At 58.4% G+C, this 112,413-nt stretch carries 120 protein-coding genes, 1 tRNA gene and 1 pseudogene (2 of these 122 only partly in view); 74 read left to right on the forward strand and 48 right to left on the reverse strand.

Annotated elements, in window-relative coordinates:
* Positions 1-203, reverse strand: partial view of a sarcosine oxidase subunit beta family protein gene (locus RLW55_RS06825; protein ID WP_423415962.1) — the beginning only. Its footprint begins 1,060 nt before the window's first position; 203 of the gene's 1,263 nt are visible here — the first part of the coding sequence; it begins with the start codon at positions 201-203; its stop codon lies off the left edge, out of view.
* A 121-nt stretch (positions 204-324) separates the two neighbouring features.
* On the opposite strand from RLW55_RS06825, the gene RLW55_RS06830 reads away from it, so the two are divergent.
* The 3 genes from RLW55_RS06830 (at position 325) to RLW55_RS06840 (ending at position 3,486) form a co-directional block, all read left to right on the forward strand.
* A complete protein-coding gene (locus RLW55_RS06830) occupies positions 325-1,293 on the forward strand; it encodes a LysR family transcriptional regulator (protein WP_414464153.1) in 969 nt (322 codons plus the stop codon).
* 156 nt (positions 1,294-1,449) lie between these two features.
* Positions 1,450-2,682 carry a CBS domain-containing protein gene (locus RLW55_RS06835; protein WP_423415963.1) on the forward strand — a complete coding sequence of 411 codons (1,233 nt, stop codon included), beginning with the start codon at positions 1,450-1,452 and terminating at the stop codon, positions 2,680-2,682.
* Between the two features lie 36 nt (positions 2,683-2,718).
* Positions 2,719-3,486, forward strand: coding sequence for a lysozyme (locus tag RLW55_RS06840; RefSeq protein WP_423415964.1), 768 nt, complete (start codon positions 2,719-2,721; stop codon positions 3,484-3,486).
* 20 nt (positions 3,487-3,506) lie between these two features.
* Here the strand turns inward: RLW55_RS06840 and RLW55_RS06845 are convergent, their stop codons facing one another.
* The 3 genes from RLW55_RS06845 to flgF form a co-directional block, all read right to left on the reverse strand.
* On the reverse strand, positions 3,507-4,112 hold the full coding sequence (locus RLW55_RS06845) for a hypothetical protein (RefSeq protein WP_423415965.1): 606 nt from the start codon (positions 4,110-4,112) through the stop codon (positions 3,507-3,509).
* A gap of 52 nt (positions 4,113-4,164) precedes the next feature.
* Positions 4,165-5,487: a FliI/YscN family ATPase gene (locus tag RLW55_RS06850; RefSeq protein ID WP_423416387.1), complete on the reverse strand. Its 1,323-nt coding sequence runs from the start codon at positions 5,485-5,487 to the stop codon at positions 4,165-4,167.
* A 67-nt stretch (positions 5,488-5,554) separates the two neighbouring features.
* Positions 5,555-6,277 (reverse strand): flagellar basal-body rod protein FlgF, encoded by a 723-nt coding sequence (gene flgF / locus RLW55_RS06855; RefSeq protein ID WP_414464150.1) that lies wholly within the window; start codon positions 6,275-6,277, stop codon positions 5,555-5,557.
* A 165-nt stretch (positions 6,278-6,442) separates the two neighbouring features.
* Here flgF and motA point away from each other — a divergent pair, with 165 nt between their 5' ends.
* The 22 genes from motA (at position 6,443) to RLW55_RS06965 (ending at position 25,466) form a co-directional block, all read left to right on the forward strand.
* The gene (motA, locus tag RLW55_RS06860) at positions 6,443-7,327 is read left to right on the forward strand and encodes a flagellar motor stator protein MotA (RefSeq protein WP_409561344.1); all 885 of its coding nucleotides are present in this window, start codon (positions 6,443-6,445) and stop codon (positions 7,325-7,327) included.
* A gap of 75 nt (positions 7,328-7,402) precedes the next feature.
* The gene (locus RLW55_RS06865; protein WP_423415966.1) at positions 7,403-8,383 is read left to right on the forward strand and encodes a FliM/FliN family flagellar motor switch protein; all 981 of its coding nucleotides are present in this window, start codon (positions 7,403-7,405) and stop codon (positions 8,381-8,383) included.
* A gap of 81 nt (positions 8,384-8,464) precedes the next feature.
* A complete protein-coding gene (gene fliN, locus RLW55_RS06870; RefSeq protein WP_409561342.1) occupies positions 8,465-8,887 on the forward strand; it encodes a flagellar motor switch protein FliN in 423 nt (140 codons plus the stop codon).
* 34 nt (positions 8,888-8,921) lie between these two features.
* Positions 8,922-9,908 (forward strand): FliG C-terminal domain-containing protein, encoded by a 987-nt coding sequence (locus RLW55_RS06875; RefSeq protein WP_423415967.1) that lies wholly within the window; start codon positions 8,922-8,924, stop codon positions 9,906-9,908.
* A 24-nt stretch (positions 9,909-9,932) separates the two neighbouring features.
* On the forward strand, positions 9,933-11,018 hold the full coding sequence (locus RLW55_RS06880; protein WP_409561340.1) for an EscU/YscU/HrcU family type III secretion system export apparatus switch protein: 1,086 nt from the start codon (positions 9,933-9,935) through the stop codon (positions 11,016-11,018).
* Between the two features lie 14 nt (positions 11,019-11,032).
* The gene (locus RLW55_RS06885) at positions 11,033-11,452 is read left to right on the forward strand and encodes a hypothetical protein (protein WP_013949945.1); all 420 of its coding nucleotides are present in this window, start codon (positions 11,033-11,035) and stop codon (positions 11,450-11,452) included.
* Between the two features lie 95 nt (positions 11,453-11,547).
* Complete coding sequence (locus RLW55_RS06890; protein WP_409561339.1) at positions 11,548-11,925, forward strand: flagellar basal body protein; 378 nt, start codon at positions 11,548-11,550, stop codon at positions 11,923-11,925.
* Between the two features lie 3 nt (positions 11,926-11,928).
* Entirely contained in the window at positions 11,929-12,345 is a 417-nt protein-coding gene (gene flgC / locus RLW55_RS06895; RefSeq protein ID WP_013949943.1) for a flagellar basal body rod protein FlgC, read from the forward strand.
* Complete coding sequence (locus tag RLW55_RS06900; RefSeq protein ID WP_414464145.1) at positions 12,345-12,665, forward strand: flagellar hook-basal body complex protein FliE; 321 nt, start codon at positions 12,345-12,347, stop codon at positions 12,663-12,665. The genes flgC and RLW55_RS06900 overlap by 1 nt, the downstream gene beginning before the upstream one ends.
* Before the next feature lie 12 nt (positions 12,666-12,677).
* Complete coding sequence (gene flgG / locus RLW55_RS06905) at positions 12,678-13,460, forward strand: flagellar basal-body rod protein FlgG (RefSeq protein ID WP_409561337.1); 783 nt, start codon at positions 12,678-12,680, stop codon at positions 13,458-13,460.
* A complete protein-coding gene (gene flgA / locus RLW55_RS06910; RefSeq protein WP_423415968.1) occupies positions 13,460-13,945 on the forward strand; it encodes a flagellar basal body P-ring formation chaperone FlgA in 486 nt (161 codons plus the stop codon). The genes flgG and flgA overlap by 1 nt, the downstream gene beginning before the upstream one ends.
* Positions 13,942-15,048: a flagellar basal body P-ring protein FlgI gene (locus RLW55_RS06915; protein ID WP_409561335.1), complete on the forward strand. Its 1,107-nt coding sequence runs from the start codon at positions 13,942-13,944 to the stop codon at positions 15,046-15,048. The genes flgA and RLW55_RS06915 overlap by 4 nt, the downstream gene beginning before the upstream one ends.
* Positions 15,045-15,764, forward strand: a complete 720-nt coding sequence (locus RLW55_RS06920; RefSeq protein WP_423415969.1) for a MotE family protein — start codon at positions 15,045-15,047, stop codon at positions 15,762-15,764. The genes RLW55_RS06915 and RLW55_RS06920 overlap by 4 nt, the downstream gene beginning before the upstream one ends.
* The gene (flgH, locus tag RLW55_RS06925; RefSeq protein ID WP_409561333.1) at positions 15,751-16,488 is read left to right on the forward strand and encodes a flagellar basal body L-ring protein FlgH; all 738 of its coding nucleotides are present in this window, start codon (positions 15,751-15,753) and stop codon (positions 16,486-16,488) included. The genes RLW55_RS06920 and flgH overlap by 14 nt, the downstream gene beginning before the upstream one ends.
* 25 nt (positions 16,489-16,513) lie before the next feature.
* Positions 16,514-17,014: a flagellar basal body-associated FliL family protein gene (locus tag RLW55_RS06930; RefSeq protein ID WP_423415970.1), complete on the forward strand. Its 501-nt coding sequence runs from the start codon at positions 16,514-16,516 to the stop codon at positions 17,012-17,014.
* Positions 17,011-17,751 carry a flagellar type III secretion system pore protein FliP gene (gene fliP / locus RLW55_RS06935; RefSeq protein WP_423415971.1) on the forward strand — a complete coding sequence of 247 codons (741 nt, stop codon included), beginning with the start codon at positions 17,011-17,013 and terminating at the stop codon, positions 17,749-17,751. The genes RLW55_RS06930 and fliP overlap by 4 nt, the downstream gene beginning before the upstream one ends.
* Before the next feature lie 214 nt (positions 17,752-17,965).
* On the forward strand, positions 17,966-18,919 hold the full coding sequence (locus RLW55_RS06940; RefSeq protein WP_409561330.1) for a flagellin: 954 nt from the start codon (positions 17,966-17,968) through the stop codon (positions 18,917-18,919).
* Between the two features lie 176 nt (positions 18,920-19,095).
* Positions 19,096-20,781, forward strand: coding sequence for a flagellar basal-body MS-ring/collar protein FliF (gene fliF / locus RLW55_RS06945; protein ID WP_409561329.1), 1,686 nt, complete (start codon positions 19,096-19,098; stop codon positions 20,779-20,781).
* Positions 20,778-21,368, forward strand: coding sequence for a hypothetical protein (locus RLW55_RS06950; protein ID WP_423415972.1), 591 nt, complete (start codon positions 20,778-20,780; stop codon positions 21,366-21,368). The genes fliF and RLW55_RS06950 overlap by 4 nt, the downstream gene beginning before the upstream one ends.
* Positions 21,365-22,663: a MotB family protein gene (locus tag RLW55_RS06955; RefSeq protein WP_423415973.1), complete on the forward strand. Its 1,299-nt coding sequence runs from the start codon at positions 21,365-21,367 to the stop codon at positions 22,661-22,663. The genes RLW55_RS06950 and RLW55_RS06955 overlap by 4 nt, the downstream gene beginning before the upstream one ends.
* On the forward strand, positions 22,660-23,937 hold the full coding sequence (locus RLW55_RS06960; RefSeq protein WP_423415974.1) for a hypothetical protein: 1,278 nt from the start codon (positions 22,660-22,662) through the stop codon (positions 23,935-23,937). Before RLW55_RS06955 ends, RLW55_RS06960 begins: the two co-directional genes overlap by 4 nt.
* A complete protein-coding gene (locus RLW55_RS06965) occupies positions 23,934-25,466 on the forward strand; it encodes a flagellar hook-length control protein FliK (protein ID WP_423415975.1) in 1,533 nt (510 codons plus the stop codon). Before RLW55_RS06960 ends, RLW55_RS06965 begins: the two co-directional genes overlap by 4 nt.
* A 317-nt stretch (positions 25,467-25,783) precedes the next feature.
* Here the strand turns inward: RLW55_RS06965 and RLW55_RS06970 are convergent, their stop codons facing one another.
* The 3 genes from RLW55_RS06970 to RLW55_RS06980 form a co-directional block, all read right to left on the reverse strand.
* Positions 25,784-26,029, reverse strand: a complete 246-nt coding sequence (locus tag RLW55_RS06970; protein WP_423415976.1) for a hypothetical protein — start codon at positions 26,027-26,029, stop codon at positions 25,784-25,786.
* A gap of 115 nt (positions 26,030-26,144) precedes the next feature.
* Positions 26,145-26,582: a molecular chaperone DnaJ gene (locus RLW55_RS06975; protein ID WP_409561323.1), complete on the reverse strand. Its 438-nt coding sequence runs from the start codon at positions 26,580-26,582 to the stop codon at positions 26,145-26,147.
* Between the two features lie 86 nt (positions 26,583-26,668).
* Positions 26,669-27,058 (reverse strand): PilZ domain-containing protein, encoded by a 390-nt coding sequence (locus tag RLW55_RS06980; protein WP_423415977.1) that lies wholly within the window; start codon positions 27,056-27,058, stop codon positions 26,669-26,671.
* Between the two features lie 405 nt (positions 27,059-27,463).
* Between RLW55_RS06980 and RLW55_RS06985 the strand changes: the two are divergent.
* The 9 genes and pseudogenes from RLW55_RS06985 to RLW55_RS07025 form a co-directional block, all read left to right on the forward strand.
* A pseudogene (locus RLW55_RS06985) lies at positions 27,464-28,117 on the forward strand (response regulator transcription factor); the annotation flags it as partial.
* A gap of 121 nt (positions 28,118-28,238) precedes the next feature.
* On the forward strand, positions 28,239-29,510 hold the full coding sequence (locus RLW55_RS06990) for a flagellar hook protein FlgE (RefSeq protein ID WP_409561321.1): 1,272 nt from the start codon (positions 28,239-28,241) through the stop codon (positions 29,508-29,510).
* A gap of 30 nt (positions 29,511-29,540) precedes the next feature.
* A complete protein-coding gene (flgK, locus tag RLW55_RS06995; RefSeq protein WP_409561320.1) occupies positions 29,541-31,001 on the forward strand; it encodes a flagellar hook-associated protein FlgK in 1,461 nt (486 codons plus the stop codon).
* Positions 31,002-31,006: 5 nt separating this feature from the next.
* Positions 31,007-32,065, forward strand: coding sequence for a flagellar hook-associated family protein (locus RLW55_RS07000; RefSeq protein ID WP_409561319.1), 1,059 nt, complete (start codon positions 31,007-31,009; stop codon positions 32,063-32,065).
* Between the two features lie 36 nt (positions 32,066-32,101).
* Complete coding sequence (flaF, locus tag RLW55_RS07005; protein ID WP_409561318.1) at positions 32,102-32,446, forward strand: flagellar biosynthesis regulator FlaF; 345 nt, start codon at positions 32,102-32,104, stop codon at positions 32,444-32,446.
* Positions 32,446-32,862, forward strand: coding sequence for a flagellar biosynthesis repressor FlbT (flbT, locus tag RLW55_RS07010; protein WP_409561317.1), 417 nt, complete (start codon positions 32,446-32,448; stop codon positions 32,860-32,862). Before flaF ends, flbT begins: the two co-directional genes overlap by 1 nt.
* Entirely contained in the window at positions 32,859-33,269 is a 411-nt protein-coding gene (gene flgD / locus RLW55_RS07015) for a flagellar hook assembly protein FlgD (protein WP_409561316.1), read from the forward strand. Before flbT ends, flgD begins: the two co-directional genes overlap by 4 nt.
* Entirely contained in the window at positions 33,266-33,535 is a 270-nt protein-coding gene (fliQ, locus tag RLW55_RS07020) for a flagellar biosynthesis protein FliQ (protein ID WP_409561315.1), read from the forward strand. Before flgD ends, fliQ begins: the two co-directional genes overlap by 4 nt.
* Before the next feature lie 272 nt (positions 33,536-33,807).
* Positions 33,808-34,917, forward strand: a complete 1,110-nt coding sequence (locus RLW55_RS07025) for a GGDEF domain-containing protein (RefSeq protein WP_414464135.1) — start codon at positions 33,808-33,810, stop codon at positions 34,915-34,917.
* A 46-nt stretch (positions 34,918-34,963) separates the two neighbouring features.
* Here the strand turns inward: RLW55_RS07025 and RLW55_RS07030 are convergent, their stop codons facing one another.
* A complete protein-coding gene (locus RLW55_RS07030; RefSeq protein WP_423415978.1) occupies positions 34,964-37,114 on the reverse strand; it encodes a putative bifunctional diguanylate cyclase/phosphodiesterase in 2,151 nt (716 codons plus the stop codon).
* A 405-nt stretch (positions 37,115-37,519) separates the two neighbouring features.
* Between RLW55_RS07030 and RLW55_RS07035 the strand changes: the two genes are divergently transcribed.
* The 11 genes from RLW55_RS07035 to RLW55_RS07085 all read left to right on the forward strand — a co-directional run bounded on the left by RLW55_RS07035 (position 37,520) and on the right by RLW55_RS07085 (position 47,427).
* A complete protein-coding gene (locus RLW55_RS07035) occupies positions 37,520-37,810 on the forward strand; it encodes a PilZ domain-containing protein (RefSeq protein WP_423415979.1) in 291 nt (96 codons plus the stop codon).
* A gap of 526 nt (positions 37,811-38,336) precedes the next feature.
* Positions 38,337-40,670, forward strand: a complete 2,334-nt coding sequence (locus tag RLW55_RS07040) for a methyl-accepting chemotaxis protein (RefSeq protein ID WP_423415980.1) — start codon at positions 38,337-38,339, stop codon at positions 40,668-40,670.
* On the forward strand, positions 40,670-41,092 hold the full coding sequence (locus RLW55_RS07045; RefSeq protein ID WP_423415981.1) for an STAS domain-containing protein: 423 nt from the start codon (positions 40,670-40,672) through the stop codon (positions 41,090-41,092). Before RLW55_RS07040 ends, RLW55_RS07045 begins: the two co-directional genes overlap by 1 nt.
* Positions 41,089-41,454: a response regulator gene (locus tag RLW55_RS07050; RefSeq protein ID WP_024276535.1), complete on the forward strand. Its 366-nt coding sequence runs from the start codon at positions 41,089-41,091 to the stop codon at positions 41,452-41,454. Before RLW55_RS07045 ends, RLW55_RS07050 begins: the two co-directional genes overlap by 4 nt.
* 17 nt (positions 41,455-41,471) lie before the next feature.
* Positions 41,472-43,667, forward strand: a complete 2,196-nt coding sequence (locus RLW55_RS07055; protein WP_423415982.1) for a chemotaxis protein CheA — start codon at positions 41,472-41,474, stop codon at positions 43,665-43,667.
* A gap of 5 nt (positions 43,668-43,672) precedes the next feature.
* Positions 43,673-44,140, forward strand: coding sequence for a chemotaxis protein CheW (locus RLW55_RS07060; protein WP_409561309.1), 468 nt, complete (start codon positions 43,673-43,675; stop codon positions 44,138-44,140).
* Positions 44,137-45,027: a CheR family methyltransferase gene (locus RLW55_RS07065; protein ID WP_409561308.1), complete on the forward strand. Its 891-nt coding sequence runs from the start codon at positions 44,137-44,139 to the stop codon at positions 45,025-45,027. The genes RLW55_RS07060 and RLW55_RS07065 overlap by 4 nt, the downstream gene beginning before the upstream one ends.
* Positions 45,024-46,067 carry a protein-glutamate methylesterase/protein-glutamine glutaminase gene (locus tag RLW55_RS07070; RefSeq protein WP_423415983.1) on the forward strand — a complete coding sequence of 348 codons (1,044 nt, stop codon included), beginning with the start codon at positions 45,024-45,026 and terminating at the stop codon, positions 46,065-46,067. The genes RLW55_RS07065 and RLW55_RS07070 overlap by 4 nt, the downstream gene beginning before the upstream one ends.
* 12 nt (positions 46,068-46,079) lie before the next feature.
* Positions 46,080-46,469, forward strand: a complete 390-nt coding sequence (locus tag RLW55_RS07075) for a response regulator (protein ID WP_409561306.1) — start codon at positions 46,080-46,082, stop codon at positions 46,467-46,469.
* Positions 46,466-47,008, forward strand: coding sequence for a chemotaxis protein CheD (locus RLW55_RS07080; RefSeq protein ID WP_409561305.1), 543 nt, complete (start codon positions 46,466-46,468; stop codon positions 47,006-47,008). The genes RLW55_RS07075 and RLW55_RS07080 overlap by 4 nt, the downstream gene beginning before the upstream one ends.
* Positions 47,009-47,031: 23 nt before the next feature.
* Positions 47,032-47,427 carry a hypothetical protein gene (locus RLW55_RS07085; protein ID WP_414464129.1) on the forward strand — a complete coding sequence of 132 codons (396 nt, stop codon included), beginning with the start codon at positions 47,032-47,034 and terminating at the stop codon, positions 47,425-47,427.
* Position 47,428: 1 nt separating this feature from the next.
* Here RLW55_RS07085 and RLW55_RS07090 read toward each other — a convergent pair whose 3' ends face one another.
* From RLW55_RS07090 to RLW55_RS07130, 9 genes are all read right to left on the reverse strand, one after another.
* A complete protein-coding gene (locus tag RLW55_RS07090; RefSeq protein ID WP_423415984.1) occupies positions 47,429-47,986 on the reverse strand; it encodes a hypothetical protein in 558 nt (185 codons plus the stop codon).
* Positions 47,983-48,438, reverse strand: a complete 456-nt coding sequence (locus tag RLW55_RS07095) for a flagellar basal body-associated protein FliL (RefSeq protein WP_414464127.1) — start codon at positions 48,436-48,438, stop codon at positions 47,983-47,985. Before RLW55_RS07095 ends, RLW55_RS07090 begins: the two co-directional genes overlap by 4 nt.
* Complete coding sequence (locus tag RLW55_RS07100; protein ID WP_409561301.1) at positions 48,435-48,926, reverse strand: hypothetical protein; 492 nt, start codon at positions 48,924-48,926, stop codon at positions 48,435-48,437. Before RLW55_RS07100 ends, RLW55_RS07095 begins: the two co-directional genes overlap by 4 nt.
* Positions 48,927-48,928: 2 nt before the next feature.
* A complete protein-coding gene (locus RLW55_RS07105) occupies positions 48,929-49,300 on the reverse strand; it encodes a rod-binding protein (RefSeq protein WP_423415985.1) in 372 nt (123 codons plus the stop codon).
* A 30-nt stretch (positions 49,301-49,330) separates the two neighbouring features.
* Positions 49,331-49,747: a hypothetical protein gene (locus tag RLW55_RS07110; protein ID WP_409561299.1), complete on the reverse strand. Its 417-nt coding sequence runs from the start codon at positions 49,745-49,747 to the stop codon at positions 49,331-49,333.
* Complete coding sequence (locus RLW55_RS07115; protein ID WP_409561298.1) at positions 49,740-50,504, reverse strand: flagellar biosynthetic protein FliR; 765 nt, start codon at positions 50,502-50,504, stop codon at positions 49,740-49,742. Before RLW55_RS07115 ends, RLW55_RS07110 begins: the two co-directional genes overlap by 8 nt.
* On the reverse strand, positions 50,501-52,597 hold the full coding sequence (gene flhA / locus RLW55_RS07120; protein WP_013949896.1) for a flagellar biosynthesis protein FlhA: 2,097 nt from the start codon (positions 52,595-52,597) through the stop codon (positions 50,501-50,503). Before flhA ends, RLW55_RS07115 begins: the two co-directional genes overlap by 4 nt.
* A 185-nt stretch (positions 52,598-52,782) precedes the next feature.
* On the reverse strand, positions 52,783-54,180 hold the full coding sequence (locus tag RLW55_RS07125; RefSeq protein WP_414464577.1) for a UDP-glucose dehydrogenase family protein: 1,398 nt from the start codon (positions 54,178-54,180) through the stop codon (positions 52,783-52,785).
* A 96-nt stretch (positions 54,181-54,276) separates the two neighbouring features.
* Entirely contained in the window at positions 54,277-54,471 is a 195-nt protein-coding gene (locus RLW55_RS07130) for a hypothetical protein (protein WP_423415986.1), read from the reverse strand.
* A gap of 883 nt (positions 54,472-55,354) precedes the next feature.
* On the opposite strand from RLW55_RS07130, the gene RLW55_RS07135 reads away from it, so the two are divergent.
* A complete protein-coding gene (locus RLW55_RS07135) occupies positions 55,355-55,615 on the forward strand; it encodes a hypothetical protein (RefSeq protein ID WP_423415987.1) in 261 nt (86 codons plus the stop codon).
* Between the two features lie 163 nt (positions 55,616-55,778).
* A complete protein-coding gene (locus tag RLW55_RS07140; protein WP_423415988.1) occupies positions 55,779-56,930 on the forward strand; it encodes a ceramide glucosyltransferase in 1,152 nt (383 codons plus the stop codon).
* A gap of 71 nt (positions 56,931-57,001) precedes the next feature.
* Here RLW55_RS07140 and RLW55_RS07145 read toward each other — a convergent pair whose 3' ends face one another.
* Positions 57,002-58,846 (reverse strand): alkaline phosphatase family protein, encoded by a 1,845-nt coding sequence (locus RLW55_RS07145; protein WP_423416388.1) that lies wholly within the window; start codon positions 58,844-58,846, stop codon positions 57,002-57,004.
* An 82-nt stretch (positions 58,847-58,928) separates the two neighbouring features.
* The gene (locus RLW55_RS07150; RefSeq protein ID WP_423415989.1) at positions 58,929-60,608 is read right to left on the reverse strand and encodes a CorA family divalent cation transporter; all 1,680 of its coding nucleotides are present in this window, start codon (positions 60,606-60,608) and stop codon (positions 58,929-58,931) included.
* A gap of 276 nt (positions 60,609-60,884) precedes the next feature.
* Here RLW55_RS07150 and RLW55_RS07155 point away from each other — a divergent pair, with 276 nt between their 5' ends.
* From RLW55_RS07155 to RLW55_RS07170, 4 genes are all read left to right on the forward strand, one after another.
* Positions 60,885-61,601, forward strand: a complete 717-nt coding sequence (locus tag RLW55_RS07155; protein WP_409561292.1) for a type 1 glutamine amidotransferase — start codon at positions 60,885-60,887, stop codon at positions 61,599-61,601.
* 397 nt (positions 61,602-61,998) lie between these two features.
* On the forward strand, positions 61,999-62,892 hold the full coding sequence (locus tag RLW55_RS07160; protein WP_423416389.1) for an ABC transporter substrate-binding protein: 894 nt from the start codon (positions 61,999-62,001) through the stop codon (positions 62,890-62,892).
* A gap of 130 nt (positions 62,893-63,022) precedes the next feature.
* Positions 63,023-64,111, forward strand: a complete 1,089-nt coding sequence (locus RLW55_RS07165; protein ID WP_409561291.1) for a quaternary amine ABC transporter ATP-binding protein — start codon at positions 63,023-63,025, stop codon at positions 64,109-64,111.
* On the forward strand, positions 64,108-66,087 hold the full coding sequence (locus RLW55_RS07170; protein ID WP_423415990.1) for an ABC transporter permease: 1,980 nt from the start codon (positions 64,108-64,110) through the stop codon (positions 66,085-66,087). The genes RLW55_RS07165 and RLW55_RS07170 overlap by 4 nt, the downstream gene beginning before the upstream one ends.
* A 17-nt stretch (positions 66,088-66,104) precedes the next feature.
* On the opposite strand, the gene RLW55_RS07175 is transcribed toward RLW55_RS07170, so the two are convergent.
* Positions 66,105-67,295: an acetyl-CoA C-acyltransferase gene (locus tag RLW55_RS07175; protein WP_409561289.1), complete on the reverse strand. Its 1,191-nt coding sequence runs from the start codon at positions 67,293-67,295 to the stop codon at positions 66,105-66,107.
* A 145-nt stretch (positions 67,296-67,440) separates the two neighbouring features.
* Here RLW55_RS07175 and RLW55_RS07180 point away from each other — a divergent pair, with 145 nt between their 5' ends.
* The 3 genes from RLW55_RS07180 (at position 67,441) to RLW55_RS07190 (ending at position 69,482) form a co-directional block, all read left to right on the forward strand.
* A complete protein-coding gene (locus RLW55_RS07180) occupies positions 67,441-67,926 on the forward strand; it encodes a PaaI family thioesterase (RefSeq protein WP_423415991.1) in 486 nt (161 codons plus the stop codon).
* A gap of 18 nt (positions 67,927-67,944) precedes the next feature.
* The gene (locus tag RLW55_RS07185) at positions 67,945-68,538 is read left to right on the forward strand and encodes a TetR/AcrR family transcriptional regulator (protein ID WP_409561287.1); all 594 of its coding nucleotides are present in this window, start codon (positions 67,945-67,947) and stop codon (positions 68,536-68,538) included.
* A gap of 137 nt (positions 68,539-68,675) precedes the next feature.
* Positions 68,676-69,482: an SDR family NAD(P)-dependent oxidoreductase gene (locus RLW55_RS07190; RefSeq protein WP_423415992.1), complete on the forward strand. Its 807-nt coding sequence runs from the start codon at positions 68,676-68,678 to the stop codon at positions 69,480-69,482.
* Between the two features lie 49 nt (positions 69,483-69,531).
* Here RLW55_RS07190 and RLW55_RS07195 read toward each other — a convergent pair whose 3' ends face one another.
* Positions 69,532-70,245 (reverse strand): YoaK family protein, encoded by a 714-nt coding sequence (locus RLW55_RS07195; protein ID WP_423415993.1) that lies wholly within the window; start codon positions 70,243-70,245, stop codon positions 69,532-69,534.
* A gap of 208 nt (positions 70,246-70,453) precedes the next feature.
* On the opposite strand from RLW55_RS07195, the gene RLW55_RS07200 reads away from it, so the two are divergent.
* Positions 70,454-70,849: a DUF302 domain-containing protein gene (locus tag RLW55_RS07200; RefSeq protein ID WP_423415994.1), complete on the forward strand. Its 396-nt coding sequence runs from the start codon at positions 70,454-70,456 to the stop codon at positions 70,847-70,849.
* An 89-nt stretch (positions 70,850-70,938) separates the two neighbouring features.
* Positions 70,939-71,466: a Dps family protein gene (locus RLW55_RS07205; RefSeq protein ID WP_013949876.1), complete on the forward strand. Its 528-nt coding sequence runs from the start codon at positions 70,939-70,941 to the stop codon at positions 71,464-71,466.
* Positions 71,467-71,508: 42 nt separating this feature from the next.
* Here RLW55_RS07205 and RLW55_RS07210 read toward each other — a convergent pair whose 3' ends face one another.
* From RLW55_RS07210 to wrbA, 4 genes are all read right to left on the reverse strand, one after another.
* Positions 71,509-72,150: a flavin reductase family protein gene (locus tag RLW55_RS07210; protein ID WP_423415995.1), complete on the reverse strand. Its 642-nt coding sequence runs from the start codon at positions 72,148-72,150 to the stop codon at positions 71,509-71,511.
* 24 nt (positions 72,151-72,174) lie between these two features.
* On the reverse strand, positions 72,175-72,801 hold the full coding sequence (locus RLW55_RS07215; RefSeq protein ID WP_423415996.1) for an alpha/beta hydrolase: 627 nt from the start codon (positions 72,799-72,801) through the stop codon (positions 72,175-72,177).
* Complete coding sequence (locus tag RLW55_RS07220) at positions 72,798-73,733, reverse strand: ring-cleaving dioxygenase (RefSeq protein ID WP_423415997.1); 936 nt, start codon at positions 73,731-73,733, stop codon at positions 72,798-72,800. The genes RLW55_RS07215 and RLW55_RS07220 overlap by 4 nt, the downstream gene beginning before the upstream one ends.
* 133 nt (positions 73,734-73,866) lie before the next feature.
* Positions 73,867-74,466, reverse strand: a complete 600-nt coding sequence (gene wrbA / locus RLW55_RS07225; protein WP_409561280.1) for an NAD(P)H:quinone oxidoreductase — start codon at positions 74,464-74,466, stop codon at positions 73,867-73,869.
* Positions 74,467-74,599: 133 nt separating this feature from the next.
* Between wrbA and RLW55_RS07230 the strand changes: the two genes are divergently transcribed.
* Positions 74,600-75,517 (forward strand): LysR family transcriptional regulator, encoded by a 918-nt coding sequence (locus RLW55_RS07230; protein ID WP_409561279.1) that lies wholly within the window; start codon positions 74,600-74,602, stop codon positions 75,515-75,517.
* 16 nt (positions 75,518-75,533) lie between these two features.
* Here the strand turns inward: RLW55_RS07230 and cobF are convergent, their stop codons facing one another.
* Positions 75,534-76,298 (reverse strand): precorrin-6A synthase (deacetylating), encoded by a 765-nt coding sequence (cobF, locus tag RLW55_RS07235; RefSeq protein WP_423415998.1) that lies wholly within the window; start codon positions 76,296-76,298, stop codon positions 75,534-75,536.
* 139 nt (positions 76,299-76,437) lie between these two features.
* Between cobF and RLW55_RS07240 the strand changes: the two genes are divergently transcribed.
* The gene (locus RLW55_RS07240) at positions 76,438-77,847 is read left to right on the forward strand and encodes a DUF6513 domain-containing protein (RefSeq protein ID WP_423415999.1); all 1,410 of its coding nucleotides are present in this window, start codon (positions 76,438-76,440) and stop codon (positions 77,845-77,847) included.
* 12 nt (positions 77,848-77,859) lie between these two features.
* On the opposite strand, the gene RLW55_RS07245 is transcribed toward RLW55_RS07240, so the two are convergent.
* Entirely contained in the window at positions 77,860-78,849 is a 990-nt protein-coding gene (locus RLW55_RS07245; RefSeq protein WP_423416000.1) for an aldo/keto reductase, read from the reverse strand.
* A 145-nt stretch (positions 78,850-78,994) separates the two neighbouring features.
* Here RLW55_RS07245 and RLW55_RS07250 point away from each other — a divergent pair, with 145 nt between their 5' ends.
* The gene (locus tag RLW55_RS07250; RefSeq protein ID WP_423416001.1) at positions 78,995-79,927 is read left to right on the forward strand and encodes a LysR substrate-binding domain-containing protein; all 933 of its coding nucleotides are present in this window, start codon (positions 78,995-78,997) and stop codon (positions 79,925-79,927) included.
* Positions 79,928-79,946: 19 nt separating this feature from the next.
* Here the strand turns inward: RLW55_RS07250 and RLW55_RS07255 are convergent, their stop codons facing one another.
* Positions 79,947-81,002: an NAD(P)-dependent alcohol dehydrogenase gene (locus tag RLW55_RS07255; RefSeq protein WP_423416002.1), complete on the reverse strand. Its 1,056-nt coding sequence runs from the start codon at positions 81,000-81,002 to the stop codon at positions 79,947-79,949.
* Positions 81,003-81,494: 492 nt separating this feature from the next.
* Here RLW55_RS07255 and RLW55_RS07260 point away from each other — a divergent pair, with 492 nt between their 5' ends.
* The 3 genes from RLW55_RS07260 to RLW55_RS07270 all read left to right on the forward strand — a co-directional run bounded on the left by RLW55_RS07260 (position 81,495) and on the right by RLW55_RS07270 (position 83,592).
* Positions 81,495-82,685 carry an MFS transporter gene (locus RLW55_RS07260; RefSeq protein ID WP_423416003.1) on the forward strand — a complete coding sequence of 397 codons (1,191 nt, stop codon included), beginning with the start codon at positions 81,495-81,497 and terminating at the stop codon, positions 82,683-82,685.
* 222 nt (positions 82,686-82,907) lie between these two features.
* A complete protein-coding gene (locus tag RLW55_RS07265; RefSeq protein ID WP_409561272.1) occupies positions 82,908-83,288 on the forward strand; it encodes a hypothetical protein in 381 nt (126 codons plus the stop codon).
* Positions 83,289-83,515: 227 nt separating this feature from the next.
* Positions 83,516-83,592 (forward strand) — tRNA-Met (locus RLW55_RS07270).
* An 87-nt stretch (positions 83,593-83,679) separates the two neighbouring features.
* Here the strand turns inward: RLW55_RS07270 and RLW55_RS07275 are convergent.
* Together RLW55_RS07275 and RLW55_RS07280 are read right to left on the reverse strand one after the other, a co-directional pair.
* Positions 83,680-83,937, reverse strand: coding sequence for a hypothetical protein (locus RLW55_RS07275; protein WP_423416004.1), 258 nt, complete (start codon positions 83,935-83,937; stop codon positions 83,680-83,682).
* Between the two features lie 94 nt (positions 83,938-84,031).
* Positions 84,032-84,487, reverse strand: coding sequence for a hypothetical protein (locus RLW55_RS07280; RefSeq protein ID WP_423416005.1), 456 nt, complete (start codon positions 84,485-84,487; stop codon positions 84,032-84,034).
* Positions 84,488-84,618: 131 nt separating this feature from the next.
* On the opposite strand from RLW55_RS07280, the gene RLW55_RS07285 reads away from it, so the two are divergent.
* Positions 84,619-85,005, forward strand: a complete 387-nt coding sequence (locus RLW55_RS07285) for a hypothetical protein (protein ID WP_423416006.1) — start codon at positions 84,619-84,621, stop codon at positions 85,003-85,005.
* Positions 85,006-85,789: 784 nt separating this feature from the next.
* Here RLW55_RS07285 and RLW55_RS07290 read toward each other — a convergent pair.
* The 3 genes from RLW55_RS07290 to RLW55_RS07300 all read right to left on the reverse strand — a co-directional run bounded on the left by RLW55_RS07290 (position 85,790) and on the right by RLW55_RS07300 (position 86,874).
* Entirely contained in the window at positions 85,790-86,107 is a 318-nt protein-coding gene (locus RLW55_RS07290; RefSeq protein WP_423416007.1) for a hypothetical protein, read from the reverse strand.
* A gap of 155 nt (positions 86,108-86,262) precedes the next feature.
* Positions 86,263-86,466, reverse strand: coding sequence for a hypothetical protein (locus RLW55_RS07295; protein WP_409561268.1), 204 nt, complete (start codon positions 86,464-86,466; stop codon positions 86,263-86,265).
* 36 nt (positions 86,467-86,502) lie between these two features.
* Positions 86,503-86,874, reverse strand: a complete 372-nt coding sequence (locus RLW55_RS07300; protein ID WP_423416008.1) for a hypothetical protein — start codon at positions 86,872-86,874, stop codon at positions 86,503-86,505.
* Positions 86,875-87,219: 345 nt separating this feature from the next.
* Here RLW55_RS07300 and RLW55_RS07305 point away from each other — a divergent pair, with 345 nt between their 5' ends.
* Entirely contained in the window at positions 87,220-87,489 is a 270-nt protein-coding gene (locus tag RLW55_RS07305) for a hypothetical protein (RefSeq protein ID WP_423416009.1), read from the forward strand.
* A gap of 157 nt (positions 87,490-87,646) precedes the next feature.
* Here RLW55_RS07305 and RLW55_RS07310 read toward each other — a convergent pair whose 3' ends face one another.
* The 4 genes from RLW55_RS07310 to RLW55_RS07325 all read right to left on the reverse strand — a co-directional run bounded on the left by RLW55_RS07310 (position 87,647) and on the right by RLW55_RS07325 (position 90,291).
* Positions 87,647-87,904, reverse strand: coding sequence for a hypothetical protein (locus tag RLW55_RS07310; RefSeq protein WP_013949821.1), 258 nt, complete (start codon positions 87,902-87,904; stop codon positions 87,647-87,649).
* Between the two features lie 16 nt (positions 87,905-87,920).
* Positions 87,921-88,379 (reverse strand): hypothetical protein, encoded by a 459-nt coding sequence (locus RLW55_RS07315; RefSeq protein ID WP_423416010.1) that lies wholly within the window; start codon positions 88,377-88,379, stop codon positions 87,921-87,923.
* 59 nt (positions 88,380-88,438) lie between these two features.
* A complete protein-coding gene (locus RLW55_RS07320; RefSeq protein WP_423416011.1) occupies positions 88,439-89,080 on the reverse strand; it encodes a hypothetical protein in 642 nt (213 codons plus the stop codon).
* A gap of 581 nt (positions 89,081-89,661) precedes the next feature.
* Positions 89,662-90,291, reverse strand: a complete 630-nt coding sequence (locus RLW55_RS07325; RefSeq protein ID WP_409561264.1) for an SH3 domain-containing protein — start codon at positions 90,289-90,291, stop codon at positions 89,662-89,664.
* Positions 90,292-90,571: 280 nt separating this feature from the next.
* On the opposite strand from RLW55_RS07325, the gene RLW55_RS07330 reads away from it, so the two are divergent.
* Together RLW55_RS07330 and RLW55_RS07335 are read left to right on the forward strand one after the other, a co-directional pair.
* Positions 90,572-91,666: a glycosyltransferase family 4 protein gene (locus RLW55_RS07330; RefSeq protein WP_414464096.1), complete on the forward strand. Its 1,095-nt coding sequence runs from the start codon at positions 90,572-90,574 to the stop codon at positions 91,664-91,666.
* Between the two features lie 77 nt (positions 91,667-91,743).
* Positions 91,744-93,921, forward strand: a complete 2,178-nt coding sequence (locus tag RLW55_RS07335; protein ID WP_423416012.1) for a glycogen debranching N-terminal domain-containing protein — start codon at positions 91,744-91,746, stop codon at positions 93,919-93,921.
* A 28-nt stretch (positions 93,922-93,949) separates the two neighbouring features.
* On the opposite strand, the gene RLW55_RS07340 is transcribed toward RLW55_RS07335, so the two are convergent.
* The 3 genes from RLW55_RS07340 to RLW55_RS07350 all read right to left on the reverse strand — a co-directional run bounded on the left by RLW55_RS07340 (position 93,950) and on the right by RLW55_RS07350 (position 96,669).
* Positions 93,950-95,761, reverse strand: a complete 1,812-nt coding sequence (locus tag RLW55_RS07340; protein ID WP_423416013.1) for an ABC transporter ATP-binding protein — start codon at positions 95,759-95,761, stop codon at positions 93,950-93,952.
* A gap of 320 nt (positions 95,762-96,081) precedes the next feature.
* Complete coding sequence (locus tag RLW55_RS07345) at positions 96,082-96,441, reverse strand: hypothetical protein (protein WP_409561260.1); 360 nt, start codon at positions 96,439-96,441, stop codon at positions 96,082-96,084.
* Positions 96,442-96,453: 12 nt separating this feature from the next.
* Complete coding sequence (locus RLW55_RS07350) at positions 96,454-96,669, reverse strand: hypothetical protein (RefSeq protein WP_409561259.1); 216 nt, start codon at positions 96,667-96,669, stop codon at positions 96,454-96,456.
* A gap of 299 nt (positions 96,670-96,968) precedes the next feature.
* On the opposite strand from RLW55_RS07350, the gene RLW55_RS07355 reads away from it, so the two are divergent.
* Both RLW55_RS07355 and RLW55_RS07360 read left to right on the forward strand, forming a co-directional pair.
* Positions 96,969-97,196 (forward strand): hypothetical protein, encoded by a 228-nt coding sequence (locus tag RLW55_RS07355; protein ID WP_423416014.1) that lies wholly within the window; start codon positions 96,969-96,971, stop codon positions 97,194-97,196.
* A 52-nt stretch (positions 97,197-97,248) separates the two neighbouring features.
* The gene (locus tag RLW55_RS07360; RefSeq protein ID WP_423416015.1) at positions 97,249-98,499 is read left to right on the forward strand and encodes a DUF763 domain-containing protein; all 1,251 of its coding nucleotides are present in this window, start codon (positions 97,249-97,251) and stop codon (positions 98,497-98,499) included.
* Between the two features lie 6 nt (positions 98,500-98,505).
* Here the strand turns inward: RLW55_RS07360 and RLW55_RS07365 are convergent, their stop codons facing one another.
* Together RLW55_RS07365 and RLW55_RS07370 are read right to left on the reverse strand one after the other, a co-directional pair.
* Positions 98,506-98,913 (reverse strand): NUDIX hydrolase, encoded by a 408-nt coding sequence (locus RLW55_RS07365; RefSeq protein ID WP_409561256.1) that lies wholly within the window; start codon positions 98,911-98,913, stop codon positions 98,506-98,508.
* Between the two features lie 413 nt (positions 98,914-99,326).
* Positions 99,327-99,524, reverse strand: coding sequence for a hypothetical protein (locus RLW55_RS07370; RefSeq protein WP_409561255.1), 198 nt, complete (start codon positions 99,522-99,524; stop codon positions 99,327-99,329).
* Between the two features lie 208 nt (positions 99,525-99,732).
* On the opposite strand from RLW55_RS07370, the gene RLW55_RS07375 reads away from it, so the two are divergent.
* Both RLW55_RS07375 and pabB read left to right on the forward strand, forming a co-directional pair.
* A complete protein-coding gene (locus tag RLW55_RS07375; RefSeq protein ID WP_013949804.1) occupies positions 99,733-99,948 on the forward strand; it encodes a 2TM domain-containing protein in 216 nt (71 codons plus the stop codon).
* A 121-nt stretch (positions 99,949-100,069) separates the two neighbouring features.
* Positions 100,070-101,965: an aminodeoxychorismate synthase component I gene (gene pabB, locus RLW55_RS07380; RefSeq protein WP_423416016.1), complete on the forward strand. Its 1,896-nt coding sequence runs from the start codon at positions 100,070-100,072 to the stop codon at positions 101,963-101,965.
* Here pabB and RLW55_RS07385 read toward each other — a convergent pair.
* From RLW55_RS07385 to RLW55_RS07395, 3 genes are all read right to left on the reverse strand, one after another.
* Entirely contained in the window at positions 101,942-102,151 is a 210-nt protein-coding gene (locus RLW55_RS07385) for a hypothetical protein (protein ID WP_409561253.1), read from the reverse strand. The genes pabB and RLW55_RS07385 overlap by 24 nt on opposite strands.
* 143 nt (positions 102,152-102,294) lie before the next feature.
* On the reverse strand, positions 102,295-102,510 hold the full coding sequence (locus tag RLW55_RS07390; RefSeq protein WP_013949801.1) for a hypothetical protein: 216 nt from the start codon (positions 102,508-102,510) through the stop codon (positions 102,295-102,297).
* 105 nt (positions 102,511-102,615) lie between these two features.
* Entirely contained in the window at positions 102,616-104,433 is a 1,818-nt protein-coding gene (locus RLW55_RS07395; RefSeq protein ID WP_423416017.1) for a hypothetical protein, read from the reverse strand.
* Positions 104,434-104,924: 491 nt separating this feature from the next.
* Between RLW55_RS07395 and RLW55_RS07400 the strand changes: the two genes are divergently transcribed.
* On the forward strand, positions 104,925-105,818 hold the full coding sequence (locus RLW55_RS07400) for an alpha/beta hydrolase (RefSeq protein WP_013949799.1): 894 nt from the start codon (positions 104,925-104,927) through the stop codon (positions 105,816-105,818).
* A 144-nt stretch (positions 105,819-105,962) separates the two neighbouring features.
* Here the strand turns inward: RLW55_RS07400 and RLW55_RS07405 are convergent, their stop codons facing one another.
* On the reverse strand, positions 105,963-106,682 hold the full coding sequence (locus RLW55_RS07405) for a DUF2147 domain-containing protein (protein ID WP_013949798.1): 720 nt from the start codon (positions 106,680-106,682) through the stop codon (positions 105,963-105,965).
* Positions 106,683-106,965: 283 nt separating this feature from the next.
* Here RLW55_RS07405 and RLW55_RS07410 point away from each other — a divergent pair, with 283 nt between their 5' ends.
* Genes RLW55_RS07410 through RLW55_RS07420 form a run of 3 tightly spaced genes read left to right on the forward strand, consistent with a single transcriptional unit; the run spans position 106,966 to position 109,944 of the window.
* Positions 106,966-108,096 (forward strand): ABC transporter permease, encoded by a 1,131-nt coding sequence (locus RLW55_RS07410; RefSeq protein ID WP_409561250.1) that lies wholly within the window; start codon positions 106,966-106,968, stop codon positions 108,094-108,096.
* Complete coding sequence (locus RLW55_RS07415; protein WP_409561249.1) at positions 108,093-108,845, forward strand: ABC transporter ATP-binding protein; 753 nt, start codon at positions 108,093-108,095, stop codon at positions 108,843-108,845. Before RLW55_RS07410 ends, RLW55_RS07415 begins: the two co-directional genes overlap by 4 nt.
* On the forward strand, positions 108,838-109,944 hold the full coding sequence (locus RLW55_RS07420; RefSeq protein ID WP_414464090.1) for an HlyD family secretion protein: 1,107 nt from the start codon (positions 108,838-108,840) through the stop codon (positions 109,942-109,944). The genes RLW55_RS07415 and RLW55_RS07420 overlap by 8 nt, the downstream gene beginning before the upstream one ends.
* An 86-nt stretch (positions 109,945-110,030) precedes the next feature.
* Here the strand turns inward: RLW55_RS07420 and RLW55_RS07425 are convergent, their stop codons facing one another.
* Together RLW55_RS07425 and RLW55_RS07430 are read right to left on the reverse strand one after the other, a co-directional pair.
* The gene (locus tag RLW55_RS07425; protein ID WP_423416018.1) at positions 110,031-111,122 is read right to left on the reverse strand and encodes a tellurite resistance TerB family protein; all 1,092 of its coding nucleotides are present in this window, start codon (positions 111,120-111,122) and stop codon (positions 110,031-110,033) included.
* 89 nt (positions 111,123-111,211) lie between these two features.
* On the reverse strand, positions 111,212-112,413 hold the end of the coding sequence (locus RLW55_RS07430; protein WP_423416019.1) for an efflux RND transporter permease subunit. It continues 1,921 nt past the right edge of the window; the window shows 1,202 of its 3,123 coding nt (coding positions 1,922-3,123); its start codon lies off the right edge, out of view — the gene reads right to left on this strand; it ends in the stop codon at positions 111,212-111,214.

The raw sequence follows: 112,413 nt of genomic DNA on the forward strand, positions 1-112,413 counted from the left end.
TTTTCGATGACGGCGACGTTGGCGTTGCCATACCTCTTCGCGAGGTAATATGCAGTGGCGAGGCCATGGCCGCCGCCGCCGACGATGACGATGTCATAGGAAGGCTTCGGGGTGGCCTTGCGCCATGCCGGCTTCCAGCCGGTCTGGCCGCGCAGCGCCTCCGCAAGGACGGAAAAAATCGAGTACCGATCTGAGCTGAACATGGCCGTATCTGCGGTTTGTCTCGACGATCCCGGCGCTAGGAAGATGCGCCGTATCAACTTGTTTTCTTATAAATCAGTCGCTGATTGACGTTAATATAAGAAAATCTTATTCTGCCGGGCCATGGCTACGCGCTCGAACAGACTGCCCTTTGATCTTCACGCTCTTGAAGCATTTCTGGGCGTTTGCGATGCCCGCTCGATGGCGCTTGCCGCAAAGAAGCTTTCGCTGACGCAGCCGGCCGTATCTCAGGCGGTCGCCGACCTTGAAGCGCGCATGGGCGTGAAGCTCTTCGACCGCAGCGTCCGGCCCTTAGCGCTGACGCCGGCCGGTGAGATCATGCGACAGCGGGCGTCGGCGCTGGTGTCGGAAGCACGTCAGCTCGCAACCGTTATTCGCCACACGGCGAAGGGCCGGCTGGCCCTCATTCGCGCCGGCCTCGTGGATAGTCTGTCGCGGGCGCTGACCGGCCCGATCGCCTCGTTTCTGGTCAACCACGCGGATCAGGTCTCGGTGCAGTCCGGCCTGACCGCCACGCATGCCGGTGCGCTGCTGACACGCAATCTCGACCTTTTCATTGGCGTGGATGACATGAGCGACATCGAGGGCTTCGATCGTCACGAACTCGTGACCGAGCCGTATATATTGGTGCTGCCGGCGCGGCATAAAATCCCGCGGACGGTCACAGATCTGGCGGCGCTCGCCGGCAAGCTCCCCTTTATTCGTTATAGCGCTCGGTCCAAGACCGGCATCGACATCGAGCGCTATCTCCGCCGTCTCAATATTGATTTTCCGCAGGGGCTGGAATTCGATACGCCCTTCGGCGTGAGCGATATGGTAGCCCGCGGCAAGGGCTTCGCGATTTCGACGCCGATCTGCATCGCCGAAGCGGCCCTTGAAAATCGCGATATTCGAGCTGCCGCCCTGCCGGGCCCCCAGCTTAAGAGAACGTTAACGCTGGTCAGTCGCCGGCTGGAGCTCGGCACCTTGCCGCGCGATCTGACAAAGGCCTGTAAATCGTCGCTTGAAACATCGACGCTGTCGGCTCTGCGACGCTCGCTGCCGTGGCTTTCCAGTGAGCTTCTGACATAACGCTGTTGCGCTGCAACGTCAGCCGACCGCCCATGCCGCAGCGCAATTGCGCCAAGCTCAAGGCTGCATCTCAGACCTTACGTCGCGTTGGCGGCCATCGTGACTCGGGATACCTAGAAACGCATATTTGAATCGAGATTGGATCATAGTTGAACGATGACGCTGCAGGCGATCATCATCCGAGCAGACGGTGCTCTCGCTGAAACGGAAGACGTCCGCAGGAGGGCATTTGCACAGGTCTTTTCCGAGGCCGGATTTGATTGGTCGTGCGATCGTGAAGGGTTCGCGCTGACCGCAAAACTCGGCAGTGGTGAGGCCCGCATGGCTCATTACGTGCGCGCTTTCCTCCGCGGAAAGCCTGAGACCGAGGATTTCACCCTCCTCATTCAGGCGATGCATCGGCGCGCCTCCAAGGTCTTCGGAGAAATGCTGTCGTCGATGGTCGTCGAGCCGCGCCCAGGCATCCGTGATCTGATCATTGCTGCGCGCAGCGACGGTCTGCGCCTGGTTCTCGTCTCTCTTCTCGAGCCTCGCGATACCGAGCGGCTATTGAAGACTTTGTTCGGTGATCGTGGCCGACAGCTGTTCGACGTTGTTGTCTCAGGGGACAAGAGCGGCAAGGGCGAATGCGCCCGGCTTTACGCCGAGGTCCGCTCCAGTCTCGGCTGCGATCCCAAGCACAGTCTCGTGATCGAGGGCGGTCGTCGCGGCGCTCAGGCTGCAAAGGCCTCGGACTTTCCGGTCATCACGACGCGAAGCGCGTTTTGCCGTGAGAGCCCGGCCTTCAGCGAGGACTCGGTTCTCATTGACAATCTGACGAGCCTGCTGACAGGGCGTGATCGCGGCCCTCACGATCCGCTGACATCTGAAGATCGGGCAAACCTTCTCGAGGCTATATACCGATTGCATGCAAGCAATTGCAGCGGTCTCACAGGATTGGATTGGAGCGACGAGATGAAGGTCTCGGACATTCTGAAAGCGAAGGGCTCGGCGATCAAGACGATCGAGGCAAATGCCACGATGCGCGCGCTCGCCCACAGTTTCAGGAAAGAGCAAGTCGGTGCGATGTTGGTGCTCGACGACAAGGGCGGGTTGCAGGGCATTATCTCGGAGCGAGATCTCGCCCGAGGCATTGATGAGTTCGGCGTCGACCTGCCGCAAATGCGGGTTGCGAATTTGATGACCCGTTCGGTCGTGACCTGCGCCCCTGAAGATCGCGTTGCGGCTGTTGCCAATGTGATGACGCAGCGGCGCATTCGCCATTTGCCTGTCGTGGTCGACGGCAAGGTTGTCGGCCTGATCAGTATTGGCGACGTGCTGAAACATCGCCTGGACGAAGTACAACTCGAAGCCAGCGTGCTGAGAGATGTTGCGCGATCGCGCCGCTAATCGACGTTCGAACTTGGCAATTCGTCCGATATCAGCTTGCCGCAAGCTCGGCGTGGCAAGCATCCCGATATGGTCGCTTCCAGCTATCTTGACGCTATAAAGCAGTTCGAAGGCTACACCGCCGAAGCGCGGTGGGACTACGCGCAGAATTCGAACGGATACGGCACCCGTGCACGCTTTGCCGGCGAAGTCATCGACAAGGCCGAAGCCGATCGCCGCTTCTCATCTGAAGTTCAAAAGGCGGCCGAATTCGTCGACAAGTTTGCGCCCAATCTCGATGAGGGCAGCAAGGCTGCTCTGACATCGCTGACATACAACGCCGGAACAGCTTGGTCGAAGAGCGGACTCGGAGAAGCGGTCGCGAGCGGCGATCTCGACAAAGCTCGCTCTCTTTTCCTGCAATACAACAAGGCGGGCGGTAACGTCGTCGATGGACTGGTACAGCGGCGCCTGCAGGAAGTCGCGTGGTTTGGTCAGGGAAATCCGGCGTCGCAAGGCCCGAGCGCTGGCATTGCCGCCATGGCAGCGGCCGCGAGCGCTTCGGCGATTGCAAGTTCATCAGCCGCCGTCCCATCGTCGGGATCAGTGACGGCAAGCAACCCCTCGCGGTCCATCTTGCGCATGGCTTCTACCGATGTCAGCGTACCGCAGCTGTCGCCCATCGGTAGCGATCAGGTGATGCTATCGCTTCTGTCCCACATGGCCGATCCGCCGTCCAGCCGCAATCACGATGATAACGACAAGCGGTCGGACAATTCGGACCGCAAATTTGTCGAGCCCGAACTCCAGTTGCGCACGGGCTGAGACCTTGAAGGCTGAAGCGGCTACCGCACCAAGCCGGCCGCAAGCAGAATTGCCACGGCGAGACCGGCGACGCCTGCCAATCCGATCCGAATAAGAACGGTGCCATTTGTGCCTGTCTCGGGCTTACTCCGCCGCCCCTTGCGACCGGCGGTCTCTTCAGTTTCGATTTGCGCGCGCACAGCCGCGGAAAAGAACGCGCTTTGCATCGCCATTCGCAATTCAGGCGAAGCCGCAGCCAGTAGCATCTGCTGATTGGTCGCATCGGTCGGGAGGAGGCGTTGCTCGGTCGGCACGTCCGGCCTGAATACGGCGTCAGCTTCGGCATATTGCGCCGCGACCCGGCTCGCTCCCGTTGCCATATCGCCAGCAGGCTGCTGTGTCGGCGCCTGCGTTCGGAACCCGTCCGCTGAGGTCGCCAGCCGGGCGTCGAGCTGCTCGTCGAGTAATGTCAGCAGGACTGAAGAAACCGCCTTCTCGTTATGCGAAATTGGCACGGGAGTAGCGGTCGGCTGCTTGTCCGTTGGCTGCTGTCCGGATTTGTCGCGATTTTGAAGCAGCTGCCTCTCTGCCTGCAGAAGGACTTCGTTCGCGACCAAGCGGCCGATATTTTCAGTTGAACTTACCATTCTCGCCGCGCTCCGAGGTCAGAACGTTGTTTGGCCGGCAGCGAACAAAACTTTAGCGCGATGCGGAGTGCTGCCGTTGCCCGCCCTGGAGAACCTGAGAAAGATACGTATAGACGTCATCGACAGGATCTTCGTCGAGAGATTGTTTCATTGCATCGTAAACGCGCGGCACGATTTCCATGGCTTTGTCGAGGGTCAAATCGCTACCCGCCTTATAGCCGCCGATCGCGCGAAGATCTCTGGTGTCTTCGTAGCGCGAAATCACTTCGATCAATTGCGTCACAAATTGCGTCTGGTTCTTTGTCCTGATCTTCGGCGCGAGGCGCGAAAGTGAGGCGAGCGGATCGAGCGCGGGCAGCCTGCCCTGGCTCGCGATGCTGCGATCGAGGACGATGTGCCCGTCTAGGATGCCGCGCGTCGCGTCGGCGATCGGATCGTTATGGTCATCGCCGTCCACGAGAACGGACAAAATGGCTGTGATCGTTCCGGCGCCGGCTTCGCCCGGTCCGGCCCGTTCGAGTAACCTCGGCAGATTGCTGAAGACGCTCGGCGGGTAACCGCGCGCAACGGGCGGCTCATCGGCGGCCAGCGCCAGTTCACGCATGGCATGCGCGTATCGTGTCAGCGAGTCGATGATGAGCAGCACGGTCTTGCCGCGGTCGCGGTAGTATTCGGCGATGCACATGGCGGCGCTGGGCGCGAGGCGACGCATCATCGGGCTTTCGTCGGACGTCGCGACGACTGAGACCACCTGTGAGCGCGTCGTGCCGAGCGTATCGTCAAGAAAATCGCGGACTTCGCGGCTTCGTTCGCCGACGAGCGCTAGGACTGTGACGTCGCTCGAAGGTGCGCGGCTCAACATCGCAAGCAGTGTCGACTTGCCGACGCCAGAGCCTGCAAAGATGCCGATGCGCTGCCCGGCGCAGATGGGCGTGAAAAGGTCGATGGCTTTGACGCCCGTCGTCAGCGGCGTTCCTAACCTATTCCGACGCAACGGCGATGGTGGCGAACCTTGAACCGCATAAGCACGCTCCCCGCGAACGAGCGGACCGGCGTCATCGATGGGCTCGCCCAACGCATTGACCGTGCGGCCAAGCCAGGATTCATCCGGTGACAGCGACAGCTGCCCGGACATCGTCGTAACGCGCGCGCCGAGTTCGATTCGATGGTCGGCGATAAACGGCGTGACGTTGATTGTCTGGCTTTCGATCGTCGCAACTTCGGCGAGGATTGTGCCGCCGATGCCGGAAATCGATACGCAATCCCCGAGCGACACGAATTTCGAAAGGCCCGCAACGACGAGATACGTCGTGCTGATACGAACCACGCGGCCGGAAACGCGATGCGCAGGCGACCGCGCGGCAGCGGTTGCCATCAGAAGGTCCAAGCGATCGAATGCCGTTGCAGCGCTCGCGCTCACCGATGATGCTCCTGGCGCTTCATCACGAGCCCGCAATCGTCTTCAGGGCATCCGTCAGCGACGTTTCGGTATCGCTCAGCATGGTGCTGACACCCTGGAAATTCCGCTGCAGGGTGATGAGGTGCGTCATCTCGAGAATAGGATTGACGTTTGATTTCTCGACGTAGCCTTGCAACACGCCGTTATGCAGGAAATCGAGTTCAGCAACCGGCTGGATATCGGAAGTAACGGCGACACCTTCGGCGCGCGTCAGCCGGGCGCCCGGCGGCATCGTATAAAGGCCAAGCGCCCCAAGATTGTTGCCCGCCTGCTCAATCGTGCCGGCCTTGTTGATCGTCGGCGGCGGGTCATCAGGGTTGAGCTGAACCGGAACACCACCCGCATCGAGGACTGGATAGCCCTCAAGTGTTGTCAAAACGCCTTCCTTATTCATCTGCATACGGCCGTCGCGCGTATAGACAACTCCGCTCGGTGTCTGGATGGCAAGCCACGAGTCGCCACGGATGGCGACGTCAAGGGGATTGCCGGTCTGCGTGATTTCGCCTGTCTTGGTCGATATGTGATTTTCGCCTTTCGAGACGAAGCTCACAGAGTCCTTGCCTGGCTGCGAGACAAGCTCCTCGAAAGAGACCTCTTCGCCGCGATAGCCGACGGTATTCACGTTGGCGACATTATTTGCCAGCGTGTCGAGGCGCCGCTGCAGCGACAACTGGGCAGAAAGAGCGACGTAGATATTGGATTGCATGCCGTGAATCGATTCTGTCAGGACCAGCTTTGGGGAAAGGCTAGCCTCAAGAACTTGTGGCGGGCTGACTCAAAGGACGTGCGCGCCCCGATACGGAGGGACAAGTCCCACGCAAGCCAAAGCGCCCCTTATGGCTACGGTTAGAATCCGCTCCGGGAAGCTCACGTGACCATTATCGTCGGCCTGTTTATCACTCTCGCCTGTATGCTAGGCGGCTTCGCGGCCATGGGCGGCCACGTGCTGGTCATCTGGCAGCCCTGGGAATACGTCATCATCATGGGTGCGGCGCTAGGCACGTTCGTGGTCGCCAATCCGATGAAAGTCATCAAGGATGCCGGGAAGGCGACGATTGAGGCCTTCAAGAGCAGCACGCCGACCAAAGACGAGAACATTGAGGTTCTCGCCCTGCTCTTCTTCATGATGCGCGAGCTGCGCGATAAATCGCGCGCCGAAATGGAAATGATTATCGATGCGCCGAACGAGTCTGAAGTTTTCAAACGTGCGCCGACGGTGCTTGCCAACGAAGAATTGACGACTTTCATCTGCGATTATTTTCGTCTCATCATCATGGGCAACGCGCGTACGCACGAAATCGAAGCCCTGATGGATGAAGAGATCGAGACGGTACGTCACGACAAGATGAAGGCCTATCACGCGCTCGTCGCAGTCGGCGATGGCTTGCCGGCGCTCGGCATCGTCGCGGCCGTCCTGGGTGTCGTGAAGGCGATGGGCGCAATCGACCAGTCTCCGGAAATTCTCGGACACCTCATTGCGTCCGCTCTGGTCGGCACGTTCGCCGGTATCTTCTTTTCGTATGCGGTCGTCGGACCGCTGGCGACGAAGGTGAAGATCATTCGCGATAAGAAGTTGCGGTCTTACGTCATCGTCAAGCAGTCGCTCCTAGCGTTCATGAACGGAGCCATGCCCCAGGTCGCGATCGAGCACGGCCGTAAGGCGATCTCCGCGTACGAGCGTCCGACGATCAACGAGGTCGAGGCCGCGACGATGGGCGGTGGTGCAACTTCAGGCCAGGACAGAAAGGCGGCGTAATGAACACGCGACTGCTCCGCACTCTGATCGGCCGGTCGCCTGTCTGCGTCGAAACGCAAATTTGGGGCGGCCATCATGTCGGATGACGCGCTATTGGAAGCGACGCTATCGCTGCGGGAATCTGAAAAATCACTGGAACGGGCGCTTTCGGCCGGCCAAAACCGGCCGGATCGTCTTCCCGGCCTGCAAATGATTTTTGGCCAGTTGCCGCGCATCATGGCTGAGGAAGTCGGCAGTCTTTCGCACATTCCGTTGCGCGTTCGCCTCATCGAGCTTTTTGCTTCGACGATCGATGATACGTGTACGCTTCCCGCTGGTGCATTCGCGGGCGTGGTTCGAGCCGAAAGATGGCGGAGTTGGCTATATTTCATCGCCGATCCGGCCATCAGCCTACTTTTCGTCGAGGCCGCGACGGGCAGCGAAAGCATCCCGCGCACCGGCCTCCCGAAGCGCAAGCCGACGCGCACCGACGCCAACGTTTTGCGCGTTCTGTTTCGTCGCGTCTCGCGGGCGTTGACGAACGCCTTTTCCATTCTTGCCGACGTCGATTTCGATGTCGGCGACATCGTCGAAAAGATAGAGTTCGAACCCAACCTCGGCCCGTCATCGCCAGTGATCGCGGCGCGGCTTGCGCTGGATTATGACGGCCACGAAGGTCAGGTGACGGTCGTCATCCCGCAGGCCGCACTCGAAACTATTCGCGATTTGCTCGTGACGGCTGTCCCCGGAGAAGTCGCCAGCCCGGCGTCGAGCCGACCGGACACGGACGACGATCCAGTGTGGTCGAGGCAACTTGCCGAAGAGATCGCCCGCGCCTTCATTGGGCTCAATGGCGTGCTCGAAGAGCGCACGATCGCGATCGGAGAAGTCGAAAAGTTCAAAGTCGGCTCCGTCATCGAGCTTCAACTCTCATCCATGTCTCGCGTCCGCCTCGACGCCGACGAAAGTCCGCTGTTCTGGTGCGAGCTTGGCAAGCGCGATAACGGCTTGATCCTCCGCGTCGATCAAGAATTCGATCATGAAAGAGAGGCGGTTGATGAATTCTATGGCCTCTGATCCGTCGACCCCTCAAGGCTCCGGCATGTTTCAACTCATAAAATCAGCTCCGGAAGTGCTAGCGCAAGGAAATCATCTGCCATGATGTCGAGTGATATCGACCAATCGGACAATGCACCCGACGGGGTAGAAGCCGCCTTCGAGCAGCCGATGTCCGGTGCTGCCGAATTCGGTGTCGGGCAAATCGCCGGTATCGCCGAGCCCGCGCAGGCGGAGGCAGATCCATCGACAGCGTCGGATTTTGGCAATAACAGCGCCATGATCATGGGCCTGCCGGTCATGATGAAGGTGGTGCTCGGTTCGGCGAAAATGCCGGTGGCGACCCTTGCGAAGCTCACAAAAGGATCCGTCGTCAAACTCGACAAGATGGTCGGCGACCCCGTCGATATTCTGGTCAATGGCCGGCTGATCGCGCGCGGCGAGGTGGTCGTTTTGAACGAAGGAACATCGCGGTTCGGCGTGGTGCTGACGCAGGTCGGCGCGATTCCAGGCGTAGCGAAATAATAGTATCTGATGCTCGATGCGAGACCCGTCATCAATGCAAACCGGAAACTCGCGAGCCCTGTCGGGACCTGAAAAGGTCGGCGTTCTTCTTCTTGCACTCGGCAAGCAGCGCGCCAGTGGTCTGCTGAAGAAGTTCAATCCCGAAGAGCTGAATATTCTCGTCCGCTCGGCTGAAATCATGCCGACCATCACCGCTGCCGAACTCGAAGGCATCGTTGAGGAATTCGAGAACCAGTTCGGGCAAGGTGCACCGTTTCTCGGACGCGCCGAGGATGTCCGACGCCTGGTCACGGATGTCATCTCCGAAAACAGGTCGTCCGGTGATGCAAGCGACCAGTTCATCGCACGACAAGACGTCTGGGCTCAGCTGGCGGCGCTCCCCGATGACATCATCGTTGGACACTTCCAGAATCAATCTCCGCAAGTTGCCGCCTACTATCTCGATCGCCTCGGCAGCGAACGCGCGTCTGCGCTTTTGAAATCGTTCCCCGTCGGCAAGCGCAATGACTTGCTGAACCGCATCCTGGGCATGGGCCAGATCTCGCCGCAAGTCGTCGAGGCGCTGGAGAGCGGCTTGCATGACGAGCTGTTCGACGTCGATCGCCGCTCGTCGGACAAATACGTCTCGCTGGCCGGTATCCTCAACAATATGGATAAAGAGGAGTCGATCCAAGCGCTTGAATATCTGGCAAGCGTCAAGCCCAAGGACGCGGAAGCCATCCGCAAGATGCTCTTCAAGTTCGAAGATCTGCTGCGGCTTCCTGCACGCGCGCTCACAGTTCTTATGGACGGCATTCCAGTCGAGCGGACGGTCCTTGCGCTACAGGGGACCGACGCAGAGCTGCAGACCAAAGTTCTCTCCGCCCTGGCGCCGCGCGCGCGCCGTATGGCGGAAGCGGAATTGCAAAGCCCGGCAAACGTTCCTCCCCGCGATATCGTCGACGCGCGCCGGACGATTGTCGATTCGGTTCTGCGTCTCGCCGGCGATGGTTTGATCGATATCTCCGGAGCGGCCGCCTAGATCGGCCAATGAGGGAACGAGCCCGTGGCCGAAGAACAGGATAAAGACAGTCGTACAGAAGAAGCGACTGACAAACGGCTGAACGATGCGCGCGGCGACGGCAACGTTCCCATGTCGCGGGAAGCCACGAACTTTACCTACTTGCTTGGTGCGCTTCTCGTCATCGCCGTGCTCGGCCAGACGTTCATTATTCACTTCACTGATCTGTTGCGCGGGTTGCTTGCTAATGCCGGCTCGATTCGCATCGAGAACGGGGGCGATCTCGGTTTGCTTTTCGACGTCGTCGGAAAAACAGCCGCGACGATCACCGCTCCGATCATTTTGACATTCACGGCGGCAGGCGTGATCGCGTCCGTGGCTCAGAATACGCCGGCACTAATATTTAAGCGCGTGATGCCGGACATTTCCCGATTGTCCCCGGCAAAAGGCTTCAAGCGCCTGTTTAGCGCCTCCGGTTTTGTCGAGTTTCTGAAGCTCTCGCTGCGATTGTCCGTCGTCACGATCATAACCAGCGCCATCCTGATGTATCTGTGGCATGACTTCACGAATTCGATCTGGCACGATCCGGCGGCTATATTGGAATTATCGCAACAGAGCATCGTTATCCTCCTGATCGCTCTTGCGCTGATGTCGTTTGCGCTTCTGATCTTCGATTATCCCGTCGCTCAAATTCTTTGGCGGCGATCCCTGCGAATGGCGCCGCAACAGGTCAAAGACGAGCGCAAACAGGCGGAGGGTGATCCACATATCAAGGCAAAACGCCTGTCCATCGCTCGTTCACGCCTGCGACAGCGAATGATGTCGTCCGTCCCGCGCGCAACTCTTGTCATCGCGAATCCAACGCATTTCGCCGTCGCGCTTCGTTACGTGCGTTCAGAAGGCGGTGCGCCGCGAGTCGTTGCGAAGGGACAAGATCTTATTGCCTTGTCAATTCGTCGGATCGCTGAAGAAAATGACATTCCAGTCATAGAAGACAAGGCTCTCGCAAGGTCCCTGTATGCAAAAGTGGAAGTGGATCAAATGATCCCCGTCGAATTCTACAAAGCGGTTGCACAAATTCTTCTTCGCCTCCAGGCCAGGAAGAATGGAGCGGGCACCATTCGCGCCTAAGGGAAAAGCAGTCGATGATTCCAATACGCATCGATCATTCGCAGGTTCGTGAGAAGATTCTCGGAGACAGCATTCGGAGCGTGGCGACCGATCTCCGATTGATCGACCTGCCGGATCTCGTCAGTTATTTGAAGACTGGGCAGATCGCGAGCGTGGGTTCGCTCGTTCAATCGTCGATCGAGTTATCGTTCAAGCCTGAAACGCTGAGCTTCGGCCACGCTGGCGACGTCTATCTGGAATGGGGCGTCCTGCCGCGCGTCTGTCTCGATATGGAATTCCACCATCAGTCCGTTCACGTCTATTTTCGCCTGATGCTGGAGGCCAAAGAGGCCGCTGTCGAAATTACTTACATATCGTTTGAAGGTGATACCGTCGGCCCGAGCCAAAATACAATCAGGCTTCATGAGGCTTTGGGCGAAGCTCGTCTCAATTGACGTTCGCATTTTGGCACGTCGCACGTTTCGAGCTCTGTCCAGTCTTACGCAAGCGAGCGCGTGCACAAAGATAACGAGCTATCCAGGATTTGATCATGCAGCCGATGCAACTCTTCAATCTCGCATTCCGTCAGAACGAGTGGCTTGCGCAGCGCCAATCGGTCATTTCATCGAACATCGCCAATGCCAATACGCCCGGCTACAAAGCCAAGGACGTCGAAAGCTTCGATGCCGCAATGCGCACCTCCGTGCCGATGGCCGCAACGAGCCCGCAGCATTTCTCCTCGCCCGAATTCGACGCCATCAGCAATCAGGACAACGGCGACGGTCAGGCGGAGGTTCTGGTTTCCGGCAATGACGTCAATATGGAACAGGAGTTCCTGAAATCTAACGACGTCATGCGCAGCTACTCGCTCAACACCCAGATCATGAAAACATTCGATCGCATGCTGCAATCGGTGACGAAAGGCTAAACGATGAATGATCCGCTCATAGCCGCAACGAGAGCCGCGTCGAACGGTCTCTTCGCGCAATCGACGCGCATGCGTGTCGTGTCGGAGAACATCGCCAACGCCGACTCGACCGGCAAGACGGCTGGCGCCGATCCCTATCAGCGCAAGACTGTTAACTTCGAATCGGTCGCCGACGAAGCGAGCGGTACCGACCTCGTACAGGTGGAAGATGTTTCGCGCGATCAGGCTCCGTTCCGTACCGAATATATGCCCGGCCATCCCGCAGCCGACGCCAAGGGCTACGTAAAGATGCCCAACGTCGACATGATGACCGAGCTCGCCGACATGCGCGAAGCCTCGCGCTCCTATACCGCCAACACTCAAGTCATCAAGCAGGTTCGCGAAATCGTCTCGATGACCATTGATCTTCTGAGGTCCTAATGAGCCTGAACGTTGCAATGCTGTCGCCCGATATCAGCCGCGTTACGGGCTCGAAGCCAATAGCAGGAACGACGCCGACAACGGCGACTCAGGCTGTTCCCGAAAACGACTTTGCCCAGACCATGGCGTCGATGGCCGCTGATGCGATTTCGACCGTCAAGACGGGTGAGACGACCGCGATTGCGGGCATGCAGGGCAAGGCACCGCTGCAGCAAGTGGTGCAAGCCGTAATGCAGGCAGACCAGGCGCTTCGGACCGTCGTTGCAGTTCGCGACAAGGTCGTTGCGGCATACCAAGAAATCAGCCGGATGCAGATCTGAGGGATATAAGCTATGCGAGCACTTTCGATTGCAGCGACCGGCATGTCTGCCCAGCAGACGAACGTTGAGGTGATCGCCAACAACGTCGCCAATATCAACACGACGGGCTTCAAACGCTCGCGTGCGGAGTTTGCGGATTTGCTTTACCAAAGCGACCGCCCCGCAGGCACGCTTGCCCGTGACGACGACACTATTATCCCGGAAGGCAACACGCTCGGATTGGGCGTCCGCACGGTCGCCATTCGCAATCTCTCTGCGCAGGGTCCGCTTGCGTCGACCAACAACCATTACGATCTCGCGTTGAGCGGTCGTGGCTACTTCCAGGTCCAAGGCGAGAACAACGAAATCCTGTATACGCGTGACGGCGCGTTCAACCGTAGCAACACCGGCCAGCTCATCACGCTCGACGGCAACCTGGTCATTCCAAATATCACCGTGCCGCAAAATGCGACCGACATCACCGTCAACGCGGTTGGCCAGGTGTATGCGACTGTCGGCGGAACGCAGCAGCTCCTCGGGCAATTCGCGATCGCCAATTTCGCGAACGAAACCGGCCTCGCGCCACTCGGCGGCAATCTCTTTCAGGAAACGGAAGCGTCCGGTGCGCCAGTTCTCGGCACCCCAGGTGACACGGGCTTCGGTACGATCCAGCAGGGTTACCTCGAAAGCTCGAACGTCGATCCCGTCAAAGAAATCACCGAGCTGATCACCGCGCAGCGCGCCTATGAAATGAATTCCAAAGTCATTTCGGCTGCCGACGATATGTATAACGTGATAACGAAGGACATTCGGTGATGTCCGTTTGGCGCAAAACACAAAAGACAGTTCAGCTCGGACTTACGCTGCTCGCCGCGTGCGCATTTGCGTCCAACGCGCGCGCGGAGGATCCCGGCCGAACCATATTTGTGCCGCGCGCCGTCATTTATCCCGGCGACCGAATAACGGATACGAATCTTATCGAGCGTCAGCTGATCGTCGACCCCGGCAATCCGCCTGTCTTTGGAGAGCGAGAACAGGATCTGCTGGGCCGGATCGCACGGCGCACGTTGCTGCCAGGCGAACTCATCCCCGAGATGGCGATCCGCGCCGAAGATCTCGTGAAGCAAGGCCGCACCTACAAGCTCGTCTACAATTCGAAATACGTCTCGATCGTCGGCGTCGGTGTTCCGTTGCAGTCGGGTGCGGCCGGCGAAATTATCAATGTCCGCAATCCCGAGTCGGGCGTCATCATCAAGGCGCGTATCGAACCTGATCAGACCTTGGCGGTGAATGACCAATGAGATTGGTGATTGTCGCGCTGGTTTATTTTCTTGCCGCGACGGCCTGTGCCGGTGCTACGCGGATCAAGGATATCACTGATCTCAAAGGCATCCGCGCCAACCAGCTCGTCGGATATGGTCTGGTCGTCGGCTTGAATGGAACCGGCGATACGCTCCGTAACTCGCCCTTCACGCAGCAATCCGTGCAGGCCATGCTCGATCGCATGGGAGTGAATATTCGCGGCTCGCAATACGAACCGCGGACGAGGAACGTCGCGGCGGTTATGGTAACAGCTGAGCTTCCGCCGTTCGCCTCGAAGGGATCACGCTTCGACGTGACGGTCTCGTCGATTGGCGATGCCAAATCTCTGGCTGGCGGCGCACTGGTTCTAACCTCGCTTGCCGGCGCCGATCAAAAAATCTACGCTGCTGCGCAGGGCCCGATCACCATTTCGGGATATCTGGCGAAGGGCGCCGCGGAATCGATCACGTCCGGCATTCCGACGCGCGGCCGTATTCCCAACGGTGCGATTGTTGAGCAAGACGCCCCCGGCGCATTTGATGAAAGCATGCCGCTCGAGTTCGAGTTGCGCAATCCGGACTTCACGACTGCCGTGCGCGTCATGGACGTTATCAACGATTTCGCAAAAGAACGTTTCGGCATGCCGATCGCACGCGCCCGCGACTGGCAGAGCGTGATGATACGCAAACCGCGGAATATCCTGTCGTCGCGTCTGGTGGCCGAACTCGGTGAACTTGAAGTCGATCCCGATCAGACCGCGCGCGTCGTAATCGACGAACGAACCGGAACTATCGTGATCGGCAGCGAAGTGAAGATTTCGACCGTCGCCGTCGCGCACGGAAATATAACCGTTCGCGTCACCGAAACACCGCAAGTGTCGCAGCCGCTACCGTTCTCGCAAGGTGGACAGACCGTCGTCGTTCCCAATACGCAGGTTGACGTCAATGAAGCGGGCGGCACGGTCGCAACGCTCCAGGGGGCTAATCTGCGTGAGCTGGTAAGCGCACTGAATAAGATGGGGCTGAAGCCCATCGGGATCATCGCAATTCTGCAGGCCATGAAGACGGCAGGCGCATTGCAAGCTGAACTGGTGGTGCAATGAGATCTCTGATCGCACGCAAACTTCTCGAACGCGGCGGCGTGGCGTGGTCGGTTGGCTGTTTGCTTGTCATAGCCACCGCAATCCCGGTAGTGGCCGAAAGCATCCACAATCCGCTGGTTGGTCCGCCCGTCGATCGCAGCGAGCGCGCATTCGAGCTTCGCCAGAATGCGGAGCAAACGCCTCCGATCGCTTATTCGTTCCGCATCGCGGTAGACGACACCAAGCCCGAAGGCGCTCAGAAATCCGAGGCTGCAGATGTGGACGCGCTGCCGCTCCCGCCGACGACCAAACAGCAGTTGAGCCCCGCGCAGCAGTATTGCTCGAATATTCTCGATGCGACGTCGGCCGCCCAAATCGCACAGCAGACACGTGGTCTTCAAAAGGCGCAGAAGGAAATTAACGCCCGGATCGCGCTTCTCAATGCGAAGGCCGAGGTCCTGAAAAGCTGGATGAAGCTGCGCGAGGATTTCGTCGCGCATGCTACAGACGCGCTCGTTGAAATCTACAGCCGGATGAAACCGGACGCCGCCGCGGGACAGCTCGCGGCGATGGACGAGATGACATCCGCAGCAATCATTTCGAAGCTGGCACCGAAAGTTTCGAGCCCCATTCTAGCTGAGATGGAAGTCGCGAAGGCGGCGCGTCTCTCCGCCGTTATCGCCGGTGCCGGCGAACTCGCAATTCAGCCGGAGCACAAGGCCAATGCCCAGCAATAGATTTCGATGGGTGGCTCCAGCGACTGCGTCGCTGTCGTTACTGCTAGGCGCGTGTGCCATAGACCAATTGCGTGAGGTCTCGCAGGCACCTGCAATGTCCCCGATGGGAAGCGGCTTGGCTCCCGGTCAGGCGGCGCACGTCAATCTTCCCGTGACACCTGTTGCCTATCATTCGGGTAACTCTACCTGGCAGGATTCCGGCGCCGACCTCTTTCGCGATGCACGCGCCCTCAAGGTCGGCGACGTCGTCACTGTCAAAATCCAGATCAACGATAAGGCGTCGCTGGATAACAATTTGAATCGTTCACGTGATTCGAGCGTTGGGCTGAAATCATCGGCAGATTTCAATTTTGGCTTCGGCGCACCGGGACCGACCGGATCGGGCAGCCTCGATGGCAATCTCGATCGCACCACGGCGACGGACTCGAAAGGCTCCATCGACCGCTCTGAAAACATCAATCTTCTTGTCGGCGCCGTCGTCAGTCAGGTGTTGCCGAACGGCAATCTCGTCGTCAGCGGTTCGCAGGAAGTGCGGGTCAACTTCGAATTACGCGTCCTGAATGTGCAGGGCGTCATTCGGCCACGAGACATCGCGACCGACAATACGATCTCCTACGAGAAAATTGCTGAAGCGCGAATTTCATATGGCGGCCGCGGCCGTGTCATGGAAATTCAGCAGCCCGCCTACGGCCAGCAGATTCTCGATAATCTTTCGCCCTTCTAAGGCTCGGGTCGGCGGAGAGAGCCAGGTGGCAAAAGATAAGCGAAAAAAGGACGAGTCGAACGCGGGTGGTGGCATCGGCGGCTTCGTGATAGCGGCACTTATCGCGATCGTTCTCGGCGCCGGCGGCGGCGGCGCTTACGGCTACCTTCTAATGCCCGACGTTGCGCCTCAGAATTCTGGGCCAACCGATAAAGCGCCGCCGCCGGCCGGACCAACCGCTGGGCGGTTCCCGGGCGACGCCATAGAGCTGGCCATACCGTCGGTCATTACGGATTTGAATTCGGAGCCTGCTGTCCGCGCCAGGCTCGATGTCTCCATTATCGTCGTCCACGGCACGCCCCAAACGACGACGTTGCTCGGCGAGGTCCGCGAAGACGTGATCGCCTACCTGAAGGGCCTTTCACTTGCCGACATCCAGGGCGTGCGTGGCTTCCAGAACTTGCGAGAGCAACTTGATGATCGCGCACGTGTCCGCGGCCGAGGCGCCATTCTGGGCCTTCTGATAGGTGGATTGGTGCTCGAATGATCAAGAAAATTCTGTGCGCGCTGATCTTTTTGGCAGCGTCTTCGAGCGTGGCTGCCGCGCAGGCAATCGATCTCCAGACGCTTTTTCCCGCGGGAGACGCCAGCGTTTCCGGCCGCATCGTTCAGCTTCTTGTCGTGATGACCGTCCTGTCGGTCGCGCCCGGCTTGCTGATGATGGTGACGTCGTTCGCGAGATTCCTGATTGCCTTCTCATTCCTCCGCGCTGGTCTTGGACTGCAAACGACGCCGAACAATATGATTCTCGTCAGCCTCGCACTCTTCATGACGCTGTTCGTCATGGCCCCGACCTTCCAGGACGCCTGGGATAATGGCGTCAAACCAATGGTCGAGAACAAGATCAGCCAGCAGGATGGCTACGTGCGAACGACGGCGCCCTTCCGGACGTTCATGAAGGCGAATGTGCGCGACAAGGATCTCGCGCTGTTCGAACAGATGTCTGCAGAACGCTTCGGGGAGCAGAACAAGGCGGGCCCCGATGACCTGCGCGTGCTCATACCTGCGTTCATGGTCTCTGAGTTGCGCCGAGGGTTTGAGATCGGCTTTTTGGTGACGCTGCCGTTTCTCGTCATAGATCTGGTAGTGGCGACGATCATGACCGCAATGGGTATGATGATGATGCCGCCGACCGTCGTCGCGTTGCCGCTGAAGGTGCTGTTCTTCGTGCTGGTCGACGGATGGAGCTTGCTCGTCGGAGCACTTGTGAAATCATTCACTTAGCTCGATGACGTGCGTCATTAAGAATCCGCCTCCGAGCAAAATAATTAACATTCTAACCGTCAAAATTAACCATTAGGAAACGACTCTCGTCTATCAATCTTGCCGATGACAGGGTGGCAGCGAACACGCGCCATAGGCATGACGCCGATCTGTCAAGCCGGTAGATCCGGTATGTCCCCAGTAGCGTTTTGTGCTGAGTAAAAGGACAAGGGACATGGGCATGAGCAGTATCAATACCAACATTTCCGCAATGACTGCATTGCAATCGCTGCGGCAGACTTCCAAAGATTTGCTGACGACGCAGAACGCGATTTCGACCGGCCTGAAGGTCGCGAGCGCTTCGGATAACGCAGCATATTGGTCGATTGCGACCACGATGAAGTCGGACAACTCGGCACTCTCCACCGTGCAGGACGCGCTCGGCCTTGGCAAGGGCACTGTTGACGTCGCCTACAACGCGATCAACCAGTCGATCGATCTGGTCGGCCAGATCAAAGACAAACTCGTTGCGGCCGCATCGCCGGGCGTTGACCGCACGAAGATTCAATCGGAAATCACGCAGCTCCAGGATCAGCTGAAGGGCATCGCTTCCTCAGCAAGCTTCTCGGGCGAGAACTGGGTTTCGGTCGATTCGTCGAGCTCTGGCTACAGCGCGACAAAGACGATCGTTTCGTCGTTCTCTCGTGCCTCGGACGGCAGTGTTTCTATCGGAACAATCAGCGTCGATACTTCGACGTCAATCCTGTTCGATAGCTCGACCGCTTCTGGCGCGGGCGGCATCCTCGACTCGCAGCGTTCGTCTACGGGCGCCGTTGTGACGACGGGTGGTACGTCGGTTATGAACATCGACATTAGCTCGCTGACCGACAGCCCGACCGATCAGGCGACCTTGAACGGCTACATCGCCGGCGTCGACGCTGCCTATCAGTCCATGACGACGGCAGCCACGAACCTTGGCTCGGCGCAGAAGCGTATCGATCTGCAGACCGACTTCGTATCGTCGCTGATGGACTCGATCACCACCGGTATCTCTCAGTTGGTGGACGCTGACATGAATCAGGAATCGACAAAGTTGCAGGCATTGCAGGTCAAGCAGCAGCTCGGTGTTCAGGCACTGAGCATCGCTAACCAGTCGAGCCAGAACATCCTGTCGCTCTTCCGCGGCTAATAAATAACGCCTGACGCCGAGCGGCGTCAGGCACCCATACAATCCGATCTGTTAGACGGGCCGCCACCCCTGACCTCTTCCGCCAGCGCGGATCAGGCCACGGAGGGCGGCCCGTCACCTTTGCACAAGGTTCCGTCCCTACCGTTGACCGGAAACTTTGCCGGCAAGGTCGAGAGATGGATTGGCGTCAATTAGAGAACCTTTATCGCAGTCTGCTGGGTCTCGGCCGCAGGCGCCTTATGGCGCTTGGCATCGCCGGCGCGCTCGTCTTCGGACTGATTACCATAGGCAGTTACTTCGCGTCGCGCTCAAGCTACGAGACGCTTTATGTCGGCCTGACGCCTCCTGACATCAGCCGCATGGGCACGGAGCTGACCGAGGCCGGCATCCCATTTGAAAGCAGCATGGACGGGACGAAATTGAGCGTTCCGGTCGGACAGACGGCACAAGCTCGCGCTTTGCTCGCGGAAAAGGGGCTGCCCGGCAGCCAAACAGCGGGTTATGAGCTGTTTGATAAGCTCGGTGCCCTCGGACTCACGTCGTTCATGCAAGAAGTCACGCGCGTGCGCGCCCTTGAGGGCGAGCTGTCGCGAACGATCCAATACTTGAAGGGTGTGAGAGCTGCGCGTGTTCACATCTTCATGCCGAATCAGAATGCGCTTCAGGTCAAGAAAGAAGCGCCGTCGGCGTCTGTCGTCATTCGCACGGATGTTGCGGGAGATGCCACTGCAGCGCCGGCCATCAAGCATCTGGTTGCCTCGGCGATCCCGGAAATGACGCCGAACGAAGTCCAGGTTATCGGCACCGATGGCTCGATTCTTGGAGGCTCTGGGAATGGTCTCGCCAGCGGCGACGCGCCGGTACAGATGCTCGAACTCGAGCACACGGTCTCAAAACAGATTCAGGATAGCGTTCGCCGCACGTTGTCGCCCTATCTCGGTCTGGACAACTTCGAAGTCAGTGCCATCGCCCGCTTGAATATCGATAAGCTGCAGACGAACGAGACGAAGTTCGATCCCGACAGCAAGGTCGAGCGATCAACGCGATACATCAAGGAAGCTCAGAGTTCGCAGGACAGCGCCGGCAAGAACAACGTCAGCGTCCAGGAAAACATTCCGAACGAACAAACGAGCCACAAAGACCAGAACAAACGCAATCAGGATCGCAAGGAGGAAACGACCAACTACGAGATCAGTTCGTCGACGGCCTCCTCGACGAGCGAAGGCTACAAGATCGCGAACATCTCGGTTGCCGTCGTCGTCAACAAAAAGCGACTGATGGATGCGATGGGTAAAGACGCAAAGCCCGAAGACGTCGATAAGCAGGTCGCTGAAATTGAGAAGATCGCCCTTTCCGCGGCCGGCATAGACACCAAGCGCGGTGATCGCATCAGTGTCGCTGCCGTCGATTTCGCGCCGTCTCCGTTTGAAGGAGACGGATCGTCGGGAACGGCATGGGCTTCGCTGTTGATGGGCCTGGCGGGAACCGGCATCCGATCGCTGACGATCCTGCTGGTTGCGGCAATTGTCGTGATGGCTGGCTTCCGGCCCGTGATGCGGACCCTGCTCTCAAGCGATAGGCCCGCGATTGAAAGCGCCGATAACGTTGCAATCGAGGCACCGCTCGCTTCGATTACGGGCACGGGCGCAGCTCCCATCGACATGCCCGAAATGGCGTCGCCGTTGCTTGAACCGGGCGCCAACCCATTCGATGGCATGGGCGGCGGCTCGGGAGACTTTGGCAGCGGACTGGCGTTCGGACGCTCGCTGGCACTCGGTCCCGTCGAGAAGCTCAGCGCGATTATTGATCGCGATGAAGAGCAAGCGACTGCGATCATGAAGCATTGGGTTAAGAACGGATGACGGCTCGGCCTCACAGTTCGGCGTTCTCCCTGCTCAGGGATTTCGGTCGCGTCACCCCTGACGTCGAAGAGCCGGACCATGAAGCGCAGCTGAAAGCCGCGTTCGAGGATGGCCATCGGCAGGGCTATGCCGAAGGCCGTGCGGAAGCCGAGGCCGATGCAGAGCATCGTCTCGCCGAAGCCAAGATTCATCACGCGAACGAGCTCGCGCAGGACAAAGACCGCTGGCAGCGCGATTTCGCTGAGCAGCTTGTTGCGCGTTTGGAAAGTGCGTCGGGCCTGATTGAGAAAAACATCGCTGAGCGGGTCGCGACGCTGCTGCGGCCCTGGCTCATCGGGCGTCTACAGGATCGCGCGTTGCAGGATCTCGAAAGGGCGATTTTGCGTGGCTTGGTGGAAGGCGCAAAGATCCACATCGAAGGCCCGGCCGAAATTATCCAGCATCTTAACGAACGGCTGCCGACGGCCGGATTTCAGATCGGATATTCGGAAAGTCCGAGTGCAGATGTTCGCGCTCACATAGAAAACACCGAAATCGAAGTCAACATTGCGGCGTGGATCGCCGAGCTTGAGGCGCTAGTACCATGAGCGACGGCCGCGAAGACGTATCATCGCAACCTCTCGTCATTGTTCGTCGCCGGCGCAATACGGAAGAACCGCATCACGGCGGCGTCTGGAAGATCGCATATGCCGATTTCATGACGGCCATGATGGCGTTTTTTCTCGTCATGTGGCTGATCAATGCAGCCGACAAAAAAACCATCGTGCAGGTCGCCGCCTACTTCAATCCGATGCGTTTGACCGATCGTTATGCGGCGCCGAAAGGCATTGAAGATCTCGTCGAGACGCAGTCGAAACACTCTGACGAGAAAAGTAAGCGCGGATTCGAAAAGCAGGTCGTCGATGACGCCTCGAAACGGCAGGCCGATCGCGACAGCAAAGAAAACAGCGGTGACGCCAAAGACGACGCCTCGCACGAATCGAGTGTCGGATCGGGGGGCAAGAGCTCAGAAGAGCTTCGCGAGATGGCGCTCTTCGACAATCCTGGTAACTTGCTTGAAAAACTCGCTGACGAGGCGCGCGCAAGTCAGTCTACGACGGCGGCCAGCCCATCAGACGGCAATATTGATGATCCGTTCGATCGCATCAATCGCAAGGCGGGAAAGTCAGATGTCAGGTTGAAGCCTGCGCCCCAGGCAGCGCCGATCGTGCCGGAGCACCCATCCAACGTGGCGCGCGCCCTGCCCGCAGAAAACGTAAAACCAGTTACGCAGGACCCAAAGCAGCAGCTCTCCGCGCGCGCATCAATGGATGATGTCGGCGATAAGCCGAAGCAGCAGGACACAATCACAAAGCAAACTCCTGCAACGTTGGATCAGGCAAAGAAAGAAGATAAGACGCACGACAAGGATCACGACAAAGATCAGGACGCGAAAGCCCTGCGGGATCAGATTAGCAAAGCCGTCGCGGACATTTCCCGCGAACTGCCGATGATCGACGTGAAAGCGACGCCCGAGGGATTACTCATCAGTCTGACGGACGATGCCAACTTCGGCATGTTTGAGGTCGGTTCGGCAAAGCCGCGCTCGGAACTCGTCCTTGTCATGGAGCAAATCGGTCGTGTCTTGAGCAGCAAGAAGGGGGATATCATCCTTCGCGGCCATACGGATTCGCGTCCGTACAAGAGCCGGGTCTATGACAACTGGCGCCTTTCCGCTGCTCGCGCCCAAATGGCCTATTACATGCTTCTGCGTGGCGGCGTCGACGAATCTCGCGTCGTCGCCATCGAAGGCCGTGCGGATCGCGACCCGAAAGTGCCGGACGACACTCTCGCGGCCGCCAACCGCCGCATCGATATCCTCATTAAAGAGAATAAGAAATGAAGCGGATCGCGCTGATTGCTGCAGCGTCGTTCGTTGTGCTCGCGGGCCTCGCCGCGGGCTCGTTGGCGTATTTCAAGCCCGCATTTATTTTCGGTCAAAACGACGAGGTTGTCGCGGCCGAGCACGGCGTTCCAATCTATTCAGAGGATGCGAGCGAAAAAGCTCAGGTTCGTCGCCATACGCTGCGTCTTCTGGAAGAGTTGGGCGCGGTTCAGGACAAGATCATTCGCGGCGATCGTGCGGCGCTTGCGGAGCAACAGCGTCTGCTGATCGACATCGCGCGCGAAGTGAAGAGTTTCAGCCCAGAGGCGTGGGACGATTACGTCAACGTCCGTACGAGTCTGCTCTATGTTCTGAGTGGCGGTGATGCGCGCGTCTTGCAACCACTGATCAAGCAGAATTCTTTGAGCGTCGCGGATCAGAATTTGGCTGCGGGCATCATGAGCTTTGCCGAGGGGCAGCCTAAAAAGGCGCGCGATCTTTTTGAAGATATAGATCCCCGTTCACTCGACGTCAGCCTTGTTGGGCCGTTCGCGCTGGCCAAGGCGTCGCTCTATCTTGAAGATGATCACGCAACCGCGATCCGCCTGCTCGATGATGCGCGTCTGGCGTGTCCCCATACCGCGATCGACGAGGCGTCGGCGCGGCGCGAAATTCCTGTATTACTCGATGCTGGCGATACGAGCCGGGCGCTGATGCTGACGACAAGCTATGTGCAGGAATTCGGCAAGTCGATTTATGCCTGGAAGCTCTTTCGAGAATTTGCGGAAGCAGCCGCCAAGCACGGGGAATTCGATAATCAGGAAAGCATCGATCGCCTCGCTGCAACCTTCGATGACGACGACATGCAGCCAGCGTCCGAGCTGTTCATCGATCTTGCCGGTGAGGGTTTGCTACAGGGACGGCTAAAGCTTGCGAAGGCCGCTGCTGCTAAAGTTCTCGCAACACCGAACGCATCACCAGAGAATAAGGAACGTGCGCGCCTCTACATGGCCGCAGCCGAAGCGCCTTCGAACGATGCGGTAAATGCTATGAAGGCGCTGGATCAGATCACTGTCGATCGGCTTTCGGAGGACGACGCTGAGATCCGGGAAGTGGCGGGATTTATCGCCAAAACAGTAACCGGAACAGACGTCGCGCCGACTGCTGTCAGAAAGACCGCTCCGCAAGCTGTGGCGCAGGCTCCGGGTGAAAAGAATGCAATGACGGCGCTGAGTAAAGCCGACGAGATTTTAAAAGAAGCAGATTCAATGATTACTAGGAGTGGGAAATGACGGCAGCAGTTGGAAGCGCCGCATCTGGCGGAGCCGAAGCTCTCCTGCAATCCGTATCGGGAAAAGCATCGAACGGATATCGCGGTCACCTCAAGCAGACGGATGAGAACGATCCCAAGTCGGAAGGCGCGACCCAGAGCGCGCCGCGCGATGATGGCGATGCTGCGACCCATGTCGATAAAACGCGAAAGACGTCGCAGCGAAAGCACGGCAAGGGAAAATCGGATGACGACGATAGCTCGTTCGAGGATGCTTTCGACAGCGTCGGCCAGGATCAAGCGAAAGACGCCGTCTCGAAATCAACCAACGGAGCGGGAGCATCTCCGGATCTCATGTCGGCACATCTGACACCGGATCAAACGCCAGCGACGAATACCGATTCCGTGACAACCAACACCGATGCGTCTCAGGCTCCGGTCCGGTCAGCAGCGTTGATGCAGCAGAGAAGCATTCTCGCTCTCATGGATGCAAAAAACAGAATCTTCGGAAATTCCGGCGACCTAAAAGCCGACGATGGGACTGTTAATGTCGCCGTCGACCACGACGCCATTCCGCAAGATACGAACGAGCTTGTGCCGGTTGCGATCAATCGACGGGAGACGCATTGGAACTTTAATTCCGACGCCATGACGAGCGTCGCGTCGCAGCTCTCGGCTATGAACACGGATAAGGCTGCGCCATCCGCGGCCGCCGTTCTGGCTCAGACAGTTGCGTCGGTCACGACGGCAAAGGAACAGAAGCCGGACGTCAACTTATCGGGCGACGCGTCGCAGTCCGTAGCGCAGCCGACAATCGCAGCGGCAAATACCGATCAGAATGCGAATGCATCGCTTAACAACGACAGCGGAAATAAGAGCGATACGCAATCGCAGTCGCATACGGAAATAGCTTCAGAGGCGGCCAAGAAGACGGAAAAGCCGGATGCTGTGTCGTCCCTCGACCAGATTTTTGCAACCAGCAAAACGTCCAACGCCAACGCGGCTAACGTCAGCAATCAGGTTCGCGACGGCGTAATCACGAGCTTGGCATCGACTGCGACCGACGCCAGCGTAGCAACATCATCCGTCGACGTGCCGACGCGGGCAACCACAACGCCCGTTCTGCGCACGCTCGATCTAACGTTGTCGCCGGCGGATCTTGGTTCGGTCAGGCTCCGTCTGAGTCTCAGTTCGAATTCATTGTCGATCGAAGCAGAAGCATCGAAGGCGTCGACAGCCAAGCTTCTCAACGACGATCGGCCAAATCTCGAACGCGGCTTAAAAGATGCAGGCTACGACATCTCAAGCATGAAGATTACGGATACTTCCGCCAGCAGCACCATGAATTCGAACGGATGGCAGACGAACGGCTCCCCGTCCCGTGATGGAGATCCATCGCGTTCGGGCTTCATGGGCCGGCAAGATGGCGAGATGCAAAGACGTGATGGATCGCCGTCCGATCAGGCCCAACGCCGCCCCAGAGAATCCACTCAGCAGCCGGCGCCGGCTGAAGTTGCCGGTGTCAGGTCCGGCAACGCAGTCTATATCTAGGACTCGTTAAATGATGCAGCAGCAGGAATTGGCAGGAGCTGGGCTACGTGGTCCATTTCCACTCGCGTCTGATGCCATCGAGGAAGAACTGGTCGATCGTTGTCCGGGTACGTATGCGCTTGGCTTCGTCGATCATCTTGGACGCTTCGCGATTACATACGTCGGAAGCGCCGGCGAGGACCTCAAATCAAAATTGAAAACCCATATCGGAACCGCAACACAATTCAAGTTCCGCCATTTCGCGGATGAGCGTCAGGCCTTCGAAAAAGAATGCGAGATATTTCACAAGTTCATGCCGAACGGAAACATCCTGCACCCTAGCCGACCGCGCGGAACAGATTGGATGTGTCCGAAATGTCGTCGTTAGCCTGGCTCGCCGATAGCAGACGGATGACGTCCGCAAGCGCCTGATGATAGCCGGCATGCCAGTAGGCGCATTCGTCGGTGTCGCGATCGAGATGGCGTTGCGTTTCGAGAATTTTTGACCAATTCCCGTCGAGCTGTGCACCCATGCCGGCCATACGCAACTGCAACATCTTAAGGTCGGCGCTCACGTCGTCCATCTTTAACCCCATCGCATTCTCTGCCGGTCGAGGGCCGGCTACGATGAGACATTACCCGACATTCGTGGGAACATCGCGAAAGAACAATCTCGCATTTTAGATAAGTTCGCGAGGCTCAGCGTTCACTTTTTTTCAACCGGGCAACGTAGCGATCCATGAGATCATTGGCGATCATCATGCGCTGTGTCGCAAGCTCCCTGAGCTCGGACTGCACACGATCCGGATGATTTCTAAGTGCAAATTCTCGCCGCAGTGTCGCGATGTCAGCTTCGGAAAAATTGGCGTCGAGTCCAAGCTCAATTAAGATTTTATTCGGATCGAGCAACGGATCTGCGCTGATGCTGCTTTGCTCATCGAAGGCGTAGGGGTGTTTCGGAGGGGTTTGAGAATTTCCCACACCGCCGCGAGAAGCAGCAGCCAAGGCCCACGCGGCCTCTAAACCATCGATGGAAAGACGATTGGGGCGTGATACACCGGCTGGCCGATCGTCACGACCGAACAAACTGTCAATGATCGATTCAAAATCGGACGGAAGGGGTTCCCGTGATGTCATTCGGACCGCGGTTCGAAGCGAAATGCCGGATCGCGGAACGTTACGAAACGCAGCTTGCAGTACGCTGACGGGTCACGTCCCGCCAATCACGGCCGTCGAGTCGACTTTTGCAGCGTTACGGCTCTGCCGAAAAATTCCCGACCGAGATTTTCAAAGTCGAGTCGTTCATCGACGTTAGGAACCGGATAGAGAAACTCTAAGCCAAGGTGTTTGTCGCGTAGCCAAGTCACTGTGCCATCGAGCATCGTGCCATCGAAGAGCGTCAGCGCGATTCTGTCACCGACGTTCGGGACGATTCCGTCTCCGACGCTAATTTTTGCTCCGGATTCCGATAAGTCGACGAGGTCGCAGATGAGCCGGATACCGCGAAAGTTTAAAGCGACGTGCTGGCGAGCTATGTGCCGGATGCCGTCGCGCCGCTCGTCGTCGGCCTCGATGCTTTCCGGAACCAGGACCTCGGTCTGAAAGCTGCTCATGAACTTTTCAAACGTGGTCTTATTCATTTACGCACCCAAACTTTAAATCCGCGCGTCAGGACGCGCAAACACGCAGCATATAGCCATTAATTCGCAAGCGGATCTTTCTATTCCGGAGAAACGCCCGAATTAAGAAGTCTTTGGTTTACGCAATCGTTTGGAAATAAATTCAAATTTATCGATTTCCCAACGATCGGCAAAAAGGCGAGCGCGTTCCATCTTCCACCTTCGCAGCCTCAGTCACAGCGACGACTAGAAGAACAGATGCAGACGCAAGCAGCGGGAGCGGACTTATGATTTGGCGTGGCATTTCCGACCCACGCAATAATGAAATAATTGTTAATAAGTCACGTGAATCACTGTATTTCCTTCTGTGCCAATGATTTGCGGGGCTTGGGGGGCATCATGTTCGTTGTGCTTGACGACCGTTTGACGGTCGCGGGGGGATACGTTGCGTGCTTTGAACGCGAAGGAGTAGCGGCAACTTCAGTTGATCCAAACGAGTTCTCGGAGTGGTTCGAACTCATCAATGATGCCGATATCGCGGTTATCGAGGGCTTTTTGATTGGTGCCGTGGCAAACCGGCGCCAGATATCCGCAAGGATCAGAGCACGCAGCCGCGCGCCGCTCATGGGGCTGATCGAAGCGCGAGCGCTGAGTGAAACGCTCGAGCTTTTCTCGCTCGGGTTTGATGATGTCCTCGCGAAGCCCTTTCACGTCCGCGAAGTCTTGGCACGCAGCGGCGCCATTCGTCGCCGGATGCAGATCGTCGACGAATGTGTAGATGTTGGTGGCATCCGGATTTTCTTCGACGGTCGCGATCCGATCGTGAACGGAGAAGTGCTGCCCCTGCCGCGTCGTGAGCGGCGGATCCTCGAGTGTCTCGTGCTGAGCCGCAACACCCGCATTACGAAGACCCAGATCTTCAATCGCGTGTACGGCATCTTCAATGACGAAATTCATGAGAACGTCATCGAAAGCCACATTAGCCGCCTGCGCAAGCGGCTGAAGCAGAGACTTGGTCACGATCCGATCGATTCCCAGCGTTTCCTTGGCTACCGCTTGAAAGACCTTGCCAGCGATGATGCTGCACAGCCCGCGGAAGCAGCGCAAACCAGTCTCACGCAAGGCCCAGATGCTTCAATTGCGCCGAGCATCATTCGCGACGAGGAGAATGTCGATGGGTCTTTACGGAGTAATGACTACCAGCGTCTCGGGCATGTCTGTCCAGTCTGACCGTATGGGTACGGTTGCGGACAACATCGCAAATATCAACACCACTGGTTACAAAGGCGCATCAACGGAATTCGCAACGCTCATCGCGGAAGGCAGCGTCGCAGAGTACGTGCCGGGTTCCGTTTCGACCATCGCTCGTCGGGCGGTCTCCCAGCAGGGAGACTTCACCTACACCAAGTCGCCGACCGACCTCGCGGTCAGCGGCAACGGATTCTTTATGGTGGAAAGCGATTCTGGAACGCCCTTCTTGACGCGTGCAGGCAATTTCGTTCCGGACTCCAATGGCGATCTGGTGAACGCTGCAGGGTTCAAGCTGCTCGGCTACAACCTTTTGGACGGCAGCTCGAGTTCCGTCGTAAACAGTGCCGCCGGTCTTCAGGTTGTGAGCACGAGCAGCCTTGGCCTGAAGGCAACGCCTTCGACAAGCGGCAAGTTCGGCGTAAACCTCCCTGCTGACGCGGACATTACTGCCGCGGCCAACCTCCCGGCGGCGAACGCTGCGACGGCGGAATATGCCGGCAAGACCTCGATTGTCACTTACGATAACCTCGGTCATCAAGTGACGCTCGACGTCTATTCCGCAAAAACGGCCGACAACACCTGGCAGATAACCGTATACAATGCGGCCGGCGCGACCAACGGTGGCTTCCCCTACGCAGCGGGCTCGCAGTTGGCGACGACGAACGTGACGTTCGACGGCACGACAGGCGCGTTGACCTCGACAAGCCCGCAAGCGCTGAGCGTCAACATCCCCAATGGCTCAACATTTTCGCTCGATATCAGCAAGATGACCCAGCTGGCCGCGAGCTATTCGCCCCAGACCGGTGCCGAAGCACCGAGCGCGAATGGCAGTCCTCCGTCTGCTGTTGACCGTCTTGAGATCAGCGACGAAGGCATCGTGACGGCAGTCTACAAGGACGGTTCACGCGTCGACGCATTCAAGATTCCATTGGCGACCGTCGCGAGCCCGGACAATCTCACGGCGATCTCTGGGAACGTCTACGCCACGAACAAGGAGTCCGGAGATTTGCAACTCGGCACCGCTAACGAGAGCGGTCGTGGCAAAATCATCTCGGGCGCATTGGAAAGCAGCACCGTCGATCTTGCTTCCGAGCTGACGACGATGGTCCAGGCTCAACGCAACTACACGGCAAACTCGAAAGTGTTTCAGACCGGCACCGAACTCCTGGACGTACTCGTCAACCTCGTTCGGTGACGGAAAACATAGGAAATAAAGGCCCAGCTGATGTCGCTTACGCAGAGCACGAGTAATGCGCTTTCAAGCATTTCGACGGTTTCCGAGCAGATTTCTGTCGTCTCACAGAACATCGCGCGCGTAAACAATACGGACGCAAGCAGAAAAGTCGCGAACGTCGTCAGCGGGCCGGGCGGTGGCGTCAGCATCGCGGGCGTGACGAGAACAGCCAACAAGCTGCTTCTCGACACGTACCTCGACGCAAACGCAAGCAGCCAAACGCAATCGGCCGTCAATTCGGCCTTGGATCAGTTGCAGAATACGGTGGGCGACACGGACTCTGATACGTCGCCCGCCGCCTTGATGTCGAAGCTCAACACGGCACTTCAGAACTATTCTGCTACTCCTCAGAATAGCGCGGTCGGGGCAACAGTCGTAACCGCCGCACAAGAGCTGGTGACGTCTCTCAACGAAGCTACACAGGCAGTCACTGACGTTAGAAATCAGGCCGATTCCGACATCGCGACATCGGTCGGCAACATCAACAGCCTTCTTTCGCAGTTCCAAACACTCAACCAGCAGGTTGTGTCGGCCTCGGGTAGCGGCAGGGACGTCACGGACGTCTTGGACGCGCGCGATGCAGTATTGAAGCAACTGTCGAATGAAATAGGAATTCGGACGGCCACGCGCGACAATGGCGATATGGCCATCTACACGGACAGCGGCGTCACTCTGTTCGACAAAACGGCGAGGTCGGTGACCTTTCAGCAATCTGCGAATCTGTCCGCGAACTCCGTCGGATCGCCGGTTTATGCTGATGGTGTGCCGATTGCTGGCACGCCGCACATGATGTCGATCAGCTCCGGCAAGCTTGCCGGTCTCGTTGAAGTCCGCGACAGCATCGCCCCGACGTATCAAAGCCAACTCGATGAAATGGCCCGCGGTCTGATCTCGACCTTTGCCGAAAGCGATCAATCTGGAAGTGGTTTGCCCGATGCAGCCGGATTGTTTACCGACGGCGGCTCCTCATCAGTGCCGACAAGTATCGTTCCAGGTCTAGCAGGCTCGATCAAGATCAACGCAAGCGTTGATCCGACCCAGGGCGGAAACGCCGAGCTCATTCGTGATGGCGGTATTGCCGGCGCGAGCTACACCTACAACAGCGACGGCGGCGCATCTTATACGGACCGCATCCAGCAGCTGATAACGAATCTCGGTTCCACCCAAGCCTTCGATTCCTCGACCCAGATTCATTCGACGGGCTCGATGCTCGATTTCGCCAAGTCGTCGGTCTCGTGGCTCGAAGCGCTACGTCAATCGTCAAGTAACGAGGCGGAATCGCGCCAAACGATTGCTGATCGCGCCGCCACCTCGTTGTCGCAGGCCACCGGTGTGAACCTCGACGAGGAAATGACCAATTTGCTCTCGCTAGAGCGAACGTTTCAAGCCTCGTCCCGTCTCATCAGCACCGTCGACAATATGATCTCGACGCTCTTACAGGCAGCGAGCTGACATTCATGATTTCCTCGTCATTCATCTCTTCCGCTTCGATCTCCAATGAAACGCTCAGATCGATAGCCAAGTACCAGCAGCAGCTCGTCGACGCCCAAAAAGAGCTTGCGACGGGCAGGCACGCAGACGTGGGGGTAACCCTGGGTGCGACGACAGGCGTTAGCATCTCGATGCGCCAGGACATGGATCAGATCCAGGCCATCCAAGGTTCAAACAATCTTGTGCTCAACCGTCTCAGCGCGTCGCAATCAGCGCTTGATACGCTGGCGAAGAGCACGTCCAATTTTCTCTCGAGTCTGATCACGGCGCAAACGGCCGCCACGTCCCAGGATACGTTGATCCAATCGGCGAAGGCCGGGATGCAAACGCTGCAGGATCAGCTCAACGCCTCGCTCGACGGCCAGTATCTGTTCGCGGGCATCAATTCCGACGTCCAGCCCATGGAAGACTTTTTTGGAACGCCGCCATCGGCTGGAGCGCAGGCGATCACCGCCGCCTTTACCGCCAAGTTCGGCATGAGTCCGGATGACCCCAACGTCTCCAGTATTTCGCCCAATGATATGAGCGACTTTCTCAACAATGAGTTCGCCAATCTGTTCTCGGATGCAAACTGGTCGAGCACCTGGTCGGCCGCATCGGATAAACCGGTGAGCAGCCGAATCTCTCGGAACCAAATCATCGATACGTCAGTGACAGCCGACAACGGCACATTCCGGTCGTTGGGCGAAGCTTTCGCAATGATTTCCGGCCTCGGCTTTGCAAACCTGAACAGCGGTACGCAGCAGGTGATCATCTCGAAGGCTCGCGACCTCACCGGAGACGTGACGGGCGGTCTCACGCAAGTTCAGTCGGCCCTGGGCGTCACGCAACAGCGCGTTACTGACGCCAACAGTCAGATCGACTCGCAAGTCGATTTTCTAACGAAGTCGATCGACAATTTGGAACAGATCGATCCAGCAGCAGTCACGACACAGTTGTCGCAGATTTCGACGGCGCTTCAGGCTGCGTATTCGCTGACGAGCCAGCTCAACAATCTCAGTATCCTCGATTACCTGAATAACTAACGACGGCATCCAAGGGCGGATTGCGGAAGGCGAAAGATGTATAAGTTCTCATATGAAGAAACATTGAGCGAGTCCGGCAATCGACAGCGCGAGAACGAGCGCCTCGCCCTGGAGCAATCTGTGGCCCTGTTGAAGACGGCAGAGAAGGCGGGACCGCAGTCGCGCGAAGCCGTAGACGCGATCATCTTCTTAAACAGGCTTTGGAGCTTCTTTCTTGAAGATCTCGCGAAACCCGAAAATGGGTTGCCGGACGAGGTGCGAGCCAAGTTGATCTCAATAGGGATCTGGATGCTCAAAGAAGCCGAGGCGATCAGCAACGGCAGGTCGCGGAATTTCGCGGGCCTTATCGACGTATCAAATGTCATCGCGGAAGGTCTTTGATGGCTGGCGGCCTGAAAATTACCCTGAGAGCCGGTGAACGCATCTTCATCAACGGCGGCGTTCTGCGCGTTGATCGCAAGGTCAGCCTTGAGCTCATGAACGACGTCGTCTTCCTGCTCGAACAGCACGTGATGAAGCCGGAAGATACAACGACGCCTCTGCGGCAATTGTATTTCATGATTCAAATGATGCTCATGGATCCGGCGCTCTACATGAAAGCGCGGACGATGGCGAGGGAATCGGTATCGAACCTCTCAGCCAGCATCCGCGATCCCAAGATTCTTGTCGGTCTCAAGGAGGCCGGCGACATGCTGGATGGCGACCGGCCGTTCGATGCTTTGAAGAAAGTGAGAACGCTGCTTCCGTTAGAGGTCGCGGCAAACGCCTCGGAAGAACGCAGCAAGGAGGTCGCATGACCACGGTTCCAGCCACCGGCGGTACGTCGGGTACGCAGACGTCTTCGAGCAGTCAGTCCTCAACGACGCTCGATTATAATGATTTTCTTCAGTTGATGGTCGCACAATTGCAGAATCAGGATCCGCTCAATCCGACCGATACGAACGAATTCATGTCGCAGATTGCCGAATTCTCGAATGTCGAGCAGAGCATCAACGCGAATTCGAAGCTCGACCAGCTTCTGGTGAATTCCAATATTTCCCAGGCGAGCACGATGATCGGGCTGGTCATAACGGGAACGGATGGCACGCAAGGCGTGGTTCAGTCGGTCCGTATCGACTCCTCAGGCTCGACTGCGATCCTGACCGACGGAACTCAAGTCCCGATCACCGCAGGCGTATCGATAGGATATCCCATATCATCATGACAGAAGGTGATGCACTTCAGCTCGTTCAACAGGCTATCTGGCTGACGATTGTGCTCGCTGGCCCAGTTGTGGGTTCCGCAATGGTTATCGGCGTAGGCGTCGCATTTGTTCAAGCGCTCACGCAAATCCAAGAAATGACGCTGACGTTCGTGCCTAAGATAATTGCCGGATTTGTCATCCTTCTGCTGACGGGAAGCTACAGCGGAAGTTTGCTGAAAGTATTCACCGAACAGATATTCATGCGAATTGCCATGGGTTTTAAATAGCGTTTTCTGATCTATCACGTTGCGTAAATGGTAATATAAACAGACTATTTCGAAAATGCGCAAAAAGAGCATTGCGCCAGTAGCCGACTCGTGGTCGGGATGCTGGCGGCATTTATTTGAATAAGTACGCAGCCTAATCATAGCTACGACTTTAGTGCCGTCGGCTTCATTGCCGGGAAGTTCCACTCTTCATTGAGCGTCGCCGCGTCTTTGCCGCAGGAAACACGTCCGATTGGGTTGCGAGTTCCGTCAATTCGAGCCGAGCACGAAGCATGAGCACATTTGCACTCCGGCAGCTACCGTCGTCCGCGGCTTTCATGTTGGCAAGCCTTGCGGCCATCGCTTGCACGTTTCTCGTGTGGAACATTTCGATGCGCTCTGATGGCGATTTAGCATCGCTTCTGAGCTGGTCCGATGTTTCCTGGCAAATAGCCGAGGTCGATGCAAGAGGTCGTATCGTTCGTCTTGGAGCCCATCCTTTCGGACTGGCGCTTCTTTTCGGACTAGTCACGGCCTGCTGTATGAGCTTCGCTTGGGGCGCCTGGAAGTTCATCGATCGCAGGCCTACGCAACGAGAGGCGGACGAGGGCCTCTCGGATCGGCTCGAAAAAGTCGGCAAAGAACTCGACGACGAAATGTCGTCCGTGATGCGCCTCTTGAAGCAGCATCTGGATTTGAGCGGATCTCATTCGGAATCGTTGACGAAAGCCGCTGATGGTCTCGTTTCTTCGACGTCGCCAGATGGTATCCGGGCGATCATCCAGTACCTCATCAGCGAAAACAAAAAGGTGCAGACCGAGGTCAACGAGCTTAACAACCGGCTTCAGCAGTCGCAGGTGCAAATCGATAAGCTGCGCGTCAGTCTGAGTGACAGCCATCGATTAGGCATGCTGGACGCGGTGACATCACTGAAAAACAGGCACTGGCTGGATGTTCATCTTCCCAAAGAAGTGGAAGCGGCGGCGCACGCCAAGGAACCGCTCAGCATCATCATGGCCGATGTCGATCACTTCAAACGCATCAATGACACGTTCGGCCATGCAGTCGGCGACGAGATCCTGCGGCGCTTCGCGGAACTCCTCTCCAAGAATATCAAGGGCAGAGACACGGCGGCTCGGTATGGTGGTGAAGAATTCATCGTCGTTCTGCCTCAAACGCGGCTCGCGGGCGCCAGAAATCTCGGCGAGCAAATGCGCGGTGAGCTCGAGTCTAAGAAATGGATGCATCATCGCACGGGGCAGCCAATCGGGAAGGTGACGGCATCGTTCGGCATCGCCGAATTGCGGCAAGGCGAAGAATACGACGATTTCCTTGATCGCGCAGATTCCAAATTGTACGAAGCGAAAGCGGCAGGACGTAATCGTGTTGTCGTCGACGAGTAAGTCGGTTGAAAGAGCTTCGCTTAGACACTGACGGATTACAGCGTTCTTAAAGCGGATTGGCGAACAGCGTCCTGAGCTTCGCCGCAGGCACGGCCCGCGAGAAAAGAAAGCCCTGCGCCTCGACGCAGCCCTCTGCTCGCAGTCGCTCAAGCTGCTGCTCAGTCTCGACGCCCTCTGCGACGCTCGTCATTCCAAGATTATATCCGAGCTGAATGATTGATCTGCGAAGTGTCGCTGATCGCTTGATGTTCGCGACCGCCGACACGAACGACCGGTCGATTTTGATTTTGTCGAACGGAAAGTCCTGTAAATAGCTCAGCGAAGAAAATCCTGTACCGAAGTCGTCGATCGAAAAGCGAACCCCCATCTTCCGAAGCGTTTCAAGCGTCGCGGAAGCCGTGTCACGGTCCTTCATGAGGAGCGTTTCAGTAATCTCCAGGATCACACGGGACAGCGGTATATTCTTTGCAGCGTTGGTGACTTTCTCGACAAGGTCTGGCTCGCGAAACTGAGCCGGGGAGATATTGACGGCAACCCAGATGTCATCGGGCCAGAGGCTCGCCTCCGCACACGCGCGCTTCAAAACCCAGTCGCCAATTTGGCCGATAAGCCCGCATTCCTCCGCAATCGGGATGAACTCGGACGCAGGAATAATTCCGCGGACCGGATGCGACCAGCGTATCAGAGCTTCGCAACCGACGATGCGCCGCGTCTTGACGTTTACGATCGGCTGGTAGTGAAGTTCGAATTTGCTGTTCGCAATCGCCTCATGCAGTCCCATGATGATCTGGTGACGCTTCTGCAGGCGCTCATGCATCGAATGTTCGAAGAAGCCGAAGCTTCCGCGCCGCACGGATTTGGTCCGGTAGAGCGCCATGTCGGCATTCGTCAGTAGCTTCTCGGCATCGTTCCCGTCGGACGGGCCGACCGCGATCCCGATGCTTGTACCGACGGTAAGTGTATTGTCCCCGAGTTCGAAGGGCTCTGCAAACGCCGAAAGGATGCGCTTTGCGAGCGATTCGACTTCTTCGATGGATTGCGGCGCCATCTGAATAATGGCGAACTCATCGCCGCTGATCCGTGCGACCGTGTCGGTATCACGGACTTCGCTTTTTAACCGTTCTCCGACTGCAAACAGCAGCGCATCGCCGACATGATGGCCGAGAGTGTCGTTGATCGACTTGAAGCGATCGAGATCGAGGCAGTGAATGGCGAGCGCCCAGCCGCCCTTGGCTTGCGCAAGTGCAGAACGCACGCGCTCTTGAAACAGCGTGCGATTGGGTAGTCCGGTTAGTGCGTCCTGATGCTCAAGGCGCCCAATGGTTTCCTGGTCGCGTTTGCGTTCGGTAATATCAAAGTGGGCAACGATAAACCCGCCGTCGGTAAGCGGCGTGCTGCGAACTTCAAGGCATGTGCCGTTGGGCCGGCGCCGCTCGAACACTTGCGACTCACCTTTCGTCGTGAGATCGAAGCGAGAGCGGATTTGCTTCTCAGTTTCTCCCGGCCCGTATTCGCCGCGCTCGGCATTGAAGTGATAAAGATCCTCAAGAGTTGGAAGACCGCGTTTAAAGAGAGCGTCCGGATATTCCAAAAGCTGCTTTTGTCGTTCGTTGATCAGCACCATGTGCAGATCGCGATCGAAAATAGTTAGGCCGCCAGGAAAGCTTTCAGCTACAGCCTGCAGCAACACATCATTATTCGGCCGCGCGACGTGGGTTTCGACGGGGGCAGACGCCTCCACCTGAAGCGACACAAACCCCGTGACGCGTCCGCTCCGGCCCTTGAGCGGCCGAAGGGTCGCGTCGACCCAATAGAGAGTTCCGTCTTTGGCTCGATTTTGAATGCGTGAATGCCAAGTTTCACCGCGGTTGAGAACTTCATAAGCCGCGCTCCAGAATGCGCGGGAATGATGGCCTGAACTCAAGATTGAATGGTTTTGCCCCAAGAGCGCTTCGCGCGCATAGCGGCTGATCCGTACGAACGCGTCATTCACATGAATGATGCGACCTTCATTGTCTGTGATCGATACGCAGCCGAAAGGATCGAGCGCTGACGCCAGCGCTTTGGCGTTTCCTGACAGGCTAGGAGGGGCGGCCGCAGGTTTTGCCTTGCGGGCTGTTTTCTTAGCCGCAGCAGTTTGCGTACGTTCGCTGGGCTTGAAAGCCGTAACGCCCTTAGCTGCTGAGCCCCGCATCATCCCGCCCGTTTACATTCTGGCCGAATACTGAACGAAATCCCTCGCGTTCGGATTTCGAGCGGGCCCAACTTTCCCATTTTATCATGCCGACCATGCGTCGGCGCGTCACGTCCACATTATTTTACATTTTGCCAGTTCTGAAACTGACAGACCTCATCTATTCGCATAATTGGTCTTAAATCTCTTAAGGTCCGATTATCCGATTTCCGGGCGAATCAGGTTGTTCATAACTCGTCGGTATACGGATATGTGTTTTGGTGCGCGAAAGCCCTCAAATCACCAGGGCAGATAGAAGGCTGGCTCTACAGTAGGTGCGTTTGCGGCAGAGGCGCGTCGGCGCCATCGTAATGAGCGTAGATGCAAGTGTACCAAATGCGTCAATCACGCAGAAAATAGGTCAGCAACTTGGCGATAGAACGTCCAAAAGATCAGAGGCAATTCGGCCGGCGCACGGTTTTCAAGCCGGGTACCGTCGTGCTTGACGATGGTCAACGTATTGACGGTACCATTCTCGATCTTTCGGAGGGCGGCGCTAAGATTAAAGTGCCGAATCCGAATTTATTGACCGGCGAATTTTTTTTCGAAGTGCCGAGCGGCGATTTGATTGTCCGATGCCGTGTTGTTCGGGTCGACGCGGGCATCGTCGGCCTGCGCTATATCAAGCCGCCGCGCCGATTGTCATGGGTTAAGAAATAGTGCGCCGCGAGTCGGCAATTGCCTGAAATGATTCAAGGTTTGGCGAATTAGAAATTGTGCCGAGCCGCGAGGTTAAGAGGGTGCTACAAAAGTTCCTTATTGGGGCGAAATTAGAGCTTTGGTGATATTTCGATATTTATTCAATTAATGAGAAATAAATTTACGTCGTAAACGAATTCGATAGCATTGCCGAATACGGTTATCGCACGGCAGCTTGATTAAGCAATCAAAGGCATGACGCCGCGCAGCCGTGTCGGTTTAGATCCGACATGTTCCGGCCTATTCGAGCAGGAACACCCTTCATGGGCAATGGTCGATTGCGCCCGGCATTTGCCGGTCGTTGCTGCGCATCTTTCGATATCCGAAACGTCATCGCTCGCTCGCGCACGTGGATCGCGGCGAATGAAGTCGTGCGCGCATAGTCGGTCGTTAGCCCACGAAAACGAAATTCGTCCTCCCACCGTCAAAGGCGAAAGCCGGTCCATCTCAAAACGAATACGAAAAAATACGAGGAGAGAAGCACGCCATGGTCGTTGAGTATATTAATAGCAAGTGGTCGATGCCCCGTCGGCTTGTGCTAATCGCTTCGGTTTTTCTTATTCCGTCGCTGGCTCAACTTTATCTCTATGCAGATAATACGTTCCGGCACATCGGCGTGGTCGATCGCGAAATTGAGGGTGCCAAGCTCGCGTCGGCCGTTTGGGCGAAGATGCCCACCAGCAAGGACGGAGTGGTGACGGGCCGAGAGAGCGATGAGCTCGCAAGCGCAGCAAAAGCGCTTGGGGTTGGATCGGCGCTTGGCGCTTTCGAAAATGCCAAGACGGTGAGCGAGCAGGCCCACAACGGCTTCGAGCTTTTGGATCAGATCGCAAATGCGTCCGGCCTTGCGACGGACGCGTCGGACGACGGTTTTTATGCTCAGGATATCTTTATTCAGCGCCTCTCGGGCGTGAAGCAGGCAATCGTTGAATTGCAGGATACGCTTTCGACGCAGGCCACCGCGGGCGATCAAACTGATTTGGCGATGAATTATGCCGTGCTGTCACGCACCAACGCCAAGTTGAAGGCCTCGTTGCGCAAACTGTTTGGTGAGGATGCAACGGGTGAACTCAAGCGCGCCATTGGGGATGAGCCTGCACAGCTCGTGGCGAAGCTTGACGGCATCGCTGCGCAGATCAAAGCTGCGAACTATCAGCGAACGGCACTGGGCGGCGCGTTCCAAGCTTCTCTCTCCGATGCCAACGACATGATCGGAGCGGTGGCGAGTTCGCTCGGCGAGACCTTCCTTCAGATTGCCCAGCGGCGCGTGAACGCTGAATCAAGCGCGCTCTACTGGACGCTCGGCCTTTTGGTGTCGGCAACGATCCTCGCAATCGTTCTAGTTGCTCTCATTTCGAGAGGGACGTCACTCCGGCTTTCCAATCTCGTCCGCTCCATGGAGCAGCTGAGCCACAAGGACCTGACCGCAACCATTCCTTATCTCGCTGACACCAATGAGAATGGCAAGATCGCTGGCGCCCTGTCACGCTTCAAGGAAGCCTTGCTGGAAAACAAATCGATGACGGATTCGATTGTTTCGGCGGCCAAGGAACAGCAGGAACAGAGTGAGCACTACGCCCGTGAGCACGAACGCTTCATGGCAGCATTCACCTCTGCAGCGGAACGTATTGCGAGCGGAGATTTCACGCATCGCATTACCGAGAATGTCATCAGCGAGTACGAAGCCATCATCAACCAGATGAACCTGATGATGGGTCAACTTGAAGCGGCTCAATCTGGAAAGATCGAGGCTGAGAACCAGATCAACGTCGTCGTCGCATCTCTTGGAACGGCGCTCTCCGAGCTTGCGGACGGGAATCTTGAAACGACGGTCTATGCCGAATTCGCTCCGGAATTCGAAAAGCTGAAGCGAGACTTTAATACGGCAGCCTCACAGCTCAAGAGCACGATCGAACTCGTGAAAAAGGGCGCTGGCAGCATCAGAATCGGCACCGAAGAAATTTCGCAAGCGTCCGATGATTTGTCTCGTCGCACCGAGAACCAGGCGGCGAGCCTTGAAGAGACGGCTGCTGCGGTCAAGGAAATCACCGATACCGTCGGCAAGACGGCACAAGGTGCAACGCATGCTCGCGATACGGTTTCTGTCGCAAAGTCGGATGCCGAAAAGAGCGGCGAGATCGTTCGCAAAGCGATCGCTGCAATGAACGGTATCGAGACGTCCTCCAAGCAGATCAGCCAGATCATCGGCGTCATCGACGAGATCGCATTCCAAACCAATCTTCTCGCGCTTAACGCCGGCGTCGAGGCGGCGCGTGCAGGTGATGCGGGTCGTGGATTCGCTGTCGTTGCTTCGGAAGTCCGCGCTCTGGCGCAACGGTCCGCCGAGGCTGCGAAGGAGATCAAGGGATTGATCTCCGCGTCGACCGGCCAGGTCGCGCAGGGCGTGCAATTGGTCGGCGAAACCGGTCAGGCTCTGACGCGCATCGTTTCTCAGGTCGGAGAAATTAACGAGATCGTCACGGGAATCGCGGCAAGCGCCAACGAGCAGGCGCACGGTCTCGAACAGGTCAACACGGCCGTCAACGAGATGGATCAAGTCACCCAACAGAACGCCGCTATGGTCGAGGAAGCAACGGCAGCCACGCAGACGCTCGCCCAGCAGACTGAAGAGCTGGTGCGTCTCGTCAGCCGCTTCCGGACGGGTGCAGACACGGTCGTCGAATTGACGCCGCGTCGCGAGCAGCAGCCGAAGCCGGTTGCTCGTCTTGCGCAGGCCGCCGCAAAAATGAAAGCGGCCGCCGGTGGCGGTAGCCGTCACAGTGTAGCCGCAGCAGCTGATGCGGGCTGGGAGGAATTTTAATGGCAAGAAAGAGGGCACAACCGGCACGCGCGAAGGCTGCTAAAACCGGCCAGCGCAAAGCGCCGGCAGCGAAAGCGGCGCAAGAGGCGGTGCTGAGCGAGGAGGCCGAAACCTCGGTCGCAGTTCTTCCCGAAGCAACGATTTCTGAGCCGTTGTTGCTGCCGGAAACACTCGATTCGGCGTGTGCGATATCGGTGAGAAACATGCTGTTGGAACGCCGCGGTTCGCCGTTGGTCGTCGATGCCGGGCAGGTGCGCCGAACGGGTATGCAGGCGGTCCAGATCTTGATCGCGGCTGCACAGACTTGGCAGGCTGACGGGCATAGCTATGCGGTAACGAATCCCAGCAGCGAGTTTCTCGACACGATCACACTTGTCGGACTGACGCGCGAGCAGATCTTTCTCGAAGGAATGGCCGGATGACACAGACAATACTCACCGTCGACGACTCTCGAACCATGCGTGACATGTTGCGAATGGCGCTGGCCGAAGCGGGATACAACGTCCTGCAGGCTGAAGACGGTGTCCACGGTCTCGAAGTCCTGCAGACGGCGACACCTGACGTCATCGTCACTGATATCAACATGCCGAAGATGGATGGTTTTGGATTGATAGAAGCCGTTCGCAAGGACAGCCGCTATCGCCGCGTTCCGATTCTCGTCCTGACGACCGAGAGCGATGCCGCCAAAAAGCTGCGCGCTAAGGAAGCCGGAGCCACGGGCTGGATCGTCAAGCCCTTCGAACCCACGAAGTTGATCGCAGCCATTCGGCGCGTCGCGGCATAAAATAAAAGAGAAGTGCAATGACCGTCGATACGATGGCCGCTATCCGCCAGACTTTCTTCCAGGAGTGCGAGGAGCAACTCTCCGAAATGGAGGCTGGCCTGCTCGCAATGGACGAGGGCAATGCGGATTCAGAAACAGTCAACGCCGTCTTTCGGGCGGTACATTCGATCAAGGGCGGTGCCGGCGCATTCAAGCTGACTGCGCTCGTGCAGTTCGCACACACGTTCGAAACGGCGCTCGATCACGTTCGCAGTGGTAAGCTGGCGCCGACGGCGGATGTGATGAAGCCGATGCTCCGTGCCGCCGACGTCCTGGCCGATCTTGTGGAAGCTTCGCGCGACGGCACAGACATCGACGAATCGTCGTATGCGGCAGTCGCTGCCGAGGTCAAAGCGCTGACGGCCGCCAACGAAGAAGAGGACGTTGAAGAAGTCATAGACTTCCAGCCGTCGGTTATAGATTTCGAGATGCCGGCCATTGCGACGGAGCCGGAAGCTCCGCCGCTGCACGAATATCGCATTCGGTTTGTGCCGCGCCCCGAGCTCTATGCCAATGCCAACGAAGCGGCGCTCATCATTCGGGAATTGTCCCGTCTCGGCAGCATCGAAGTTTCGTGCGATGCAACGGCCGTTCCCGACCTCGAAGCCATCGAGGCCGAAGGCGCCTATCTCGCCTGGGATATCAAACTCTCATCGCAAGAACCCACTGAGGCCGTTCGCGAAGTATTCGAATTTGTCGACGGCGAAGCGGAAATCAACATTGAGACGGATGGCCAGCCCGGCGTTTCCGACGCCGACATAGCTGCGCTGCTCGCCAAGGCGCTTGGAAGCTCATCCCCGCCCGAAGCTGAAGCGCCTGTGGAGGAAATACCGGACGCGGGATTCAAAGCCGCTGTACCGCAATTGGAACTGCAAGCAGACACGCCTGCAGAGCAGGTCGCCGCGCCTGAACCCACTCCGCAGGCCGCGCAGGCGATGGAAACCCCAAAAGCGGCTGCCGTTCCCGCGCAAACCACGATCCGAGTCGAGTTCGATCGCGTCGATCGCCTGATTAATCTCGTCGGCGAGCTGGTGATCAACCAGGCGATGCTGTCGCAGCGCGTCGTCGAAGCGAACCTCGCAGGATCGTCATCGATCGTCATCGGCCTTGAAGAGCTCGAGCAGCTGACGCGCGAAATCCAGGAAAGCGTGATGGCGATCCGCGCTCAGCCGGTGAAGCCGCTGTTCCAGCGCATGTCGCGCATTGTTCGCGAAGTGGCGGATGCGACGGGCAAGCAGGTCCGCCTCAAGACGGAGGGCGAAGCGACTGAGGTCGACAAGACGGTTGTCGAGCGACTCGCCGAGCCTTTGACGCACATGATCCGCAACGCGGTGGATCACGGCATTGAAACGCCGGAAGCCCGCATTGCTGCGGGAAAGCCGCCTGAAGGAACCATTCGCTTGAGCGCCGCGCATCGCTCGGGCCGGATCGTGATCGAAATATCCGACGACGGTGCCGGTATCGACCGTCCGAAAGTGCGTGCCTCGGCAATCAAGAAGGGCTTGATCTCGCCTGACGTGCAACTGTCCGATAACGACATCGACAATCTGTTGTTCCTGCCGGGCTTCTCGACCGCCGCAACCATATCGAGCATTTCCGGTCGTGGTGTCGGCATGGACGTGGTCAAGCGGTCGATCGTTGCGCTCGGCGGGCGCATTGCCATTTCATCGCGGCCGGGACAGGGTTCGACTTTCTCGATGAGTTTGCCGTTGACGCTGGCGGTCCTCGACGGCATGGCCGTCTCTGTTGCCGGTCAGACGCTTGTCGTGCCGCTCACCGCCATTGTCGAGACGTTGAAGCCGAAGAAGGCCGAGCTTCACGGACTTGGCAAAGACGGCCGGGTGATGTCGATCCGGAACACGTTCGTTCCTCTCATCGACGTTGGCACCCAGCTCGGATTTCGCGATACGCCGGCCGATCCCGAAAACAGTGTCGCGATCCTGGTCGAAACCGACGGCGGCACGCGCAATGCTCTTCTAGTCGATTCGATCCAGGATCAACGCCAGGTCGTCATAAAAAGCCTTGAGACGAACTACGGGACGGTCGCTGGAATCGCAGCGGCAACCATTCTCGGAGACGGTCGCGTCGCGCTCATTCTCGATGTGGACGCCTTGCTTACCAGCTCATTCGATACCCTTCGAAGCGATGATCTGCGCTACGGGACAGGAGGATAACAACCATGCAAGACGCAAGCTCCCCCGCCAACAACGTCAATCGCGAGTTCGTCGCGTTTCGCGTCGGCGATCAGGAATTCTGTATCGACATTATGGGCGTGCGCGAAATTCGGGGCTGGACGCAGGCCACGCCGCTGCCCCATGCGCCGCCCTATGTTCGCGGCGTCATCAATCTGCGCGGTGCGGTATTGCCAATTGTCGATCTCGCGATGCGCTTCGGGCTGGGCCTGACCGAGCCCACGCCGCGGAGTGTCATCATTGTCGTTCAAGTCCATCAGCAGGTCATCGGCCTTCTCGTTGACGCCGTGTCGGATATCTTGACAGTCTCCGAAGCTGCAATGCAGCCGACACCGGATATCGCTTCGGGCCTTGCAAAGACGTTTGTGAAGGGCGTGTATCCTGTTGACGGGCGCATGATCAGCATCGTGGCGTTGGATTGTGTTCTGCCAATCAGCGAAAAGGCTGCCGCATGACGCCGGAGCCGCGAGGATCTGCCGCGGCGCCGTCGGGCGCGCTCGTGACGGGAGAGTTTGCATTTTCCGATGCAAACTTTCGTGAGATCGCACGCATCGCCAAGGAAGAAGCGGGTATCGACCTGCCGCAGTCGAAGGCAACCCTCGTTTATTCGCGTCTGGCCAAGCGCCTGCGCGCCCTCGGCATCTCGACATTTTCCGATTATTGCGCCGCCGTCCGTGAAAATGACGACGAGCGCAACAGCATGATCGCTGCGCTAACGACCAACGTCACGCGATTCTTCCGCGAACCCCATCATTTCGAACATCTCCGCACCCAAATCATCGCGCCATTGGCCGATGCCGCGCGCCGCGGCAAACGCGTTCGGCTATGGTCGGCGGCCTGTTCCAGCGGCCAGGAACCTTATTCGATGGCTCTGACGGTGCTATCCGTGCTGCCGGAGGCTGCATCTCTCGATATCCGTATTCTGGCGACGGATCTCAATCCGCACGTCGTCGCTCGTGGTAAGGCGGCCTGCTATCAGAAAGAAGAACTGCAGGACATTCCATCGAACCTTCGGAGCAAGTGGCTCGAAGCGGCGCCTGGTGGCGATAACAGCATCATGCGCGTCGCTGAGGAAGCACGCTCTCTCGTGTCGTTCCGCGAACTCAATCTGATGGGGTCGTGGCCATTTCACGGACCGTTCGACGCGATCTTCTGTCGAAACGTCGTGATCTATTTCGATCGCGAAACGCAAAGCGCGATCTGGGGACGATTGGCGCGGATGTTGCGAGACGATGGCACCCTTTACATCGGTCATTCCGAGCGTGTCGCAGGACCTGCCGCCGCAGTGCTGCTGGCTGACGGCATCACGACCTATCGTAAGAAAGGCGGCAAGACGTCATGAAGAAGGTAAAAGTCCTTGTGGTCGACGATTCTTCGACGATGCGAGGGCTAATCGCAACGGCGTTGACCAAAGATCCCGATATCGAAGTCGTCGGGCAGGCCGAAGATCCAATTCAGGCGCGTCAGGCCATCAAAGCGCTCAATCCTGACGTCATCACGCTCGATGTCGAGATGCCTAACATGAACGGACTCGATTTTCTCGAGAAGATCATGCGTCTGCGGCCGATGCCGGTGATCATGGTCTCGACGTTGACGGGCCGAGGCGCCGACGAGACAATCCAGGCGCTCGAAATCGGCGCGGTCGATTGTATCGAGAAGCCGCGTCCCGGCAACGAGCACAGCTTCGAAGAGCTTCCGTACAAGGTCAAGATCGCAGCGTCGGCGCGTGTCCGTCCGCTCGTCAAATCGGACGTCCATGCGCCGGAGGCTTCAAATGCCCGTGCGCCGCATGAGTCCTATCAGCCCGATGGCCGCATCATCGCCATCGGTGCTTCGACGGGCGGCGTCGAAGCGCTCATGGCGCTCCTTTCTCAGTTTCCTGAAAATTGTCCGCCGACCGTCATCACGCAGCATATGCCGCCGACGTTCACACGCAGCTTTGCAATGCGACTCGACAGGCAGTGTGCGCCGAAAGTTCAAGAAGCGACCGACCGGGCCAAGCTTCTTCCCGGACACGTTTTCCTTGCACCGGGCGGTACGCAGCACCTTGAAATCACGGCGGATCTTCGCTGCCGATTGAAGACTGCCGACCGCGTCAACGGTCACTGTCCATCGGTTGACGTTCTTTTTCAGTCCGTTGCGAAGACCTGCAAAGCCAACGCAATTGGCGTGATCCTGACCGGCATGGGTAAAGACGGCGCCGCCGGCCTGCTCTCGATGCGCCAGGCAGGCGCAAAGACCTTCGGACAAAGCGAGGCCAGCTGCATCGTCTACGGCATGCCCAAAGCCGCCTTTGAAATGGGCGCCGTGGAAAGGCAACTCCCGCTCGATAAATTGGCTTCGGCCATCATTGTAGAAACGTCCAAGAACAAGAATCACTAGGAGGCCTTCACTATGCCCGCAATGCAGCAATTATCGATTCTGGTTGTCGACGATACGTCGGTCAGCCGAGCGCTTCTGACGGACGGACTCGATCAGATCGGATTGAAGTCGTTCAAGGTTGCGAAGGATGGCGAAGAAGGCCTGAAGATGATGATGACGGCGCCCTGCCACCTCGTTATCTCGGACTTCAACATGCCGAAAATCGACGGCATTCAGCTTCTTCGCGCGCTCCGCCAGCATGCCCCAACAAGCAAGGTTGGCTTCATTCTGGTGACGGGCAAAGGCGACAAAGCGCTGATTGATGAAGGCAGGAAGTGGGGGCTAAACAACTTTCTCGCAAAGCCCTTTTCAGTCCCGCAATTGAAGACCTGCATCGAGGCCGTGGTTGGTAAGCTGACATGACTACCGCGTCCACAGCGGAAAAGCGGATCCACATCATCCAGGGCGAGTTCTTCGTCACTGACGACCGCAATGTCATGGTGACGACGATCCTTGGATCGTGTGTGGCAGCGTGCATTCGCGATCCGCTGGCGGGTGTCGGTGGGATCAATCACTTTCTGCTGCCGGGTGAGCTTGGGAGCACACAGCAGGCCGAACGCATGGGCGTCCATCTTATGGAGCTGCTCGTGAACGGACTGCTGAAAGCCGGCGCACGACGCGAACGCCTCGAAGCCAAGGTGTTCGGGGGCGCCCGAACAGTGCGATCACGCTCCGACATCGGCAAGAACAACGCCGACTTCGCGATGCGCTTTCTCAAGGCCGAAGGCATCACCTATGTCGGTGGCAGCACTGGGGGTGCGCAGGGGCGCAGAATTCAGTATTGGCCGGTTTCCGGCCGCGCGCGGCAAATCCTGCTGACGGGGCCGACGGAGATCGAACGGCCGGCGAAACTGCCGGTTGCCTCGCTCGTCGACAATGCCGGCGAACTCGAACTTTTTTAGTGGCACTAAGCTGGGGGATAAAAATGAACAACCACAACGGCGGACTCCAGCAGTCTGTGAACGTGCCCGTTCCCGACGTTCTGCGCACGACATCCGACGAAGTGCGGATGCTGGCTGGCTCGGCTGCGGATCTTCAGAATTTGATTGGCAATCTCGTCGTCGCCGGCGCATTCGGCGGTTCGCAGTCCATTTACGAACTGCAAAATCTGGACCGGCTTTGCCAGAACCTAGACGCCATTGCCGATTTTCTGGACGGCCTTTCTGAAAGCGCGCTGCCCGCCTGGAAAATCGATGTCGCAAGCGCCGCGAAGACGATCAAGCTCGCCGATGTCGCCCAGCGGTTGACGGGGCAGACAGCCGATAGCCAGAACGCGACCGGCGATTTTGACGATTTCGATAGCTGGCCGATGCCTCGTTGAGCTAAGCGCCGACGAATTCCCGCGCAGCGTCGAGCGAGGCGAAGCGGCGACGCCCGACAAGCGTGTCGATCTCGATCGAGCCGTCGTCGTATTCCAGAAATTCGCGTCCCGCGAGTTGGCCGCCAATAACCGCTTGGGGAGGCGACGGCAAGGGTGGCGGTGTCGGCATTGGCGTCGGCGACATGCGAGGCGGCTCGAGGGGCGGTGCGCTCCGAGGCATTGCGCTAACCTTCGTCAGCGAACGGCCGCGCTCGAGAACCGGCAGAATTTTCATCGAAACGGCGGCGATCAAGATGCTCTGCACGATCGCCAGCGCCATCAATCGGTGAATCCAGATTTCCGGTGAATCGGACCGAAGAGCCGAGCAGCCGATAATGAAGATGCCAACCGAAAGCGCGCCAAGCCCGGCAAAAACCGAGAACGCGGCGAGACTGCCGCGCCGTCGAACCGATTGCGGTTTAATCCCAAGTTCAACGTCGCGCGTGAGACGGACTTTGAGTTCGGCGGCAGACTTCCGGAAAACGGCATCGAAGCCGAAATCAGTATCAATGGCTGTCATAGTTTTCTCATCATGTCTTGTTTGGAGAGATAGGCCCAACTATCAATCATTACGTCTTTAACGACATCGCGCCCCATGCGCTTGTTCGCGCCGGCGGCCACGTTATTGGCGAGCTCGTTGATCACTTGTTTGCGCCCGCTCTTCATGTCTTCCGGCGCTTTCTCGTAGATTTGTCGGAAAGCTTCGTCCGCGACGAACGCCTCAGGCTGCACCGTGCTGATCTTCAAGAGACTTGTGTCGGCGAGGAACTGCAGGCGCGTTACGATGTAACCAAGAACCTCGCCGTTCGACAGCAGCGGCACGCTGACCATGCGCGTGCGCATCATTTGATATTGGCCTTGCTCGGCGTTTGCGCTCGCGGCCTTCGCCGCCGCCTTCCACGACATCGCGCCATAAAGGCCGCCGATTGTCGACAGACAAGTGATGAGTGCAAGGACCAGCGATCGGATCACGGGCTACTCCGCATCGGTCCGATATTGCGCGTATATGTGCCATCCGATTCGGCGTTTTGGATCGCATCGGACAGCATTGCCGTGATTTCTTTTACGGCATCAAGATGCAGGCGGATCTTCCGAAGATTGACGGCGAGCTTGCCGCGAAAGACCTGCAATCGCAATTCGAGATCTTCATTGACGTCGTCGCTTTTCAAGCGCCGCATCGCATGATTGAGATCCACGAGGCCCTGGCTCTTGCGATCGTTTGATGTCTTGAGATCGAAATTGGGCGCCTTGTCGAGGGCGATCGTCTCTTCCTCGAGATACCCTTCGATGCGATTGAGCACGGCAAAGACGACGGCGCGCGCGGCATCAGCATCGTGCATCGGCGGCTGATGTTGTGGCGCATTGCGCCGGTCGCCCCGAGCGTGGTTATTCGTGCGGGCCGCACCGCCAGCCGGGAACTGAGAAGAGCCGGCTTTATCATCTGCAATGAGCGTGCCCATATCTACTTTCCTTTCGAGCCATCAGGCTCGTGCTTCATTATCATTTGAGCAATTCCGATCGTTCCCGATTTGGACAGCGTCGTCGCCATATGGTCTGCCAGCATGGAACGCCATATCGAACCCGCAGTGCCTTCCCCAAACAACGCATCGGAATCTTTCGGCAGCCATTCCTCAAGCATCTGTCGGAGATAGAGCGCCTCGAATTGCTGGCCCACTTCTTTGAGCTTTTTCTGCCGCGCGTCGTTCGCCGGAACTTGGGTCGACGAAGTCGCAGTCTGCGCAGTCTGGCTATTGCTCGCCGACGTCAGCCGAACGCTCTGCTTCGCGGCCCAAATGGCCTGATCTGCTGCTGAAACGGGTGGGATGCTCGACATCAAATCATCGTTGGAATGTGTGCGACGGTATCAGGTTGAACGCGGAGACTTACACCGGCCTTGCGCGGCGAGGGATTGCTGGAATTCGAGCAAAGCTTCGAGGTCTTTTTGTTCGGATTTGCGTGCTTCTTCGGCGCGAACATCGGCAAGTAACTCGGATGCGCCGTGGGTGCGGCCTGCCGCTTGCGCATAGCGGCGGACGGCAGCCTCGTGCTCCCTCGCGAGGCGTTGAAGGCGCCGGTCCATATTGCCGATGCTACGCGACATGAGCGCCAGGAACGGTTCGGTTTCGGGCGTCGGATTGGCGACCCGCGCCAGCAAAGCGTCCTGCGCCGAGCGCAAATCGTTGACCTGCCGCGCTAGCTCGCCGACCTTGGCCCGCTCTGTCGTCTCGAGATCGCGAAAGAGATCAACGAGACGGCGTACTTTGCTCGATGATCTAGCCATATTGACCGATATTCTGGATAGCTTGAGAGACGAGAGATGCGAAAATTTCCAATACGGATTTGTCGATCTGCAGAAGAATAAAGAGACCACCGAGCAGGACGAACGGCGTAGACACGAAATAGATCGGGATCTGCGGCACCATCTTGTTCAGGAAGCCGAACGCAAGGTTGACCGTGATTGAATAAACGACGAGTGCCGCGCTGAGCTGAATCGTGAGGCGGAAGGCCGTATCGATATTCGAGACGATCAATTGCAGATTGGGGGGCGAGGCAATTGCCGTGCCGACTTTGAGCCCGACATATGAGTTCTGCAGCATGCGAATGACGTTGATGTGCTGGTCCGTAATAAAGAACAGCGCTACGGCCGGCATCGTCACCATCGAGCTGAAGGGTGATGAGGGATCGTTGTTGTCGACGGAATGCGAGAAGATCGAGCCATAGCCCGCAAGGTTCGCCATCGTTGTCGCCGCAAACTCGAGCGCTAAGAATAGAACGCGCACAAGGAAGCCCAGAAGAATGCCGGTCAGAGTTTCGATGCCGATCAGAGAAAGGAGATTGCCGGACGTTTCCGTCGTGGCCGGCTGGACCGCATCAAACACCAAGGGCGTTATCGCAAGCGCGACAGCAATCGCCGCGAAGAGACGAAGCTGCACTGGAATGCGCTCGCTCGAAATGCCGGGCAAGACCATGAAGCAAGCGCCGACACGGCAGAATACGACAAACGGAACAAGCAGTGTTTGATGTGTCAGTTCCGTCATGAGATCGCGCCGAGCGACTGGATCTGGACGCCCCGGCTGATTTCCAAATGCGAAAGAACGGGTAGCGTGCCGTAGAGGCGCTCGGTAACGGTATGAACATATGGGCGCGTTTCGGCGGCGGTCACGAGCACGAATTGATGTCCGGCATCCATGAGCGGCTGCACGACGCGAGCCAAATCTGTTCCAAATTGCTCGATCAGGCGCGGCTCGATATCGAATTCGACGACTTCGCCTTTGGCGTCGCGCTTCAATGCCTGATGGAACGCGAGTTCCCATTTGTTCCCAAGGCGCACGACCTTGAGATAGTTGCCTTCGCTGAGATCGCCGCAAATCTGTGTCGAAAGCCGCATGCGAACATGCTCGGAAATCTGCTCCGCCTTGCGCGTAAACGGCGCGATCTCTGCGACGGCTTCGAGGATGAGATGCAGATTCCGGATCGAAACGCGTTCGGCGAGGAGCATTTTAAGAACGCTCTGCAGGCCGGAATATGAGATTTGCGTCGGGCAGATTTCATCGAGCAGCTTGCGATATTCCGGATCGAGGCGTTCGAGCAGCGCCCGGAGATCACGATATGAGAACAGCTGCGCGAGGCTGTTGCGGATGACTTCCGCCACGTGCGTCAGCAACACCGATGTATTTTCAACCGGCACGAAACCATCGCGTTTAAGCGCGTTGGTGAATATATCCGGAATCCAGAAGGCCTTCATGCCGAACGCCGGTTCGCGCGTCTCGTCACCTGGAGCTTCCGGCTTCGGACCATCGCCGACGACGACAAGTACGTCGCCGAGACGAAGCTCGGCGCTCGCGACGACCGTGCCGTGAACTTTGATCTGATAGCTTTTCGTCGGCACAGACAGGTCTTCCGAGAGACGGATTTCCGGAACGACGAACCCATATTGCTTCGCGAACTTCCGGCGCATCTTGGCGACGCGCTGCGGCAGGTCGCCGGTCGGACGCATAAGAACCGTTGAGATTTGCTTGCCAAAGCAGATCTCGATTTCGGTGGTCTTAAGTTGATCGCGGATGGACTGACGCGATTGCTCATCGGCCGACGGGACCTGTGCAGCGTCTTTCGCCTGCTCCGCAGTGCGCTCCGCGGCTGCTTTCTGTCGAAGCTGTCCCACGCTGATAAAGGTAAGCAGACCGCCGATGGCCGCAAACGGCAGCAGCGGCAGACCCGGCGCCAACGCGAGGATGGACATGACGCCGCCAGCCACCATCAGCGCGCGCGGATAGTTGCCGAGCTGGCTGACGATGACGCCTTCTGTCGACCCCTGTGTCGCGCCTTTTGAGACCAGAAGGCCGGCCGCGAGCGAAACGATGAGAGCCGGCATCTGCGTGACGAGGCCGTCGCCGACGGACAACTTGACGAAGGTGTCGACGGCGTTTTCAAACGGCATGTCGTGTTGCGTTATGCCGATGATGATACCGCCGAAGATATTGACGGCCGTAATGATGAGTCCCGCGATGGCGTCACCGCGCACGAACTTCGAAGCGCCGTCCATGGCGCCGAAAAACTGGCTTTCCTCTTCCAGTTCTTTGCGTCGGCGGATGGCTTCTTTTTCGTCGATCGAGCCAGACGACAAGTCGGCGTCGACGGCCATCTGCTTGCCGGGCAGCGAGTCGAGGGTGAAACGCGCGCCGACTTCGGCGATACGCGTTGCGCCCTTGGTGATGACGACGAAATTCACCGTTACCAGAATGATGAAGACGATGATGCCGATAACGAAATTGCCGCCCATGACGAACTGAGCGAAACCGGCGATCACGTGTCCGGCCGCGCCCGGCCCCTCGGCGCCCTGCGAAAGAATAAGTCGCGTCGTCGCGACGTTGAGCGACAATCGCAGCAGCGTCGCGATAAGTAGAATCGTCGGAAACGCCGAGAACTCCAGCGGACGTCGTATCCACAACGAAACCATCAAGATGACAATGGCCAGCGCAATCGAAAGCGCCAGCCCCAGGTCCATCATGAAGGCAGGGAGTGGCAGAAAGAGAATGGTCAGGATGCCGACGATGCCGACAGCCAGGCCGGCATCGCGCTGACCCAAGCCTAAATCGATGCCACCCTGAGCGGCGGTTTTCGTCGCAGCCATGAAAAGAGATCCCTCGCGCTTTGGGGCGAGCTTCCTACCCGAAGCTTGCGCGAGGTCGTCATCGGATCATGGACAGCGGAGAAAAATACAAAAATTCTCGAAATTCCGGCCGCGTCAATAGGATGACTCAGCCGATCGCAGAGAGTGACATCCGCAACTCAAGGCGCGTCGGACGCCGGGGGCGCCTATTTTGCGGCTTGCGCCGAATGCAGGTCCGCAGACAGCGGTCGCGGCCTCGGTTCGGATATCTCGGCTGCGGCGTTCCCTCGGCCGATGCCGGAATAATTGAAGCCGAGGCTACGCGCCGTTTCGGCGTCGATCGCGTTTCTGAGGTCAACGATGGTATTGCCGGTCATGCGCGCTTTGATGGCCTCAAGATTGAGTGCGCGGTACTCGTTCCATTCCGTGACGACCACCAGGATGTCGGCGCCTTCGGCCGCCTCGTTCGCGTTCTCACACCAGGTGATGCCTGGAAGCAGAGGCTCCGCTTGGCGGCGTCCTTGCGGATCGCAGGCCCTAATCGTTGCGCCACGCTCTTGCAGCATCGGCACGATGACAAGGCTCGGCGCATCGCGCATGTCGTCGGTATTGGGTTTGAACGTCAGCCCAAGCACCGCAATCGTCTTGCCGCGCACTGATCCGCCGGCGGCTTCCTCGATACGGATGGCCATCGCCAGCTTGCGCTCATGATTGACACGTTCGACCTGCTCGATGATCGAGATTGGCGCCTTGAATTCCCGCGCAGTTCGGATCAACGCTGAGACGTCTTTCGGGAAGCAGGACCCGCCATAACCCGGCCCCGGATGCAGGAACTTATCGCCAATGCGACGGTCCTTGCCGATAGCCGATGCGACCTCCTGCACGTCGGCTCCCACGCTCTCGCACAGATCGGCAATTTCGTTGATGAAGCTGATCTTGAGCGCCAGGAAGGCGTTCGCCGCGTATTTCGCGAGCTCAGCCGATTCGCGTTCGACGAACATGACGGACGAACCGCGCAGCGCCAGCGGCTTATAGAGGCGTCCCATAACCTCGCGCGCACGCTCGTCGTCGGTCCCGACCAGAACGCGATCGGGATGCGTGAAGTCCTGGATCGCCGATCCCTCGCGCAAGAATTCCGGATTGGAGCAGACAGCCACATCGGCGTCCGGCCGCTTGGCTTTGAGACGGCGTTCGATTTCGCGACTCGTTCCGACGGGCACCGTCGATTTTGTCGTCACGACAGTGAAGTCTTGAAGGTACGGCGCTGCTTCCTCGACGGCCGTGAAGACATAGGAGAGATCGGCGTATCCGTCGCCCCGGCGCATTGGCGTGCCGACAGCCAGAAAGACGACATCGGCGTCGGCGACAGCCGGACCCAGCTTCTCCGTAAATAGCAGGCGCCCGGCCTTGATATTCCGCTCCATGAGATCATCGAGGCCGGGTTCATAGATCGGGGAGCGCCCAGCTTTGAGATCTGCCAGCCGGTCCGGATCTTTGTCGACGCAGGTGACCGTCCAGCCGAAATCGGAAAAGCACGCCGCCGAAACAAGACCGACGTAGCCCGCTCCAATCATACAGATCTTCATAGTCGCAATCCCTCGTATCCCACAGGGACGATATTCCACCAAACGGCGAACACCGCCAGCCCATATTTCCGGCGAACGCCCTGCATTCTGACGGGTTGGTAAAACTGCGCAATATCATTGCGTTATGACGCTAAGCTCGATGCTGAAAAAAAGTCGCAAGCTCCGTGCATGGCGCTTATTCATCAGCACGGTTCTAAGCATTGCACGTCTTCTTATTTGATCCGGCGTGCCGAACAGCGTCTTATGGCTCTTGCGGGCAAGATTGGCGTGCTCGCCGCGGTGATTTCGATGAGACTTGCGCCGCGTCATCAAACGCTAAGCTCCACGACGCACTCGTGGGCTCCGCCACTGGAGACCGCTATGAAACAGACGAACTTTGACTGTCTTTCTCCTCACGAAACGACGATGAACGTCGGTTGTCGGATGAGCTGTTGTCTCTGCCGCTGTTGAGCGCGCAAAACCGCTCAGAAAACGGCGTTTTTATTCCCCAATCGCAATCATTCAGAGGACGCTGGCCACTGCCGGCGAACAAGAAGACATGTCAAAATCATACGTCATCGAAGTTGGAGACGATCAAGCCGGTCTAGTCATTCGAGAGGACGGAGAACGCGAATACCTCTTTCACTCAGCGTTAGCAGCTTACGACGCCCTTGAGGGACGCCGCTTCGCCAATCCGTTCCTGGCAGAAAGAGCAGCTATCGCGCACGCATCGGCCCGGCGCCATTTTCGAGGCCGGGCAGCTGCTGCGAGAGGCGTCGGGCTATGACGGAAAAGCGATATCGCATCGTTGCACCAGAGCATGAGCAAGATTTCTCGGGCCACCAGCCGAGAACTCGCGTTCGTGGCAACGAAAGGCCCTCGTTGATCGTCGCAGCGTCACGCGATGAACCGTTATCGGATCCCGTGTCCGAACTCGCGCCCGTCGGCCCATCGCCCGATTTGTAGGCGGATTAGGAAGCGCGGACCCGTAATGTTTTTTCGCTCCCTGGACCTGATCGCTGCGTCCGCGAACAGGACTTGAGGCCGGCGGTGCCAACTCGGCGCTGCCGGTCTCCTTTTCTCCGAGTTGAGATCAACCGCGACCAGACGTCGTCTGCGCGGCCATCTCGTCCCGGCTGTCATTGACTGGTATCAACCCCTTCCTGGCGGCGCGGGTGTTAGCTGCAGGCTAGTGAAGCTTGGGAGGGGAATTATGGACGATCATTTCTGGCCTTCGATGTATCCGGGCCTGATTGTGGGCATTCTCTACGGTTTGTCGCTTCGCGGCGTTTCCAACACTGTTATCGCAGCGATCGGCGGCGTTATCGGCGCGGCGATCGCCTACGAAGGGCTTTTGGCTGCCAACTTGAATGACGGCTTGCCCGGCGTGATCAGCCTTTGCGCGGCGGCCTTTGTTGGCGCCTACTTGTCGACCACTGCCGTGCGCCGCATGGCCAGCCCGCCGAAATCATAAATCTCGCAGCGCGCAGACCGTTCGCAGTTCACGCGACAAAAGTGTGGATGAGCTACAACTTTGGGGCATTCTTATTGGATGTCGCAGAGTTGTCGTGCAACCGTCGTCAATGTTTCAATGAATCTTGAAATGCAGCGGGTTCATTCTTGTCGACGGAGGAGCTATGGCCGATCTCGTGACGACGGCGGCTCTTGTCTTCTGCATTTTGGCGGTGTCCACCCACCTTTTGACGGTCGCCTTGACACTCTACCGCGTATCGGCGCCACGTAGCCGATCGCGTGCGACAAATGTTGAGCCGGTCAGCATCGTGCGTCCGGTTTGCGGTGTCGATCATTTCGATGAAATGACATTGCGTTCGACATTCGAACTGAAAGCCGCGGACTATGAGGTTATATTTTGCGCGGCTCGCGAAGATGATGCGGCCGTACCGCTTGTTCGCAAGCTGATCGCCGAATACCCGCATATCCAGGCCCGCCTGTTGATCGGCGATGATCGGCCAACCAGCAATCCTAAGCTCAACAACATCGTCAAAGGATGGGCGGCCGCACGCCATCGGTGGATCGTTCTGGCGGACAACAATGTCCTGATGCCCGCGCACTACCTCGACGATCTGTTCCAGAGTTTCACGCCGGGTGTGGGCCTCGTCTGTTCGCCGCCCATCGGAAGTCGACCGATCGGTTTTTGGGCTGAACTCGAATGCGCATTCCTCAACACCTATCAGGCTCGCTGGCAAAGCGCGGCCGATACGATCGGATTCGGATTTGCTCAGGGCAAGTCGATGCTTTGGCGCCGCGATATCCTCGACGATGCTGGTGGCATCGAAGCGTTGGGCGCCGAGATTGCCGAAGACGCTGCCGCTACCAAGATCGTCCGCTCTCATGGTCTTGACGTCCGGCTCGTAGATCGCCCGTTCGAGCAGCCGCTGGGCCTGCGAACCAGGGCTCAAGTCTGGGATCGGCAAGTGCGCTGGGCGCGACTGCGTCGTGCAACGTTCCCCTTGTTCTATGCGCCGGAAATACTTTCCGGCTGCACTCTGCCTGCCGCCGCTGCCGCCGTCGCCGCAACGGCCTTCGACGTTGATCCGTTAATGGCGCTCGCTGGGCTGCTGTCGCTTTGGTTGGGTGCCGAAGTCTTGTTGGCACACGTTGCGGGCTGGCATCTGCGGTGGCATTCGCCATTTACGTGGCTTCTACGCGATGCGCTTTTGCCTGTACTCTGGGTCGAGGGCTGGGTGGGAGACACCTTCGTCTGGCGCGGCAACGATATGAGCGTCGCCGAGCAGAACCGCGAACTCGCAGTCACCAATAAGATCTGAATCAGAAAGTTCAGAGTCCGGTCTGAAACGGACCCTATCGCGGCTTGCAAGGCCGGGCGCTTCAGATGCGTTCACTTATGGGTCTCGGCGATGGTCGCCTCCGGATGCAAGCCGACCGTTCGTCCGGGAAAGCCGGCGGCGTCGAAATATTTCGTATCGCCCGCCACCTGATAATTCAGGATCGTACGCAGGCCTGAAGCCGATGGCGCTGACCCCAGTGTCTTGCGCTCCCACTGCGGCGTTGCACCGTTCGGAAACGCTTCGATCAATGGTCTGCCGACCAATTTTCCATGGCTCGTGGGCAGCAGTCCAAGGATCGCGATGATCGTCTTGCCGATGTCGGCATTGCTGGCCGGCGCCTCGTCGACAAAGCCCTCTTTGAAATCAGGGCCGATCGCGGCCATGAAGTTCTCGGTATCGCCCCGGTTGAAGCTGCCGTGCATGCCCTGGCCCTGCTGCAATTCGGTATCGGAGACGACCACCGCGCACGTGGTCGGTTCCGAGCAGCCGGTCGAGAAGCTCTTGAAGTTGACGACGATTGAGGGTCTGAGCATTAGCGCTGAGCCTTTGAGATTGACGGCGCTGAGCGGCAGTGTCCCCGCAAAGCTGCCGAGGTCATCCTCAACGAAAATCCCGCTGACGTAGTCTTGCGCCATCAGCGAGTCGATCGTCTTCTGAACGAGAGCACGGTCGCCGCTCGGAATGTAAATGAGATCCGAACCGCCATTGGCGGCGACGATCACGTTCGGAGCGTTCGGATCTTTGCCGATATAGCCATTGCCGTCGGACGGATGCGTTCCCTCCGAGACCTTGGCATTGCCGTCGTCCGGATCATAAAGCGGCATATCGAGCGTTTTCGCGAGGTCGATTGCGAGGAACCCAGGCGGCAACAGCGAAGGCGGCACATTCGGATAGGTGGCCTTCGCAGCTTCGCTCGTTTGGCTCTGCTTCGAGATCGTCGAGAAGCCGTGGTCCGACGAGATGATGATGTTCGTTGTATCGGCGAGCCCGAGCTGATCGAGCGTGCGCCGTATCACGGCCAGGTTGGAATCGGCATTGCTGATGGCCGCCATCGACGTCGGACCGTTAATGCCCGGTTCGAGCCGCAGGAAGCTGTCACCTTGGTTGTGCTGCGTCCCGTCGGGATCGCGCGACCAGAACACGATGACGAACGGCTTGCCGTCCTCCTTGAATTTCGGTAGCACAATTTTCGTCAATGCCTGCACGAAATAACCTTGCTGGACGATGTTGGCGTCTTTCGTCCCCGGCGTTTTGAAATCGCCATGATCTTTGTTGGTCAGACGGCTTGGAGCTTCGCTTGGCAGTCCGTACGCCTTTAGGCCTTCGCTGACCCAAGGAGCGAGCGGAATTCCGACCGATCTACCCGTCGCGTCATCGATGATGACGCTTTCGGCGCCACCGCGCGAGGAGTGATCGAATACGGCCGTCGGGCCGATCTTGCCGATCGCGGCCGTGTTGAAGCCGGAGCGATGGGCAACATGCAAGATCGTCTCTTCGTCTATGAAATTGCCGCCGAAGTGGTCGTCGATGTCACCGATAACGCCATCGCTTTCGATGAACGATAACCGAGCCGACTTTGCCGAGCGAATGATAAAACCGGCATACATGACGTTGCCGAACACGCCGGTGTCGCCGAGGTAATGTCCTGTCGCCATGCCGCTGGAATTTGGCATCGTGAACGTCGGAAACAACGAGTGGCTGTTGACGAAGTTTACGCCCTTGTCGCGTACATCGGCAAACGTCGGCGCCGTTTCAGGCGTGACGATCTTCCGCCGCAAGCCGTCGGGAACGAAAAGAATGACGTTGTGCTTTGATGCATCGGCGTGGGCCGGCGCAATGCTGAGAAGCACCGCAAGGCACAAGCATGCGCGCGAAAGAATCTGCTTCGGCACCATATTGAAGTCGTCCCCTCTAAGCGAAAGATGCGCTTGTCCATCGCCTAGATGATGGAAGCGACGTTCCTCTGACATTCCCCGTTCAAATGCGCATCTTACGGCGAAGCCTGGGAAACCAGTTCGCCGAGCCGTCGGACAGGGATTCCATCATGTCCGACAAGGCGCGCGATTTAGCGATTGTAATCAGCGTCAGCAGGATGGTCGGCACAAGCACTGCAGAAAATGCCACCAATCGCCATGGCGTCGATTGATTGGCCCAATCGAGCAGGTTCATACCGAGAAAGCCGGTGACGGTGGTGCCGACAAGTCCGAGCGTGGTCACGACGGTCAGTCGTGTAACGGTATCGCTCTGACGGCGCATAGCCTCGTTTTCAAGGAACTCGCTCATCTCCTGAATTTCCTGTCGAATGTCGTCGTAGAGGCGGTCAATATCGAGATGGCGGCGACACAGCGCAAAAATATCGTGTGCCTGCGTCTGATTGCTGACCGAGTGAAACCAGTAGCGATGCGTGAACCGGAGGAAGGTTTGCAGCGCCCGTCGCGATGCCGCTCTGAACGCCAGAATCGCGCTCTTGTTATTGGCATCGAGACGGCTCATCGCGCCGGTCAGATGATCGGAGAACATCAGCAGCGAAGCCTTGTGGAAGTGCGCGATCAGAAAGACAAGGAAGTGCTCATGCCGGAAGCTGTTGAGGCAGCCATGGTTGGGGTCGACGAAGAACGGGTTGTCGGCGCTGCCCGTCACGACAAGGGCATGACCGCACGACATATAGCGGCTCTGCGGCCACTCGATCTCGTTGTGCTGTCCGAAGTATCGATCGTAGCAATACCGCTCCTCGAAGTCTTCAAGGTGGCGCTGGGAGAATGGCAACTCCGAGCAGTCGCCTGGACCGGATGCAAAAGCGAGGCGGACGTAATCGGCGCGCGTCAGCTCGCTGCCGGCTTTCACGGCAATAAGCGCCATTTGCGGCATGCGATAATATTCGAGCTGCTTGTAGCGCAACGCACCCGGGTGATCGGAGTGATGCGGCACCAGCGGATGCAGCAGATATTGCCAATGCGCAGCAACGCGGGCGGCGCGCTTTGCGCAAACCTGCGCCAGAAACTTGTCGCGATCCTCGTAATCGGAGGCGGCCAGAACGTCACCGTGGCTTGAAAGAAATTCGACTTTCACTGGGCAATGTCCGGCAACGCCGGTGTCCTTCTCCCAATAGGCCGGATGCGTTCGTCCCAGTCGGAACATCACGTCCTGAACGTCGGCGAGTCCGATGTCTTCGGAATAAAGCTCCAACGCTAGGATCGCCACATCGATTTCGAAGAAGAAATACAAGTCGACGTGAGCCACCCTGAGTTCGATCGGGACCGCGCCGGGCGTTAGCTGTACGCGCACGGCCGCTACATCGGTACGCCGGAAGGTTTTGACCGGACTTTCCGATGACACCGATCCCGGTGATCTGCCAATTCGTCCGCCGTAAAGGAAGCGCTGGACCGGCGGCAGGAAGGTCACGAACTCATTGTAGTGACGCTCCTGAAAATCTTTCGGATCGCACGTGAACTCGTCATCGACCTCTTTCCACGGATTGTCCGGGCCGAGATTCGAAAGGATCGCCGCGAAGTCGTGATGAGACGGCTCAGGATTGGGCGGCATCAACTCGACCGGCCATATCAGGATCTGCCGGAAGTGTCCGATGCGGGTGTCGGCTGAAGCGTGTGGTGCAATCCCCGACCCGGCCGCAGTTTCGGAACGGACTTCATCAAGCATGAGAGCCTCGGCTTGCTATCGAATTGCGCCGCAGAGCAGCTTCGAAATCGAGTTCCCTTCAACGCGCCTCTCACCATTGCCCCATATCCATGACGGTTATGCGACATGTATGAAATATATGGGGAATTTCGCGTTTGTTCGGACCTGTAAAGCTCTGGCATCCAATGACCAGGGGCATCGAAGCGCTGATGACGGATGAGTTTACATCGTATATCTGCGCCCTGGTGTCGTCGGCCGGTCGATCATGACATACGTGAACAGGGAATAGGGGGAAACGTGCGCTTTCTTGTTTTTCAGCACATCGCTTGTGAGCATCCAGGCATCTTTCGCAAATTCTTCGCCGCCGACGGCATCGCTTGGGATGCCGTCGAACTCGATGAAGGAGCCGCGATTCCCGCGCTTGAAAACTACGATGCGCTTTGGGTGATGGGCGGACCAATGGACGTCTGGGATGTCGATGAATGCCCGTGGCTTGTCGATGAAAAGCGCGCGATCCGCCGCTGGGTTCGCGAATTGGAAAAACCCTTCATGGGGCTTTGCCTCGGTCATCAGCTTCTGGCCGATGCCTTGGGTGGCACATGCGGACCACAACGTCCGCCTGAAATCGGCATTCTCGATGTCGCCCTGACGACGGAAGCCGAAAGCGATCCGGTGTTCGGCAATCTGCCCAAGGAATTCAAAGCTGTTCAGTGGCACTCCGTGCGCGTTGCGCAGCCGCCTGAAGGCGCTGTTGTGCTCGCCAAATCGGACATTTGTCCCTGCCAGGCGATGCGTGTCGGCAAGACGGCGTGGAGCATGCAGTATCACGTCGAAATCGAAGACAACACGATCGACGACTGGGGAAATATCCCGGCTTACGCGCAAGCGCTGGAACGCACGCATGGACCTGGCGCACTGCCGCGCATGGCGGAAGCTGCTAAACCCCACACCGCGAATTTCGCTGCGGATGCCGAAACGCTTTATCGCAATTTCATGCGGACCATTCGGCAATAGTCCGCTTCAGGATCGATAACCGGCCAACGCATTTCATCGGAGCGAACGCAGAGCAAACCATCTGCGTTCGCTTTCTTTTTTGGGTTATTCTATTCGTCAAAGATCGCGTTTGGCGGTAGCGCAATCGGCGCAAGACGACGACTTTCTATGAAACATTTATTCGCGCCCGTGCTGCTTATATTTGCACCAACTGCCCTGAATTTGGCCTTGAACACACTATGAAATAGGTATCATAATTCAAAAATCATCACTCTCAGGAAAGTCACTGCACGCGATTTCTGCAATTCGACCTCAACTGATTTGGCTTGGAGGCTGATCTATGTACACTGCCGTCAAACGCGTTTTGGCCGGGGGGGCCTGCGCAGCGATCGTATCGCTGGCGAGTTTTAGCCAAGCCATGGCGGGCGCTCCTGAATCGCAAGATCCAATCAAGATTGCATTGTTCGATTGGACGAGCGTCAATCTCAACGCCAAGATCCTTGGCGGCATTCTGACCAAACTCGGCTACAACGTTGAATACCCGACGGCCGATTATCTCTCGAGCCTCACCACCGGCCTGACGAACGGCGATATCGATATCGGCGTCGAATACTGGGATACGACCGCGCGCGAAGCGATGAAGGCATCCGACGCCACCGGCCAGACCGAGCGGCTCGGCAAGCTTGGTCCCAAAGCCAAGGAAGAGTGGTGGTTCCCGGAGTACATGAAAGAAAAGTGCCCCGGCCTTCCTGATTGGAAAGCTCTGAAGGATCCCAAGTGCGCCGAAGCCTTCTCGACGCCCGATACAGCGCCAAAGGGCCGTTATCTCGGCGGCCCCGTGACCTGGGAAGGTTTTGACGACGAGCGCGTCGAAGCTCTCGGCCTGCCGTTCGTTGTTGTCCACGCCGGCACCGACGGCGCGATGTTCGCCGAACTCGATTCCGCCTATCAGCGCAAAGCGCCGATCATGCTCTGGATTTATTCACCGCATTGGGCGCCAGCGAAATACAAAGGCGAGTGGGTTCAGTTCCCGGAATATGAACCGGCCTGCTACACTGACCCGAAGTGGGGCGTGAACCCGGATAAGAAGTACGATTGCGGCAAGCCGCACGGCGAAATCTGGAAGTACTCCTGGAAAGGCCTGAAAGATAAATGGCCCGTCGCTTACAAAGTCGCCAAAAACTATACAATCGACACTGACGAACTGAACAAGATGTCAGGTGAGATCGATCTCGACGGCAAGTCGATGGACGAGGTCGCTGCGGCTTGGGTCGATGCCAACGAGGCCAAGTGGAAGGAATGGGCGAAATAAGAGTTCGGCTGAGCTTCCTTTGCAGCATTGAGTGAAGACGCGACGGGAACCGGTGTGCCATCGCAGGCTGTCGGTTCCCGTCTGTTTTTGAGGCCACACGGCGCGCTTGGCGCGATGGAGCGATCCTAAAATGAACACCCAAGCGCCCCTGCGCGATGATACGACGTCGGCGACTGACGATCGTCCGGTTAAACTGTTGTGCCAGGATGTGTGGAAAGTCTTCGGCGAAGGCGCGAAGAATTTTCTGGCGAAACACAACGGCGCACCGACATCCGAAGACCTGAGCAAAGCCCAGCTCGTCGGCGCCGTCCGGCATGCGTCGCTCGAAGTTCGTCGCGGCGAAAATTTCATCGTCATGGGCTTGTCCGGCTCGGGCAAGTCGACGCTCGTTCGCTGTCTCTCTCGATTGGTTGAGCCCACGTGGGGAAAGATCGAACTCGACGGCATCGACCTGCTGAAAGCATCCCCTGATGAATTGATTGAGATCCGTCGTCACCGCATGGGAATGGTATTTCAGCACTTCGCCCTGCTGCCGCATCTGACGGTGCTCGAAAACATCGCTTTTCCGCTTTCCGTTCAAGGCGTCGAACGCAAGACGCGCGAGGCACGCGCGCGCAAAGTTATTGAGCTTGTCGGCCTCAGCGGGCGCGAGCAGTTTTATCCGCGTGAGCTTTCAGGCGGCCAGCAGCAGCGCGTCGGTATTGCGCGGAGCCTCGCGGTCGAACCAGAAATCTGGTTCCTCGACGAGCCGTTTTCCGCGCTCGATCCCTTGATCCGGCGCGAGATGCAGGCCGAACTGCTGCGCCTTCAAAGCGTGCTGAAGAAAACCATTGTCTTCATCACTCACGATTTCGATGAAGCGATCCGCTTGGCCGACCGCGTCGCCATTATGAAGGATGGGGAAATCATACAGATCGGCACGCCGGAAGAACTGGTGCTCCATCCCGCAACAGACTACGTCGCCGAATTCACGCGCGACGTCCAGCGCTCGAAGGTGATGTCGGCAGCAAGTCTGATGCGCCCGGTTTCGCCATCTGCCGACTACGGCGGAACAGTCGGTGCAAGAGATAAGATCTCATCGTTTTCGGCTCGCATCGTCGGTGTCCGCAAGAACTTTCTTGTCACCGCCGCTGATGGTAGGCCACTCGGTGAAGTGACGCCCGATGACGTTATCGATATCCTTGCCGATCGCGACTTGGCTAAAGAGGCACGTGTATGACCGTCGCAGACACGACGGCGCCCATCCGGCCGTCCGCCATCTCCACCCCGACGTTGATCTGGACTGTGGCCATCGCCGTTGTCGCGATCCTCTATCTCGTTCCGAGCATCGCCCCTTGGGCTGTTAAGTACCCCGACGCCGCCATTATCCCGATTTCCAAGTGGATCTCGATAATCATGGCGTGGCTAAAGTCGAATTTCATGTGGTTGACGCGCGGCATCACCAACGTGTTCAACGTGCCGCTGCAATGGGCGATTGACCTGCTGGCCAAGGGCTGGAAGTCCGGTTACGGCCCCAACGCGGTCGTTCTGCCGCGTCTATCGTGGATCGGCGTGTGCGCAGCTTTTGCGATCGCGGGCTACAAATTCGGTGGTTGGCGTCTCTCGGCATTGGCCGCAGCCTGCATGCTATACATCGCCCTCTTCGGCCAGTGGACGAGCGCCATGCTGACATTGGCACTCATCGTTATCAGCGTGCCGTTGTGCGTTATCGTTGGGTTGATGCTTGGCGTCGTCGCCTTTCGGAAGCCCTGGATCGATCGTACGATCATCCAGCCGATGCTCGATCTGATGCAGACGATGCCGACGTTCGCCTATCTCATTCCGATGCTGCTCCTGTTTGGAAACAGTCCGGTGTCGGGCATGCTCGCAACAGCCATATTCGCAATGCCACCGATGGTGCGCGCCACCGTGCTTGCGCTGAAGCGCGTGCCTCACGAGATCGATGATTTCGGCGAAATGGTCGGTTGCACGCAACGCCAGAAATTGTGGTGGGTGCTGGTTCCCTCAGGACGCGCGACACTGATGGTCGGCGTCAATCAGGTGATCATGCTCGCCCTGAATATGGTCATCATCTCCTCGATGATCGGCGCCGGTGGTCTCGGCTATGATGTGCTTCTCGCTCTTCGAGCGCTGAAGATCGGCCAGGGCATGGAAGCCGGTCTTGCGATTGTCGCGCTTGCGATCGTTCTCGATCGGTTGAGTCAGGCGGCGGCCCGTCAGCGTCCCGCTATGCACGTGCAGGACCAGAACTTCATACAGCGAAACCCGATGCTGACGCTGGCCGTCGCCATTCTCGCTGTCACCACGATCTTGAGTGTCTATGTGCCGGCATTCGCAGCCGTCCCGGCCGCAATAAAGGTTTCGACTGCTCCCTACTGGAAGGCGGCCGTCGATTGGATCAACATCCATTTCTTCGATGCCATCGAAGCTTTCCGCACCTTCCTGCTGCTCTATATCCTGAACCCGATCCGAGATTTTCTCGTCGATTTTCCTTGGCTCGGAATGGTTCTGCTCGTCGGACTGGCAGGGTATCGTCTGTCCGGTGTGCGCCTTGCCGTGCTCGTCGTTCTGATGACGTCATTCTGCGCCGTCACAGGACTTTGGGAAAAGTCGATGGCGACGCTCTATCTCTGCGGCGTGTCGGCGATCATTTGTGCCGTGTTCGGAATTGCGATTGGCATCCTTGCGTCGCGCAGCGATCGTTTTGCGGCGTTCTTGACGCCGGTCCTCGACACCTTGCAGACGCTGCCGTCGTTCTGCTTCATCATTCCGGTGGTCATGCTGTTCCGTGTAGGCGACGTGACTGCCATGATCGCAACCGTCCTGTTCGCGATCGTTCCGGCAATTCGCTACACCAACCACGGCATTCGCCAGATTCCCGAAAGCCTGATTGAGGCTGCGACCGTATCTGGATGCACGCCACGCCAGATGTTCTGGCGCGTGCAGCTTCCCCTAGCGCTCCCCGAGATCATGCTCGGTATCAATCAGACCGTGCTGCTGGCGCTGAGCATGATCATTATCTGCGCCATGATTGGAACGCGCGATCTCGGCCAGGAGGTCTTCATCGCGCTTGCCAAGGCCGATGCCGGCCGCGGTTTGACCGCCGGTTTTGCCATCGCCTTCATCGGCATCGTCTCAGATCGCCTGATCAGAGCTTCGACCGATCGGCTCCAGTCACGGATGGGCCTCTCCTGAGGTCCATCACGCAGAGTTCAATGCTGAACGCGCTCGATAGCGATTGCGGTCGCTTCGCCACCGCCGATACAAGCCGACGCGATCCCTTTCGTCGCTCCCTGCCGCTCAAGCGCGTGCAGCAGAGTCACGATCAACCGCGCGCCCGTTGCACCGATCGGGTGTCCGAGTGCACACGCGCCGCCGTTGACGTTGAGCTTATCGCGCGCGATCGAAAGATCCTTCTGCGCGGCCATCGCGACCGCCGCGAACGCTTCATTGATCTCGTAAAGATCGACGTCACCAGCCTCCCACCCGGCCTTTGCCAAGGCTTTGCGAATGGCGGGAATTGGCGCGGTCGTGAACCAGGCCGGCTCCTGACTGTGCGTCGCGTGCGCGCGGATCTCAGCAAGGATCGGTAGTCCTTCGCGCTCTGCAAGCGAGCGACGCGTTAGAACCAGAGCTGCCGCCCCATCGGCGTTTGCCGACGAGCTGGCCGCGGTTATCGTGCCGTTCGGCCGGAACGCCGGTTTCAGCTTCGGCACTTTCTCCGGTGAGACCTTGAGCGGATTCTCGTCATCGACCACGACCTTCTCGCCCTCTTTGGTCGCGATGCTGATCGGAGCAATCTCGGCTTTGAATGCCCCGGACTGAATAGCGGAGCGCGCACGCGTCAGTGTCTCGACTGCGAACGCATCCTGATCCGCCCGCGTGAACTGATAGGCCTCAGCCGTTGCCTCGCCAAAATCGCCCATGCTGCGGCCTTTTTCGTAAGCATCTTCGAGGCCGTCGAGCAGCATGTGATCGAGCACCTGTCCGTGCCCGACGCGAAATCCGGCACGGGCCTTCTGCAGCAGATAGGGCGCGTTCGACATCGATTCCATGCCGCCCGAGACGACGATATCGGCCGAGCCCGCGGCGAGCAGATCGTGGGCGAGAAACGTGGCTTTCATGCCCGACCCGCAAACCTTGTTTACGGTCGTCGCACCGGTTGCATCGGGGAGCCCGGCTGCCCGCGCCGCCTGCCGTGCCGGCGCCTGCCCTTGTCCCGCCGTCAGCACGTTACCGAAAAGAACTTCGTCCACTTTCTCTGGCGCCAGCTTAGCCCGTACCAGTGCGGCTCGGATGGCGTGCGCACCGAGTTCCGAAGCCTGGAGCGGGGCAAGATCGCCCAGAAACCGCCCGAGAGGTGTCCTAACCGCAGATACGATGACAATCGGGTCCTGACGCACTGGTGGGGCTCCTCCGCCTTCTTGGCTATTCATGACGGCCGACATAATATATGATAGACGTAATGCAAGTGAGTGCATCGCTCCGCAACGCCGAATGTTGACGCACCTCAACGCGCGCCGCGAGAAAACGAAATTGGATGAGCCAATGAAGAGCGGGATTGTGTCGCCCCATGGTGCGGCAGCGATGTCAGGATTGGATTTTCTTGTTGCGCTGCGGGATGGCGCGCTTATGGCGCCACCATTCAGCCGCGCGACCGGAATTTTGCCGAAAGAGATTGAGATCGGCCGCATCGTTTTCGAAGGGACGCCAACTGAGCAATTTTATAACCCGATGGGGACTGTTCACGGTGGCTGGATTGCAACCCTTCTCGACACCGCAATGGCGTGTGCTATTCAATCCATGTTGCCCGCCGGACAATCGTATACGACGCTGGAACTCAAGACCAATTTCGTGCGTCCGGTCTTTGCCTCGACGGGTGTCCTGCGGTGTGAAGGCGTCGTGCTTTCGCTCGGCGGTCGCATCGCGAGTTCGGAAGGGAAGGTTTTCGACAAGGAAGGGAACCTTGTCGCTCACGGGACAGAGACATGCATGGTCATGGGCCAACGCAACGGCGCGTCGACCCACGCTTAGGCCCAAGGAGAAAAAAGAATGCCGCGAGTATCGCGCAAGGAAGCAGATCAACACCGCGAAGACGTGCTCAATGCAGCATCGAAGCTCTTTCTTGAGTACGGCATCGACGGCGTGAGCGTTCCCGCCGTCATGGCCGAAGCCGGTCTGACACACGGCGGATTTTACGGTCATTTCGATTCGAAAGAGGCGCTCGTCGCCGAGGCCTGTGAACGCGCGTTTAAAGAGCGCCGCAGCATTTACGACGGGATCGAGCAACGCAATGGCGCCGATAAAAAATCCGCGCGAGTGGAATTTATCAAACGCTACACGACGAAAGCACACCGCGACGCAATCGGCCTCGGTTGTCCGGCCGCCGCCATGTGCGGAGACATGGCACGCGAAAACCCCAAAGGCCAGATCAGAACCGCATTTGCCGCCGGTTTTAACGTGATGGTCGAGCGGTTGACACCGCTTCTGTCACGCAAAAGGAAGGACAAAGCTGCCGCGCGCGAAGATGCTTTAGCGCAGATCGCAATGCTCGTCGGGGCAGTGGTTCTATCGCGATCGACGAAGGGATCGCCCGTCTCCGACGAGATTATGCAGGCGGTGCGGGACGCTCTGTTGGACGCTTGACGAAGTTTTGAATGGCCGCTGCTAGGCCGGTTGGCCAAGATGATAATTACGTTCGCCATTTTATATGATGGAAAAAATATATAGCGGCGAGGCCTCGCCATTTCGAAATCCAAACGAGGACAAGAAAGGAACATCAAATGTCGAATTCTAAGGGAACGGCACTTGTCACAGGCGCCTCATCGGGCATCGGCGCTGTGTATGCCGATCGGCTTGCCAAGCGTGGGTATGATCTATTGCTCGTGGCACGAGATGCACAGCGGCTAAACGCGCTCGCCGGGCGCATCAAAGCCGAAACCGGCAGGTCGGTCGAGGTCGCCGCGGCCGACCTGACTTCGAAGACCGATCTCGCCGCTATCACCAAGCGGTTGCGGGAAGACAAAGCGATAACGCTTCTTCTGAACAATGCGGGCATGGGCTACAACGGCGCCATGGCTAGCGCCGACCTCGCCTTCACCGACCGGCTGATTGATCTGAACATCACTGCGGTGACGCATTTGGCGTCGGCTGCCGCTGCCAACTTCTCTGCGAAGAAGTCGGGCACCCTCATCAACGTATCATCGGTCCTGGCGCTCGCGCCTGAAATCGCCAGCGCCGTCTACTGCGCTTCGAAAGCCTACGTTCTGAACCTGTCCCTCACACTCAATACTGAGCTATCGGATGCCGGCGTACGCGTTCAAGCGGTCCTTCCCGGCGCGACGCGAACGGAAATCTGGGAACGTGCGGGCATCGACGTCAACAAATATCCGCCGGAAATGATCATGGATGTCGAGCCGATGGTCGATGCGGCGCTCGCAGGCTTGGACCTCGGCGAACTCGTCACGATCCCGGCACTGCCGAACGGCAAGGATTGGGATGATCTTAATGCGGCGCGCCTCGCGCTTCGTCCCAATCTCTCCCTTAGCAAACCGGCGCCGCGCTATACGAAAACCCACGCCCACGCTTGATCCCGGCACATGCAATACGGAAACGCCGCCAGACGAATGGCGGCGTTTTTCATGTTGAGCCAGATCGCGCGCCGATCGACTTTTCCCGAATATAGAAGCCGATCGTCATCGCTGCAAAAATCGGAGCGCCGATGAAAACCCACTCCTTGACGTGAGCATAGGTCACGGCGGCGGCTGCGCAGCCGAGCGCGAAGGCCACGATGCCGTTGAGCAGGTTGGTGACCCGTGCCGTCACGGCTGGCTTCTTATCGACGGGCACGCCATGAAAGAGATCGGCAAGATCGAGCATCGCCTGCGTTGTCGTCCCGGTCATGATGGTCGTCGGCGGATAGTTCGCAAGGTGAATGCGATGAAACGCATTTTGAATGGCCATCGCAACGACCAGAATAAGACCGACAGCGACGGCGGGAACTGTATCCGCATCGGGGAAGGGGCCGTAGTGAACGGCAAGCACGCCCGCAATCGTCATCAAAATGAATTGAAGCGTAAGCCAGATGCCGAGAATCGGCAGGCCGCTTTTCTCAAGCTGGAAACGCAGTAGTCGCGTCGCAAACACCACCGCGCAGAAAAGCGGCAGTGCTAGTATCTTGGCAATTGTATCGGATGAACCCTGGGCAAGCGATGCCCCGAGCGTCACGAAGTTTCCCGTTACATGTGAAGTGAAGAGCCCGCTCAAAGCGAGAAAGCTCGACGTATCGACGTAGCCAGCCGTAATACTCAATACGGCCGGCACGGCTGGCAGCGTCATAAGGCGCGGCATCATTCTTCCCCTCGTTGAGTCGGATTAGCCCAGACACGATTAGACGACCGCCCGAATGTCGTCACCCGCGAGAGCCGCCAAGCGGTGGCATTTGTCGCAATTTTTCTGAATGCACTATTTTGCGTCGGCCCCGGTGGACAATGACCGGTGGTCGGAGCTAACAGTGGCGGCCCAAAAATCTCGCGCCGGAACCGGAAGAAGCGTCGGCAAAATGGTCGAAGGATTGATCACTCTCCAAAGCTCCCATGGTCCGAAGGAGACGGCCGACCGGCTCGCGGCGACCGCGTCCAGCCATGGCATGACGGTTTTTGCGCGCATAGACCATGCGGCGGGCGCAACGGCAGCCGGCCTCGATCTCCGGCCGACAGAAGTGCTATTCTTCGGAAACCCGAAGGCGGGCACTGTGCTTATGCAAAGTGAGCAGACCACCGGCTTGGACCTGCCTCTGAAGGCCTTGGTCTGGCAGGATGAGCGCTCCGCGACATGGATTTCGTATCAGGATTTAGTCTGGCTCGCGAAAAGATATGAGCTTCCGCCTGCCATTCAGCCAACCGTAGAAAAAATGTGCTCATTGATTAAAGTCGTCGTAGAGGAGGCTGCCGGATGACCTCGATCAATGTGGCGGTATCTACCGTCTGATCAATTGCAAACCCCTTTTCACACCCCCCTCAACGCATAGCCAAGGAAGAGATAAACATGAAAGCGGATACGACCAAATCCCGGCGTAAGGCTCCACTCGATACGCCGTCGCACTTCTCCGACAACGCCATCAAGGACATCTCCGCGTCGCTCTCGGCGCTGCTTGCCGATTTCTTCGCGCTCTACATCAAGACGAAGAACTTCCACTGGCATATGTCCGGTCCGAATTTCCGGAGCTACCATTTGCTTCTCGACGATCAGAGCGAGCAGATTTTTGCGGCGACGGATGATATCGCCGAACGTGCCCGCAAGCTCGGTGGCACGACGATCCGTTCCATCGGCCAGATCAACAGCCAAAAGCGCATTCTCGACAACGACGCCGATTTCGTTTCGCCGAACGATATGCTGGCAGAGCTTCGCGACGACAATCTGCAGTTGGCGGACGAAATGCGCCAGCTCCACGATCTCTGCGACGAGCATGGTGATGTCGCTACAGCGAGCCTTCTCGAAAACTGGATCGACGAAGCTGAACGCCGCGTGTGGTTCCTCTTCGAATCGACCCGGAATATTCCGCACGAAGCCTGAGCATCGCTTACGATTAAGGACAATTCGGACAAAGGCGCGAGATCAATCTCGCGCCTTTTCCTTTTCCAGCGCGTCATACGCCCGGGGCCGCTGCATCTGAAACGCCGTCTCCGCCGTTCCATAGAGGCCGCGTCCGTGGAGCCTCGAGATCAGATTGAGTTTCGCCGTGTCGACGTAGAACTTCGCCGGGTCGAGCATGGCCTCGTCGGCAATATGCGCCTGAACGACTTCGCCAATCGCGAGCAGCTGGTTGGAAAAGATGAGCGGCGTATGCAGCCGGCATTCGAACGAAACCGGACTGATCGCAACCCGCTCCGGATTGACCTTGAGCGACGGGACCGTCTCAAGCTCGGCCAATGCAAGCTCGCCAACATTCGGAGGCGCATCAACCGACGTTAAATTCATCGCCTCCGCCGCCACGCGCGGCACGAGATTGACCACGAACTCTTCCGTGTCGAGGATATTGCGGGCGGTGTCCTTCATGCTGCCGTCGCCGTCGGTCATGATGCCGACGGCAAGCAGTGCCGGGTCTTTGCCCATGGCGTTGAAAAAGCTGAACGGCGCCGCATTGCGGGCGCCGTTCTTTGCTCGTGTCGTTATCCAGGCGATAGGCCGCGGAACGATCGTACTGGTGAGAAGCTTGTAGCGATCGTCTGCTGCAAGTGTTTCGAAGTCGAAGTCCATTCCAACACCTGTCCTGTGCGGCCGTTAGAGATCCTTGAGGATCTTCTTAACGTGCTCGACCTCGTCCTGCACGATCGTGTGGCCCATACCGGGGTAGATGATCTCCGTCACGTTGCCGCCGAGCGCCTTAAGAACCTCCGCCGACTCCTTCACCCGCTTGAGCGGAATGTGAAAGTCGATATCGCTGCAACCGAGAAATACCGGCGTGCCCGCGAGAGAGCCTGCATAAGTCCGCGGCGTCCCTTCTGGTCCGATCAAGCCGCCGCTCAAGCCTGCGACGCCGCCGAAACGGCGAGCGTTCCGGGCTGCGAACTCGAGCGCGAGGCATGCGCCCTGGGAAAATCCCAAAAGCACGATCTTCTCGGACGGCACGCCCTGCCGCTCGACATCCGCGACAACGTCCGAAAGCGTTTCCAGAGCGTTGCTGAGATGCGGCTCGTTCTGGGCAATCGGTGCCATGAAAGACTGCGGATACCAACTGCCCGAACGCGCCTGCGGAGCGACATAGGCGATGTCGCCGGCTTCGAATGCGTCCGCAAGGCCGAGCATACCCTCGGCACTTGCTCCACGTCCGTGAACCATGATCATCGCCGCACGGGCGGCACCCAAAGGTGCGCCCGCACGAATGACGTTTGTCGTCATTGTCGTCATGCTGCCTTCTCCAACGGTTGCAGCACTGCCTCGATTTCCTTCCGCTGCCCTTCAAGGAACGCCGGCAGTTTCAATGCCTGTCCCAAGGTGGCCACCGGCTCATCGACGGCAAAGCCTGGTTGGTCGGTTGCGATCTCGAAAATCACGCCGCCCGGCTCGCGGAAGTAGATCGACCGGAAGTAGTTGCGGTCCATCTGTTCCGTCGCCTGGATGCGATGGTTCTCGACGAGCTTCTTGCGCATCTCGGCCTGCTCTTCATCCGACGCCGCGCGGAACGCGACGTGATGGACCGAGCCCCGGCCCATGCGAGCCGCAAGAAAGCCCTTCGCCTCGTGGATTTCGACGACGCTTCCGGTTTTCGTGCCTTTCGCCACGAACCGCGTGACGTTGCCCTCGCTGCCCGCTTCCGTGAAGCCCAACACATCCGTCAGGATGGCGCCGGTGCTCTTCACGTCTTCAAGCAGCAGTCGGATGCCGTGGAACCCGCGAATGGCGTTTTCCGCTGCAACGTCACTGCCGGTCCAAGCGGCCTCGGCTTCGGCACCAGCCACGCCAACGAGTGCGAGGCTCATGCCGTCCGGATCCGTGAACTGCAGGACCGACTGTCCGAAGCGCTTCTCGATCGCCTCGTGCGGCACGCCCTTCTCGACGAAGCGGTGTGTCCAATAGCCAATCGCGGTCTCGGGAACGCGAAACATCGTCTGCTGCGCCATCCCGACTCCATTCCGGCCCTTGGACGCATGTGCCCACGGGAAGAACGTCAGGATCGTGCCGGGCGTGCCGGTCTCGTCACCGAAGTAGAGGTGATAGGTGCCGGGATCGTCGAAGTTGACGGTCTTCTTGACCAAGCGAAGGCCGAGAACGCGCGTGTAGAAGTCGAGATTGCGGGACGCATCGCCAGCGATCGCAGTGATGTGGTGAATACCAGACATGGCTTGTCCTTTCTCTCGTTCGCACGAGATGTCACTAGGTTGATCTGCTATGTGGAGGGTCGATCCGGCGCTTCAATCGGAGCCGGTGGAAGCGGACCGTCGCCAATTCGGCAACGGTCCGAATTAGTGAGGCTTACGCCTTCAGCTTGGCCGCGACCTGCGCGACGTGCCGGCCCTGGAACTGCGCGCCTGCAAGTTCGTTGGCGGAGGGCTGACGCGAGCCGTCACCGTTCGCGATCGTCGTCGCGCCGTAAGGCGAGCCGCCGGTCACTTCGCTGACGCCCATCTGCCCCTGGAACGAGTACGGCAGTCCGACGATCACCATGCCGTGGTGAAGCAGAACCGTATGCGTCGACAGGATCGTGCTCTCCTGACCGCCGTGCTGCGTGGCCGTCGATGAGAAGACGCTGCCGACTTTGCCGATCAGCTTGCCGCCGAACCAGAGGCCACCCGTCTGATCGAGAAAGTTTTTCATCTGGGCCGGCATGTTGCCGAAACGGGTCGGCACGCCGATGATGATCGCGTCGTAGTTCGGAAGCTCATCGACCGTTGCAATCGGCGCCGCCTGATCGAGCTTGAAATGCGACTGCCGCGCAACCTCTTCCGGTACCAGTTCGGGCACCCGCTTGATCGTCACCTCGGCGCCGCCTTCGCGCGCCCCTGCCGCCACGGCCTCCGCCATCTTCTCGATGTGGCCGTAGCTGGAATAATAGAGGACCAGAACCTTCGTCATATGCGTGCCTCCAGACACCTTGAAATTCGCTTTGTGCGGAGGCATCAGCCGTCCGACGTCCTGAATATGGCTCGTTGACGAAAATCGCTCAATATATCAATATACGAGCAAACTGTTTCCAATTTGGATACAAATGGACAAGCTCGACGCCATGAGAGCGCTGGTGAAAGTCGTCTCCAGCGGCAGCTACGCCGAGGCGGCGCGTCGCCTGGGGTTGACCCGCTCGGCCGTCAGCAAGGGCGTCATGGAGCTCGAGCAGGCGCTGGGCGCCCGTCTCCTGGACCGCACCACGAGGCGCGTGACCCCGACCGAAGCCGGCCTTGCGTACTATGAGCGCTGCGTTTCCATCCTCTCCCAGATCGAGGAAACCGAGGCCCAGGTCTCCCGCCTCCATGACGAGCCAAAGGGCATCCTGAAGGTCAACGCACCGATGTCGTTCGGCATGCTCTACCTCGGCAAGGCCATCTCCGACTTCATGACCCTCTATTATGACCTCAAGGTCGAACTCCTGCTGACCGACCGCTTTATCGACCCGCTGGAAGAAGGCGCGGACGTCACCCTGCGGATCGGGACGCCGACGGACTCGAGCCTCATCGCCCGCCGGATCGCACCGGCCCGGATCGTGATCGTCGCGTCGCCCGGATACCTCGAAAAACATGGAATGCCGCAGACGCCCGCCGAACTGGTCGATCACAAATGTCTGAGCTACGGCCACACCACATCGATGCAGCGCTGGCACCTGACCGAGAAGGGCCAGCCCGTCTCGGTCGCCATCGGCGCGTGCCTGGCATCGAACAATGGCGATGTGCTGCGCGACGCAGCCGTGCAAGGCATAGGTATCGCAAACTTGCCGACGTTTATCGTGGGCCAGGATATTGCCGACGGACGGCTGAAGCTTGTCCTTCCCGACAATCGGCCGTCAGACCTCACCATTCACGCGCTCTATGCGCCGAACCGCTATCTGGCCGCGAAAACCCGCGTCTTCATTGATTTTCTCGTCGATCGCTTCGGCAAATCGCCACCCTGGGACGACTTCGAAGGTCAGCACTGACAAAAATTCCGCCTCGTCACGGCCGGGGAGGCGCGCGCCGAAGCAGGTAGGTGTCCATGATCCAGCCCTTCCGCGTCCGCTCTTCCGCGCGGGCTTCTTCGATTGCGTCAACGCATTCCTTCAGCTTGCCGGAGATCAAGACCTGATCTGGCGTGCCGAGATAGGCGCCCCAGAAAATCTCGACGTCCTCGTCGATCAGCGCACGAAGCCCTGAACCGTTATCGAGCATCACGACGGCCGTATCGACCTTTTGCGGCAATCCTTCGAGCAGTTTGCGGCCCGTAGTGATGTGCACCGGCTCGCCGATCGGATTGAGCGCGATTTTATGCTCGGCGGCCAACGCCTGGACAGCCGTGATTCCAGGAATGATCTCATATTCGAATGCGAGCGTTCCTTGCGCTACGATCTGGTCGATGACGCGTATCGTGCTGTCGTAAAGGGAGGGATCGCCCCAAACGAGAAACCCGCCGACCTCGCCGTCTTTCAGTTCATCCGCAATAAGCGAGCTGAAGATCTGCGCCTTCTCGCGATGCCATGCATGGACACCGGATTTATAATCGCCGCCCTGGTCCCGCACCGGCCCTGGAATCTCCACGATCCGATAGGACTTGTCCTCGATGAAGCGCTCGCAGATTTCCCGCCGAAGATTGGCGAGATCAGCCTTAACTTCTCCTTTGTCGAGAAAGAAGAACACATCGACCGCGTTTAGCGCCTTCACCGCCTGCATGGTGATGTAGTCGGGGTTTCCCGCGCCGATCCCGATGAGCAGAACTTTCTTCATGCCAAGGCTTCTCCAAGGTGACGGGCGACGGAAACCGTAAATCTGCCGATTTGTCGATGGGGCACGTGCGGGACATTGCACGAGGCCGCATTCGGTGCCAATTCACGGGGGTTGAATTCGTAAAGGGAAATGCCCGTCGATGGCCAAGCGCATTGTGTTGGTAACCGGATCGCTGGCCGAGCCGCGCGTCAAGCGTGTGGCGGAAGAGCTGAATGATCCCGACCTGGAGCCGGTCGTCACCAATATCGGCGTCAAGGTCGCGGCCCTCATGACGACGGAAATCGTCGAGCGCCGCCTGAAGCTGCCCGAGCACGCCGACCGGGTCATCATGCCCGGCCGTTTTCGCGGCGATCTCGAACGCCTATCGGACCATTTCGGCACACGCTTTGAGCGTGGCCCGGAAGAGATCGCCGATCTGCCTGAATATCTCGGCCACGCCGCACGCAAGATCGACCTGTCCGAGCACGACGTCAAAATCTTTGGCGAAATCGTCGATGCAACTCTGATGACGCCGGAGCAGATTGTCGAACGCTCGCGCAAGTATCGCGCCGACGGGGCCGACGTCATCGATCTCGGCTGCTTGCCGGACAGTCCGTTTCCACATCTGGAAGCGTCCATCGCGGCGTTGCATGCCGATGGTGCGAAGGTCAGCGTCGATTCCTTTAATCCGGAAGAGTTGTCGCGCGCCACGCGCGCAGGCGCCGACTATCTTTTCTCGCTATCCGAAAAGACGATCTCGATTGTCCACGAAGGTCCTGCTGCGCCGATCCTCATTTCGGCTGGTGCCGCCGACATGGATTCGCTCGATCGCGTCATCGATATCATGATCGCGAAAGGCCGCCCCTTCTACGCCGACCCGATCCTCGATCCGATCCACTATGGCTTCACCGCATCCGTCGCGCGTTATTACGACCTGCGCAAGCGCCGCCCAGACATTCCGATCCTGATGGGCATTGGTAACGTAACGGAATTGACCGACGCTGACACCACGGGCATCAACGCCATCCTGATGGGCATGTGCTCCGAGCTTCACATCACGGCAGTGCTTGCTGTGCAGGTGAGTCCACATTGCCGGACCGCGATTAAGGAATTCGACCGCGCCCGCCGCGAGTACTTCGCCGCTCGCAAGGCCAATGCACTGCCGCAAGGTTTTGGCTCGGGCCTCATGGCCTTGCGCGATCGCAAAGGCTTTGCTTCGACACCGGAAGAGATCAGATCGCTCGCGTCGGAAATTCGCGACCAAAATTATCGCATCGAGGTCGCGGAAGATGGCGTCCATATCTACAATCGCGACGGCCATCACGTCTCAGACGATCCGTTCCAGCTTTATCCGCATCTCGATACCCGCGCCGATCCCGGCCACGCGTTTTATCTCGGCGTCGAGACGGCGCGCGCCGAAATCGCCTACCGCCTGGGCAAACGCTACGCGCAGGATGAGCCGCTGGAATTTGGCGTCGTTGCCGAAACCAAAGGTTCCGCCGACGACGCTCACTTGATGAAGTTCAAGGACGCGGGCTCCACCCTGAAGAAAGAGCCGAAACCCGAGTAGTCCGTTTCCTCATTAAATATCGACGAACGACATCATCCGTTCCGTGTATCTCGCACCCGCAACACCGAGCAACTTTGCTGCAGCGTCGAGACGATCGGTCTCCTCGGTGGACAATTCAAGTTTCGCCGCACCGAGGTTCTCTTCGAGATAGACGCGCCGCTTCGTCCCCGGAATCGGCACGATATGTGGACTGCAGCCGAGCAGCCACGCCAGGGCAACCTGTCCCGGCGTTGCATGATGGGCGACCGCAATCTCGCGTGCAATATCGGCGATTTTCATGTTCGCGTCGAAATTCGCGCCCTGGATGCGCGGATCGTTGCGCGAGCGATAATCGTTGGCCGGATAGTCTTCAGCACGCTTCGCGTTGCCTGTCAGAAATCCGCGCCCGAGGGGACTGAACGGCACGAGGCCGATGCCGAGTTCGAACAATGCTGGGCGAATGTGCTCTTCGATGCCGCGTTCCCACAACGAGTACTCGCTCTGTAGCGCCGAGACCGGCTGCACCGCGTGTGCCCGGCGGATCGTTTCCTCGCTCGCCTCCGAGAGGCCGAAATAAAGGACCTTGCCTTCCGCGATCAGCTCTTTGACGGCCCCGGCGACATCCTCGATCGGGACCTTCGGATCGACCCTGTGCTGGTAAAGAAGGTCGATGCGGTCCGTCTGCAATCGCTTCAGTGAGGCTTCGACGACATCGCGAATATGCGCTGGGCGGCTGTCGGTTCCTGAAATGCCGTTGCTGCTGAATGTGAAACCGAACTTCGTCGCGATCACGACTTGATCCCGCTTGCCCTTTAAGGCCTGTCCCAGCAGAATTTCATTGGCAAATGGCCCATACGCCTCCGCCGTATCGAGGAATGTGCAGCCCAACTCGATCGCACGTGCGATCGTCGCCGTCGATTCAGCGTCGTCCGGGACGCCGTACGAGCGGCTCATGCCCATGCACCCGAGGCCGATCGCCGAAACCTCGAGTCCTTGCGTGCCTAGCTTGCGTTTCTCCAGCACAGCGCCACCTCTCAACCATGTTCGGGGGAATTCGCGTCGAAAGCACAAAAATCCGGCTTCCGCGAACATCGGCCACATTTAATAGCTGGCATGTGCCGATATAATATGAGGCAATCCGAATACCTCCTTTGGCTTTGAGTATATAATGCGCGGAAGCGAATTCGCTGAGCTACGCGCCTTCGTGACCATTGCCGAACAAGGCAATTTTGCGCGGGCGGCCGCTCATCTCAGAATTTCACCATCGACATTGAGCCAGACGATCCGCGAGCTGGAAAAGCGGCTTGGCGTCCGTTTGCTCAATCGCACGACTCGCAGCGTCTCTCTAACAGAGGCGGGGCAGCGCCTGCTGGCGCGCTTCAAGCCGGCACTTGAGGAAATGGAAGAGGCCGTGCGCGACGTGCAGAATTTGCGCGTCGTTCCCGCCGGTACGGTGCGGCTTCTCGCACCGCGCAAAGCGGCCGCCACGCTGATCGCCCCGCATCTGGGCCGGTTTGCGACCGAGCATCCCGATATCGTGCTCGATATCACCGTCGACGACGCCGTCATCGATATCGTCGACGAAGGTTTCGATATCGGACTTCGACTGGGTGAACTTCTCGAAGACGATATGGTCGCGATTAAGCTGGGTGACGATCTCCGCATGTGCGCTGTCGCATCGCCCGAATACATCTCGAAGCACGGCATTCCGAGAGATCCGAGCGAACTCAATAAGCACCGCTGCATCAATTGGCGGTGGTCGGGCCGGCGCGGAATCTACAACTGGGAATTCTTCAAGGACGGTCACTGGATGTCAGTGGTCGTCAACGGTCCGCTGACGGTCTCATGCGCCGAAATGGCGATCCACGCCGCAACGCAAGGTGTCGGCATTGCATTCTGGACGGAGTCGGACGTCCGACCTCTGATCGCAACGGGAAAGCTGGTGCCGATGCTGGAAGAGTTCTCGCCGCACTTTCCTGGATGGTATCTGACCTATCCGCGCCAAAGGGACATGTCGGCTGCTGTGCGCGCCGTGATTGATTTCTTCAGGGCTCGCAACATGCCGACACTTGCGGCAAGCAAGGCATTGGCGCCGGCTTGACCGGCCGGCGCCCTGTGCGTCACTCGAACGTCGCCATGTCGATGACGAAGCGATATTTGACGTCGCTCTTGAGCATACGATCGTAAGCGTGATCGATGTCCTTCATCGAGATCATCTCTACATCCGAGGTGATGCCACGCTCGGCGCAGAAATCGAGCATCTCCTGCGTTTCGGCGATGCCACCGATCAACGAACCGGCAATCGACTTCCGGCCGAAGATAAGAGGAAATATTGATGGCGAGGGATGCGGATGCTCAGGCACGCCCACGAGAGTCAGCGCGCCGTCCCGCTTGAGCAGATTGGTGAACGCGTCGAGGTTATGCGACGCGGCCACCGTATTCAGGATGAAATCGAACGTGCCGGCATGCGCTGCCATTTCGTCGGCGTTCTTCGATACGACGACCTCATCCGCGCCGAGATCGAGCGCGGCCTGCCGCTTCGAGTCCGACGTCGTAAATGCCACGACATGCGCGCCGAGTGCGTGAGCGAGCTTGACGCCCATGTGGCCGAGCCCACCAATGCCGACGATGCCGACCTTCTTGCCAGGCCCAACGTTCCAATGCTTCAGCGGCGACCACGTTGTGATGCCCGCGCAAAGCAGCGGCGCCGCGGCCGCAAGCTGATCTTCTTTGTGTCGAACCTGCAGTACGAAGTGCTCATCGACCACGATCTGCTTTGAATAGCCACCAAACGTATTGGGCAGTCCGCCCTTCGCCGCGCCGTTATAGGTGCCGGTGAAGCTATGCGGCCCCTCGCAATATTGCTCGAGATCGTGCTCGCAGGAGCCGCAGGTTCGGCAGCTATCGACCATACAGCCGACGGCGGCGACATCGCCCTCTTTGAACTTGGTCACGTCCTTACCGACGGCCGTGATGCGACCGACGATTTCGTGGCCCGGAACGCAGGGATAAAGAATGCCCGGCCACTCGCCGCGTGCGGTGTGAAGATCGGAATGACAAACCCCGCAAAAGAGAATGTCGATCACAACGTCGTTTGGTCCGGGATCTCTACGGTCGATCGTAATAGATCCAAGCGGCGCCTTTGCTGCCGCCGCGGCATAGGCTTTTGTCTGCATGTTCGTCCTTTTATGATGCTGCCGTGAAAAGCAATAACTGACGCCGAAGCCGCGTCCGGCCGTTTTAAATCACCCGGGTAATTGTTATAAGCCGATTGCCGATTGCATCCGCCTGTGATGTGGCGTGTCTACTGCGGCGGAGATTCCGGGTCAAACGGTTGGCTCCTCCTAGGTGGAGGATATTCGCCGTCAGGAGAATGCGGCGCAAACCGAATGCCGTATTCGAATTATTGGGCATAATATCCTGCGCTGCTTCAAGCGCGACGCGAAGATATTTTGGGTTATCTCCCCGCCGAGGCGGAATTCGTCACATTGTTTAAGCGGGCCCGCTCGACTATCTGTTCGCCGCCCAGCCCGTGCGGCGAGAAATTGTCGCCATGCACCGCCTCTCACGAAGCTCTGGACGCAAATTCCGGATAAGCCGGATGTCGTTTGCAAGGAACGATGCGTGGGCTGAATCGTCATTGAAATCTGATATCAGCGAGTTGTCCTTTGAATGTCCAGACGAAAGACAAGCGCACCGCCGAGCCTTCGGCTACGCTCATCACGATATTTGCGATTGCTGCCGGAGCGCTCGTCGCCAATCTCTATTATGCGCAGCCGTTGATCGCAGAGATCGGCAAAGAGATCCACATTACGCCCGATCTTGCGGGTTCGATCTCGAGTATCACTCAGATCGGGTACGGCGTTGGCTTGTTTCTGCTCGTCTCGCTGGCCGATCTCGTCGAGAACAAGCGCCTGGTCCTGACGCTTCTGACTTTGACAACGGTAGGTCTTGTCGGCGCGGCCACGTCAGAATCCGCGCTTCCGTTCTTTGTGGCGTCGTTCATTGTCGGAGTGTGCTCGACGGCAGCGCAAGTTCTCCTGCCATTCATCGCCCATCTCGTTCCCGAGGCCAAGCGAGGCCGCATCGTCGGAAATGTGATGGCCGGCGTTTTGACCGGCATCATGCTGGCGCGCCCGGCCGCGCTTTTCATTTCGGCGCATTTCGGTTGGCGCGCAGTCTTTTGGTTTTCGGCGATATTGATGATCGCGATCGGTTCGACGCTATTTCGAATAATGCCGAGCCATCGCCCGGCAACCGGCAAGCATTATTTCCATATTCTGCAGTCGATGGTCGGCTTGTTTCGCAGCATGCCGATCCTCCGCGAGCGGGCGTTGTATCAAGCGCTGATGTTCACTGCATTCAACATGTTCTGGACGGCAGCCCCGATCATGCTCGCCGATCAATTCGGTATGAGCCAGCAGAGCATCGCGCTTTTTGCATTGGCAGGTGCCGGCGGTGCGTTGGCTGCGCCGATTGCGGGGCGCTTTGCCGACCGCGGCTATACGCGCATCATGACGATCGGCGCCATGTCGGTGCTTGCTCTCACCTGTTACGTGGCGGATTTGGTGGTCGCTTGGCAATGGCTCGCAGCCCTTGTCGTAGTCACGATTTTTTTTGATGCTGCTATTCAGACCAATCAAATCACGAGCCAGCGCATAATTTTCTCCGTGCCTCAGGAAGTACGCGGCCGCGTAAATGCGATTTATATGACGATCAATTTCGTTGGCGGCGCTATCGGATCAGTGCTCGGAACAATTACATTGCATTGGGGCGGTTGGTCGATGACTGCAGCAATGGGCACCGCAATCGGAATTATATTGCTGCTGCTTTTCTTTGTGGCCAATCGCAGTCGGTAATCAGTTTGTGTCCAAATTGCAAAAACCATAACGGGAGCGGGAACGCCCCTGGAATCTCAGATTGTGGGCCGGAGCGAAATGGGGTCGAGAATAAATGGCCGAATCCAAAAAATGAAAATTTATCGTCCAATTGTATTGAAATGAATTGAAATTAATCTTTTGTTAACCGAAACACTGCGGACTCGAAATCAATGGACATCTCTTTCATATCGGATTGAACCCGTGAAGATACCCCGGCTTTTCCCCACTCTCGTCTTGTCCGCCGCGCTTTCGCTTTCAGGCGCTCAGGCTGGTGTCGCGCAGAGCCTCAGCGACGCCGCTTCCTTGGCCCTAACCGGGGGCTGGTCGACGGGCTATATGGGATTGGGAGGCAATCTCGGACGCGCGATGGAGCATCGCCAGCGTCACCATCATCAGGCGAAGGCGGTTAGATCCGCAAAGTCCAGTCGGACGGCACACCGCGCGACGCATCGGCAGGCAGCCAGTGTGCAGCCCGCCAGCTACCAGCCGAAGCGTCGGGATACGCCGACGTACCTCATCGCCCAGGCGCTCGACCAATCGGGTCTGACGGTCAACACGCTGCGGCTGCAGCACTTCCCCTGAGCCTCGTCAGACGGCGGCTCAACAAGCCTGTGCCATCACTGAGCGATTGGCGCAGGTGCGCGCGAGGCCCGTAATTCGGGCCTTCTCAACAGGATGCCGAAGAATTTCGACGTTGGGGGTTCCCAGACGTTTTTTTTGTGCTATACGGCCCCTCCTGCCGCTCCAACGAGCGGCATTGTTTATCCGGCAAAGCGCATATGTCTTGAAGACCTTGCGTTTTTTGGTGACGCGGGGTGGAGCAGCCCGGTAGCTCGTCAGGCTCATAACCTGAAGGTCGTCAGTTCAAATCTGGCCCCCGCAACCAATCACTTCTCGCAATTTTTTACGGCGATCTCGCGCCGTTTCGTTGAGGAAAACGCGCGGAAGTCGGTTTTGGCTTTCTCGTCCAGATCTAATGCGCTGACGGTAAGCCGGCTGGAGCGCTCGACACCGGACGATCCAATGTCTGGTCTGCCACGGTCGTCACCGTGCCGGGATATCCCAGCCGAATAATTACGCCGAGCAGCGCCACACCGAATGCTGCGCCCAGCAGCATCATCGGCAAACTTGAGCCGACGTTGTTCGCACTTTCAAATGCGTCGTCGTCGATTTGCCGATCCGGAATGCGCGTTTCGGCTTTGGAAGAATGCGGATCTGCCCACAGAGCCATGTTTTCCTCCATTGATCGGCCGCTGATCGTTACCGAAGTCCAACGTTACCCGTGAAATGCCGCTTTGGATCGAATAATCCGCAGGCATCCTAAATCACGACCGCCGCGGCGTGTGCGGGTCGCGTTCCAACATCATCCGAATAACGTCGAGAGCGCTTTGTGATATTTGCAGATATTGCTGCGTCTGATCCGAGCTTGCCTTCATACGCTCGGCGAACGACAGGACCTGTCTGGCACGAATGTCTTTTGACAGGCGAAAATCGACCCAGATTACATTGTCTCGAAACATGACGCACAGCTCACACGTCGGCGGCCTTTCTACCCAACGTGCAATCAGTATGCCTCGTTCCCACGCTTTGTGAATACTGTCGAAAGCGCCAGCAAAACGCCGAGTTGTTTTTCGCGGCAGCGAGCGGATTTGCTGCGCATGCGAACAATAGGGGCGTCTCTGGCCGCCGTTCAATGGGCGGCGAATACTGGGAATTGCGAGAGCGCGCACGTCGCGCGTTCCACAAGACGCCCGCCGTTTTCGGGCGCGGAGCGGGTTCATGGCCGATCTATCCACAATCGGCCCACAGTTATTTGCTTAACTGTGCGGATCGTGAATTGGCCGTCGTGGCCACCCGGTTAGACTGGTGCGGGCTCTAATGAGCAAGGAAGTTTGATAAACGCGGGGTAGCGGTGGGGGATGACCTCAAAGCAATCGTAATTTCCGGGCGCTTGAGTGAAGCTGCCAAAGGCCGCGCTTATGCGTTCGAGGCCTTCTCCGCCGCCTTGGCGTTCATGCGATCCGCAAAAGCGGTAACCGTCATTATCGAGTTCAGCGTTGAGACCGACACGCTTGATTTCTACGATGCTGTGAAGGTCCTTAAGGTGCCCGTCGTCTTCTCGGCAAACAGCCTGCAGCCCTCGGAATTTGCCCTGTTCGGGATAAAGGCGGCCGACGTCGTCTATCCGGAACGCCGCACACGGCTGGAGGGCTTCGCCGATTATCGCCCAAGGCCCGGTATTCGCGGCTCCTCGACCACCATTCGCCCGATCAAGTCCCGCGTGTTTTCCGAAGCCTGAAATGGTGCGCCACGGCAGCGGCAATTGTGTCGCCGACCAATGTCCCGCTGGAAGAGAGCCTTAAGACAAAAAGGCTAGGGATCTGCTACGGTCGGCCGTTCAACGCCAACGCCCAGCACGAGGCACCATGCATCGCCACGTAAAGATCCTTACCGTCGCTTGTATTTTGATCGCAATCGGCTTCGTTGCTGGCCGCTATATCATGTACACGGATGTCGCCCATTACGACGGCGACCATCCTTGAGGCCAATCGGCCTTTCGCTAAGAACGCCTATCCGCGGGGCGTGCCAGCGTCCATCATCACAGTTGCACGGGGCATGTTCGGCCTCTCGTGATCGAACAGGCGCCACCCGATCACAACCGTGACGGCGATAAATCCAAGGATGCACAAAGGGAGCAATCCCTCTTCGCGCGCGTTAATTTTGTCCTCGGACTGGCGGGTAACAGTCATCGCTCTTGTCCCATCTTTTCGATCGGCAACAGCTATCCCACTACCGCCCGGCCCTTCAGCCGAGCGCATACGAAACGCAACTGTCGCCACTGCGATTTTTAAGAGAGAACCCCCGAGGTCCGCTCAAACTTTCCGCCCCAATCCCACCACAGGGGTGCCGCTATCGCAACACACAATTTATTTCAAAACATAAGCCTTGACGGCCGCAAAATCGCGCAAATGCGCGTCGCGGCGTGAGGATGTTATGACGTTGGAGACGATAAGGCGGTTTGATTTTGCAGGCTTGTTAGGTCGGGTTCGGCGGCGAAATGCCGGACCATACCGTCGGCGGCATTAGCACCAACGGTGATTAGAAAGGCAGCGGCGATAGGCGTGTCCGACCCATCCCCACCGACTGGCGCACATGTGCTGTACGCCTCTGCAGCCAGCGTAGCCGGATTCGTAGTAGCTCGAGTCGAAGGCGTAGCTATAGGCGCGCGAATATTCGATGCCGTACGGCGGTCCGCTATAGCCGCGCCAGCTCTTGCGGATCCAATGGGTTTTCTGAGCCAATCCCGGATGCGCAAGCCCGCCAAGAGCGAACGGACCAGCCGCTGCCGCATCTGCAGCGAGAAGGCACGCTGTAGCGGCAACGATTGCGATTTTCTTCACGACATCTCTCCGATTGGAAGGCAGATCTCGTCGGAAGTGTCGGCGAAAGATATTGCCGTCGGCCTATAGAGTGTCCAAGCGCTCCAGTTATTTATGCACGACGGTTTCCGCGTCGCGAATACGCGAATCAAAACGAGACGATGTTTCCTATTCCGCTATCTCGGCTGACTGGCAGGAGGAGGCGCATCTGAGCCGATGCCCGTGGCCGATGTCTCGACCCGAGGATTCATCTGGCCGTAGTAATAGGCGCCGGAACCGAGCGCAAAAGCGGCCAGTAGCACGATCACCAGCACATTGAGCGTACGATCGCTGGTCCGCACCAAGTCATCGAGCGTCCTGTTTTCATGCCAGAAGGCCATGGCCAATCTCCCTGCCAATCTCTCTTGCGATTGCTGTCAGTCCGCATGAGGCTGAGGAACTGAGGGTGCCTGCGGCACAGTTATGGCCGGTCGCGCGGTCAGCTCGGTGACGCCGCTGTCCGTCAATATGCGCCCATACATCAACAACGAAATCAGCCCGACGCCGAGAACCAGCACGCCCAGCAGGCCAATCAGCGACACGATCCGCGCCGCCCGGCGCGCATCAGCTTCGTCGGCGACGTCAATGAAATCGTGATCATGATCAATCGTCATGAGTACGTCCTCCATACGTCTATGGAGAGCGTAACGGCTCATGTCGGCGGTGGGTTCCGAAAAGTCGAAAATGCCCCTGAAAATGCAGAAGAGAGCGGCATTGGAAACCGCTCTCTTCTTGAGCTTGTCGCTCAATGGACAGAACCATTTGGGGACGGCGCGGTTCTGTCTGCTGCCGATGACACCTCCGGGGTAGAGGTTGACCCTGTAGATCCAGGGGCAACAACTACTCAGCACACGCGCTGCTGTCGGCGTGTGTTAAGCAATCTGATTTGGGTCACCGCGGTCAAGTCCACATGCGCAAAATTCGCTATGCGCCGAGCTACAACCAAAAGCGCGCGAGCTGGCCACCGGCAGTCGGGCTCCTTACGAAAACGTATAGCGAATCCATTGTTTTGTTCATCTTGATGACAGCAAGAACAGGGTACCAGAGGGCATCAGGCAATGTCAGCAGACGTTGCAAATCCTATGGAGCCCACGATGAACAAGACCCTGATCGCGGCAGTCGCCGCTGTTGCCACGATGCTCGGTGCTGGCGTTGCCAATGCGGCAGAAGCCACGAAGCCGGTCCACCATCATCACGCCACGAAGCATGTCGCCACGAAACACGTTGCGCACAAGCACGTCGCGACGAAGCACACCGCGAAGAAGCATGTCGCCTCCAAAAAGACGACGAAGAAGCACGTTGCCTCGAAGCACACGAAGAAGCACGTCGCTTCCAAGAAGCCGGCCAAGAAGCACGTCAGCTAAGCTACAAAAACAGGTGCGCGGCTGAAGCCTCGCACCTGTTTTAATCTCGAATGGAACGAGCATTCATATCGTTGCCGAAACATCGGCAACTTTCTTTCGTCATGTGACGTCGGCCCGATGAAGAGCCGGACCGTACGTGGGTCGTCGATCGACCGCTTTAGTCGCGCGCGCTTTGCAGGATCGCGTCGCTCAGCATCTGCGATAGGCCGATCAGCTCGTGAAGGCCCGTCTTGTCGTCTTGCAGAATGCCCAGCGTGACGTTCTGTCCGTCTGCATCGACGCTCGCATAGCAGATTGCCTTAAGCTCTCCGCACTCAGCGCGGGCAAGCAGCTCTTTGAGTCCGACAATCAGCCGTTGCTTTTCCTCCAACTCTTTCTTTGCGCGTTCACCACTTAGAAGAACCAGATTTCCCATCTGCTCACCTTCCGCATCAGCCACAGAAGTTCAGACCGACTCCATGCTGGCACGCATTGGGCGCCTTCGTCTTTAGCGCATGCACAATTTCACCACCCATTGCGTCCATAGGACGCCGGTTGCCGCCACAAGTGTTACGCGGCGGACTCGGGGGCGGTCCCGCCGGGCCAAATGAAATCATCGTTATCGCTGGCAACGGAACCGCGGTTATCCATTCGCGTTTTGCGTGACGGAGCCGGTCGTGGAACCGCGCTCGAAAGGCGCTTTCCGGGATGATTCGGCGAGCAAAACGGGCTTTGGAAGTTTTCGCATGCACGGCTGTTACAGCTCGGATGAGTTGAAATCTCTCGTTCGCATCTTGAACGATATTCTGGCTCAGGCACGAACGCGTCGCCTCGATCTCGCAACCGACGACATTGTCGAGCGTTTTTTCTCGCTCGCAGATCGTGGCGAGCGTGACGCCCGGAAACTGCATCAGGCCGTCTTCGGCACCTCAGACATCCGCGTCCCACCCCGCCCCGCGCGGATCGCCGATCACGGCTTCGCTCCAAAAGGCGACGACCACAGTGACGGATTGGTCAGGAGATCGAGGAAGCCGACTTTCGTGCCGATCGCCGCGAGATCTTTTTCCGATCCCTTCTGACCCTCTGCAGTTCCCTTGCCTGTTTCGTCCGTTTGCGCGGCGACGGCACGCGGGACGCGATGTCGTTTTTCATTTGTCGTCAAGCGCCGTCTTGATGATGCGCTCGCTTTGCTGTTGCCGTCGGCCTGTCGTGATGCGAGCACGAAGGATCGCGAGCTGTTCGTGGTGACGATGTGGGGCGGATCGACAGCCGCCACAGGCGCATGTGCCTGGACCGACGCAGGGGGCGTCGGCTTTGCTGCCGGAGCCGGAGCCGGCGTGGTTGTCGGAGGCGAATCGTCTTTCGCGATCGAATTTGTCGTGATGTCGGTAAACTTCGCGCTTAAGGCTTCGGCAGCGCGCCGCGCCGCTGTCGCCGACGCGCGATTGTCGTTGAGCGCCGTGGTGAAATTTCCGCGTCCTGAATTCGGCACGAAAGCAGGGAGCGCAGTATCGAACGACGTCAGGGGAAGGGCGTCGTCGGCCAGTGCCTGGGCGGCCTGACAGCCCGCGAAGGCAATTGTCAGCAATAACCTAGATGCAATGGGCGTCATCGTTCGTCCCCATGCTCCCCGCCCAGCATTTGGGAATGCAAGCGCGGCAACAGAAAGGCCGAATTTCTTCTCAGACCGACGTTTATTGGAGCGATAGAAGGGGTACTATTCCCGGCAGCCTGGCAATCGCCACGTCTGAGCCACATTCCCGACCAGAAGTCCTCCCCGAGTGAATCGCGGCTCTCTGAGAACGGGGAAATCTAGTACCCCAGTAAACAGCCGCAGCAAGGGGTGGAGGGGAACGACGTGAAACGAGCGATTTTATTCTTTTCGATAACCGTCGCGCTTGCCGGACCGGCATGCGCGCAGATGCGTTTCAATCAAAGACAGTCGGATACGAATCCCGCGATGGTCAGAGTTCCACCGTCGAGTCTGCCCGGTGCAGGTCTCTCCGGTTCCGCGACGTCGTCGTCGAAATCGACGTATCCGAAGCCGATTCGACGCGAGTACGATCCGAACTTCATCGATCCGACGGCGAGAAATCGGAATCTGCGCAAGTACTAGCTGTCTCGGCAGTATCAAAAAAAGCACTCGGAAGAGACAATCTTCCGAGTGCTTTTGTTTTCTTCTGATGATGGGCGTTAGCGGCGATCGTCGGGTCGACGATCATCATGGCGGCGATCATCGTGCCGCGGGCCGTCGTTGCGCGGGCCGTCGTGACGCGGTCCATTACCCCAGTTTCCCGGCGGACGGTGCCAGCCTGCACCCGGCGGCGGCTTCATGCCACCCGGAGCGCGATAGCCGGAACGCCACCAACCGGCGTGACGGGGACCCGGAGGCGGTGCGCGCCAGCCGGGGCGTCCGTGGACCCGGAATCCAAACCACCGTGCTCTGTCAGCGTACCATGGGCGGCCGACGTAATAGCGGTTCCAATAGTCCGACGCTACGAATGCCACGACGGGAATGCCGAACGCTGCCACGCCGACATCCGGCAAGAGCGTCGTCTGTCCGCGGTAGTCGAAGCCGAGGTACTCGCTGTAGACCCAGCCGCGATTGGGACCCCAGATCACATCGCACCACGATTCATCGCGCAGACAACCGCGGACGTCGACGGGCGCACCTTCCGGAATGACGCCGACGCTCGGAAATTCCGTGTCCGGCCCGGTCCGCATGTTGACGTTTGCCGTGGAGTAGCCTGGCGAGGCCTCAGCAGCCGCGGTGCCCAGCGTCAGGAAGACGGCAAAGGCCCCCGCAAGTTTTCCTATTCTCATTACAGCTCCTCAATCGGAATGGTGTGCTCTCTTCAATCTGAAACCATGGCAACGTCATGACTATCGCATCATTTGAGCAATGCCGCCTTCCGCAATCTTCGCTGGCGCGCCGCCGTCTGCTTTGACGAGCACGGAACTCGGCCAACGAATGTGCAATGTGTGCGGCGATGGCCCTGAACCGGTTCTGAACACTTTTTCGAACATCGAGTCGCACGGGAACAGGGGAACGATAGCCGTGGGGCTGCGTTCAACTTCCGGATCGAGACAAGGGCCGAAATCAATGAAAATTGCGCAAGTCGCTCCCCTTATCGAAAGCGTTCCGCCGAAGCTTTATGGCGGAACCGAACGTATTGCTTCGTATTTAACGGAAGAGCTCGTGGCGCAAGGTCATGACGTCACGCTTTTCGCCAGTGGCGATTCCGTTACGGCGGCCAACCTCATCCCGTGTTGCGATGTTGCGCTCCGTTCTGATCCTAACGTTAGGGATCCGCTGCCCTATTACATGATGATGATAGATAAGGTTCGCCGACTGGCGTCCCGTTTCGACGTCATCCACTTTCATATCGATCAATTTCAGTTTCCGCTCTTTCGTTCTATCGCCGACAAAACGATCACGACCTTGCACGGTCGCCAGGATCTGCCCGACCTGCAATTGCTCTATCGCGCATTTCCCGAAATGCCACTCATATCGATTTCGGATTCGCAGCGCGCACCGATCCCTTATGCGAACTTCGCCGCCACGATCTATCATGGCATTCCACAGGAGCTCTATCAGCCGACATTCAATCCGCGCGGCGGCTATCTCGCGTTCATTGGACGCATTTCTCCGGAAAAACGCTTGGATCGCGCCATCGAGATCGCCCGCGCCGTCGGCTTTCCGCTGAAGGTCGCCGCCAAAGTCGATGCCGTCGACGTCGAATATTTCGAGCAGGTCATCAAGCCGCTGCTGCAGGGCGACGACATCCAATTCATCGGCGAGATCGGTGATTGCGATAAGGCGAAATTCCTAGGCGAAGCTTCGGCTTTGCTGTTCCCGATCGATTGGCCAGAACCTTTTGGCATGGTCATGATCGAGGCTATGGCCTGTGGAACGCCGATCTTGGCATTCGATCGCGGATCGGTTCGCGAGGTCATCGACGAAGGTGTTACGGGGTTTGTCGTCGAAGACGTTCAAAGCGCGATAGCCGCGCTGCCGCGTGTTCTCGCGCTCGACCGCGTTCGCGTTCGCCAACAATTTGATGAGCGCTTCACCGCTGCCTCGATGGCGATGAATTACGTCGATATTTACGCCCGCGCCTTCGCGGAAACAGATCGCGCGTTGGTACCGGTGCGGGGCGACGACGTCGCAATAGGGCAGGAAACACTCGTCAATTGATGTGATCGTTACTATGCTCATTGAGGAGCGTCTGCGATTGTAAGAGTGGCGCGATATCTTCGGAAGGGAGTGGTTCGATGGCAGTCGCGCCATCACGGCAGTCCGATCATGATGAAAACGAGATCGAACGGATTCATGCGGAAGCGGATAGCTCTCCGCGCACGCACGAAACGCTAAAGCATGACGATGCTTTCGCAGTCGTCGATACGCACGGCGATGTTGGCGCATTCGGCAATCACGTCGACGGCTTCTTTTTCAATGATACGCGGTATTTGTCGCGGCTTGAGCTGCTGATTGCGCGCCATTCGCCTTTGCTGCTCGGTTCAACGCTGGACAGCAAGGACCTGCAGCTGTGCTGCGATCTGACCAACACCGACGTCTTCGCCGAAGGCACGCTCTGGCTTCACAAGGATGTCGTCCACGTCTTTCGGACGACGTACGTGCGAGAAGCGGCCCTGCGTCAGCGTTTGGTCTTCACCAATCACTCCAACGTCGATTTGATGCTGCCGGTGTCGCTTATCTTCGATGCCGACTTTGCGGATATTTTTGAAGTGCGTGGGATGCGCCGGGAGAAACGCGGCAGTGTCAAGCGCGTCGTTGATGCGCCGAACTCGGTCCGCTTTGTTTACTCCGGCTTGGACAACGTCGTGCGGCAAACGACGATCCATGTCGATCCCGAGCCGGCATCTCTGAAAGAGACCTCGGCCTTCTTTCATCTGCACATTCCGGCCAAGCAATCCAAACGCGTCTTCATAACAGCAAGCGCCGGAACGGATCGCAAGCAGCCGCCGTGCTCCTACGTCAAAGGTTTGCGCGATGCTCATCGCGCGCAGCGCCGCATCGAGCTGGAGGCCGCAAGCATACGCGTATCCAATTCGGAATTGGATCAGGTGCTGTCCCGCGCGCTCGCTGATCTTCGGCTTCTGGTCACGGAAACGGAGGATGGCCCATATCCCTATGCCGGAACGCCCTGGTATTCGACAACGTTCGGACGCGATGCGCTCATTACGGCGCTGCAGGTGCTGTGGCTCGACCCTTCGATCGCGCGCGGCGTCCTGCGTCGTCTCGCACGCTATCAGGCAGTCGAGCACGACGCAGCAGCCGACGCGCAACCGGGAAAAATTTTGCATGAGATGCGAAACGGTGAAATGGCGGCGCTGCGCGAAATTCCGTTTGGTCTCTATTATGGCAGCGTCGATTCCACGCCGCTGTTCGTCGTCCTTGCCGGAGCTTACGTTGGCGTCACGGGCGACACGAAGATCCTGAATGAGCTTTGGCCGGCCATTCTGAAGGCGCTCGAATGGATCGACGGCCCGGGCGATCCCGACGGTGACGGTTTCGTCGAATACGCGCGGGAAACCGAAGCGGGGTTAGCGAACCAGGGATGGAAAGACAGCCACGATTCCGTCTTCAACTCTGATGGTTCGCTCGCGCAAGGCCCGCTCGCGCTCGTCGAGGTTCAGGGCTACGTCTATGCCGCCAAGATCGCCGCGGCGCGAATAGCGGATATTCTTGGACATCGCGAACTCGCAGAAAATCTTCGCGCGCAAGCCGCCATGCTTCAGCAGAGATTTGAAAAGGAATTTTGGTCGCCGGAAATCGGCACCTATGCCATCGCGCTCGATGGTGCCAAGAAACGCGTCGCGATCCGCTCGAGCAATGCCGGCCACATGCTGAGCACGGGCATAGCATCTCCCGATCGCGCCTGCAGTGTCGTCCAGCAGATGTTGTCGCCAGGTTTCTTTTCCGGTTGGGGCATTCGCACGATCGCGACCACCGAAGCGCGATACAACCCAATGTCCTACCACAACGGCTCGATCTGGCCGCATGACAACGCCATGATCGGCGCTGGCTTTGCGCGCTACGGACAGACGGAGCGCATCGAGCCGATTTTCGACGGGTTGCTCGACGCCGCGCTAAAGATGTCGCAAGGCCGGTTGCCGGAGTTGTTCTGCGGCTTTCGCCGTCGGCCGGGACGCGCACCGATTCTTTATCCTGTTGCGTGTTCGCCGCAAGCCTGGGCCAGTGGTGCCATGCTCCATATGGTCAGCTCGCTGATGGGCCTCGAAATCGATGGCGCATCGCGCACCGTCACGTTGCGCTCACCGCGCTTGCCGCTTCGAGCCGGAGAAATTGAGCTGCGCAACATTCGAGCGGGCGAAGGCTCTGCCGATTTCGTCTTACGTCGCCACCACGGCGTCGTGACGATTGACGTTACCAATTGCCGTGGCGGCGCCAAAGTCGTCTTGGCTTGAGCTGAACATCGGCGTCCGAGTGCGCGGTTTACGCCGCTGCCGTTTGCAAGCGGCGAACTTCAAGATCGACAAGCGATTTGTACGCCCCCGCCTTGCTGATCAGCGACGCCGGTGTCCCGTCCTGCACGATCTTTCCATTTTGAATCACGATAATGCGGTCGAAGTTGCGCAGCGTCGAAAGTCGATGCGCGATAGCGATGACAGTGCGACCGCGCATAAGCGTCGTCAGCGCTTCCCGGATCAGTTCTTCGGAATGCGTGTCGAGCGCCGACGTTGCTTCATCAAGGAGCAGCACCGGCGCATTCTTCAGGAAGGCGCGGGCAATCGCGATCCGCTGCCGCTGGCCGCCGGACAGCTTCGCGCCGCGATCGCCGACAACGGTATCGAGCCCATCTGGAAGTTGTTCGATGAAGCTCAGGCATCGCGCCATTTCAGCCGCGGCTAAGACCTCTTCATCGCTCGCATCGGGCCGGCCGTAGCGAATGTTATCCCGAAGCGAGCGATGAAAGAGGCTGATGTCCTGCGGCACGACAGCGATTGTCTTGCGCAAGGCGTCGTCAGGAAGCGTCGCGCTGACCTCGCCATCGATCAGAATGGCGCCATGCTGTACATCGTAGAATCGCTGCATCAGAGCAAAGATCGTCGACTTTCCGGCGCCGGACGGTCCGACGATGCCAACGCGCGCGCCCGGCTCGATCTTGAAGTTCAACGACGAGAAAACCTCTTTGCCATCCGGATAGGCGAAGCCGACATCGCGGAACTCGACGGTGCCGTGCGTCGTCGCCTCACGCTTCGCCGACGCGTAGATCGGCAGTTCGTGCGGGATGAGTAGCGTCCGTAGCGCTTCGGAAAAGCGGGCGAGATGCTGCGTCACATCGACGAGTGCCACGGCGAGATCGCGCGTCGCGCTGAGGATGGAAATACCCAGCGTGCAGACCAGAATGACGTCGCCCGGCGTTGCTCGGCCGGCCTGCCAAAGCGCGATCGACCACGCCAGCACGCACGACGTCAAAACGGCTGTCGTGAGCGCGTGGAAGATCCGCAGCCGTTCCAGAAAGTAGAGGCTGTCTTTGCGTGCACGGATTTCGCGGCTGATAACGCCGCCAAGGCGGCGATGTTCGCTGCGCATGCGCCCGAACGATTTGACGACGGAGATGTTGGAGATGACGTCGATCATGTCGCCGTCAACGTTTGCAGCCTCACGCGCATAAGCGTGGTGCAGCGGTGTCCCTCGCGCGGCCCAATAGAACATGATCACCACCACGACGCCGACGATGGCCGTAAGAGTGAAGGCCATCGCGACGCTGACTGTCGTCAAATAGATGATTGAGACAACCGTCGCGATCAGCGGCGGCAGGGCATTGAATGTCACCATGCTTTCCGTGGTGTAGAGCGCATTAGAAGTCGCGGTTATGCGACTCGTCAGAGCGCCCGGTGCGCGACCGTGGAAGAAGCTTGGCGCGTGCCCTGTCAGGTGCCGAAAAAGCTTCCGACGGACACGGCCGGTAACGCCTGTAAACGTCGAGTGCCCCAGCCACGCCGCAAGCCGCCAAGACAGATTGTCGGCGGCAATGAATGCAATGAGAAGAAAGAAAGCGGCCCAGACAGTTTGATGTTTCGTCGGATCGGAAAGCGCATCGACGAGTTTTTTGACGCCATATTGCGTCGAAACCGAAAACGTCACCGCGGCGATTACGGAGAGGAGAATCGCCAAGTGAGACCACCGATACCCGCGAATGATATCGGCAATGAAACGATAAGGATGCTTGGCAAATGCCGATAAATCGTTCGTCAAAATATCACGTCCCTCGATGGTCGACCGTTCGCGATAACAACTCATCGAAGCGAGGGCGGTTCATGGGCAGTGAGCGACAAGACCAATTGGTCGCGCCCTTCACTCGGATATGAGAATTGTCATCGGCTGATCGGCCTATACCGATGGCAGCCATCGGATTTCCGCGGGGCTGCGCTGTCCCTTGGGAACTGGGCAATATTCGCCCTTGTTCCTATTTCGGGTGGGAACACGAGGACGCCGTTTATGCAGAAATCTTTCGCAACATTTGTGAGCGTGCTGACCGTCGCACTTGCCCCCGTAGCCGCGTCCGCTCAGGACGCAACCCAGCAAACTCAGACTCAGACGACAACCCCACTGCCGCCGTCTCAGACGGATACGTCGAGCCCGCTGACGCCGACTAATCCCAATACCAGCAGTCCGTTGACCCCGACGCAGCCAAATCCCATCACAGGACAAAACCAGCAACCGTCGAGCGCCGCTGCCGTACAGTCGAGTTCGGAAGTGCCGTCAACGTTTGTCCAGGCACCGATCGAGGACAACCGCGTTGACCCATCGGCCCCGAGTCCGCTGCAGTTGGAGATCGATCCAACGAGCTCGGAGTCGGTGTTACTCAGCCCCGACGTCACACAATTGGCGCCGACTGCAGCCGGTGTATCGCTCAATGCTGTGCAGGGCACGACGTCGACGACGTTGCCGTCGCTTGGGTCATCGATCTCGCCGCCCACGTCGACGAGCGTCTATCCCGCGATAATCTCCGAGCCGACGGCTACGCAATCATTTCTTTCCTCACTGAGTGGAGCTGGGTTCGAGAGATCATTGTCGAACCGGCGCGTCGCGACGACTTCAAGTTCGAATTCCATGGCACCATTGATCGGCACCGCCGCCGTGATCAACTCAAGCCCGGTTGAGTCGATGACATCTGATCCGCCCGCAGTCGGCGCCTCAACATTCATGCGCTCGCTACGGTCTTCTTCGATCGTCTCGCCAAAGTTGGTTTCGACATCGCTCCGGCCGAGTTCGATCGGTCCGACAGCACTGCGCCCTGCCTTCCATGTCGGTTCATCAATGTCGGTTCATCGTGTGATGAGCAGTAGTCGGCGTTGAAGTGCTGCCTGCACAAACGTGTGGAACGAGTCGGCGGATAGCGCGTTAGCATCGTCGGACGGAGCGATAGGCTCCGCCCATGTAAGGAGCACCGGCGAGCATGTCCCGCCGGTGCTCCGATTGGACCCTTACAACACAGGATCGATGTATGAAGCTGGGCGAATTCACCCGTCGGGCCCGCGCGTCCCGTATGCAAAAAAAGGCGAAATACGAAGCCGCTTTTCAGCGCGCGATTCGCGATTTGGATCTGTCGGACGTATCCGCGACGCAGCGCCCCGCTCCGACCGTGCATTATCTGCGGAGCGAAACGCGCCGTCCCGTTTTATCGCTTTTCCCCAAAAACGATGCGCAGGACGATTCGCGGTCACGCGTCTGACGCCTGCATCTGACGTTTGACGATCGGCGAACGAACATGCGATGACGATTCCATGGCTCGTCGCACAGGAAGCGCTGATCTTCCACTTCATACCGGACGCGTTCCCGCGTGGCTTGCGGGGCGTATGGCCACGCTCGGCGCCGTCATCTGTCAGGCGATTGTTGAGCATTACGGCCGAGACGAGTTGCTCGGCCGTTTGGCACATCCCTTCTGGTTTCAGTCGTTCGGTGCGGTCATGGGAATGGATTGGCATTCCTCGGGCATCACCACGAGCGTCATTGGCGCCTTGAAACGCGGCCTGGAGCCGCTCAAGGACGATCTGGGCATCTATGTTTGCGGCGGCCGTGGCCGGCATTCGCGGCGAACGCCCGATGAACTGAACCTGCTCGGCGAGCGCATCGGCTTCGATGCGCAAGGCCTGACCCGCGCCAGCCGCCTCGTTGCGAAAGTCGATAGCGCCGCAGTCCAGGACGGTTTCGATCTTTATCTTCACGGCTTTTTCGTCACGCGCGAAGGCCGCTGGACGGTCGTGCAGCAAGGCATGAATGGAGAGAGACGCCAAGCCCGGCGCTACCATTGGCACTCTGGCGCACTGGCAAGCTTTGTCGATCAGCCGCATGCCGCGATCGAAGGGCCGCAGCAAGGCGAGATCATAAATCTCACGGATCGGAGAGCGGAAAAATCGCGTGCCGCGCAGCTTGATCTGCTCGCGCATTTAGGTCCTGACCGGATCGTGAAAGAGCTGCAGACGGAAATGCCGCCCGAAGCGCCGTCAGCCCAGCTATCGCTGCCGCACCTCGTCATGCCCGCGCATCACGACGTCCGTTCGAGCGACGTATTCACCCGTCGCTTGCACGCCACATTGGCGGCCGCGGCCGAGCGTGGGCCTGTCGATTTTCCGGAGCTACTGTTGACGCCCGGTGTCGGCGCGCGAACGGTGCAGTCGCTCGCGATGGTCGCTGAAGTTGTTCACGGCGCACCTTATCGCTTTCAGGATCCGGGTCGCTTTTCCCTGGCGCTCGGCGGCAAGGATCGCCAACCGTTCCCTGTTCCGGTCAAGGTCTACGACGAAACGATCACCGTGCTGAAATCGGCGATGCAGAAAGCGAAGCTTGGCAACAACGAAATGCTCGCGGCGCTGAAACGCCTCGACGATCAAGCCCGGCGGCTCGAAAGCTCCGCACGCGGTCCATCCCTCGAAGTGCACATCGCCCGTGAGCGTGCGCGTTCGCCGGACTACGGTGGTCTCTCGGTGTTTGGCTGGGAGAAAGAACCAGACGATAAAGCCAGCGGCTCGCGCTAGCGATACTCAGGTGCCGTATTGCGCGATGAGTTCTTTCAACTTCGGTTCGCGGACTTTCTGCGCGGCATCGCTCTGTGAAAACCACGCGCGGACGCGCTCGTCGCGCTCGAGCCAGCTCTTGCGCTGCTTCTTGACCAAAAGCGGATAGACATCGACGTCGACGATGCGAAAGGTGCCTTCCGGCATCTTCTTTCTGTAGCGATAGGTTCCAATCGGACGGCTGCGGATCTTGCCCGTTACGCCGGCTTCCTGCTGCGCTTCCCGCGCAGCGGCTTTGGGATCGCTTAGGCGCTTTGCCGGCCAGCCCTTCGGAATGACCCATCGCCGGGTTTCCCGCGACGACACGAGAAGCACTTCGAAACCTCCACCCTGCAATTTTCGCACGGGTAGTGCGCCAACCTGCCGAAGCGTCATGAAAAGATGTCCCGCCCTGTGTCTTAGGGGCCCGAATACAGGTTTGACATTGCGCACATCAACCAAATTGTCTGAACGTCGTATAGCAAACGTCGGATCGGAACCGATTTCTAGATAACTCTGTTAACGCACTAACGACGATCTGGGAGAAAATGCGATGATCTCCGACTTCGATCCTCGCCGCGACCCGGACGATTTGGAAATGGGGCGGCCGACCGTAAATTCCTCATGGCTGGCTGTAATCGTGCTGGTCATCGGCGTCGCGCTGGCAGGGTGGTACGTCTTGCTAAGCGGAATTGGTGCGTCCAGGCAGTCTTCGCAGGAGGCGAACTCCGGACCCGCCCCGGCGGCCCCGAGCACGCCATAACAGCCTTTACAAAGCAAAACTTTGGGACATGCTGGCAGGACCGAAATCAGTCCTTTTTTGCTTTGGCCTCTTCGGCAAGCTTATCGACCAATGCCTTGTCGATGATCGGCGGCTTCCGATCAGCTGGCCGCACCGGCTCGTCGTCGCGGCTGTCGACGGCAATCGCATCGCTGCCGGGAAACGTTTCTTTGAGAGCTTCGTCCAGTTCTTTGTCGACTTCTGCCTTGGGCTTCTCGCGATTCATAGGGGGGACTCCGCGAACGTTCGCCGATTTTCTTTTCAATCCGGGCTGACCGATATCAACGCGTGTGCCTGCCGAACAGTTCAGTTTTGCGCTGGGCCCATGCCGGGTCACGATAAACTATACGCATTTGCCAGCTTCGCCGTTATATATGTGTGCTGCCCCCGAATGCCATCATGCTGAGCAATCGCAAGATGGAATGGAGATCACGATGCATAACCCTCTTCAGGACCAAGGCTTCAAGTTTCACTTGATCGCCTACGTCATCGTCAACGCGATCCTGATTGCCGTCAATCTCATGAACCCCGCGCACATCTGGTTCTTCTGGCCGTTGCTCGGCTGGGGCATCGGTCTAGCGGCCCATGGATATGCCGCCTCGAAAGCGCTGGGCCGGCCAAGACGCCCCATCCCACGCATGAGCCGTTAGGCGGGGCGGCTGAGGCCGCCGGCCACGCCATTCCGGCGCGACGGCGTGCAGCAGTCGCGCAGACCTGCTGAGTGCGAACGCGCAGTGGCAATCGCCTGGCCGCCGCGCTAGAAGCGGGCGCATGCAGTCAAATTCTCGAACGTCTCCTGATACCGTTAGTCCAGCGCCGCTCAAGACGACCTTAGACGCGCCGATACGGTCACCGGCATTGGCCGAGGGCTTTGTGCTGCTCGACAACAGCACCAGCCTGGACGCGATCTCAGAGCTTTTCGAGCGCCCTACCGAAATCATCAGAGCCGATGCCGCGGACGAGGTCGCGCCCGCGCTCGCGGCATTGCAGGCAGGCATCGGTCGCGGACTGCATGCTGCCGGTTTTTTCTCCTACGAGCTTGGCTATCTGCTTGAGCCGAAACTGACCCACCTCTTGCCGACACAACGCAAGGTGCCGCTGCTGTGGTTTGGGCTGTATGAGGCTCCGCGTCAGCTGACGGGCGGCGAGGTCCAGCGGTGGCTGACCGAGGAAGCGATCGGCAATCCGACGCTCGGTGAGCTGGCACATAGCTGGGATAGCAGTTCTTATCTGAAGCGCTTCAATGAAGTTCAAAAGAACATCAGAAGCGGCGACATCTATCAGCTCAATCTGACGTTCAAGGCGAAGTTCAACCTTCAGGGCTCGCCGCTCGCGCTCTATCGCGATCTCCGCTTGAAACAGCGGGTCGCCTACGCAGGCATCGTCGATACCGGCGATGTGACGATCCTGTCGTCCTCGCCCGAGCTGTTCATCAAGCAGCATGACCGCATCATCGAGACGCGTCCGATGAAGGGGACCGCCCCGCGGGCCGGTACGCCCGAAGGCGAAGCCGAAGTGCGCAGCGCCCTTTCGAAAGACGTGAAGAACCGCGCCGAAAACCTAATGATCGTCGATCTGATGCGCAACGACCTCGGCCGCATCGCCGATCTCGGGTCTGTCGGCGTCACCGATCTCTTCACCGTTGAAACCTTCAAGACGCTCCATCAGATGACGTCGGGCGTCGAAGCCCGTCTGAAAGACGGCATCGGCATCGTCGATATTCTGAAAGCGATCTTCCCCCCGGGCTCAATCACGGGCGCGCCAAAGATCCGTGCAATGGAACTGATCCGGGAGCTGGAGACTGAGCCGCGCGGCGTCTACTGCGGTGCTATCGGCCGGTTTTCACCGGATGGGTCGGCGCAGTTCAACGTTGCGATCCGCACGGCCATCATCGACCGTAAGGGCTTCGGCGAAATGGGCATCGGTTCGGGCGTCGTCGCCGATTCCGATGGCCCGAAAGAATACGCCGAGTGCCTGCTCAAAATGAAATTCCTGACCGATCCCGTGCGCCGCTTCGAGCTGATCGAAACGATGCTGTACGTGCCGGGAGACGGCCTCTGGCTGAAGGGCTATCATCTCGCGCGCCTTGCCGCCTCCGCCGCATATTTCGGCTTTTCTTACGATGCCGAGAAGGTGCGGGATGCGATCGACGCCGCCATTGCAACGGCGCCTGATCAGCGACTGCGCGTTCGCTTGTTGTTGGATGAAGACGGCGCCGTTTCCGCAACCGCAACGCCACAACCAGAGACGGCGGCCGACGCGGTCATGCGCTACGTCATTTCCGATACGCGGATCAACAGCGCCGATCTTTTCCTTTATCACAAGACCACGCGGCGCGAACTCTACGACCGCGAATGGAAGCACTATCACGACACCCTTGGTGCCGATGAAGTGATCTATCTTAACGAAAATGGTGAGTTGGCCGAAGGTAGCCGCACCTCGATCTTTATCGAGCGCGACGGACGTCTCCTGACGCCACGCCTCGCAGCCGGTCTGTTGCCCGGCACGCTGCGGGCGGCACTGTTGGATGAAGGTCGGGCTGTCGAGGCGCGTCTTACGATCGAAGACGCCAACGCCGCAAAGACGATCTATCTAGGAAATTCGGTGCGCGGTCTGGTACGTGCCGGACCGCTTGTGCCGCCGTTATCGGTCGACAACCGGAATTAAGACTGATCCGGTTTCGACAGATACTTGACTGCCGGGCTTAAAGTTGATGACCGAGGTCTTGATGTCCTGCCGGGCGGCGATCGACATGGCGGCCAGAGCCGCTAACGTCAAAGCAATCGCAGCAACGATGGCTTTAGATGAAAGCCGCGCGCGACGTGCAAAGACCTGAGAAATTTCCTTGGGCATGTCCTGATCGATACGCGCCGAGATGTCGTCTCTCCAGTCCACCGGATGCCGCGCGACACCTTGCGCACGCGCAAACGGAGGCCTCACAAACGGCATAAATTGATACAGCTCGGACTAGACGCAAGACGCATAGCTCAGCGCCTCTACATGCCCCGTACCATGCAGCCAAGCATGAGGATGGTGTAAGCCACGAGCATCGCCCAGGACTCGTTTCCGGTTAGCATCGGGATCTCTGCACCGAAAAATTTCGACATCAGAACAACCACGGTCAAAATCACGGACAGCATAAAAGTAATGATGCTTGGCGCCTTCAATCCCATATCGTGAGTTCCCTCCTCGCTTCTCAATCGAACGCGCATGTCCGCCCCCCTTTTGTTCGCGGGTCCAAATCGCGAATCCTTATAGCAGGCGCCGATCACACCAGAGATGAGACTTCATCGATTGATGTGGAAAGGTTCGGCCGTTCAAGCCGAAGGGCGGTCGGCCTGTGGCCGGGAAAACCGCCTCGGCCGGAACAGCCGGGCAAGCCAGATCATGACGATGAGCGCCAGGAACCCGGCGAGGGCGACGGCCCGCGGATGTTTGTCCCAGAGCAGAAGAGGGGCCACACGGCCTTCCCAGACCAGCCGGCTGTCGTCGAAAAGCTCTTTGCTCGATAAGCCCTTATCGGGCGCCAGCATCATGTTAACCGCCGCCAGTTGGTCGCTGCTGGAAATGATCCGCTCGCGGACGGTGCGCGCAGCCAGGATCTGCATTTTCGCGGGCTCGGCAGCGACCACCTGCAAGACTTTTTCACGAGGGGCAGGTTTCAACCCTGAAAGATAGCCCGCCAGCGCCTTCAGCTCATCCTCCGACAACGAGCGCAGCAGACTGTCCAGTGCCGACGAATTGAGTGTGAACAGCATGTCGCGGGCGTCTGGCGGCACGCTCGCGATCTTGAGGATTGCGGACCGGTCGTTGAGCGCCAGGATTCTATCGAGCGATGCGCGGGTAAGATTCTTGGGATTGATCCGCTTATGCAACTCATAATCGGCGACGTTGCCGAGTTTGTCGCCCGCCAGCGCCGTCCAATCGAGCCCGGCCTGAATGGATTTGAGATCGCGGGCGATCTCCATGCCTTTGTCGGGCATCAGATGAACGGCCGAATTGAGCGTGCCGTCCTGCAGCCGCTTCAAGATAGACGGTTCGCCTTCCGACGTGACCAGGATCGAGACCACTTCATCGAGCCTCGGCAATGCCTCGGGCTTCACGCCATCGAGAAAAGTCTTGAACGCACCATTCTGGTCGGCGAGCTGCAGTACAAGGGCGTGCGCGCGTCGAAACGACTGCCAAACCTGAATGACCTGATCGGCGGCGGCCTGCGCAATCTCGTTGACGTTATCGTTCATCTGCGACTGAAGCGCGTTCGCCAGTTCGTCGCGCACCTTGTCCTTCGTCGCCGGCGCCTTCATCTCCTCAGCAATGATCGGCAGAACGCCGTTGCGGAAATCCCAAAGATCCTTCGCGATCAGGACAAGCCCGACGCCCCCCGCGACCACCGACACGAGCCGCGACAGGACGCTGCCAACCAGACGCTGGCCGATCCGTTCGGCAAGGTTTGCAAGCTGACGGCGAACGATCAGGATCGTTGCGCCGGCCAGTCCGGCGCCCGATTCTTTCAGCATCGCTCCCGTCGAGACGTCGCCGGAGCCTTTACTCGGATCGACGATGATGCCCTTGCTCGCATCGCCCGCCAGCGCGCTGGCGACCGCTCCGCCGTATCGCGGACCGACGTAAGCCTTGAGGCAATCGAGCAGGGGGCCGGTCGCGTCCGAGCTTGCGAACTCGATGGTCTTGCCGACCTCTTTGGCGACACCGGCAGCTAGGTCCTCGATGCCGGTCTTGACGGCATCTGAGCGATAAACGCGTTCCGCCACCATGGTCGCGAGCTTCTGCGACTTTTCGCTGTAGGCCAGCGACTGCAGCCGTTCTGACCAACTCGTTTCGCTCGTCACCTCGGCGACGGCGATGTCGACGCGGTTGTCGATGATCTGGTCGAGATTCCGCTGCCGCCACTGGTCGGCGACGAGCACTTTATAGTCGATCGACTTGGTGCCGTTCGTGATTGCGTCCGTTACGATCCTGGCCACGGCGGCCCTCAGCGAGGCATCGTCCTTGGCCTGGCAGGCCTCATAGTCGGCGCGGCTGATCGGGTCGGCAATGGCAGCCAGGGACGAGAGCTGCCCGAGCGCTAGGGCTGCAGCGGTGAGCAGCGAAACGGGCGGGCGTAACGAAAAAATCACTGCAGCTCAGTCCCAGCCTTGTCATCTACCGGTAGGCATCCGCAGGGCGGGGCCGGTAACGCACTCTTAAGTATAATTGACCCAATGCGGGTGACCAGTGACGACTGAACCTAAATCCAGGTTTATTCGTTGTGGTACCGGGATTTGGAGTGAGATCCGCACAGTTCGGTAATGTTCTGTTCATCGGGGAGCGATTAACGCGGTACCCTTGGTAACAGCGGCGGCGTTCACCACGTAGTATGCCGCAATGCAGCAACGTGTTAGGGAAGTCAGGCCGCGGCATGAAGTCCTGTTTAACCAAACGGAAGTAAGCGGATGTCAAAAGCTATGGCGTTTTCAGTTACTTCGTAATAGCTTCACAAATCACGTCTGAAGTACGGGTATCTGCAAGAAAGCTCAAATCTGCGGCGACGCGACAAAGTTGCGTTGGCATCCAAAGCCACCGCGTCGTAAGAGCCACCGACAGGGAAATAACGAGTTCAACGTAGGTAATGAAAAACAAAGAAAAATTTCAGGCCCCTCGTGGAAGTCTGTACATCCCCGGCGGCCGTTCGGGCATCCTGCTGATTCATTCTCTCGGCGGCTCGCCGCTGGAAATGAAAGCAGTGGCCCATGCGATGTCGCGCAAGGGAATGACAGTTTACTGTCCCGTTGTTCCAGGTCTGACCTTCGGAACCGACGTCTCCGGGCTTTCGACGTGGCAGGACTGGTATAAGTCGGTCGCAGCCGCTTTCGATCACATGCGGACTGTTTGCGACAACATCATTATCGGCGGTGCATCGGCCGGTTCGATCCTTGCTCTGCGGCTTGCCGCATACCGGCAGGATCAAGCTTGCGGCCTGATGCTGTTCGCCCCGACGCTCTCCGTCAACGGCTGGGCGATTCCGAAAACCATCAAGTTGTTCCACCTCGTCACCGACAAGTGGACGGCGCGACTCTTCAAGTTCCGCACGCCGGCACCGTACGGCATCAAGGACGAGCGCGTTCGTAACTTCGCGCTTGAGTCGCTGCGTGGCTCCGACAACATGCCGGCCGACATCACCGAGCGCGGTGGCGGCACGGTCTACGAATTCCTTTCACTCGTGCGTAACGTTCGGCCGATGCTGCCGCTCGTAAAGCTGCACACGCTGATTTTCCATCCTCGTCACGACGACCAGAGCGACATCAAGAATACGATGGCGCTTCAGCGACGCCTCGGTGGCTTGGTCGAAGTCTCGGTTCTCGACGACAGCTATCACCTCGTGACGCTCGATCGCCAGCGCGGGTATGTCGTTGATCGGTCGACGGAATTTGTTGATCGACTGCTTGCGCGTCAGGCCGACAAGGTCGCCGTGCAGAAAGCCGTCTCGTCGACGAATTCAAAGCAACTGGGAGCGGCTGAGTAGCCGCTCTTCCAGGCGTTTCCTGTCACAACAATCGCAATGCTATCAGCCCTTCCGGCCACGACTTGTGGCCGGGAGAGGTCAGTTGAAGTCACCCCCGGGCAACCCCGGCCACCGACAATTCCGGTAATCAAGCGTCCGCTTCGATCACGGGTTCGAAGCGACTGGCGGAGGCTCGGCGGTAACGGCCGCCTTCGCAACTTTCTTCTTTTTGTGATGCGATGATTTGGCGATGTCGGCGGCTCCGAGCTTGGAGGCGCCAGACGCCGTCTTGCTCTTCTTCGCGTTCGAAGCCTGCTTCTTGCGAACTGCAGGAACAGGCACCGGCACCGGCGGAAGTGCCGCTTGCGAATCGCATGACGGCAGGTCGGAAGGCGCACGCGTCCAGATGAAGGACTTGCCCAGGAAGCGCATGCCCTTGTAGCCCGTCACCTTTAACGTGTCTGGGCCGAGCAAATCGAGCGCTACACTGAAGGATTTGCCCTGCTTGGGGTCATAGACCCAGCCGTTGTCGAAGCCGCCATCCGAAATTTTCTCCAGATCGCCCAAGACGGGCAAGCCGCAGATTGGTCGGGTACGCTTCGAGGGCTCGGGATTATAGCGATCTATCTTCGGCTGACCGTCATCAGCCATCGGCTCTTTGAGCCAATAGATTTTCCCGCAGAGCGTCGTCGGCGTGCAGATCTCGATCTTGACCGCGCCTTTGCCGGTGTCGTCATACCAGACGCCGACTTCCTTCGGATCAGCCGCAGCGGTGGACGCCTGCATCGTAAAGCCGAGTAAAAATCCCGCGGCAGCGATTGCAGCGCCTGAACAATTCGCAATGTTGAAGCAACGCATGACAATAAACCGCAGATGAAAGTTCAACTTTCATACTCCTATGCCGCGAAAGAGGCAAAACATTGGAACCTATTTGTTAAACCCTCGCTAAGGCTTCCGTAATTTTGTCTTGGGCCTTACGTATAAGATGCTTAGCGGCTAATTCTGGCAAAACGTGACGCGGACAGAATAAGCGTTTCGCTGTAGTAGCGACGAGCCAATAGCGCTATACGACCCAGGCGTGCATGGGCGCGCCGTTGTTCGATTTCAGGTCAGCGCCGAGTTTGGGCCGGCAGCCCCTTTGGAAACGTTTGAGAGACCCCGCAGGCACATGGTTTTTACGCTCGCGCTTCGTAATCTTCTGCATGACCGCGTCCGCCTCGCCGTGACGCTGATTGGCATTTTATTTTCGATTGTCCTCGTGGCTGTGCAACTTGGTCTGTATCTCGGTTCGAGCCGCATGATCACGGCAAACATTGCGCGCTCGAACGCGGATCTCATCATCACCACATACGGCGCGAAAAGCTTCGAAGACGGCGGCCTGCTGCTGGGAGACCGTGAGCGGCATCAGGCTCTCGCGACCCCCGGCGTCGAAAGCGTCGTTCCGATCGTCGTTGCCTTTGCCGAATGGCGTAAGCCCGAGGGCGGCTCCTCGCGCGTCGTTCTGATCGGTGCCGATGCCGACGACCAGGGTCTTGTCCCGTGGTCGCTGACCAAAGGCACGATCGAGGACATCAAGGCGCCTGACGCAATCGCTGTCGACCAGACTTATCTTGGCGAGCTTGGCATCACCGGCATCGGCGATACGGCCCAGGTCGCCAACGGCCGCGTTAAGATCCGCGCGCTGACGGAAGGCATCCGGTCGTTTACCCAGTCGCCCTACGCCTACACGACGCTCAACCGCGCGCGCCAGCTTCTGGGCGCTGACGACGACAAATCGACGTTCCTGCTTGTAAAGCTCGTTCCGGGTGCAAACGTCCAGGAGGTGCAGAAGGACCTCGCGCGCCGTCTCGATTCAGCTGACGTGCTGACGAAAGACGAGTTTGAATCGCGTAGCCTCAAGCAGTGGCTGTTCCGGACCGGCGCCGGTCTGGCCCTGATCGGCGGTGCCATTCTAGGCAGTCTCGTGGGTACGGTGATCGTGGCGCAGACCCTTTATTCGAGCACGAAAGACCACATTCACGAATTCGCGACCTTGCGTGCGTTAGGGTCTTCAAGAGGCTACATTTACAAGGTCATCCTGGCTCAGGCGGCGCTCAGCGCGGTCATGGGATATGTCCTGGGTATGGTGATAGCGTTATTGATACTTTACCTCAGTAGGAACTCGTCGTTGCCATTGGTCATGACCCCTGGTTTGGCATTCTGGCTCTTCGCACTGACACTCTTCATGTGCGCGATCTCGGCGCTTTCGGCCATCGTCAAGGTCACGAAGATAGATCCGGCCACGGTGTTTTCGAGATGACCATAACACCTGTCCTGCGCGCAGAAAATATCGTCAAGGAACTGGGCTCGGGCGCCGGTTTGGTGGTCGCCGTCAAGGGCGTCTCGCTCGACCTGGTTCCCGGCGAGCTGACGCTGCTGATGGGACCATCGGGCTCCGGCAAGACGACGCTGCTCTCCATTCTCGGCTGCATTCTGAAGCCGACATCGGGCAGCCTGCGCATTGCCGACACGGTCATCGACGGTCTCTCGGCCGAAGAGTTGGCCAAGGTCCGCCGCGATCACATCGGCTTCATCTTCCAGTCCTACAACCTCTTTCCGACGCTTAATGCGCTGGAAAATGTGCGTATTGCCCTCGACGTCCGCGGCATTAAAGGCTTCGAAGCCACCAGCCGCTCCGAAGAGGTTCTGCGCGAAGTCGGCCTTGGACACCGGCTGACGAACTACCCGCGCAATCTTTCTGGTGGCGAACAGCAGCGCGTTGCTGTCGCTCGTGCCATTGCAAGTTCCCCGTCCGTAGTGCTAGCGGACGAGCCGACGGCCGCTCTCGATAGCGAAAACGGCCACGCCGTGATGGCGCTCCTGTCGCGCATTGCCAAGGAGCAAAATCGTAGCGTGTTGGCCGTGACGCACGATCCACGAACGCTCGGATATGCCGATCGCGTCGTGCGCATCGAAGACGGTAAAATCGTCGGTGAGGAACGCCGGCCGGAGGGTATCGATTCCCCCGAAATTACGGATTTGACGAAGAGGCGAAAGCTGCATGCTTAAGAAGATTGATCCGGCGGTCGCGACCATTGTGGTTGCCGCCACCATTGCGCTTGTCGGAGGCTTTGGCGTCAACGCCCTGACACAAACCGAATCCCTGTTTTCGAATATTGCGGGCTCGGCCCACGCCGACACGACCGCCCCGGCACCGCAATGGGCCGCTTCCGCCACCGCGCGTGTCGAGCCGAAAGACGGCGAGGTCCGCATCGCCAGCGAAGTCGGCGGCAAGATCGTCGAAATCCTCGCCAAGACCAACGACATCGTTAAGACAGGCGATCTTCTGATCCGTCTCGATGACGCGGACTACTACAACAAGATTTACGCCGCTGCCGCCGAGGCGAGCGTCCGCGAGCGTGAGCGCGCCGACGAGCCGGCAACAGGTCCGGCGCTTGATCGCCGCAATGCCGACGACGCCGTCTTTAAGGCTCAGCAGGCTGTATTCGACGCGCACGAAACGTTCGATAAGGTTTACCGCGCTTGGAAATCCGCCGATGGTCCGGAAGACGCCGTCGACAAGGCCCGTCAGGATCTGGCCGAGAAGAAGAAAGCTTTGGCAGCCGCCAAGGATAAGCTCGCTCAGGTCGAGAAAGAGCCCAACATGCCGCTCGAGCAGCGATTGGAATCCTCCCTTGCGCTGGCGCGCTCCGATCTGACGTCGGCAGAACTGGCACTTGAGCGGACCCGCATTCGCGCGCCTGCCGACGGCACGGTTTTGAACGTCCTCGCCCGCGTCGGCGAGACGGCCGTCCCGTCGCCGGACAGCGCTCTTGTTGTCTTCGGCGACATGTCGAGCCTGCGCCTGCGCGCCGAAGTCGAAGAGCGCGACGCCGCCAAGGTTCACGTCGGCCAGCGTGTCGTCGTGAAGGCCGACGCCTTCCCCGACAAGACGTTCGAAGGCACCGTCACGTCAATCTCGCAGTCGCTCGGTGCGCCGCGCATTGCAACCCGAGGCCCGCGTCGTCCGAATGACGTTGAGGTCGTCGAAGTGATGATCGCGCTCGATGGTCACCCGCCGCTGTTCACGGGCATGCGCGTCGATGCATTCTTCAAGCTCGACAACGAAGCCGCGACCAGCATGCCTTCGACGACCAAGACGAACTGATCGCGTTATCTTGGGATGAAAACAAAAAGGGCGTCGGCGTTTATGCCGGCGCCCTTTCTTTTGAGCTGAAGCGTGCCGAAGATCACTCAGGCGGCAGCCGCTGCAGTCGCATCGATATGCGCCGCAAGTTTCGGATCGAGCCGCAGCGCGGCCGCAAGCGACGACAAGAATGCTTGTTCGGCAGGCGAGTTATCGGCCACTGCAATGCGCGCTGCGGTGTAAAGCTGAAGCGCTTCCTGCGGATTTTTGACCGCATCCGCGAGGTCCTGGACGGACGCCGGGTTATTGAGTTCTCTTGCGAAGAACGCCTCCGCCTCGCCGTCGAGGCCCGCCTGTTTCAAACTGCCGATGATTTTGTCGTGCTCGTTGACATCGATCCGTCCGTCGGCATGCGCCGCGGCGATCATCGCCTGGATGTAATGCACGGCGGCATCGTTGCTGACGGCGGCAGGCTCGAAGCCTGATCCAGCCGGCGGCGGCTCCGTCGATGTCGCGCCCGTGACGAGCGGCCGTCCGGCCTGATAGTTCTGCAAAGCTTTGTAGGCGAGGCCGCCGATCATCGCCAAAGCGCCAAGCCGCGCCGCGCTGCCCGCAAGCGATCGTCCCGTCTGCGTGCCGAGCAACAGTCCGCCCAAGCCACCCGCAGCGGCACCTGCCGTGTAGGGATTGTTCTGGATGAAGCCTTTCAGCTTGCTGATGATTTCAGCTGCCTGCGGATCAGACGCAAGGCGGCCGAGCGCATCATTTGCGCCTGTCGCCTCGCCAAGGCGCGACGAGCCTTCTTTCACTCCCTGCGTCGCCTGCGTGAAAACCTTGCCAAGAATATCGCCAATACTGCCGCCGTCGGTTACGGCGCCTCCGGCCTGCCCAAGCTTGTCCTTGAGCTGAGTAAGAATATCGCCGAGTTCGGGATTGGAGCCGGAAGGCGCGGCCGTAGCGCCCGCGCCAGACGATGTCGACTGTCCTTGCGACAAGCTTTTCCCGATCTGACTCAGGATATCTCCGAGGCCGCCGCTGCCGTTTCCGCCAGCGGGCGCTCCACCCGCACCGCTGCCAGCGTTTTTCAATATGTCGTTCAGTATGTCTCCGAGACCGCCACCCGATTGCGGCGATGAGCCGGCTCCGGAAGGCGAGGCACCTCTAACAATATTTTCCAGAATGGATTTGGCGTCGAACATAGCGGGGGTCCTTCTGTTGCAGCCATGGCCTGCAACGTAGGTATGCAGAGCCTGCAGCACAATCGGACCTCTGCACAATCTTGGCGAATTTATTCTGCCGCGAGTGGCACCGGTTTGGCTGCAACATGGCCTGCCGTTTCGACTTCGTCGCCTGGCTCGTCGCGCGGTCCGATAAAGCGGCCGAAAATGCGCTGCATCAAATGCCCGACGTCGTCCATCACGGTAAAGAACGACGGCACGAACACCAGAGACAGCAGCGTCGAGACGAGGAGGCCGCCGATCACCGCAATCGCCATTGGCGCGCGGAATTCGCCGCCGTCACCAAGCGCATAAGCGCTGGGCAGCATTCCCGCCGCCATAGCGAGCGTCGTCATGATGATTGGGCGCGCGCGCTTGCGTCCCGCATCGAGCACGGCTTGATCGCGGTTGACGCCAGTCGCGATTTCTTCGATGGCGAAATCGACGAGCATAATCGCGTTCTTCGTCACGATTCCCATCAGCATCAAAAGCCCGATGTAGACCGGCATGCTGATCGGATTGTTTGTCAGCAACAGCGCGAGTGCGACGCCGCCGAACGATAGCGGCAGCGACAGAAGAATTGTGACCGGCTGAAATACGCTCCCGAACAGCAGCACCAGCAATCCGTAGACGATCAGAATGCCGGTACCCATCGCCGTGATGAAACCATCGGCGACTTCGTCCTGCACCTCGGCATCACCTGACGGCTGCAGCGTGACGGATTTCGGCAAATTCTGATCTTCGATGACCTTCAGGAATTTGTCGCGCGCGGTGCTCATCGCCATGCCGCGATCGAGATCGACACCGACGACCGCACGCCGTAAACGGTCGTAGCGTTCGATCGATGCTGGTCCGCGACCAAGCGAAACGGAAGCTACCGCCGTTAACGGAATAGCTTTGCCTCCGGAATTCGTCAGCCGAAGCTGCTCGATCTGTTTGAGATCGGTGCGCGTCTTTTCTGCGAGCTGCACGCGGATTGGAATTTGCCGATCGCCGATTGTGAACTTGGCGAGATTGAAACCGGTATCTCCAATCGTCGCGACGCGGATCGCTTCGGCGATCTGATCCGGCGCCACGCCGAGCCGCGCAGCAACGTCGAGCCTTGGCACGACACGGATCTCCGGCCGGTCGGTCGAACCTGATGCTGCAACGTTGCGGAAGCCCGGAACGCCGCGTAACGCACCTTCGACCTTGCCAATCGCGGCGTTCAGGTCATCGCCATCACGTGACAGCATCGAGAAGGACAGTTCGCGCTCGCCGCGCTCGTTGACAT

Source organism: Hyphomicrobium sp. B1, from assembly GCF_049532635.1.
Taxonomy (GTDB): Bacteria; Pseudomonadota; Alphaproteobacteria; order Rhizobiales; family Hyphomicrobiaceae; genus Hyphomicrobium_B.

Coding starts and splice junctions, on each gene's coding strand:
- RLW55_RS06830 (WP_414464153.1), top strand. CDS start 325: ATGGCTACGCGCTCGAACAGACTGCCCTTTGATCTTCACGCTCTTGAA.
- RLW55_RS06835 (WP_423415963.1), top strand. CDS start 1,450: ATGACGCTGCAGGCGATCATCATCCGAGCAGACGGTGCTCTCGCTGAA.
- RLW55_RS06845 (WP_423415965.1), bottom strand. CDS start 4,112: ATGGTAAGTTCAACTGAAAATATCGGCCGCTTGGTCGCGAACGAAGTC.
- RLW55_RS06850 (WP_423416387.1), bottom strand. CDS start 5,487: ATGGCAACCGCTGCCGCGCGGTCGCCTGCGCATCGCGTTTCCGGCCGC.
- flgF (WP_414464150.1), bottom strand. CDS start 6,277: ATGCAATCCAATATCTACGTCGCTCTTTCTGCCCAGTTGTCGCTGCAG.
- RLW55_RS06865 (WP_423415966.1), top strand. CDS start 7,403: ATGTCGGATGACGCGCTATTGGAAGCGACGCTATCGCTGCGGGAATCT.
- fliN (WP_409561342.1), top strand. CDS start 8,465: ATGATGTCGAGTGATATCGACCAATCGGACAATGCACCCGACGGGGTA.
- RLW55_RS06875 (WP_423415967.1), top strand. CDS start 8,922: ATGCAAACCGGAAACTCGCGAGCCCTGTCGGGACCTGAAAAGGTCGGC.
- RLW55_RS06885 (WP_013949945.1), top strand. CDS start 11,033: ATGATTCCAATACGCATCGATCATTCGCAGGTTCGTGAGAAGATTCTC.
- RLW55_RS06890 (WP_409561339.1), top strand. CDS start 11,548: ATGCAGCCGATGCAACTCTTCAATCTCGCATTCCGTCAGAACGAGTGG.
- flgC (WP_013949943.1), top strand. CDS start 11,929: ATGAATGATCCGCTCATAGCCGCAACGAGAGCCGCGTCGAACGGTCTC.
- RLW55_RS06900 (WP_414464145.1), top strand. CDS start 12,345: ATGAGCCTGAACGTTGCAATGCTGTCGCCCGATATCAGCCGCGTTACG.
- flgG (WP_409561337.1), top strand. CDS start 12,678: ATGCGAGCACTTTCGATTGCAGCGACCGGCATGTCTGCCCAGCAGACG.
- flgA (WP_423415968.1), top strand. CDS start 13,460: ATGTCCGTTTGGCGCAAAACACAAAAGACAGTTCAGCTCGGACTTACG.
- RLW55_RS06915 (WP_409561335.1), top strand. CDS start 13,942: ATGAGATTGGTGATTGTCGCGCTGGTTTATTTTCTTGCCGCGACGGCC.
- RLW55_RS06920 (WP_423415969.1), top strand. CDS start 15,045: ATGAGATCTCTGATCGCACGCAAACTTCTCGAACGCGGCGGCGTGGCG.
- flgH (WP_409561333.1), top strand. CDS start 15,751: ATGCCCAGCAATAGATTTCGATGGGTGGCTCCAGCGACTGCGTCGCTG.
- fliP (WP_423415971.1), top strand. CDS start 17,011: ATGATCAAGAAAATTCTGTGCGCGCTGATCTTTTTGGCAGCGTCTTCG.
- RLW55_RS06940 (WP_409561330.1), top strand. CDS start 17,966: ATGGGCATGAGCAGTATCAATACCAACATTTCCGCAATGACTGCATTG.
- fliF (WP_409561329.1), top strand. CDS start 19,096: ATGGATTGGCGTCAATTAGAGAACCTTTATCGCAGTCTGCTGGGTCTC.
- RLW55_RS06950 (WP_423415972.1), top strand. CDS start 20,778: ATGACGGCTCGGCCTCACAGTTCGGCGTTCTCCCTGCTCAGGGATTTC.
- RLW55_RS06955 (WP_423415973.1), top strand. CDS start 21,365: ATGAGCGACGGCCGCGAAGACGTATCATCGCAACCTCTCGTCATTGTT.
- RLW55_RS06960 (WP_423415974.1), top strand. CDS start 22,660: ATGAAGCGGATCGCGCTGATTGCTGCAGCGTCGTTCGTTGTGCTCGCG.
- RLW55_RS06965 (WP_423415975.1), top strand. CDS start 23,934: ATGACGGCAGCAGTTGGAAGCGCCGCATCTGGCGGAGCCGAAGCTCTC.
- RLW55_RS06970 (WP_423415976.1), bottom strand. CDS start 26,029: ATGGACGACGTGAGCGCCGACCTTAAGATGTTGCAGTTGCGTATGGCC.
- RLW55_RS06975 (WP_409561323.1), bottom strand. CDS start 26,582: ATGACATCACGGGAACCCCTTCCGTCCGATTTTGAATCGATCATTGAC.
- RLW55_RS06980 (WP_423415977.1), bottom strand. CDS start 27,058: ATGAGCAGCTTTCAGACCGAGGTCCTGGTTCCGGAAAGCATCGAGGCC.
- RLW55_RS06990 (WP_409561321.1), top strand. CDS start 28,239: ATGGGTCTTTACGGAGTAATGACTACCAGCGTCTCGGGCATGTCTGTC.
- flgK (WP_409561320.1), top strand. CDS start 29,541: ATGTCGCTTACGCAGAGCACGAGTAATGCGCTTTCAAGCATTTCGACG.
- RLW55_RS07000 (WP_409561319.1), top strand. CDS start 31,007: ATGATTTCCTCGTCATTCATCTCTTCCGCTTCGATCTCCAATGAAACG.
- flaF (WP_409561318.1), top strand. CDS start 32,102: ATGTATAAGTTCTCATATGAAGAAACATTGAGCGAGTCCGGCAATCGA.
- flbT (WP_409561317.1), top strand. CDS start 32,446: ATGGCTGGCGGCCTGAAAATTACCCTGAGAGCCGGTGAACGCATCTTC.
- flgD (WP_409561316.1), top strand. CDS start 32,859: ATGACCACGGTTCCAGCCACCGGCGGTACGTCGGGTACGCAGACGTCT.
- fliQ (WP_409561315.1), top strand. CDS start 33,266: ATGACAGAAGGTGATGCACTTCAGCTCGTTCAACAGGCTATCTGGCTG.
- RLW55_RS07025 (WP_414464135.1), top strand. CDS start 33,808: ATGAGCACATTTGCACTCCGGCAGCTACCGTCGTCCGCGGCTTTCATG.
- RLW55_RS07030 (WP_423415978.1), bottom strand. CDS start 37,114: ATGATGCGGGGCTCAGCAGCTAAGGGCGTTACGGCTTTCAAGCCCAGC.
- RLW55_RS07040 (WP_423415980.1), top strand. CDS start 38,337: ATGGTCGTTGAGTATATTAATAGCAAGTGGTCGATGCCCCGTCGGCTT.
- RLW55_RS07045 (WP_423415981.1), top strand. CDS start 40,670: ATGGCAAGAAAGAGGGCACAACCGGCACGCGCGAAGGCTGCTAAAACC.
- RLW55_RS07050 (WP_024276535.1), top strand. CDS start 41,089: ATGACACAGACAATACTCACCGTCGACGACTCTCGAACCATGCGTGAC.
- RLW55_RS07055 (WP_423415982.1), top strand. CDS start 41,472: ATGACCGTCGATACGATGGCCGCTATCCGCCAGACTTTCTTCCAGGAG.
- RLW55_RS07060 (WP_409561309.1), top strand. CDS start 43,673: ATGCAAGACGCAAGCTCCCCCGCCAACAACGTCAATCGCGAGTTCGTC.
- RLW55_RS07065 (WP_409561308.1), top strand. CDS start 44,137: ATGACGCCGGAGCCGCGAGGATCTGCCGCGGCGCCGTCGGGCGCGCTC.
- RLW55_RS07070 (WP_423415983.1), top strand. CDS start 45,024: ATGAAGAAGGTAAAAGTCCTTGTGGTCGACGATTCTTCGACGATGCGA.
- RLW55_RS07075 (WP_409561306.1), top strand. CDS start 46,080: ATGCCCGCAATGCAGCAATTATCGATTCTGGTTGTCGACGATACGTCG.
- RLW55_RS07080 (WP_409561305.1), top strand. CDS start 46,466: ATGACTACCGCGTCCACAGCGGAAAAGCGGATCCACATCATCCAGGGC.
- RLW55_RS07085 (WP_414464129.1), top strand. CDS start 47,032: ATGAACAACCACAACGGCGGACTCCAGCAGTCTGTGAACGTGCCCGTT.
- RLW55_RS07090 (WP_423415984.1), bottom strand. CDS start 47,986: ATGACAGCCATTGATACTGATTTCGGCTTCGATGCCGTTTTCCGGAAG.
- RLW55_RS07100 (WP_409561301.1), bottom strand. CDS start 48,926: ATGGGCACGCTCATTGCAGATGATAAAGCCGGCTCTTCTCAGTTCCCG.
- RLW55_RS07105 (WP_423415985.1), bottom strand. CDS start 49,300: ATGTCGAGCATCCCACCCGTTTCAGCAGCAGATCAGGCCATTTGGGCC.
- RLW55_RS07110 (WP_409561299.1), bottom strand. CDS start 49,747: ATGGCTAGATCATCGAGCAAAGTACGCCGTCTCGTTGATCTCTTTCGC.
- RLW55_RS07115 (WP_409561298.1), bottom strand. CDS start 50,504: ATGACGGAACTGACACATCAAACACTGCTTGTTCCGTTTGTCGTATTC.
- flhA (WP_013949896.1), bottom strand. CDS start 52,597: ATGGCTGCGACGAAAACCGCCGCTCAGGGTGGCATCGATTTAGGCTTG.
- RLW55_RS07130 (WP_423415986.1), bottom strand. CDS start 54,471: ATGACGCGGCGCAAGTCTCATCGAAATCACCGCGGCGAGCACGCCAAT.
- RLW55_RS07135 (WP_423415987.1), top strand. CDS start 55,355: ATGGACGATCATTTCTGGCCTTCGATGTATCCGGGCCTGATTGTGGGC.
- RLW55_RS07140 (WP_423415988.1), top strand. CDS start 55,779: ATGGCCGATCTCGTGACGACGGCGGCTCTTGTCTTCTGCATTTTGGCG.
- RLW55_RS07145 (WP_423416388.1), bottom strand. CDS start 58,846: ATGGTGCCGAAGCAGATTCTTTCGCGCGCATGCTTGTGCCTTGCGGTG.
- RLW55_RS07150 (WP_423415989.1), bottom strand. CDS start 60,608: ATGCTTGATGAAGTCCGTTCCGAAACTGCGGCCGGGTCGGGGATTGCA.
- RLW55_RS07160 (WP_423416389.1), top strand. CDS start 61,999: ATGGCGGGCGCTCCTGAATCGCAAGATCCAATCAAGATTGCATTGTTC.
- RLW55_RS07165 (WP_409561291.1), top strand. CDS start 63,023: ATGAACACCCAAGCGCCCCTGCGCGATGATACGACGTCGGCGACTGAC.
- RLW55_RS07170 (WP_423415990.1), top strand. CDS start 64,108: ATGACCGTCGCAGACACGACGGCGCCCATCCGGCCGTCCGCCATCTCC.
- RLW55_RS07180 (WP_423415991.1), top strand. CDS start 67,441: ATGAAGAGCGGGATTGTGTCGCCCCATGGTGCGGCAGCGATGTCAGGA.
- RLW55_RS07185 (WP_409561287.1), top strand. CDS start 67,945: ATGCCGCGAGTATCGCGCAAGGAAGCAGATCAACACCGCGAAGACGTG.
- RLW55_RS07190 (WP_423415992.1), top strand. CDS start 68,676: ATGTCGAATTCTAAGGGAACGGCACTTGTCACAGGCGCCTCATCGGGC.
- RLW55_RS07195 (WP_423415993.1), bottom strand. CDS start 70,245: ATGATGCCGCGCCTTATGACGCTGCCAGCCGTGCCGGCCGTATTGAGT.
- RLW55_RS07200 (WP_423415994.1), top strand. CDS start 70,454: ATGGTCGAAGGATTGATCACTCTCCAAAGCTCCCATGGTCCGAAGGAG.
- RLW55_RS07205 (WP_013949876.1), top strand. CDS start 70,939: ATGAAAGCGGATACGACCAAATCCCGGCGTAAGGCTCCACTCGATACG.
- RLW55_RS07210 (WP_423415995.1), bottom strand. CDS start 72,150: ATGGACTTCGACTTCGAAACACTTGCAGCAGACGATCGCTACAAGCTT.
- RLW55_RS07215 (WP_423415996.1), bottom strand. CDS start 72,801: ATGACGACAATGACGACAAACGTCATTCGTGCGGGCGCACCTTTGGGT.
- RLW55_RS07220 (WP_423415997.1), bottom strand. CDS start 73,733: ATGTCTGGTATTCACCACATCACTGCGATCGCTGGCGATGCGTCCCGC.
- wrbA (WP_409561280.1), bottom strand. CDS start 74,466: ATGACGAAGGTTCTGGTCCTCTATTATTCCAGCTACGGCCACATCGAG.
- RLW55_RS07230 (WP_409561279.1), top strand. CDS start 74,600: ATGGACAAGCTCGACGCCATGAGAGCGCTGGTGAAAGTCGTCTCCAGC.
- cobF (WP_423415998.1), bottom strand. CDS start 76,298: ATGAAGAAAGTTCTGCTCATCGGGATCGGCGCGGGAAACCCCGACTAC.
- RLW55_RS07240 (WP_423415999.1), top strand. CDS start 76,438: ATGGCCAAGCGCATTGTGTTGGTAACCGGATCGCTGGCCGAGCCGCGC.
- RLW55_RS07250 (WP_423416001.1), top strand. CDS start 78,995: ATGCGCGGAAGCGAATTCGCTGAGCTACGCGCCTTCGTGACCATTGCC.
- RLW55_RS07255 (WP_423416002.1), bottom strand. CDS start 81,002: ATGCAGACAAAAGCCTATGCCGCGGCGGCAGCAAAGGCGCCGCTTGGA.
- RLW55_RS07275 (WP_423416004.1), bottom strand. CDS start 83,937: ATGGCTCTGTGGGCAGATCCGCATTCTTCCAAAGCCGAAACGCGCATT.
- RLW55_RS07280 (WP_423416005.1), bottom strand. CDS start 84,487: ATGAACCCGCTCCGCGCCCGAAAACGGCGGGCGTCTTGTGGAACGCGC.
- RLW55_RS07295 (WP_409561268.1), bottom strand. CDS start 86,466: ATGGCCTTCTGGCATGAAAACAGGACGCTCGATGACTTGGTGCGGACC.
- RLW55_RS07305 (WP_423416009.1), top strand. CDS start 87,220: ATGAACAAGACCCTGATCGCGGCAGTCGCCGCTGTTGCCACGATGCTC.
- RLW55_RS07310 (WP_013949821.1), bottom strand. CDS start 87,904: ATGGGAAATCTGGTTCTTCTAAGTGGTGAACGCGCAAAGAAAGAGTTG.
- RLW55_RS07315 (WP_423416010.1), bottom strand. CDS start 88,379: ATGCAGTTTCCGGGCGTCACGCTCGCCACGATCTGCGAGCGAGAAAAA.
- RLW55_RS07320 (WP_423416011.1), bottom strand. CDS start 89,080: ATGACGCCCATTGCATCTAGGTTATTGCTGACAATTGCCTTCGCGGGC.
- RLW55_RS07325 (WP_409561264.1), bottom strand. CDS start 90,291: ATGAGAATAGGAAAACTTGCGGGGGCCTTTGCCGTCTTCCTGACGCTG.
- RLW55_RS07330 (WP_414464096.1), top strand. CDS start 90,572: ATGAAAATTGCGCAAGTCGCTCCCCTTATCGAAAGCGTTCCGCCGAAG.
- RLW55_RS07335 (WP_423416012.1), top strand. CDS start 91,744: ATGGCAGTCGCGCCATCACGGCAGTCCGATCATGATGAAAACGAGATC.
- RLW55_RS07340 (WP_423416013.1), bottom strand. CDS start 95,761: ATGAGTTGTTATCGCGAACGGTCGACCATCGAGGGACGTGATATTTTG.
- RLW55_RS07350 (WP_409561259.1), bottom strand. CDS start 96,669: ATGAATGTTGAGGCGCCGACTGCGGGCGGATCAGATGTCATCGACTCA.
- RLW55_RS07355 (WP_423416014.1), top strand. CDS start 96,969: ATGAAGCTGGGCGAATTCACCCGTCGGGCCCGCGCGTCCCGTATGCAA.
- RLW55_RS07360 (WP_423416015.1), top strand. CDS start 97,249: ATGGCTCGTCGCACAGGAAGCGCTGATCTTCCACTTCATACCGGACGC.
- RLW55_RS07365 (WP_409561256.1), bottom strand. CDS start 98,913: ATGACGCTTCGGCAGGTTGGCGCACTACCCGTGCGAAAATTGCAGGGT.
- RLW55_RS07370 (WP_409561255.1), bottom strand. CDS start 99,524: ATGAATCGCGAGAAGCCCAAGGCAGAAGTCGACAAAGAACTGGACGAA.
- RLW55_RS07375 (WP_013949804.1), top strand. CDS start 99,733: ATGCATAACCCTCTTCAGGACCAAGGCTTCAAGTTTCACTTGATCGCC.
- pabB (WP_423416016.1), top strand. CDS start 100,070: ATGCAGTCAAATTCTCGAACGTCTCCTGATACCGTTAGTCCAGCGCCG.
- RLW55_RS07385 (WP_409561253.1), bottom strand. CDS start 102,151: ATGCCCAAGGAAATTTCTCAGGTCTTTGCACGTCGCGCGCGGCTTTCA.
- RLW55_RS07390 (WP_013949801.1), bottom strand. CDS start 102,510: ATGCGCGTTCGATTGAGAAGCGAGGAGGGAACTCACGATATGGGATTG.
- RLW55_RS07400 (WP_013949799.1), top strand. CDS start 104,925: ATGAAAAACAAAGAAAAATTTCAGGCCCCTCGTGGAAGTCTGTACATC.
- RLW55_RS07410 (WP_409561250.1), top strand. CDS start 106,966: ATGGTTTTTACGCTCGCGCTTCGTAATCTTCTGCATGACCGCGTCCGC.
- RLW55_RS07415 (WP_409561249.1), top strand. CDS start 108,093: ATGACCATAACACCTGTCCTGCGCGCAGAAAATATCGTCAAGGAACTG.
- RLW55_RS07420 (WP_414464090.1), top strand. CDS start 108,838: ATGCTTAAGAAGATTGATCCGGCGGTCGCGACCATTGTGGTTGCCGCC.
- RLW55_RS07425 (WP_423416018.1), bottom strand. CDS start 111,122: ATGTTCGACGCCAAATCCATTCTGGAAAATATTGTTAGAGGTGCCTCG.